Origin of the sequence: Kitasatospora purpeofusca (genome assembly GCF_000718025.1) — a bacterium.
Classification (GTDB): Bacteria; Actinomycetota; Actinomycetes; order Streptomycetales; family Streptomycetaceae; genus Kitasatospora; species Kitasatospora purpeofusca.
The window spans coordinates 1-114529 of record NZ_JODS01000002.1 but is presented as its reverse complement, the minus strand read 5'-3'; the positions used below and the strand labels follow the sequence as shown (position 1 = coordinate 114529).

The 114529-nt window shown below is 73.5% G+C and carries 96 protein-coding genes, 1 rRNA gene and 1 pseudogene (1 of these 98 cut by a window edge); 30 read left to right on the top strand and 68 right to left on the bottom strand.

Going from position 1 to position 114529, the window contains the following annotated elements; translation table 11 throughout:
* Positions 1-38 carry the final stretch of an NUDIX domain-containing protein gene (locus IF01_RS0103625; protein ID WP_030391765.1) on the top strand. 433 nt of this gene lie to the left of the window's left edge, so 38 of the gene's 471 nt are visible here — the last part of the coding sequence; its start codon lies off the left edge, out of view; it ends in the stop codon at positions 36-38.
* Between the two features lie 62 nt (positions 39-100).
* Here IF01_RS0103625 and IF01_RS0103620 read toward each other — a convergent pair whose 3' ends face one another.
* From IF01_RS0103620 to IF01_RS0103610, 3 genes are all read right to left on the bottom strand, one after another.
* A complete protein-coding gene (locus IF01_RS0103620) occupies positions 101-700 on the bottom strand; it encodes an SMI1/KNR4 family protein (protein ID WP_051754883.1) in 600 nt (199 codons plus the stop codon).
* A 156-nt stretch (positions 701-856) separates the two neighbouring features.
* Positions 857-1294, bottom strand: coding sequence for an NUDIX hydrolase (locus IF01_RS0103615; RefSeq protein ID WP_030391763.1), 438 nt, complete (start codon positions 1292-1294; stop codon positions 857-859).
* A gap of 110 nt (positions 1295-1404) precedes the next feature.
* Positions 1405-1713, bottom strand: coding sequence for a hypothetical protein (locus tag IF01_RS0103610; protein ID WP_030391762.1), 309 nt, complete (start codon positions 1711-1713; stop codon positions 1405-1407).
* Positions 1714-1816: 103 nt separating this feature from the next.
* On the opposite strand from IF01_RS0103610, the gene IF01_RS0103605 reads away from it, so the two are divergent.
* On the top strand, positions 1817-2389 hold the full coding sequence (locus IF01_RS0103605) for a TetR/AcrR family transcriptional regulator (protein ID WP_030391761.1): 573 nt from the start codon (positions 1817-1819) through the stop codon (positions 2387-2389).
* Between the two features lie 55 nt (positions 2390-2444).
* Here IF01_RS0103605 and IF01_RS0103600 read toward each other — a convergent pair whose 3' ends face one another.
* The 5 genes from IF01_RS0103600 to IF01_RS0103580 all read right to left on the bottom strand — a co-directional run bounded on the left by IF01_RS0103600 (position 2445) and on the right by IF01_RS0103580 (position 5864).
* A complete protein-coding gene (locus IF01_RS0103600) occupies positions 2445-3116 on the bottom strand; it encodes a TetR/AcrR family transcriptional regulator (RefSeq protein WP_030391760.1) in 672 nt (223 codons plus the stop codon).
* A gap of 80 nt (positions 3117-3196) precedes the next feature.
* Positions 3197-3919 carry a DUF2306 domain-containing protein gene (locus IF01_RS0103595; RefSeq protein ID WP_030391759.1) on the bottom strand — a complete coding sequence of 241 codons (723 nt, stop codon included), beginning with the start codon at positions 3917-3919 and terminating at the stop codon, positions 3197-3199.
* 75 nt (positions 3920-3994) lie between these two features.
* Positions 3995-4120 carry a hypothetical protein gene (locus IF01_RS50835; protein ID WP_279617247.1) on the bottom strand — a complete coding sequence of 42 codons (126 nt, stop codon included), beginning with the start codon at positions 4118-4120 and terminating at the stop codon, positions 3995-3997.
* A gap of 67 nt (positions 4121-4187) precedes the next feature.
* The gene (locus IF01_RS0103585; RefSeq protein ID WP_030391758.1) at positions 4188-4817 is read right to left on the bottom strand and encodes a class I SAM-dependent methyltransferase; all 630 of its coding nucleotides are present in this window, start codon (positions 4815-4817) and stop codon (positions 4188-4190) included.
* A 120-nt stretch (positions 4818-4937) separates the two neighbouring features.
* A complete protein-coding gene (locus tag IF01_RS0103580) occupies positions 4938-5864 on the bottom strand; it encodes an aldo/keto reductase (protein ID WP_030391757.1) in 927 nt (308 codons plus the stop codon).
* Between the two features lie 69 nt (positions 5865-5933).
* On the opposite strand from IF01_RS0103580, the gene IF01_RS0103575 reads away from it, so the two are divergent.
* On the top strand, positions 5934-6308 hold the full coding sequence (locus IF01_RS0103575) for a MerR family transcriptional regulator (RefSeq protein WP_030391756.1): 375 nt from the start codon (positions 5934-5936) through the stop codon (positions 6306-6308).
* 159 nt (positions 6309-6467) lie between these two features.
* Here IF01_RS0103575 and IF01_RS48060 read toward each other — a convergent pair whose 3' ends face one another.
* The 4 genes from IF01_RS48060 to IF01_RS0103555 all read right to left on the bottom strand — a co-directional run bounded on the left by IF01_RS48060 (position 6468) and on the right by IF01_RS0103555 (position 8250).
* The gene (locus IF01_RS48060; RefSeq protein WP_157855152.1) at positions 6468-6635 is read right to left on the bottom strand and encodes a hypothetical protein; all 168 of its coding nucleotides are present in this window, start codon (positions 6633-6635) and stop codon (positions 6468-6470) included.
* A gap of 155 nt (positions 6636-6790) precedes the next feature.
* Complete coding sequence (locus tag IF01_RS0103565; protein WP_030391755.1) at positions 6791-7027, bottom strand: DUF397 domain-containing protein; 237 nt, start codon at positions 7025-7027, stop codon at positions 6791-6793.
* Between the two features lie 162 nt (positions 7028-7189).
* Positions 7190-7372, bottom strand: a complete 183-nt coding sequence (locus IF01_RS0103560) for a DUF397 domain-containing protein (protein WP_030391754.1) — start codon at positions 7370-7372, stop codon at positions 7190-7192.
* Positions 7369-8250: a helix-turn-helix domain-containing protein gene (locus IF01_RS0103555; protein WP_030391753.1), complete on the bottom strand. Its 882-nt coding sequence runs from the start codon at positions 8248-8250 to the stop codon at positions 7369-7371. The genes IF01_RS0103560 and IF01_RS0103555 overlap by 4 nt, the downstream gene beginning before the upstream one ends.
* 127 nt (positions 8251-8377) lie before the next feature.
* Between IF01_RS0103555 and IF01_RS0103550 the strand changes: the two genes are divergently transcribed.
* Positions 8378-8866: an ATP-binding protein gene (locus IF01_RS0103550; protein WP_051754881.1), complete on the top strand. Its 489-nt coding sequence runs from the start codon at positions 8378-8380 to the stop codon at positions 8864-8866.
* On the top strand, positions 8853-9035 hold the full coding sequence (locus tag IF01_RS46655; protein ID WP_030391751.1) for a hypothetical protein: 183 nt from the start codon (positions 8853-8855) through the stop codon (positions 9033-9035). The genes IF01_RS0103550 and IF01_RS46655 overlap by 14 nt, the downstream gene beginning before the upstream one ends.
* 65 nt (positions 9036-9100) lie before the next feature.
* Here IF01_RS46655 and IF01_RS0103540 read toward each other — a convergent pair whose 3' ends face one another.
* Positions 9101-9523, bottom strand: coding sequence for a hypothetical protein (locus IF01_RS0103540; protein ID WP_157855151.1), 423 nt, complete (start codon positions 9521-9523; stop codon positions 9101-9103).
* 722 nt (positions 9524-10245) lie between these two features.
* Here IF01_RS0103540 and IF01_RS0103535 point away from each other — a divergent pair.
* Positions 10246-11088, top strand: coding sequence for a class I SAM-dependent methyltransferase (locus tag IF01_RS0103535; protein WP_030391749.1), 843 nt, complete (start codon positions 10246-10248; stop codon positions 11086-11088).
* Between the two features lie 60 nt (positions 11089-11148).
* Here the strand turns inward: IF01_RS0103535 and IF01_RS0103530 are convergent, their stop codons facing one another.
* Positions 11149-11547 (bottom strand): RidA family protein, encoded by a 399-nt coding sequence (locus IF01_RS0103530; RefSeq protein WP_030391748.1) that lies wholly within the window; start codon positions 11545-11547, stop codon positions 11149-11151.
* A gap of 72 nt (positions 11548-11619) precedes the next feature.
* On the opposite strand from IF01_RS0103530, the gene IF01_RS0103525 reads away from it, so the two are divergent.
* Entirely contained in the window at positions 11620-12519 is a 900-nt protein-coding gene (locus tag IF01_RS0103525) for a LysR family transcriptional regulator (RefSeq protein WP_030391747.1), read from the top strand.
* A gap of 92 nt (positions 12520-12611) precedes the next feature.
* Here IF01_RS0103525 and IF01_RS0103520 read toward each other — a convergent pair whose 3' ends face one another.
* Positions 12612-13484, bottom strand: coding sequence for a trypsin-like serine protease (locus IF01_RS0103520; RefSeq protein ID WP_051754880.1), 873 nt, complete (start codon positions 13482-13484; stop codon positions 12612-12614).
* Between the two features lie 202 nt (positions 13485-13686).
* Positions 13687-17754: a ricin-type beta-trefoil lectin domain protein gene (locus IF01_RS0103515; RefSeq protein WP_157855150.1), complete on the bottom strand. Its 4068-nt coding sequence runs from the start codon at positions 17752-17754 to the stop codon at positions 13687-13689.
* 495 nt (positions 17755-18249) lie between these two features.
* Between IF01_RS0103515 and IF01_RS0103510 the strand changes: the two genes are divergently transcribed.
* Positions 18250-25362, top strand: coding sequence for an RHS repeat-associated core domain-containing protein (locus IF01_RS0103510; protein ID WP_051754879.1), 7113 nt, complete (start codon positions 18250-18252; stop codon positions 25360-25362).
* A 154-nt stretch (positions 25363-25516) separates the two neighbouring features.
* On the opposite strand, the gene IF01_RS0103505 is transcribed toward IF01_RS0103510, so the two are convergent.
* A complete protein-coding gene (locus tag IF01_RS0103505; protein ID WP_030391743.1) occupies positions 25517-25969 on the bottom strand; it encodes a DUF5959 family protein in 453 nt (150 codons plus the stop codon).
* 228 nt (positions 25970-26197) lie between these two features.
* Positions 26198-27103: a LysR family transcriptional regulator gene (locus IF01_RS0103500; protein ID WP_051754878.1), complete on the bottom strand. Its 906-nt coding sequence runs from the start codon at positions 27101-27103 to the stop codon at positions 26198-26200.
* A 112-nt stretch (positions 27104-27215) separates the two neighbouring features.
* On the opposite strand from IF01_RS0103500, the gene IF01_RS0103495 reads away from it, so the two are divergent.
* Together IF01_RS0103495 and IF01_RS43510 are read left to right on the top strand one after the other, a co-directional pair.
* On the top strand, positions 27216-27965 hold the full coding sequence (locus tag IF01_RS0103495) for a GNAT family N-acetyltransferase (RefSeq protein ID WP_030391741.1): 750 nt from the start codon (positions 27216-27218) through the stop codon (positions 27963-27965).
* 124 nt (positions 27966-28089) lie between these two features.
* Positions 28090-28596, top strand: a complete 507-nt coding sequence (locus tag IF01_RS43510) for an aegerolysin family protein (protein ID WP_030391740.1) — start codon at positions 28090-28092, stop codon at positions 28594-28596.
* A 63-nt stretch (positions 28597-28659) separates the two neighbouring features.
* Here the strand turns inward: IF01_RS43510 and IF01_RS50830 are convergent, their stop codons facing one another.
* The 4 genes from IF01_RS50830 to IF01_RS0103470 all read right to left on the bottom strand — a co-directional run bounded on the left by IF01_RS50830 (position 28660) and on the right by IF01_RS0103470 (position 32572).
* The gene (locus IF01_RS50830) at positions 28660-29160 is read right to left on the bottom strand and encodes a hypothetical protein (RefSeq protein WP_030391739.1); all 501 of its coding nucleotides are present in this window, start codon (positions 29158-29160) and stop codon (positions 28660-28662) included.
* 353 nt (positions 29161-29513) lie between these two features.
* Positions 29514-30731: an MFS transporter gene (locus tag IF01_RS0103480; RefSeq protein WP_030391738.1), complete on the bottom strand. Its 1218-nt coding sequence runs from the start codon at positions 30729-30731 to the stop codon at positions 29514-29516.
* A gap of 126 nt (positions 30732-30857) precedes the next feature.
* Positions 30858-31802 carry an EamA family transporter gene (locus IF01_RS0103475; RefSeq protein ID WP_030391737.1) on the bottom strand — a complete coding sequence of 315 codons (945 nt, stop codon included), beginning with the start codon at positions 31800-31802 and terminating at the stop codon, positions 30858-30860.
* Between the two features lie 128 nt (positions 31803-31930).
* A complete protein-coding gene (locus tag IF01_RS0103470; protein ID WP_030391736.1) occupies positions 31931-32572 on the bottom strand; it encodes a mycothiol-dependent nitroreductase Rv2466c family protein in 642 nt (213 codons plus the stop codon).
* 267 nt (positions 32573-32839) lie between these two features.
* On the opposite strand from IF01_RS0103470, the gene IF01_RS0103465 reads away from it, so the two are divergent.
* Complete coding sequence (locus IF01_RS0103465; protein ID WP_030391735.1) at positions 32840-33715, top strand: LysR family transcriptional regulator; 876 nt, start codon at positions 32840-32842, stop codon at positions 33713-33715.
* Between the two features lie 64 nt (positions 33716-33779).
* On the opposite strand, the gene IF01_RS0103460 is transcribed toward IF01_RS0103465, so the two are convergent.
* The 8 genes from IF01_RS0103460 to IF01_RS0103425 form a co-directional block, all read right to left on the bottom strand.
* Entirely contained in the window at positions 33780-34496 is a 717-nt protein-coding gene (locus IF01_RS0103460) for a HemK2/MTQ2 family protein methyltransferase (RefSeq protein WP_030391734.1), read from the bottom strand.
* Positions 34497-34553: 57 nt separating this feature from the next.
* Positions 34554-35504 (bottom strand): pseudouridine-5'-phosphate glycosidase, encoded by a 951-nt coding sequence (locus IF01_RS0103455; protein WP_030391733.1) that lies wholly within the window; start codon positions 35502-35504, stop codon positions 34554-34556.
* Between the two features lie 11 nt (positions 35505-35515).
* Complete coding sequence (locus IF01_RS49600; RefSeq protein ID WP_030391732.1) at positions 35516-39733, bottom strand: amino acid adenylation domain-containing protein; 4218 nt, start codon at positions 39731-39733, stop codon at positions 35516-35518.
* A gap of 118 nt (positions 39734-39851) precedes the next feature.
* On the bottom strand, positions 39852-40529 hold the full coding sequence (locus tag IF01_RS0103445) for an NAD(P)H-dependent oxidoreductase (RefSeq protein WP_030391731.1): 678 nt from the start codon (positions 40527-40529) through the stop codon (positions 39852-39854).
* Between the two features lie 161 nt (positions 40530-40690).
* Positions 40691-41371 (bottom strand): uracil phosphoribosyltransferase, encoded by a 681-nt coding sequence (gene upp / locus IF01_RS0103440; protein WP_051754877.1) that lies wholly within the window; start codon positions 41369-41371, stop codon positions 40691-40693.
* Complete coding sequence (locus IF01_RS0103435; protein ID WP_030391729.1) at positions 41371-42072, bottom strand: phosphoribosylanthranilate isomerase; 702 nt, start codon at positions 42070-42072, stop codon at positions 41371-41373. The genes upp and IF01_RS0103435 overlap by 1 nt, the downstream gene beginning before the upstream one ends.
* A 190-nt stretch (positions 42073-42262) precedes the next feature.
* A complete protein-coding gene (locus IF01_RS0103430; RefSeq protein ID WP_030391728.1) occupies positions 42263-42955 on the bottom strand; it encodes a type 1 glutamine amidotransferase domain-containing protein in 693 nt (230 codons plus the stop codon).
* A gap of 133 nt (positions 42956-43088) precedes the next feature.
* On the bottom strand, positions 43089-43868 hold the full coding sequence (locus IF01_RS0103425; protein ID WP_030391727.1) for an alpha/beta fold hydrolase: 780 nt from the start codon (positions 43866-43868) through the stop codon (positions 43089-43091).
* A gap of 538 nt (positions 43869-44406) precedes the next feature.
* On the opposite strand from IF01_RS0103425, the gene IF01_RS0103420 reads away from it, so the two are divergent.
* Positions 44407-45333 carry a helix-turn-helix domain-containing protein gene (locus tag IF01_RS0103420; RefSeq protein WP_078879696.1) on the top strand — a complete coding sequence of 309 codons (927 nt, stop codon included), beginning with the start codon at positions 44407-44409 and terminating at the stop codon, positions 45331-45333.
* On the opposite strand, the gene IF01_RS43505 is transcribed toward IF01_RS0103420, so the two are convergent.
* Both IF01_RS43505 and IF01_RS0103410 read right to left on the bottom strand, forming a co-directional pair.
* Positions 45278-45919 carry a hypothetical protein gene (locus tag IF01_RS43505; RefSeq protein ID WP_051754876.1) on the bottom strand — a complete coding sequence of 214 codons (642 nt, stop codon included), beginning with the start codon at positions 45917-45919 and terminating at the stop codon, positions 45278-45280. The genes IF01_RS0103420 and IF01_RS43505 overlap by 56 nt on opposite strands.
* Positions 45920-46782: 863 nt before the next feature.
* A complete protein-coding gene (locus IF01_RS0103410; RefSeq protein WP_051754875.1) occupies positions 46783-47652 on the bottom strand; it encodes a helix-turn-helix transcriptional regulator in 870 nt (289 codons plus the stop codon).
* A 97-nt stretch (positions 47653-47749) separates the two neighbouring features.
* Between IF01_RS0103410 and IF01_RS0103405 the strand changes: the two genes are divergently transcribed.
* Positions 47750-48538 carry an NAD(P)H-dependent oxidoreductase gene (locus IF01_RS0103405; RefSeq protein ID WP_030391723.1) on the top strand — a complete coding sequence of 263 codons (789 nt, stop codon included), beginning with the start codon at positions 47750-47752 and terminating at the stop codon, positions 48536-48538.
* Between the two features lie 125 nt (positions 48539-48663).
* Here the strand turns inward: IF01_RS0103405 and IF01_RS0103400 are convergent, their stop codons facing one another.
* Positions 48664-49116, bottom strand: a complete 453-nt coding sequence (locus IF01_RS0103400; protein ID WP_149030239.1) for a hypothetical protein — start codon at positions 49114-49116, stop codon at positions 48664-48666.
* 211 nt (positions 49117-49327) lie between these two features.
* Positions 49328-50356: an ArsR/SmtB family transcription factor gene (locus IF01_RS0103395; protein WP_030391721.1), complete on the bottom strand. Its 1029-nt coding sequence runs from the start codon at positions 50354-50356 to the stop codon at positions 49328-49330.
* Positions 50357-50637: 281 nt separating this feature from the next.
* Between IF01_RS0103395 and IF01_RS0103390 the strand changes: the two genes are divergently transcribed.
* The gene (locus IF01_RS0103390) at positions 50638-51168 is read left to right on the top strand and encodes an RICIN domain-containing protein (RefSeq protein ID WP_030391720.1); all 531 of its coding nucleotides are present in this window, start codon (positions 50638-50640) and stop codon (positions 51166-51168) included.
* Positions 51169-51244: 76 nt separating this feature from the next.
* Here the strand turns inward: IF01_RS0103390 and IF01_RS0103385 are convergent, their stop codons facing one another.
* From IF01_RS0103385 to IF01_RS0103375, 3 genes are all read right to left on the bottom strand, one after another.
* Positions 51245-51991, bottom strand: coding sequence for a hypothetical protein (locus tag IF01_RS0103385; protein WP_030391719.1), 747 nt, complete (start codon positions 51989-51991; stop codon positions 51245-51247).
* A gap of 92 nt (positions 51992-52083) precedes the next feature.
* Positions 52084-52665: a PadR family transcriptional regulator gene (locus IF01_RS0103380; RefSeq protein ID WP_030391718.1), complete on the bottom strand. Its 582-nt coding sequence runs from the start codon at positions 52663-52665 to the stop codon at positions 52084-52086.
* A 145-nt stretch (positions 52666-52810) separates the two neighbouring features.
* Positions 52811-54862, bottom strand: coding sequence for an NADPH-dependent 2,4-dienoyl-CoA reductase (locus tag IF01_RS0103375; RefSeq protein WP_030391717.1), 2052 nt, complete (start codon positions 54860-54862; stop codon positions 52811-52813).
* A 222-nt stretch (positions 54863-55084) separates the two neighbouring features.
* On the opposite strand from IF01_RS0103375, the gene IF01_RS0103370 reads away from it, so the two are divergent.
* Positions 55085-56350, top strand: a complete 1266-nt coding sequence (locus IF01_RS0103370; RefSeq protein ID WP_030391716.1) for an FAD binding domain-containing protein — start codon at positions 55085-55087, stop codon at positions 56348-56350.
* 177 nt (positions 56351-56527) lie between these two features.
* Here the strand turns inward: IF01_RS0103370 and IF01_RS0103365 are convergent, their stop codons facing one another.
* Positions 56528-57103: a TerD family protein gene (locus tag IF01_RS0103365; protein WP_030391715.1), complete on the bottom strand. Its 576-nt coding sequence runs from the start codon at positions 57101-57103 to the stop codon at positions 56528-56530.
* Between the two features lie 54 nt (positions 57104-57157).
* Complete coding sequence (locus tag IF01_RS0103360; protein ID WP_078879622.1) at positions 57158-58171, bottom strand: LysR family transcriptional regulator; 1014 nt, start codon at positions 58169-58171, stop codon at positions 57158-57160.
* Positions 58172-58242: 71 nt separating this feature from the next.
* Here IF01_RS0103360 and IF01_RS0103355 point away from each other — a divergent pair, with 71 nt between their 5' ends.
* Both IF01_RS0103355 and IF01_RS0103350 read left to right on the top strand, forming a co-directional pair.
* Positions 58243-58983, top strand: coding sequence for an SDR family oxidoreductase (locus IF01_RS0103355; RefSeq protein WP_030391713.1), 741 nt, complete (start codon positions 58243-58245; stop codon positions 58981-58983).
* Between the two features lie 446 nt (positions 58984-59429).
* On the top strand, positions 59430-59723 hold the full coding sequence (locus IF01_RS0103350; protein ID WP_030391712.1) for a hypothetical protein: 294 nt from the start codon (positions 59430-59432) through the stop codon (positions 59721-59723).
* A 7-nt stretch (positions 59724-59730) separates the two neighbouring features.
* Here the strand turns inward: IF01_RS0103350 and IF01_RS0103345 are convergent, their stop codons facing one another.
* Positions 59731-61305 (bottom strand): glycerol-3-phosphate dehydrogenase/oxidase, encoded by a 1575-nt coding sequence (locus IF01_RS0103345; protein ID WP_030391711.1) that lies wholly within the window; start codon positions 61303-61305, stop codon positions 59731-59733.
* 92 nt (positions 61306-61397) lie between these two features.
* Positions 61398-62054: a TetR/AcrR family transcriptional regulator gene (locus IF01_RS0103340; RefSeq protein WP_078879621.1), complete on the bottom strand. Its 657-nt coding sequence runs from the start codon at positions 62052-62054 to the stop codon at positions 61398-61400.
* An 86-nt stretch (positions 62055-62140) separates the two neighbouring features.
* Here IF01_RS0103340 and IF01_RS0103335 point away from each other — a divergent pair, with 86 nt between their 5' ends.
* The 6 genes and pseudogenes from IF01_RS0103335 (at position 62141) to IF01_RS0103315 (ending at position 67741) form a co-directional block, all read left to right on the top strand.
* On the top strand, positions 62141-63709 hold the full coding sequence (locus tag IF01_RS0103335; RefSeq protein WP_030391709.1) for an FAD-binding oxidoreductase: 1569 nt from the start codon (positions 62141-62143) through the stop codon (positions 63707-63709).
* A complete protein-coding gene (locus IF01_RS0103330; RefSeq protein WP_030391708.1) occupies positions 63706-64635 on the top strand; it encodes a diacylglycerol kinase in 930 nt (309 codons plus the stop codon). Before IF01_RS0103335 ends, IF01_RS0103330 begins: the two co-directional genes overlap by 4 nt.
* Positions 64636-64724: 89 nt before the next feature.
* Positions 64725-65105 carry an effector-associated constant component EACC1 gene (locus tag IF01_RS43500; RefSeq protein WP_157855149.1) on the top strand — a complete coding sequence of 127 codons (381 nt, stop codon included), beginning with the start codon at positions 64725-64727 and terminating at the stop codon, positions 65103-65105.
* Position 65106: 1 nt separating this feature from the next.
* Complete coding sequence (locus IF01_RS43495; protein ID WP_051754872.1) at positions 65107-66423, top strand: caspase, EACC1-associated type; 1317 nt, start codon at positions 65107-65109, stop codon at positions 66421-66423.
* Positions 66416-66886 (top strand): annotated as a pseudogene (locus IF01_RS51885) (Clp protease N-terminal domain-containing protein); the annotation flags it as partial. The gene IF01_RS43495 and the pseudogene IF01_RS51885, both read left to right, overlap by 8 nt.
* Positions 66887-66970: 84 nt before the next feature.
* On the top strand, positions 66971-67741 hold the full coding sequence (locus tag IF01_RS0103315; RefSeq protein ID WP_510991069.1) for an AAA family ATPase: 771 nt from the start codon (positions 66971-66973) through the stop codon (positions 67739-67741).
* Between the two features lie 7 nt (positions 67742-67748).
* Here IF01_RS0103315 and IF01_RS0103310 read toward each other — a convergent pair whose 3' ends face one another.
* Positions 67749-68078 carry a hypothetical protein gene (locus IF01_RS0103310; RefSeq protein ID WP_037778941.1) on the bottom strand — a complete coding sequence of 110 codons (330 nt, stop codon included), beginning with the start codon at positions 68076-68078 and terminating at the stop codon, positions 67749-67751.
* 1035 nt (positions 68079-69113) lie between these two features.
* Entirely contained in the window at positions 69114-70727 is a 1614-nt protein-coding gene (locus IF01_RS0103305) for a hypothetical protein (RefSeq protein ID WP_051754870.1), read from the bottom strand.
* A 426-nt stretch (positions 70728-71153) separates the two neighbouring features.
* Between IF01_RS0103305 and IF01_RS0103300 the strand changes: the two genes are divergently transcribed.
* Positions 71154-71606: a hypothetical protein gene (locus IF01_RS0103300; RefSeq protein ID WP_051754950.1), complete on the top strand. Its 453-nt coding sequence runs from the start codon at positions 71154-71156 to the stop codon at positions 71604-71606.
* On the opposite strand, the gene IF01_RS0103295 is transcribed toward IF01_RS0103300, so the two are convergent.
* From IF01_RS0103295 to IF01_RS0103255, 9 genes are all read right to left on the bottom strand, one after another.
* Entirely contained in the window at positions 71585-72364 is a 780-nt protein-coding gene (locus tag IF01_RS0103295; RefSeq protein ID WP_030391701.1) for a helix-turn-helix domain-containing protein, read from the bottom strand. The two genes, IF01_RS0103300 and IF01_RS0103295, sit on opposite strands and share 22 nt — an antisense overlap.
* 355 nt (positions 72365-72719) lie before the next feature.
* On the bottom strand, positions 72720-74081 hold the full coding sequence (locus IF01_RS0103290; RefSeq protein WP_030391700.1) for a DUF2252 domain-containing protein: 1362 nt from the start codon (positions 74079-74081) through the stop codon (positions 72720-72722).
* Positions 74082-74385: 304 nt separating this feature from the next.
* On the bottom strand, positions 74386-76026 hold the full coding sequence (locus tag IF01_RS0103285; protein ID WP_030391699.1) for a multicopper oxidase family protein: 1641 nt from the start codon (positions 76024-76026) through the stop codon (positions 74386-74388).
* Positions 76023-76691 (bottom strand): hypothetical protein, encoded by a 669-nt coding sequence (locus IF01_RS43490; protein ID WP_157855148.1) that lies wholly within the window; start codon positions 76689-76691, stop codon positions 76023-76025. The genes IF01_RS0103285 and IF01_RS43490 overlap by 4 nt, the downstream gene beginning before the upstream one ends.
* 505 nt (positions 76692-77196) lie before the next feature.
* Complete coding sequence (locus IF01_RS0103275) at positions 77197-79761, bottom strand: FtsX-like permease family protein (RefSeq protein WP_030391697.1); 2565 nt, start codon at positions 79759-79761, stop codon at positions 77197-77199.
* Positions 79758-80555 carry an ABC transporter ATP-binding protein gene (locus IF01_RS0103270; protein ID WP_051740129.1) on the bottom strand — a complete coding sequence of 266 codons (798 nt, stop codon included), beginning with the start codon at positions 80553-80555 and terminating at the stop codon, positions 79758-79760. Before IF01_RS0103270 ends, IF01_RS0103275 begins: the two co-directional genes overlap by 4 nt.
* A 204-nt stretch (positions 80556-80759) precedes the next feature.
* On the bottom strand, positions 80760-81551 hold the full coding sequence (locus tag IF01_RS0103265; RefSeq protein WP_030391695.1) for an aminotransferase class IV: 792 nt from the start codon (positions 81549-81551) through the stop codon (positions 80760-80762).
* 149 nt (positions 81552-81700) lie between these two features.
* Positions 81701-82192, bottom strand: a complete 492-nt coding sequence (locus tag IF01_RS43485; RefSeq protein WP_051740128.1) for a DUF8189 domain-containing protein — start codon at positions 82190-82192, stop codon at positions 81701-81703.
* A 327-nt stretch (positions 82193-82519) separates the two neighbouring features.
* Positions 82520-83596: a GNAT family N-acetyltransferase gene (locus IF01_RS0103255; protein WP_106981184.1), complete on the bottom strand. Its 1077-nt coding sequence runs from the start codon at positions 83594-83596 to the stop codon at positions 82520-82522.
* Between the two features lie 511 nt (positions 83597-84107).
* On the opposite strand from IF01_RS0103255, the gene IF01_RS0103250 reads away from it, so the two are divergent.
* The 3 genes from IF01_RS0103250 to IF01_RS0103240 all read left to right on the top strand — a co-directional run bounded on the left by IF01_RS0103250 (position 84108) and on the right by IF01_RS0103240 (position 87874).
* Entirely contained in the window at positions 84108-85394 is a 1287-nt protein-coding gene (locus IF01_RS0103250; RefSeq protein ID WP_063764122.1) for a glycosyltransferase 87 family protein, read from the top strand.
* On the top strand, positions 85391-86590 hold the full coding sequence (locus IF01_RS0103245; RefSeq protein ID WP_063764121.1) for a glycosyltransferase family 4 protein: 1200 nt from the start codon (positions 85391-85393) through the stop codon (positions 86588-86590). The genes IF01_RS0103250 and IF01_RS0103245 overlap by 4 nt, the downstream gene beginning before the upstream one ends.
* A gap of 261 nt (positions 86591-86851) precedes the next feature.
* Positions 86852-87874: an ArsR/SmtB family transcription factor gene (locus IF01_RS0103240; protein ID WP_030391690.1), complete on the top strand. Its 1023-nt coding sequence runs from the start codon at positions 86852-86854 to the stop codon at positions 87872-87874.
* A 32-nt stretch (positions 87875-87906) separates the two neighbouring features.
* Here IF01_RS0103240 and IF01_RS0103235 read toward each other — a convergent pair whose 3' ends face one another.
* The 3 genes from IF01_RS0103235 to IF01_RS0103225 are packed head-to-tail and all read right to left on the bottom strand — an operon-like array spanning position 87907 to position 91076.
* Complete coding sequence (locus tag IF01_RS0103235) at positions 87907-88572, bottom strand: response regulator (protein WP_030391689.1); 666 nt, start codon at positions 88570-88572, stop codon at positions 87907-87909.
* Positions 88560-90059 (bottom strand): sensor domain-containing protein, encoded by a 1500-nt coding sequence (locus tag IF01_RS0103230; protein WP_078879619.1) that lies wholly within the window; start codon positions 90057-90059, stop codon positions 88560-88562. The genes IF01_RS0103235 and IF01_RS0103230 overlap by 13 nt, the downstream gene beginning before the upstream one ends.
* A 9-nt stretch (positions 90060-90068) precedes the next feature.
* Entirely contained in the window at positions 90069-91076 is a 1008-nt protein-coding gene (locus IF01_RS0103225; protein ID WP_051754868.1) for a DMT family transporter, read from the bottom strand.
* Positions 91077-91196: 120 nt separating this feature from the next.
* On the opposite strand from IF01_RS0103225, the gene IF01_RS0103220 reads away from it, so the two are divergent.
* Together IF01_RS0103220 and IF01_RS0103215 are read left to right on the top strand one after the other, a co-directional pair.
* Positions 91197-92090: a LysR family transcriptional regulator gene (locus IF01_RS0103220; RefSeq protein WP_051740125.1), complete on the top strand. Its 894-nt coding sequence runs from the start codon at positions 91197-91199 to the stop codon at positions 92088-92090.
* 331 nt (positions 92091-92421) lie between these two features.
* Positions 92422-93639 (top strand): carbohydrate-binding protein, encoded by a 1218-nt coding sequence (locus tag IF01_RS0103215; RefSeq protein WP_157855169.1) that lies wholly within the window; start codon positions 92422-92424, stop codon positions 93637-93639.
* A 54-nt stretch (positions 93640-93693) separates the two neighbouring features.
* On the opposite strand, the gene IF01_RS0103210 is transcribed toward IF01_RS0103215, so the two are convergent.
* The 9 genes from IF01_RS0103210 to IF01_RS0103170 all read right to left on the bottom strand — a co-directional run bounded on the left by IF01_RS0103210 (position 93694) and on the right by IF01_RS0103170 (position 106518).
* Positions 93694-96711, bottom strand: a complete 3018-nt coding sequence (locus tag IF01_RS0103210; protein ID WP_030391684.1) for an ATP-binding protein — start codon at positions 96709-96711, stop codon at positions 93694-93696.
* On the bottom strand, positions 96711-98639 hold the full coding sequence (locus IF01_RS0103205) for an HSP90 family protein (RefSeq protein ID WP_051740124.1): 1929 nt from the start codon (positions 98637-98639) through the stop codon (positions 96711-96713). Before IF01_RS0103205 ends, IF01_RS0103210 begins: the two co-directional genes overlap by 1 nt.
* Before the next feature lie 84 nt (positions 98640-98723).
* Positions 98724-99638 carry a hypothetical protein gene (locus IF01_RS0103200; RefSeq protein WP_037778873.1) on the bottom strand — a complete coding sequence of 305 codons (915 nt, stop codon included), beginning with the start codon at positions 99636-99638 and terminating at the stop codon, positions 98724-98726.
* Positions 99639-99996: 358 nt separating this feature from the next.
* Positions 99997-100878, bottom strand: coding sequence for a geranyl diphosphate 2-C-methyltransferase (locus IF01_RS0103195; RefSeq protein WP_030391681.1), 882 nt, complete (start codon positions 100876-100878; stop codon positions 99997-99999).
* A gap of 15 nt (positions 100879-100893) precedes the next feature.
* Complete coding sequence (locus tag IF01_RS0103190; protein WP_051754949.1) at positions 100894-102120, bottom strand: family 2 encapsulin nanocompartment cargo protein terpene cyclase; 1227 nt, start codon at positions 102118-102120, stop codon at positions 100894-100896.
* Positions 102121-102409: 289 nt separating this feature from the next.
* Entirely contained in the window at positions 102410-103987 is a 1578-nt protein-coding gene (locus IF01_RS0103185) for an APC family permease (protein ID WP_094745467.1), read from the bottom strand.
* Positions 103988-104092: 105 nt separating this feature from the next.
* Positions 104093-104809: a flavodoxin family protein gene (locus IF01_RS0103180; protein ID WP_030391678.1), complete on the bottom strand. Its 717-nt coding sequence runs from the start codon at positions 104807-104809 to the stop codon at positions 104093-104095.
* 97 nt (positions 104810-104906) lie between these two features.
* Entirely contained in the window at positions 104907-105701 is a 795-nt protein-coding gene (locus tag IF01_RS46645) for a DUF5995 family protein (RefSeq protein WP_051754867.1), read from the bottom strand.
* A 142-nt stretch (positions 105702-105843) separates the two neighbouring features.
* Complete coding sequence (locus tag IF01_RS0103170) at positions 105844-106518, bottom strand: TetR/AcrR family transcriptional regulator (RefSeq protein WP_030391676.1); 675 nt, start codon at positions 106516-106518, stop codon at positions 105844-105846.
* Positions 106519-106576: 58 nt separating this feature from the next.
* Here IF01_RS0103170 and IF01_RS0103165 point away from each other — a divergent pair, with 58 nt between their 5' ends.
* Entirely contained in the window at positions 106577-107458 is an 882-nt protein-coding gene (locus IF01_RS0103165; RefSeq protein ID WP_030391675.1) for an SDR family NAD(P)-dependent oxidoreductase, read from the top strand.
* Positions 107459-107576: 118 nt separating this feature from the next.
* Here the strand turns inward: IF01_RS0103165 and IF01_RS0103160 are convergent, their stop codons facing one another.
* The 4 genes from IF01_RS0103160 to rrf form a co-directional block, all read right to left on the bottom strand.
* Positions 107577-110648, bottom strand: a complete 3072-nt coding sequence (locus tag IF01_RS0103160) for an acyltransferase family protein (RefSeq protein ID WP_244215414.1) — start codon at positions 110646-110648, stop codon at positions 107577-107579.
* A gap of 121 nt (positions 110649-110769) precedes the next feature.
* Complete coding sequence (locus tag IF01_RS0103155; protein ID WP_244215413.1) at positions 110770-112377, bottom strand: glycosyltransferase family 2 protein; 1608 nt, start codon at positions 112375-112377, stop codon at positions 110770-110772.
* A 455-nt stretch (positions 112378-112832) separates the two neighbouring features.
* Positions 112833-114290, bottom strand: coding sequence for a glyceraldehyde-3-phosphate dehydrogenase (locus IF01_RS0103150; protein WP_030391672.1), 1458 nt, complete (start codon positions 114288-114290; stop codon positions 112833-112835).
* A 169-nt stretch (positions 114291-114459) separates the two neighbouring features.
* A 5S ribosomal RNA gene (rrf, locus tag IF01_RS51770) occupies positions 114460-114529 on the bottom strand; the annotation flags it as partial.

The window sequence follows — 114529 nt, the reverse complement described above, 5'->3', positions numbered from 1 at the left end:
ATTTCCTGGAGCACCGGGCGACTCCGTACCTGGGATAGCCGCGCAGGAAGTCGGGGAGTCCGACTTCCTGCGCGACAGGGAGTTGTCACCGGCGGATCGGCTACTCCCAGGGGTTGTTCCCCGACTCCCATGCCGCCGCCTCGTCCTTGTTGTGCAGGAACCGCGGGTCCGGCACGCCCTGGAGCGAGGAGTCGCTGATCGGGCACTGCGGCCACTCGTCGCGCAGCAGCTTGAGCAGGAACTCGGCCATGCCGCACGGGTACACCGACCATTCGTGGTCTCCCCGCGAGTACACCGCGACGGGCCAGCGGTCCGGGTCCGGGTCCGCCGTGATCCAGCACAGCGTGTCGGCGGCGCCCGTCCCGCCCCAGATGAGCAGATCCTCCAGCCGGTACCGGCCCCTGTCGGCGGGGGCCCATTGGTTCACGGCGAAATCCGCGAGCGCTTCGTCCGAGAGCCTCGAAATCGTTCCGAACCGCAACTCCTCCGAGGTGGCAGGGACGTGAACGCCGACCATCTCTTCGATCGAACCGTTGCCGAAGGCCGCGACAAAGGCCCGGTAGTCGGCCGGGAAGGACGTTCCGTGGACCTTTTCCGCCGCACTCCAGTCGACGGTGTCCCCGCAGGTGGGCCCGACGCACGACAACACCTCTCCGAGGCTCGCCACGGCGGCGATTGCGGCGGACTGTTCGTCACTCACACTACGGCTCCCGTCGGGTCGGGGCGTCCTCGCCCATTGATGCCATTGTCCATCCTCGGCGGGGGGGCAGAGTGGGTCGGTCAGGGGCTCAGGACGAAGCCGCACACGCGTCCGTGCGCAGGAAGTCGGAGGGGCCGACTTCCTGCGCGGGGTGGGTCAGTCGAAGAGGCGGCCGAGCAGAGCGCCTTGGCCGGACTGCAGGATGTGGGCGGTCTCCAGGGGGAGCCAGAAGCACTCGAAGGGGGTGGGCGGCCGGGTGCCGTCGTGGCTCTCCTGGCTGGTCCAGCGTTCGGGGGTCGGCTCGGCGAGGGCGAGGTGGAAGACGTGCCGGCGCTGGATCTCGTACCGGTAAGGGGTGAGGTCGTACTCGGCCTCGCCGAGCTTGCGCACGACGGTGAAGGCGCTGAGACCGGTCTCCTCGCGGGCCTCGCGCAGGGCGGCGTCCTCCGGGGTCTCGTCCGGGCGGATACTGCCGGCCGGGACCTGGATGCCGACCTCCTCGTAGCCGTGGTCGGTGTGCCGGAACACCAGCAGCCGCCCGTCGCGGACGATGTAGGCGAGCACCTTCTCCCTGACAGCCTTCTCCGGACTCACAACAACCTCCGTGCGATCGGGACGAACGAGACGATCGGGACGATCGGGCGGAGGCGAGGCTACCCTCCGCCGCCCCGCCCCTGGGTCGGGGCGGGGCGGCCGGCGGGCCGTCAGCCGTAGTAGGGCGAGTCCAGGTCGATGCTGGCCTCCCTGACGACCTCGCCGTCGAAGAGCCGAGTCGTCGCCGGGGAGCCGGCCCGGCGGGCCTCCTCGGCGAAGGGGCCCTGGGCGAAGGCGAGGGCGTTCTCGGCGGTGTCGAACTCGTAGAAGCCGCCGATGGTGTGGGTGCCGATCCCGGACAGCCACGTCTTGCGGATCAGGCCCGGTGCGGTCCTCAGGGCCGCGTTGACCTGCTGCCAGTCGAAGCGGTCGAACGGAACTGCCGCCTCGATCTCGGTGTAGAGAAAGGTCTTGCCCATCACGAACCTCCGACTTCGGGGCCTGTTCGGCCACCTCACTAGTACGTACGTCCTAGTGGCTTGAGCTTGGAGTAGGATGCGCGTACTAGTCAAGGGGGTAGCGATGGCCGTGGACACCAGGTCCCGCATGATCGGCGCGGCGATCGGGCTGCTGCAGCAGCACGGTCTGGCCGCGATGTCCTTCACCGAAGTCCTGGCCCGGAGCGGGGCCGCGCGCGGGGCGATCTATCACCACTTCCCCGGCGGCAAACAGCAGCTCGCACTCGAAGCGGCCCGCCAGAACGCGGCGGACGTCCGCGGTCACCTGCGCGAACTGCCGGACCGCACACCGCGCGAGGTCGTGGAGGCGTTCCTCGGCAACATCCGCCCGGCGGTGGAGGCGTCCGCCCAGGGCGGCGGCTGCGCGGTCGCGGCGGTCACCATCGACGGCGGCGCGGCCATCGCCGACCAGGGCAGCCTGCTCGCGGTCGCGGCCGAGGGATTCTCCGACTGGGTCGGCGAGCTCACCGGGAAGCTCACCCACGCCGGAATGAGTCCGTCCCAGGCCGCCGACCTGGCCACCCTCATGATCGTCACCCTCGAAGGCGCCCACGTCCTCTGCCGCGCGGCGGGCAGTGTCGCGCCCTTCGACCGGGCTGCGGCAGCCGTGCTGTCCGCCGTCCCGGACGGGGACTGACCCGGGGCGACCCGGGAGCGATCGTGCTGGAGCCCGGCTCGGACGAGGAGAGCGCCTAACCCAGCGCCGTGATTCCCAGCAGCAGGACGCGCAGACCGTTGTCGATCGCCGCGGTCCGCTCGGTCGGCGAGAGGTCGGGCTGCAGGTTGACCAGTATGGTGGCGAGCCCGTGCACAGTGGCCCAACTGGCCACCACCGCCGCCCCGGTCTCCTCCGGCGGCAGGCAGCCCGCCTCGGTCAGCCGGTCGAGGGCCGCCAGGAGAATGGCGTCCGGCTGCGGCCGGCCCTCGGGGTCGGGGACCGGCTCGTGGCCGGGCGATCCCGGCGTGCCCACACCCGAGGGGTTGCCGTCCATGGCGGTCCGGAACAGCCCCGGCTCGTCGAGTGCGAACTGCACGTACGCACGGCCGACCTCGCGCAGGTGGGACACCGCCGCGGCGCGCGGGTCCGACGGCTCCGGGACGGAGGCGACCTGCGCCGCCATGGCGGCTCCCAGCTCGCACAGGGCCTGCTTGGCCACCGCCGCCTTCAGTTCGGCCAGGGTCTTGAAGTGCCCGTAAGCGGAGTTGGGCGCGACCCCGACGAGGCGGGCGACCTCGCGCAGGACCACCGCCTCCGGCCCGCCGGTGCGGGCCAGTTCGATGCCCGCTCCGATCAGTGCCGCCCGCAGGTCGCCGTGGTGGTAGGTGGCGCGGGTCGTGCGGGTGCGGCGGGTCGGCTGGGTCATGTACGGATCCTGGCACGGAAGGATCCCGGGCAGCCACTTGCCCCCGGGGTCCGTCCGCACCCGTCGGCGCCCCTCCTCGGCTACGGCACGACGAACCGCAGGCCCGGGAGGTTGCGACGGCGGACCATCAGCTCCGCGACGACGAGGTTGGGCAGCCAGCACAGGAACGGCACCGCGGCGTACGCCTGGCCGACCATCTTCTCCACGTCGCCCCCGGCGTCGCCGGCCAGGACCTGCGCCAGGATCAGCACGCCGAACCAGAGCCGCAGCGTCGGCGCCGCGAAGGTCAGGGCGAAGCTGCGTATCATCCAGGCCTCGTGGGCGGCGAAGTCGCCCTCCCGGGCGGCCCGGTAGCCGCGGTAGGTGGTCCAGCCCCACAGCACGGCGAGGCCGCCGAAGCCGAAGAACCCGGCGAACGCCACGGAGTTGAAGCACGACATCACCAGCGCCGCCACCGAGCCGAGGCCGACGGCGCCCACGTAGCCGCGCCCGATCCAGCGGTGCACGCGGGGGAAGCGGCGACGGATCGCGCGGACGAACTGGAACGGACCGACCGCCAGGGCCAGTCCGGCCGTGACGATGTGGACGTAGAAGGCGACCTGGACCGCGAACGGCCGGTCCGCGTACGTCGGCGCGAGGCCGACCCGGTCGGCGGCGAGGTCCTGGAGGCTGCCGGCCGCGTACTGGCCGACGGAGTAGCCGGTGATCGCCACCGACAGCAGCAGCATCACGGTCCAGCTGAAACGGGACCCGCGGCGGGGCCGACCGGTGACGGTCGGCGGGCGGGAGGTCAGTACGGACATGGCGAAGAAGCCCTCTTTCGGGGCGAGGTGAGGCACGGCAACGGCGACACATGCTCAATCTGTACAGTGTGAGTTTTAGTGCCCGCCGAGCGCGGGTGTCAACAACTGCCGGAAAGTGCGCAGGTCGAGGCACTGCGCCAGCAACTGGGCTTCGGCGAAGGGGATGTCGCCGGCCCAGGCGAACGCCGACGAGGACGACATCCAGTCAGACCTGCTCCTCCTGTGCGCTTCCCGGGCTCGGGAGGCGCACAGGCGCCCCGGCACCCGCCTAACGGCGCCGGGCGAGCAGGTGGGCGTCGAGGAAGCCCCGTTCCGAGGCCGGGTCGTGGAGCAGCCGGGCGAAGGGGTCGAGCCCGGCGCCGGTCAGCAGCCCGGCGAGGCGGTCGACCGGCCAGCTGTACGCGGGTGTCACCTTGTGGTCGAACCGGATCGGCTCCGGCCCGTCGGTGCCGAAGAAGGAGAGCAGGAGCAGACCGCCCGGCGCCAGGACGCGTACCAGTCCGGCGAGCAGTGCCGGCAGTTCCGCCGGCGGCGTGTGGATCGTCGAGTAGTGGGCCAGTACACCGCCGAGCGCGCCGTCCTCGACCGGGAGGACCTCCATCCGCGCCTCCTGGAAGCGCAGCGCCGGGCGGGCCCGCCGGGCGTGCTCGACCATGCCCGGGGAGAGGTCGAACCCCGAGGCGTCCAGCCCCAGTTCGTTCAGCATGGCCGTGATGTGTCCGGGCCCGCAGCCGACGTCGGCCACCCGCAGGTTGCCCGTCGCGCGCACCAGTTCGGCGAAGGTGCCGATCATGGCGCGGGCGAACGGCCGCTGCTCCAGCCCGTCGGCGAACAGCGACGCGTACAGCTCGACGACCCCGTCGTAGGCCGCCCCGGTCTCGTCCTGGTGATCCGCCACTGGAGGACTGTAAGCCATGTCCCGGAGATCACGGGCGGGATCCCGACGAGGACCGCGGCCGGAGCTGCCGGGAGTGGGAAGTCGGAGCGGCCGACTTCCCACTCCCGGCAGGGACGCCGGTCACACGCCCTCGGCCCCGGCGGCGGCCTCGGCGGCGGCGATTCCGTCCAGGCGCGCGTACTGCTCGTCGCTCAGCTCGACGGCCGCCGCGCCCAGGTTCTCCACCAGGTGCTTCGCGGACGTGGTGCCCGGGATCGGCACGATGTTGGGCGAGCGGTGAAGCAGCCAGGCGAGCGCGGTCTGCGCCGGGGTGGCGCCGACCTCTCGGGCGACCTCGGAGACCGGGCCGCCCTCGCCCGCGTGGCCGCCGACGGCGATCGGGAAGAACGGCAGGAACGCGATGCCGTGCTCGGCGGTGAAGTCGACCACCGGTTCGTGCTGCCGGGCGGCCAGGTTGTACCAGTTCTGCACGGAGGCGATCGGGGCGATCTCCAGCGCCTGCCTCAGCTCGTCGACGGTGACCTCGGAAAGGCCGATGTGCCGGACCTTGCCCTCGTCCTGGAGCTGCTTGAGCGCGCCGATCTGGTCGGCCAGCGGCACCGCGGGGTCGATCCGGTGGAGCTGGAGCAGGTCGATCCGCTCCACGCGGAGCTGGCGCAGGCTCAGCTCGGCCTGCTGGCGCAGGTACGCGGGGTGCCCGACCGGGATCCACTCCGAGGGGCTCGGGCGGGTCACGCCCACCTTGGTGGCGACCACGACGCCCGGGGCGTACGGGTGCAGCGCCTCGGCGACCAGTTCCTCGCCGCCGCCGAGGGCGTAGGAGTCGGCGGTGTCGACCAGTTGGACGCCGTGCTCGACGGCGGCGCGCAGCACGTCGAGGGCGGCGGGGCGCGGGGTCGGGGCACGCCAGATGACCGCGTCGGCGGGCTTGATGTCCGGGGTGTCGGCGAGGCGCATGGTGCCGTAGCCGATCCGGTGGACGGCCAGGTCACCGCCGATGGAGTAGGTCTGACGGACGGGACGGGTGCTGATCTCGGTGTTGGTCATGGGGATCACGCTAGGATCTCTCATCCGTGTGAGGTTCAAGGGAACACAAGGCGATGTGAGGGGCGTCACATGCGGATCGGTGAGCTGGCGGCGCGGACCGGGGTCAGCGTCCGCCTGCTGCGGTACTACGAGGAGCAGGGCCTGCTGGAGCCCCGGCGGCCTGCGGGCGGCCAACGGCGGTACGACGAGGACGCGCCGGCGGTCGTCCGCAACATCCGGGCCCTGCTGGGCGCCGGGCTCTCCACCAGCGCCATCCGGGACGTGCTGCCCTGCGTGAACGGCGACGGCGCGGTGGCCGCCTGCATGCTGGAGGTGCTGGAGCAGCGGCTCGACCTGATCGACACGCAGATGCTGGCACTCGGGGCGAGCCGGGTCGCACTGGCGGGGATCGTCGCGGCGGCCCGCCAGGAGGCCGGGACGGCCGCCGAACCGGTGCCGGCGTAGGACTTCGGGCCGGGGCGCTTCGGGCCGGAGGGGTTCAGGGGGCGCCGGGGCGAGGGGGCCCGCGCCGGTCCGGCGATTGCCTCGGCGACCACCGGGACGTCGAGCGCGCCGACCAGCCCTTCGACCGGCCGGGGATCCCACCCGGGGTGGTGCGTGGTGCTACCGCCGTCTGCCCCCGCCGAGGAGGCCGATGATCACGGGGATCGCGAAGAGGGAGAAGAAGACAGTGCTGATCACGTCGTGCGTGACGTTGTAGAAGACGACGATCCCCACGATCACAGCGACGGGGGCGAGGCAGCCGCACCCTGCGCGGGTCCGGGCAGCCACCCGTTCGCGGTCCTGGCGGGCCCACTGCCTCCGGGTCTCCTCGATGAACTGCCGGCGGAAGGCGACATTCGGGGCCGAACTCCCAGTCCTCCAGGTACTCGTCGAGGTTGTTCACCCGACCGTCCAAGCAGGCCCGGCCGGTCCCGAACGTTGGCTCAGGCGGAGCGGGCGTAGGCGACGAAGGCTTCCCAGGCGGCCGGGGTGAAGGTGAGGTGGGGGCCGGACTTGTCCTTGGAGTCGCGGACGAGGACGGCGGAGGTCGTCTCGGCGACCTCGACGCATTCGCCGCCTTCGTTGCCACTGTGGCTGCTCTTGAACCAGGCGATCTCGACGCAGGCTCCGCCCTCGTCGCCGCTGTGGCTGCTCTTGAACCAGACCAGTTCGCTGCTCATGGCGCTCCCTAGGTGAGGGTGTCGTGGCGCGCCCAGGATACGGAGCAACTCCCCTGGGGGATACCGGTACAGCCCATACAGGCGGGCCAAGATGCCCACACAGAAAGCGACCGTCCACCGGTCGGTGGACGGTCGCTGGGCGCCGAGCGGGGAGACTGGTCGTCAGACCGACTGCGCGAACTCGACGAACGCCTCCCAGGCGGCCGGCGAGAAGGTGAGACGGGGACCGGACTTGTCCTTGGAGTCACGGACGAGCACGGCCGACGTCGCCTCGGCGATCTCGACGCAATTGCCGCCCTCATCACCGCTGTAGCTGCTCTTGAACCACACCAGTTCGCTGCTCATCGTTCTCCCAGAATCTTCTCGATCAAGGACAGGGACTCCGGCGGAGTGTGCGCCTGCGACCTGAGCGTGACGTAGCGCGCGTTCAGGATCCGGACCTCACTCTGACTCCTGATCAGCCTACTGCTGGTCTGAATCTCGATATAGCCCATCTGCGATTGCCCCTTAGGGGTGACCAGAACGAACGGTCCGCCCATACCAGCGTGCTCCGTGCGATCGAGGGGCAGGACCTGCACGACCATCCCTCGGGTGTTACCGATCTCCAGCAACCGTCGCAGTTGCTCCGCGTGCACGTCCCAGCCACCCAGCGGTCGACGGAGCACACTCTCGTCGATCACCCAGCTGAACATGGCGCGAGGCCACTTCGTGAGGACATCCTGCCGCGCCATTCGGGCCGCCACCCTCATCTCGATGACCTCCTCGGACAGCAACGGCTGGCGCATTGAGAACACGGCACGCGCGTGAGCCTCGGTCTGGAGCAGGCCTGAGAGATCCCACATGCTCCAGTCGTTGAGTTCTTCCGCCTTCGCCTCCAAGCCCGCGTAGCCCCGGAACCACTCCGGGTGGCGCACCCGCGCCTTGGCCTTGGCGCTCTCGATGTCGTCCGACGTGACGATCAGCAGCCCGCCGGCGTCGAGGATCCGCTCCGACGCCTCCAGCAACTCCCGCTGCGGCGTCCGCTTCCCCTGCTCCACCGCGCCGATCAGGCTCTCGGTGTAGCCGACCTTCTTGGCGAACTCCTTCTGCGTCAACCCGGCCCGCTCGCGCAGCAGTTTGATCTGCTTGCCGATCGCCTTCAGGAAGTCGGAGACCTCGGAGAGGTCCTCCTCCAACTCGGGCCGCACATCGCCACTGTCGCCGCCGCCCCGAACTTCAGCCATAACGACCTCCCCATTTCCCGGTCACGGCCGACGGGCCGTCACACAACACGTTCCGCACGCATACAGGCACTTACCGTGCTCACCCGATGCATCGTCAGCGTAAGGCCGGGGGGGCAGGCTTTTCCCCATGAAGTCCGAAATCCCCCTCGACGACCCGGCGCCGCGCGCCCACACCGCGCTCCTCTCTTCCACCCCCAAGGGAGCCGCGATCGGTCGCCGGACGGCCAGACAGAAACTGACCGCCTGGGAGCTCAACTCCCGTTGCCCGGAGTTGTTTCACTCCGCGCTGATCATCGTGGCCGAGCTGGCCGCGAACGCCTCGACCCACGGGCGCACACCGGGGCGCGGGTTCGAACTGAGCCTCTCGCTCACCCCCGTGCGCCGGTCGCGCACCACCGTGCTCCGCATCGAGGTGTCCGACTGCCGGGGCGACAAGCGGCCCGTGCTCCCGGATCCGAGGAGCTGTTCCACCGACGCCCAGTCGGGGCGCGGGCTCACCCTCGTCGACGCCCTCGCCGACCGCTGGGGCACCCTCCCCCGGGAGCCCAACGCCAAAACGGTCTGGGCCGAACTCGACCTGCCCGAGGAGAAGTTCGCTACCGATGCCGTCACCTGAACGCCACTCCCCCGACGCCGTGACCACCGCCACCGTCGCGGTCTGCACCGTCCTGCCGATCACCCTGCTGCTCGCCCTGGTGGCCTGGATCTATCCCGTCCTGAAGCACCACAACGAGCTGCACCCCACCCCCGCACACGCAACGTCCAGCCCCTCCGCCTCTCGATGACAGAGCGCCCTCGGCCCCTCCCGCCCGGGAGGAACCGAGGGCATCCGCCACAGGAGGCCGCCGGGTCAGGAGACGACCACCGTCACCTTCCAGCGCGCCACGAACGGCGGGCAGACCGTACGCGGGTCCGGCACGCAGCGGCCGATCGCGTTGATGTCGCTGGTACCGGCGGTCGAAGCCGTGAAGGTGGCATGGGAGTTGCCGTTCGGGTCGGCGCTGCCGGCCGTCTGGGTCAGCACGGCGGCCGAAGCGGCGGCGGGCGCGTACCAGTACCAGGTCACCGTGTAGTCGCGCAGGGCGGTGAGGTCCACCTGCACGGTGTCACCCACACCGGCGTGCACGGTGGTGCCACCGTCCGCGTTGACGATGTGCACGGTGGTGGTCGTCGTGGTCGTGGCGACCGTGGTGGACGCGGTGGCGGCGGGCGCGGCACTCAGGGCCAGCGCCAGAGCGACGGCGGGCAGGGCGAACAGTCGCATGATCTTCATCAGCACTCCCGGGCTTCAGTGGGGTTCGGCACTCGGAGCCTCCCGTCTACCGGGCCGCCCCCGCCCCGGGCAATGCCCGCCGCCCCCACGGCCCCGAAGCTCCGCCGAACGCACGCCCCACACGCTCCCCCGATCACCGTAGGCGGCCCCTGCGCCACCCCTGCCCCTCCTCTCCGCACTTTGCAAAGTGCGGAGAGGAGGGCACTGCAGCACTTTGCAAAGTGCGACTTTGCAAAGTGCAGGAAGGATCCCCGCCCCGCCCCGCGCGCTCGCCCCGATCACCGCGGGCTGCCCCCGACCCTTGACCACTTGCCCATTGCCCCTTGGCCCCCGAGCCCTTTCGCCCGCCGGCCATGCCACTGCGGGCGGCCCCTGCACCGCAGGGGCCGCCCGCATCGCCTCTGCCTTCTGCACTTTGCAAAGTCACACTTTGCAAAGTGCAGAGGGGAGGCCGCAGCCCGCCCACCACTCCACTGCGCCTTGTCCCTTGCCCCTTGCCCCTTGCCCGTTACCCCTTGCCCCTCCCGCCCCTTCACTGCCTCGCACTTTGCAAAGTGTGACTTTGCAAAGTGCGAGGAGGCGGCTGCCGCGCGACGCCCGCCAATCACCGAAGCTCACCCACAGCGGCGGATCTTGCGCCGACGGACGACCGCACCTAGGGTCCGATGTATCGACTCGATACATCGGACCGATACATCCACACATACGCGCAGGGGGCCGCGATGACATTCACCCACGCACTCACGGACGCCGAACGACAGCGCCACAGCTCGTCGTTCGGCACGGCGGCGGGCGCGTACGCCGCGCACCGGCCGGACTACGCGCCCGAGGCCGTGCGGTGGGCGCTCGCGGGGGCGCCCGGGCCACGCGTCCTCGACCTCGGGGCGGGGACCGGGAAGCTCACCGGCACCCTGCTCGGGCTGGACGACACGCTGGGCAACACGCTGGGCGCCACGCTCGGCAACCCACTGGACATCACCGCCGTCGAGCCCGACGCGGCGATGCTGGCCGAACTGCGGCGCGGCCTGCCCTCGGTGCGCGCACTCCAGGGCAGTGCGGAATCGATTCCGCTCCCGGACGGGTCGGTGGACGCCGTCGTCTCCGGGAACGCGATGCACTGGTTCGACATGGCGGTGGCCGGCCCGGAGATCGCCCGTGTCCTCGCGCCCGGCGGGGTCCTCGCGGGGCTGTGGAACGTCTTCGACGACGCCACCGACTGGGTCGCCGGGCTCGCGAAGGTCACCGGTCCGGCCGCGATCGGCCCCCGGGACGTGCCCGCCGCGTGGCGGATCGAGACGGCGGAGCTGCACCTGCCGCGGACCGGCGCGGACAGTCCGTTCCACGCCCCCGAGCAGGCGGAGTTCCCGCACGGCCACCGCCGGACCGCCGAGTCCCTGGTCGCCACCCTCGGCACCAAGGCCGGCGTGCTGGTCATGCCGGAAGACGAACGGTCGGAGCTGCTCGCCCGCGCCCGCACCTACCTCGCGGGCCACCCCGTCACCGCCGAGGGCGAGTTCACCCTCCCGCTGCTCACCAGCGTCCTGCGGGTGCGCCGGCGCGCCTGACGCAGTACCGGCGCGGAGTGGGAAGTCGGCGGGACCGACTTCCCACTCCGCGCAAGGCGACTACTCCCCTGCCGCGCGGACCCGGTAGGCGTCGACCTCGATCTCGATCCGCATCCGCTCGTCCGTCAGACCGGTGACCAGCATCGTCGCCGCCGGCCGGACGTCGCCGAAGCAGCGGCGCAGCACCGGCCAGCACGGCTCGAAGTCCTCGCGCCGGGGCAGCAGGTAGCGCACCCGGACGACGTCCGCGAAGGTGCAGCCGGCCTCGTCGAGGGCCGCGCCGATGTTGCGCAGGCACTGCTCGGCCTGCTCCACCACGTCGTCGGCGATCGTCATCGTCGTGTAGTCGTAGCCGGTGGTGCCGGACACGTGGACGTGGTCGCCGACGACGACCGCGCGGGCGTAGCCGATCTGTTCCTCGAAGGTGGATCCGCTCAGGATGGTGCGTCGCTCCGTCATGCGCCGAACGCTAGGTGAGCTGCGGTGATACGTCCAATACCCGGGAATCGATCGTCTGGTATCTCTGGGGATATGGACCGCCCCGAACTCCCCCTCCCCCAGTTGCACGCGTTCACGGTGCTCGCCGAGGAGCTGCACTTCGGCCGGGCCGCCGCGCGGCTCGGTGTCGCCCAGCCGCCGCTGAGCCAGCAGATCGCCCGGCTGGAGGCGAAGGTCGGGCACCCCCTCTTCGTCCGCGGGCCCGGGCGGGTCGCGCTGAGCCCGGCCGGGCGGGAGCTGCTGCCCTCGGCACAGCGGGCGCTCGCCGGCCTCGCGGACGGGCTGGCCGCCGCGCGGGCGGTGGGGAGCGGGCGGGCGGGGCGGTTGCGGATCGGGTTCTCCGCCTCGCTGGCGCTGACCGTGCTGCCGGGGCTGCTGCGGACCTTCCGGGAGCGGTTCCCGGCCGTCGAGCTGGACATCAGGGAGATGACGACGGCCCCGCAGCTCGCCGCGCTGCGCGAGGACGCCGTCGACATCGGGTTGCTGCGCGAGCCGCCGCCCGCCGGGGAGGAGGGGGCGTTGGGCTTCCGGACCGTGCTCACCGAGCCGTTCGTCGCCGTGCTGCCCTCGGACCATCCGCTGGCGGCCCGGCGGACGGTGGAGGTGGGCGCGTTGGCGGAGGAGCCGTTCGTGCTGCTGCCCCGGGCGGTGGGGCCGGGGCTGTACGACCGGATCGCGGAGGTGTGCGGGTCTGTGGGGTTCGCGCCGAGGATCGTGCAGCACGCGGTGGAGTGGCAGACGGTGTGCGCGCTGGTCGGGGCCGGGCTGGGGGTGTCGCTCGCGCCGGCGAGCATCCGGCGGATCCGGCTGCGGGGTGTCGCGTTCCGGGCGGTCGAGCCGGGTACCGTCCGCACGCGGGTGGCCGTCGCCTGGCGCCGGGACGACCCGAATCCGCTGGTGGGGCAGTTGCTGGAGGTCGTGGGTACCGGGTGAGCGGCCGGCGGGCCTGCGTGTGAAGCCGTCCGCCCGGTGACCGGGCGGACGGCTTCACACGGTGCGGCCCGTGGCGGGGCTGCCGGGTCGGGTCAGCCCGCGGTCGGCACGAGGTCGACGGTGGAGGCGGCGGGGGCCGCGGTGCGGTTGTCCCTCAGGGTCCGCTGGATCCAGCCCTTGTAGGCGGCCGCGTTGGTGTAGAGGCCGGGGCCCTCCGAGCAGGGCACTCCGGGGGCGCCCGGGCCGGAGGTGACGCCGATCAGCTCCCAGCGCCCGTTGCGGGCCTTCTGGAGCTGCGGGCCGCCGGAGTCGCCGTGGCAGGCCATCGCCTTGGGCTTGGTGGTGAGCGTGCACAGCCGGGTGGCGTCCGCGAAGCCGGGGGCGCAGTCGGACACGGCGCCCACCCGGGTGTTCAGTTCCTGGAGCCGCTCGGGGAAGGCGAACTTGCCGTCCACGGTGGTGCCGTAGCCGAGCAGCCGGGTGGCGGTGCCGGGGCGTCCGGGCTCGGCGATCCTGATCGGCCGCTGACCGACCGGGCGGTCCAGGCGGACGAGGGCGAGGTCGTCCTTGTTGGCGGCGACGCCCGCGCCGTTGACGTAGCCGGGGTGGACGAAGGTGCGGTCGATCTTCCGGACGGTGCCGCCGGTCTTCCGGTGGTCGCTGCCGACCCGGACGATGCCCTCCAGTTCGATGCCCTCGACGGCGATGCAGTGCGCGGCCGTCAGCACCCACTGGGGGTCGATCAGCGAGGCGCCGCAGTTGCCGTCGACCAGGCCGAGGGTGGGGGCGGACTCCGGGATGGTCGCCATGAAGGGGTAACGCTCGGTGGAGTCGCCGCCGTTGACGATCGCTCCGGCGCTGCCCGCCATGAGGGTGGCGCAGGCGACGGCGGCGAGGGCGCCGACGGCGGCGGTACGGACGGCGGTGCTGCGGACGGCGGTGCGGGAGAGCTTGGCGCTGAACACGATTGGTTCCCTTTGCTCGGAAATGCCGATGTGCTCCAGCCTGGTCGACCAAGATCCACGGGACCACGGTGGCAGCCGGTGGACCGGCCCTCGGGCCAGCCGGACGGCGCGCGGTGGGGGAACCCCCCGGAAAGACCCCGGCCCGGGCCTCCGCGAAGAACGCGGGAGGCCCGGGCCGGGGGTCGGGTCGGGGGACCGTCCGTCAGGTGGTGGTCCACTTCTGGTTGGGGCCGCCGTTGCAGTCCCACATCACGAGCCCGGTGCCGTTGTCGGTCCGGCCTCCCGGGAGGTCCAGGCACCGGCCGGACGGACCGTTGACGAGGGCGCCGTCACCGTTCATCGCCCACTGCTGGCTGTTCCCGTCGGCACCGGGGAGGCAGGTCCAGAGGATGAGCCGGGTGCCGTTGCCGCCGCCGTTCTCGGCGCCGGCGACGCACTTCCCGTACACCCGCAGGGTTCCGTCGGTGTAGAGGGTCAGGTACTGACTGGGGCCGTTCCAGCAGTCGTGCACGGCGATCTGCGCGCCGTCGTAGGCGCCGTAGGAGTCGATGCACTTCCGGCGGTCGACCACGCTGTGGAGCGGGCTGGGCCCGTTGGCCGTGGTGGTCCACCGCTGGTTGTCACCACCGTTGCAGCCCCAGAGCGCCAGGTCCGTACCGTTGTTGCCGTTCCCCTGAGGGACGTCCAGGCAGTCGCCCGACGGCGGGTTCTGGATGGAACCGTCGGCGCGCAGCTCCCACTTCTGGCCGTCGGTCGCCGAAGCCGTCGGTCCGGACGGGCAGGGCTGGACGGTGATCCGGCGGTCCGCCCCGGCGGTGACGCACTTGCCCGAGACACGCAGGGTCTTGTCGCTGTGGAAGGTGTAGTGCTGCCGGTCGCCGTTCCAGCAGTCCCAGAGATTGAGACTGTCGCCGTCGTTGGTGGTGCGGGCGTCGATGCACCGGCCGGTGAGCGCCGTGTGGATGCTGACGGTGCCGCCCGGGAAGCCGACGACGGGCTGTCCGGCGAAGCCGGTGACCGGGGTGGCGGCAGTGCCGCCGGCGGTGGTGCCGCGCCAGTTGTCGAGTCCGCCACTGGAGTTGAGGGCCCACAGGTCGGCGATGCCGTCGCTGGCGAAGTCGCCGGAGGAACCGACGGTCGGGTAGACCGCCGGAGTCAGGCCGACCCCGATGGCGTTGTCCGTCACCGGGTTGGCGAAGGCGGCGAGGTCGCCCTTGCCCGCGGCGTTCTTGCGGCTCGGGTACTGGAAGAGCTTGCCGGACTGGCGGTCGCGGGCCCAGAGGTCGGCCAGGCCGTCCCCGGTGGTGTCGCCGGGCGCGATCAGTTCGAGGTCGCGCCAGTCACCGGTGGAGAGCAGGACCGGGTAGTCGAAGACACCGGTGGCGGCGGTGCCGTGGAACAGCCAGAGCTGGGTGCCGCCCTGGCCGTTGTCCTCGACCGTGAGCAGGTCCGTGCGGGTCTTGTCCGGGGTGCCGCCCTCGGCGGAGCCGAACGCGAGGATCTGCCGCACCTTGGTCCAGTCGCCGGCGTAGGCGGAACCGCACGGCTGGCCGTCCAGCAGCTTGCAGCGTGCGGCCGCGGGCCGCCTGACCGCGACCGTGGCGTTGGAGCTGAAGTACTGCGCGGTGGTGCTGAAGGTGCCGGTGGTCAGGGTGTTGCGGTAGAGGGTCAGCTCGCCCTCGCGGTAGGCGTACAGGTCGTCCACGTGGATCCCGTTGCCGCCGCGGTGGGTGACGAGGGTGTCCTTCCAGCCCTTGCCGCGCGGGCTGTTGGCCTTGTCGGAGGCCAGGACGCCGGTGGCGGCCGGGTCGGTGGCGGCCGGGTAGACGCGCAGGTTGTCGCCCGCGTCGGGGAGCAGCAGGTCGACCCGGTCGTCGCCGGTGATGTCGCCGAGCACGGTCCGGTCGTTCGGGTCGCTCGGCGCGAAGAAGGTGTAGGTGTTCTCCTGCGAGCGGTTGCCGGCCCGGTCGACCGCCTGGACCCGGAGGATGTTGGTGCCCCACATGGTGGGCGTCAGGTTGAGGACCGCGGAGCCGTCGGCGCCGGCGTTGACCGTCGCGGCGCCGCCGACCGGGATGCCCGAGTTGAAGGCGTACTCGTAGTAGAGGATGCCGCTGGCGTTGTCCGTCGCGCGGACCGTGAAGCTGCCGGCCTGGCCGATCACCTTCTCGGAGCCGGGCAGGGTGCCGGACGGCGGGTAGTCGGCGGAGGTGACGGTCGGCACCGACGGCGGGGTGAGGTCCAGGCTGAACATGCAGCCGAACGCCCAGTCGGAGGGGAGCTCGCCGTCGCCGGCCTGCACCTTCCAGTAGTAGGTGTGGCCGTCCGAGAGGTTGCCGGGTGCGACGGCGGCCTCGTGATGGCTGTTGCCGAGGTTGCCCCAGCCGCTGGCCCAGACGACCGGCTCGCCGGGCGCGCCGGAGTCGCGGACCTCGAACTGGGCGTCGACCTGGTTGTTGTCCGGGTCGCCGATCCAGGCCGACATCCGGATGCCGGTGGCGGCGTTGGTGGCGCCGATCCAGCCGCAGCCGTTGCCGTTGGCGTTCACCGGGTTCGGGTTCAGGCCCAGGCTCCACGGCGTGTACGGGGCGCGGTTGTACTCGATGTAGATGTAGGGCAGCTTGGCCGGGGTGCGGGTGAACCGCTTGAAGCCGATGTTGCCGGCCTGCTTGGACTCGTTGGCCGAGAACAGCGCGAAGGTCAGCACGCCGCGCCAGTGGTTCGCGGCCAGGTGCTCGCGGACGTCCCACTCACCGGTGGTGGTGGCGCCGCGGCAGCCGTCGCCGCCGGCGCTGTTGAGGTTGAACGTCCCGAGCGGGCCCCAGTCCCAGGGCTGGGTGCCCCAGGCGGTGGAGCCGTCGATGGGGTGCGTGGGGTGCAGCACGACACCGAACTCGGAGGCGCAGTTGTTGGCCGCGCCGTAGGACTGGGTGGCCACCACCTGGGCCTTCCGGATGGCCTTGTCGCCCAGGTCGCCGGTGCCGATCTGGAAGTAGTAGCGCTCCAGGCCCTTCTTGACCTGCCACTGCTGGTAGCCGACGCCGGGGTCGTACTGGTCGCCGTAGTCGTCGTAGTGGGTCTTGGTCGGGTACGCCTCCTGGACCCAGGTCCAGTGCTGGGTCCCCCGGGCGGTGGGGGTCCAGGTCGGGTCGATGTAGACCGGGTAGGTGGTCGTCGAAGCGTCGAGGAAGGTGGCGTCCGGGGTGATGGTCAGCGAGGTGGCGGCCGGGGTGGTCGCCAGCTGGGAGACCTTGGCGGCGGCGCCGGGGCCGGTCGCGTCCGAGTGGGTCTTCAGACCTTCGGAGTCGTCGGGCGCGGGGGCGGCGTCGGGCGCGGCGGGCGCGGCGGGGTTGGCGTCTGCGACCGGGGCGGCTGCCGCCGCGCGGAGGCCGGCCTTCGCCGCCGCGGGCGCGGCAGGCGCGGTCGGGGCCTGCGCGGCGGTGCTGGAGTCCCACATGGTGGGCGCCGGCGCGCGGAAGACCACCCGGCCGTCGGCGTCGGTGGCGTTGAGGTTGCCGCCCGCGTCGGCGCTCACCGAGACGCCGTCGGCCTTCATGCCCAGGGTGAGGTCCTTGATCCTGGGGTTCTTCGCGGCTTCCGGGGTCTTGACCACCAGGACCTGGGTGAAGCCGCCCGCCTGGTTCGCGGTGACCTTCAGGTCGACGCCGGGCACGACCTCGGGATAGGTGGCGGTCTCGCCGTCCAGGGCGGGCGCCGGAAGCGTGCCGGGCCAGCTCAGGGCGAGCTTCTTGCCGTCCTGGTCGAGCGTGGCGAGCGGACCGGAACCGCCGCCCGAGAGCGTGAGGTGATTGCTGGTCACGTTGGGGACGACGGTGCCGTCGGTGCCCCGGGCGAGGGTCGCGTCCAGGTCCTTCCAGGCGCCGTCCTGCTGCTTGGCGCGCGCGGGGGCGACCGTGCGCCGCAGGCCGAGCGTGCCGTTCGGGTTGGCGACCACCGTGTCGGTCTCGGTGGTCAGGGCCGGGATCTCGACCGGCTTGCCAGTGCGCTTCGCCTCGGCCAGGGCCGCGGCCTCGGCGGAGCGGTGCTCGGCGTCAACGGCCTGGGCGGCGGCGGTCCGGTCGGCGCCCGGGGCGGCCGTGGCGGGCGCGACCGTGCCGGGAGTGGTGCTGCCGGGAGCCGTCGCGGTCGATCCGGTAGCGGCCAGCGCGGGTGCGGTGGAACCGAGCGCGCCGACGGTCAGTACGAGGCCGATCGATGCGGCGAGCACCGATCTGCGTCGACGACCGTAGTGGGGGGATATCGACCCCATTGGTAAACCCCTCGTCAAGTGATGAGCGCCGTAGGGATATCGGCGAACGGGAACTTAACACCCTCGCGCGACATCCGATCTGACGGATCATCGACACCCCCGTGACGCAGCTCACACAGGGCAGCTCTGCGTGACCGTGCCGTTGTTCTCTGCGGATCGTGCGCCTGCGCTCGGTAATGGATCTTCAGGAATCCGGCGCCGCAATGCAGGCAAAACGCCCACCTTTTCTTGACTCTCCGCAATGTCCGGGACAGCAATCGACTTCACCACGGTTCGCCCACCCCTCGGCATGGCGCAGGTAACCGATGGATCAAGTTATCTGACGGAGGTTAGGCTCCGCGCGCAATTATCTCTGTTCAGCGGACCTTCCGCTCGGGGGGTCTGCTTCGGCGTGCCAGGGGGCAAGTCGTGTCGTCATCATCAGGGGGATTCCGCGCCGGCAGGCGGTCACGAGGAAGACGACGGCTCACCACCGTCGCCGTCCTCGTACTGTCGATGCTCGCCGGTGTCGGGCCCGCGAACGCGGCGGAGTGGAAGCCGCGCAATCCCAAGGTCTGGTCGCCCCACGACCTCGATCCGGTCCCGTCGGTCGGCGGCAAGAACGCCGCCCCCGTCAAGCCCACGCCGCCCAAGGGCGACGGTGCTCCCGCCTGGCGGGCCAGGCCCGTCAGCTGGCCGGCCGCGGTGGACACCGAGGTCGACCTCGCGCCGAGGACCGCGACGCCCGACAGCGTCCGGGAATCGGCCTTCGCCGCCGCCCCGGCGGCCGTGCCGGCCGGTGGCCGGGCGGGCGCCGCGCCGGTCTGGGTGAGTTCGCCCGCCGTGGCGGCCGTCGCCGAGGCGCCGGGGCTGCTGGGCGCCCGGACGGCACCCGCCCCGCAGAAGGTCCGGGTCACCGTCGCGGACCGGTCGGCCGCCGAGAAGGCGGGCGTCAACGGCCTGCTGCTGTCGGTGCGTCCGGGCTCGGACGGCGGTGCCGGGGCTGCCGGCGCTCCGGTCAAGGTCGACGTGGACGTGTCCTCGGTGGAGGGCGCGTTCGGCGGTGACTGGCTCTCCCGGGCCCGCCTGGTGGCGCTGCCCGAGTGCGTGCTGACCACCCCCGAACGGCCCGAGTGCCGCACCCAGACGCCGGTCGAGACGCGCCGCACCCAGGCCCGTCCCGGTCTGCTGAGCACCGACGTCGAGCTCGCGGCGGGGTCGGCGCAGGCCGCACAGGCCGCGCCCGCCGTCGGTGAGCTCTCCGCCGCCCGCTCGGCGGCCTCCGGCCCGTCGGGCGCGACGGTGCTGGCCGCCTCGGCCGCCCCCGGCGGTGCCGCGGGCACCTACGGCGCCACCGGTCTCGCCCCCTCGGGCACCTGGAGCGTCGGCGGCAACACCGGCGGGTTCAACTGGTCGTACCCGATCGCCGTCCCGGACGGCCTGGGCGGCTCCAAGCCGAACGTCAGCCTGTCGTACAGCTCGCAGTCGGTGGACGGCCGGACGGCCGCGACCAACAACCAGTCCTCGTGGATCGGCGAGGGCTGGGACTACACCCCCGGCTTCGTCGAGCGCCGCTTCAAGCCGTGCGCCAAGGACGGTCAGGCCGGCTCCGGTGAGCAGTGCCTGTCCGGCTGGAACGCGACGATCTCGCTGAACGGCCGCTCCTCGACGCTGGTCCGCGACGACGGGGCCGGCACCTGGCGGCTGGAGGGCGACGACGCCTCGCGCGTCGAACTGCTGACCGGCGCCACCAACGGCGACAACAACGGCGAGCACTGGCGGGTCACCACGACCGACGGTACCCAGTACTACTTCGGGCTCGGCCGCAAGCCGGGCGGCAACGCCTCCTCGCCCGCCACCAACTCCGCCTGGACCACCCCGGTGTACGGCAACAACGCCGGCGAGGAGTGCAACAAGTCGACCTTCGACGCCTCCTGGTGCGACCAGGCCTGGCGCTGGATGCTGGACTTCGTCGTGGACCCGCGCGGCGGTGTGATCTCGCACTGGTACGAGAAGGAGACCAACCACTACCAGCGGGGCGTCTCCGCCCAGAACCCGTCCGGCACCCGCACCCCGTACGTGCGCGGCGGCTACCTGACCCGGATCGCCTACGGTTCCCGGCTCACCGACGCGGACAGCGTCAAGCCGACCGGCCAGGTGGTGTTCAGCACCGCCGAACGCTGCCTGCCCGAGGAGCGCGGCTTCGACTGCGCGCCGGCCAAGCTGAACGCCGCCAACGCGGCCAAGTGGCCGGACGTCCCGTTCGACCAGAACTGCGCCGCCACCGGCGCCTGCGCCAACTCCAGCGCCACCTTCTGGTCCACCAGGCGCCTGACCGCGATCACCACCCAGGTCCTCAACGGCGGCGGCTACGCCGACGTCGACTCCTACGCGCTCGACCAGGAGTTCCCGGACCCGGGCGACCGCACCGCCCCGGCACTGTGGCTGAAGTCGATCACCCACACCGGGTACGACGGCGCGGAGAAGATCAAGCAACCCGCCATCACCTTCACCGGGGACTTCCGCAACAACCGCGTCGACTCCAGCACCGACGGCCGCCCCGCGCTCAACCGGCGCCGCGTCATCGGCGTGACCTCCGAGACCGGCAAGGTGACCGAGGCCGTGTACGCCGCGGCCGACTGCGCCCCCGGCGCGCTCCCGAGCAGCCAGGACGGCAACGGGAAGCGCTGCTACCCGGTCTACTGGAACGCCGACGAGAAGAGCCCGCTCGACCCCAGCCTCGACTGGTTCCACAAGTACGTCGTCGCCCAGGTCAACGAGCGCGACCCGTTCGGCGGCTCGCCCGCCCGCACCACCACGTACCAGTACGTCGGTGACGCGGCCTGGCACCGCGACGACGACGAGTACACCGACGCCAAGCGCCGCACCTGGAACCAGTTCCGCGGCTACGAGCAGGTCGTCACCCGCAGCGGCGTGGCCCCCGACCCGATCGGCAAGGCCGTCGCCTTCTACCTGCGCGGCATGGACGGCGACTACAAGGCCGACGGCTCCAAGCGGTCCGCGACGTACACGGACATCGGCGGCGCCACGGTCAAGGACGCCAACCCGCTGGCCGGCTCGCTCCGTGAGCGGCACACCTACACCGCCGACGGCGGCACGGTCGTGGCGATCACCAAGTCCGACATGTGGCTGTCGGCGTCCGCCGCCACCCACAACCGCGGCACCGGGCTGCCCCTGCTGGAGGCGCGGATGCTGCGCAACGGCACGGGCAAGGACAGCGCACTGCGCTCCGACGGAACCTGGCAGTCCACCTCCAAGACCGCGGTGTTCGACGAGTACGGCATGCCCAAGCGTGTCGTCGACCGCGCGGACGGCCTGCCGGACCTGTGCGTGGTCACCAAGTACGTCCGCAACACCACCACCTGGATGCTCGACCGGGTCGCGGAGACGATCCAGGGCCAGGGCGACTGCGCCACCGACCCGACCGAGGCCAACACCCTGGGCCGCAACCGGGCGTTCTTCGACGGCCAGGCCTTCAACACCCTCAACGGCCCCGGGCAGGTGACCCGGACCGAGGAGCTCGACGGCTTCTCCGGCGGCCAGCCGGTCTACTCGCTGGTCTCCACCGTCGGCTACGACACCTACGGTCGCGTCACCACCAGCACCGACGCCGCCGGCGCGACCACCGGCACGGAGTACCAGCCGGCCGCCAACGTGCTGCCGACCAGTGTCAAGGTGACCAACGCCAAGGGCTGGAGCAGCACCACCACCTTCCACCCGACCCGTGAGGTACCGGTCAAGTCGGTCGACCACAACGGCCGGACCTCGCAGCAGACCGTCGACGCCCTCGGCCGCACCACGGCCGCCTGGCAGCCCGGTCGCACCCCCGGCACCGACCTCGCCGACAGCCTGTTCGAGTACCAGCTGTCCAACACCGGCACCAGTTCGGTCACCACCAGGAAGCTGCGCGAGAGCGGCAAGAGCTACACCGTCGGCGTCACCATCCTCAACGCCTTCGGCGAGCCGGTCCAGAGCCAGAGCACCCCGGCCAACAACGCCGCGGACTCGCGCGTCATCAGCGACACCTTCTACAACAGTCACGGCCAGGTGGTGAAGACCAACCAGCCGTACATCAACCGCACCGGCGACCCCGGCACCACCCGGTTCGTCGCCAACGACAACGAGGTCCCCGGCCAGGGCGCCTCGTTCTACGACGGCCTCGGCCGCCCGGTCGTCCAGACCTTCTCGTCCAAGGCGATCGAGCAGTGGCGCTCCACCGTCTCCTACCCGGGCGTCGACCGCACCGATGCCACCCCGCCCCAGGGCGGCATCGCCACCAGCACCCTCGTCGACTCGCGCGGGCGTACCACCGAACTGCGGCAGTACAAGAACGGCACGACGCAGGGCGCGTACGACGCGACGAAGTACACCTACGACGTCGAGGGCAAGCTGAGCCAGGTCAACGACCCGGTCGGCAACGCCTGGAAGTACGGCTACGACATCCACGGCCGCCAGACCCGTTCGGAGGACCCGGACAAGGGCACCATCACCACGGTCTACGACGCCGCCGAGCGCCCGGTCGCCACGACCGACGCCCGCGGCACCACCGTCGCCGTCAGCTACGACATCCTCGGCCGGCCGCTGTCGCGCAACCTCGGCAGCACCACCGGCACCCCGCTGGCCACCTACGAGTACGACACCCTGCTGCCCGGCCTGCCCACCGCCGCGACCAGCTGGTCCGACGGCAAGGGCTACCGCCAGGAGGTCACCGGCTACAACACCGCCTACCAGGCGACCGGTACCCGCATCACCGTCCCCGACGGTGAGGGTGCCCTCTCCGGCACCTACGGCGGCGAGACCACCTACGATCCGATCTCCGGCCTGCCGGTCCTGACCGATCTGGGTGCGACGGGCCCGCTGCCGGCCGAGACGGTGTACCTCGGCCGCAACCCCAACGGCCTGCTGGTCTCGATGGGTTCCTCGCTCGGCGACGACTACGTCAACTTCACCACCTACGACGAGCTCGGCCAGCTCCAGCGGATCACCTACGGGGACGTCCCCAAGCAGGTCGCGCTCACCCACACCTACCAGCCCGGAACCGGGCGCCTGCTGCGCTCCCTGCTGGACAAGGAGGACGGCCGGACGTCCGTCGACGTCACCGACTACACCTACAGCCCGGCCGGTGACGTCACCTCCGTCTCCACCTGGCGCAACGACGGTGCCACCGACACCCAGTGCTTCAGCTACGACCACCTGAAGCGCCTCACCCAGGCCTGGACCGACACCGGCGGCACCACCACCCGCCCCGGCCCGTCCGTGCCCGGCGTCGGCGGCTGCACCAACACCACCCCCAACCCGGCCACCATCGGTGGACCGGCCCCCTACTGGCAGTCCTTCGGCTACGACGCCACCGGCAACCGCACCGGCACGGTCGACCACGACCCCACCGGTGACACCGCCAAGGACGTCACCGCCACCCACACCTACCCGGCCCCCGGCCAGCCCCGGCCGCACGCCCCGACCAGCACCCGCACCACGACCGGCAACGGCCCGACCGTCACCACCGGTTACACCTACGACCAGACCGGCAACACCCTCACCCGCCCCGACGAGGGCGGCAACACCCAGACCATGACCTGGGACCCGGACGGCCACCTGGCCACCGCCGCCACCAGCGGCGGCACCTCCACCTACGTCTACGACGCCGACGGCAACCGCCTGCTGCGCCGCGACCCGGGCCGCACCACGCTCTACCTCGGCAGCGCCGAGCTGACCCTCGACACCGCCACCGGCCAGGTCAGCGGCACCCGCTACTACCCGACCGACGGCGGCCCGACCATCGCCCGCACCTCGGACGGGCGGCTCAGCTACATCGCCTCCGACCTCAACGGCACGGGCACGACCGCGATCGACACCTCCTCGCTCGGGGTGACCCGGCGCGCGTTCAAGCCCTTCGGCGAGGAGCGCGGCGCCCAGCCGGCCCCCGGCGAGTGGCTCGGCGAGAAGGGCTTCGTCGGCGGCGCCCAGGACAAGGCCACCGGCCTGACCCATCTGGGCGCCCGCGAGTACGACCCCAAGCTCGGCCGCTTCCTGTCGGTGGACCCGGTCATCGACACCAGCGACCCGCAGCAGCTGCAGGGCTACCTGTACGCCAACAACAGCCCGCTGACGTTCTCGGACCCGAGCGGCCTGTGGTGGGGCTCCAGCATCGTCAAGAAGGCGACGCAGGCGGTCAGCAAGGCCGTCGACGTGGTCAAGGAGAACTACAGCACCATCTCCAACATCGGCCACACCGTCCTGGACGTGGCCGGCATGATCCCGGTGATCGGCGACGCCTGCGACATCGTCAACGGCGTCTGGTACGCGGCCGAGGGCGACTGGAAGAACGCGGCCATGTCCCTGGTCGCCGTCGTCCCGGTGATCGGCAGCGCCGCCACGGCGGCCCGCGTGGCCTCCAAGGTCGCCAAGGCCGTCGACACCGCCACCGACGTGGTCAAGGCCGTCGAACGCGGCAGCGAGGCAGCCAAGGGCATCCGCGGCGCCTCCAAGTCCCTGCCCTCCTCCCCCCGCGCAGTCAGCGGCGGCAAGGCCGGCCCCTCCCCGGGCGCCGGCAAGGCCGGCGGCGGCAAGGCGTCGGGCGGCAGCAGCGGAGGCGGCAAGGCCTCCGGCAGTGGTGGCGGCAAGTCCGCCGGCGGCGCCAAGTCGTCCGGAGGAAGCAGCAACGCCGGCGGTCGCGCCGCCCCGGGCTGCAAGAACAGCTTCACCCCCGGGACTCCGGTCCTGATGGCCGACGGCACGGCCAAGCCGATCGACCGGATCACCACCGGCGACCAGGTCCTCGCCGCCGACCCCACCACGGGGCGGATCACGGCGGAGGAGGTCACCGCCACCGTCATCGGCGACGGCGAAAAGAACCTCTACGAGATCACTGTCGACCCGGCTACCGCAACCCAGACCCCGGAAGTCACCCAACCGACCGACGACACGGTCAAGTCGGCCGCGAACTTCACTGTCGACCTCACCAAGTCCCAGACCGTGACGGCCACCGACAACCACCCGTTCTGGCTCCCCCAGATCCGCGAGTGGCTCACCGCCGACAAACTCCAGCCCGGCCAGTGGTTGGAGACCTCGGCCGGTACCTGGGTCCAGATCAGCAGCATCCGTAGCTACACCCAGCAGCAGCGCGTCCACAACCTGACCGTCAGCGACCTGCACACCTACTATGTGCTGGCGGGCACCACTCCGGTCCTGGTTCACAACTGCGGCGAAATCGATTACGGAAGCATCAGCGCCGACGGGCGACGTTCCGGAATAGTCGCAGTAGTTACGCCACAAATGATCGGCACTGGAGACAAAGCATCGACCAGGATGCGGCCGCCAGGTTTCGTGAGTGGTGCCAACGGCGATTCACGTGGGCATCTTCTCCCCAAGGCGCTGGGCGGATCAGGAAACACGCCGGAAAACTTCGTCCGGACGACAGCCGCCATCGACAACGGCCCCATGAATGAGTTCGAGAAGGAAGTTGCCGAATATGTCTCAAAGAGTCTGAATACCATCATCTACTCGGCAACGCCGCACTACCGCCCCGGCAGTAATGTTCCATTTGCCGTATCACTTGAGGCATTCGATGACACAGGATGGTTCATGGGCAAGACGTTCATGCAATAGCGGCAAATGGCCATGAATGCCGCTGACGCAGCGACTGCGGGCGGCCCATCCAAATCTCGAACCTATAGATGACGTTACGGGCAGAGCTTTCATCGAAGCTCTGCCCGTAACGTTTCGCGGCCAGTCGAAGCCTGTTGACTTCGAAGAGGGTCGTTCAGTGACGCCATTCATAAGCACCTGGTGAAGTCTTAAGCACCTCGCTCGGCCAAGTTCGCACCACCTCGCGAAGGTGCTCTCGCTGTTCCTCGATCCACCCGTCACCCAGAACGATCGGGATGGTTGCGGACGCGCCGGAGCCGGACGCGTCCTCGACAAAAACTACGGGGACATCGTGATCATCGTCGGGCAATTCAATCCTGATCACTGGGCCATTGCCACTGTCCAGCCATTCGACATTCTGGCCCGCACCGAGCGCGTCCAGCGCCAGAGACCACTCCTCCAGATCCGAGAGATAGAAGCAGATACTGAGGTGCCCTCCGATAAAACTGCTCTCCACGATGATCTCCGCATCAAGCAAGTCGTGCACCGGCAGGACTCCGGCTCCTCGCCGACCCAGAACGTGCACGCGGACGCTGTTGTCCCCGTCCGACAGTTTGATCAGATCCATGTTGTCATCCTGATGTGTCATAATCGTCTACCGTTTCGCATTCACTATGTCATCACCTGCCGGAGCGCGTCCGAGGGAGCAGCCACGGCCGGCTCCCTCGGACGCGCTCCGGTGAGTTCTCCGGCGCGACAGTCGGGGCAATAGTGGTTGCCCGAGTTCATTACAGCCGAGGTGGCCGTGTCGACGGTCGAGGGGGCCCCGCCGGATTCCGGCGGGGCCCTCGCCGTGCTACGCCACGGGCGGCCGGAGCAGGGCCAGGACGGCGTCCTGCGCCGGGCGGGCTGCGGGGGCCGGGAGGGTCAGGGCGTGGATGCGGCGGACGAGTTCGGGGCCGCGTACCGGGCGCAGGGCGATGTCGGCGGCGGCCGGGGCGTGGGCGTCGGCGGCGAGCTGGGGCAGCAGGGCCACGCCGAGGCCGTTCGCCACCATGCGCAGGGCGAGGTGGTAGTCGTCGACCTCGTGGGCGATCCGAGGTGCGAAGCCCGCCTGCGCGCAGGCGGCGCGGACCAGGGCGGCGCTGCCGTCCTCGCGGGAGCCGACGATCCAGGGGGTGTCGGCGAGGTCGCGCAGGTCGACGGTGTCCCGCAGATCGCCCCCGGCCGGGAGGGCGAGCAGGACCGGCTCGGCGGTGAGCGGGTGGACGGTGAACTCGTCCACGGAGAGGCCCAGTTCGGGGACCAGGTCGTAGATGTAGCGGACGGCGACATCACAGCGGCGGGCCCGGAGGGCGGCCAGGGCCTCGGGGGGTTCCAGTTCCAGCAGCGAGACCCGGAGCTCCGGGAAGCGCTCGCGGGCGGCGACCAGGGCGGGCACGACGTGCACGGCGGCGAAGGTCGAGAAGCAGGCGAGGCCGACCGGGCCGCGCGGGGTGTCGGCGGCGGCCCGCAGGTCGCGTTCGGCGGTCTCCAGCGCGCCCAGGACGATGCGGGCGTGCGCGACCAGGCGTACGCCCTCGGGTGTCAGCCGGACCCGGCGGCCGTCCCGCTCCAGCAGCGATACCCCGGCCTCGCGCTCCAGTACGGCGAGCTGCTGGGAGACCGCCGAGGAGGTGCGGCCGAGGGCGGCGGCGGCCGCCGTCATCGTCCCCCGGTCGGCGAGTTCGCGCAGCAGGAGGAGCCGCGCCGGATCCAACATCAAGCTGTCCTTACAGGTCTGTGAAGCATTACGTGGTGGACCTCAAAGATCCTTTCGGGGCATCCTGCCGCATGCACCGGGCGACGCGCCCGGACGGGGACAGGAGAAGACCTTGATCGACACGCGGCTGATCGAACGCCACGCGGCACGGGCCTGGCCCGCCGAGGAGGCGCGGGAGGAGGGCGGCTGGCTGCTGCGGCACACCCCCGGGGTCCCGCGTCGGCGCTCCAACTCCGCACTGCCGGTGGGGCGGGGCGACGGCCTGCTGAGCGGGATCGAACGGGTGGAGGGGTACTACGCCGCGCACGGGCTGCCGGTCACCGTCCAGGTCTCCCCCGCCGAGGAGCACACCGCACTGGACGCCGCACTCGACGCGCGCGGCTACCGGAAGGACGGAGAGGTCCTGGTCTGCACCGCACCGGCCGCCGCCGTGACCGACGCCGCCCGGCCCGCGACGCCGCTGGACGTCACCCTCGCCGAACACCCCACCCGGGCCTGGCTCGACGCCTACGCGGCACTGGAACCGTCCGGGAGCGGCCGGGCGGAGGCCGAGCGGCTGTTCCAACGCATCACCGGCCCCGCCGCCCACCTCGGCGTCGAGCGCGACGGCCGGCTCGTGGGCATCGGGCTCATGGTGGCGGCGCCCGGCTGCGCCGGGGTCTTCTGCATGGCCACCGACCCCGCGCACCGGCGCAGCGGCATCGCCGGGGCGATCCTGCACGTCGGCGCGCGCTGGGCAGAGGCACGGGGCGCGGGGACGCTGTACCTCCAGGTCACGGCCGAGAACACGACGGCGCGGCGGCTGTACGAGCGGGTCGGCTTCGAGGTCTCGCACAGCTACCACTACCGGCTGAAGCCCTGACCGGGCGGTGATCAAGCGGTGACCGGGCGGTCCATCCTTTGTCGACGACCTGTCAACACGTGTCGCGGAGGCTCTTCCCCAGGAGGACCGCACGGAAGCGGTCCGGGAACGGGAGGAAGATCCCATGGCACAGCGAAGGACCCTCGCCAGGGCGGCTCTGGCCGCCGCCGGCCTCGCCGCGATGCTCGCCACCGCTGCGCCGGCCGGCGCGACCCCGGCCGGCGCGGCCACCGTCGAGGGCCGGTCCTCGATCCAGACCGCGGCGCGCAGCACGCAGGTCTCGCTCGTCAACTGGAGCAGCTGTGAACTCCGGCTGCAGAACGCCTGGCTGGACCACGGGGTCTGGTCGGACGGTCTGGCCCCCGAGCCCGTCATCCCCGACGGGGTCGCCAAGCACTGGCAGTCCGAGAGCAACGGCTTCCTCACCGGCACCGAGGGCCACGTCATCTACGACGCGTTCAACTGCAAGGTGAGCGTGCTCAACGGCAAGCGCGTGCAGCTGCACTGGAACAACCCGTACGCGGGCAGCAACTCGTACGACAACTTCGGGTCGGACCCGAACTTCCGGTTCGGGCGCAACGGCGGTGACGGCAACAACGCCAGCGTCTACTGGCAGATCATGACCCCCTGACCCACCGCCCCACTCTCCTGACCGTCCCCGGCGGCCGACGGGGACGGTCAGGAGCTCAGGAGCTCAGGAGCCGTCCCGGCAGGAGGACTTGCGGCGCTTCTCGAAGTCCTTGGCGCTCAGCAGCTTGTAGTCCCAGTCCCAGCCGCCCGCCGCCCACTTGCCGGCGGGCAGGCCCAGCAGCACGTCGCCGGGCACGGTCACGGTGAGGGCGCGGTCGCGGACGACCTCCACGGTGTAGCGGCGGTCGGCGACCACCGGGCCCGGGGGCTTGCCGGAGGTGGTCCAGCCGGGCGGGAGGGCGCCGAGGTCGACGGTCTCGGTGGCAGAGCGGCCCTCCCGCGGGTGCACCTCCAGCTTCTCCGTGCCCGGGAACACCTTCACCCGCAGCACATGCAGCCGCTCGTCGTGGCACATGCCCGTCCGCACGACCAGCCGTCCGGCGTCCAGGCGCACGGCGATCAGCCGCTCGGCCGGCGGTTCCGGGTCGCCGCACCCGGCCACCGCCCCGGCGACCACCGTCACGGCCGCGGCCGTCACCGCCGCCCTGTGCCACCACCGCTTCATGAGCCCCCGCTCCCTGCTGTCCGCCCGCGCCGGAAGTCGGCCCGGCCGACTTCCGGCTGCGGGACGGCGGGCAGGCTTCATCGGGCCATCATCCCAGGGTGTGCGCACCGCCCGGGCAGGGGGTCAGGGGGGGCTGGCGGGAGGTCAGGGGTGGGGGCGGGAGCAGAAGATGCGGAGCCGGGAGACGAGGACGCGGGGCGCGGCCTCGAAGGCCGCGCCCCGCCGAAGAGAGGTGTGGGCGCGTGCCGGCCGGCCGTCGCCGGGGGCACGCGCCCACCTCACCGGAGGGTGCGGTACGGACGTCGCGACGGGGGTGGCGCGGCGTCCGTACCGGGCTCCGGTGGTTCGAGGGGTCAGCTCGCCGCCGGGACGGCGCGGCGGCCGGTGGCGGCGCGCAGGGCCACGGCGAGGCCGACCAGGACGATGCCGAACCAGACGACGCTCTTGACGCCCGTGTGGTCGGCGAACAGGCCGCCGATCAGGGCGCCCAGGGCGATGCAGGTGTTGTAGGCCATGGTGTTGAGCGACATCGCGGCCTCGAAGGTCTCCGGGGCGGCCGCGAGCGTCATGTTGATCTGGCTGAGCTGGACGACACCGAAGGCGAGGCCCCACAGCACCATGGCGACGATCACGCCGAAGTCGTTGGTGCCGATGGTCAGCAGCATCACCAGGGCGCCGATCAGCAGCAGACCGCCGACCACGAAGCTGCCGCGCAGGCTCTTGTTGACGCTCTGGCCGCCGATGAAGTTGCCGATCGCGCCGCCGATGCCGAAGACGATCAGGACGACGGTGATGAAGCCGACGCTCGCCTCGGCGCTCTTCTCCAGGTAAGGGCGGACAAAGGTGTACGCGCCGAAGTGGCCGAGGACGAAGAACACCACCATGACCAGGACGACGCGCAGCGGCACGTTCTTGACCGGCAGTCCGAAGACCTCGCGGACGGAGACCGCGTTCGCCGAGGGCAGCGAGGGGATGGTGGCGGCGACGGCGAGCAGCACCAGCGCGCTGAGGCCGGCCCAGATCAGGAAGGTGGTGCGCCAGGAGCTGGCGCTCTCCAGCAGGGTGCCGAGCGGGATGCCGACGACGGTGGCGATCGAGATGCCGGACATCACGACGGCGGCGGCCTTGTTGGCCTGCTTCTCCGGGACGATGCGCATCGCCATGCTGACGCCGATGGCCCAGAAGACGCCGCTGGCGAAGCCCATGAACATCCGGGTGACCAGGATCAGCGGGTAGTTGGGGGCGATCGAGGTGATCAGGTTGCCCACGGCCAGCACGCCGAGCAGGGTGGTCAGCAGCTTGCGCCGGTTGACCCGGCGGGTCCAGGCCACGATGAACGGTACGCCGAGGCCGGCCGCGACGCCCTGGGCGGTGACCATCAGGCCGGCGGTGCCGACCGAGACGTCCAGGCTCTCGCTGAGCGGGGTGAGCAGGCCGATCGGCATCAGCTCGGTGGTGAGGAAGACAAAGAGGCTCGCGGTGATGGCGGCGACACCGAGCCATCCGTCGGCCGCCGGACCGCTCTTCCGCGGTGTCGCCGCTGTGGGCAGTTCTTCTTCTTGCGTGGTCATGTCATATCTCCGGAAGTGGAGTGGGTCGGGCGGAAGTGGTCGGGCGGATCGGTCGGGCGCGGTACCCGGCGCCGGGCGGCGCCGGGTCCGACAAGGTGGTGGGCGTGGAACGGTGCGCCCGTGCCGCTATCCGCTGCGTTCCTCTTCGAGGGCGCGCGCCCCGGTGCCGGACGACGCGACAGGCTCGGGAGGCGCCGGCGCGGGCTCCTTCCGGGGTGGACGGGACTGGCCGAGCACGACCGCCAGGAAGATCACGGCGATGCCGAGGAGCTGGAGCAGCGACAGCGTCTGGTCCTTGAAGAGGTAGCCCAGCAGCGTCGCCACGACCGGGCTGCCCAGCGCCAGGAAGGACACCGCGGTGGCCGGCAGCAGCCCGATCCCCCGGAACCAGACGATGTAACTCAGCACCGCGCCCAGGGAGATGAGGTAGGCGAAACCGAGGACGTTGTCGCCCGTCAGACCGTTCGGCATGTCCTCCAGCGACAGCCAGAACGGCAGCAGCACCAGGCCGCCCGCCGTCAGCTGCCACCCGGTGAAGGTCAGCAGGCTGACCCCCTCGGGGCGGCCCCACCGCTTCGTGAGGGTGATGCCCGAGGCCATGCACAGGGCGCCGCCGACCGCGGCCAGCACGCCGACGCCGTCCAGTGACACCCTGCCCTTGAAGACCAGCAGCGCCACACCCCCGGCGCCCAGGGCGCAGGCCAGCGCGTGCACGCCTCTGACCCGTTCACCGAGGAACAGCGCCGCCAGGATCACCACGAACATCGGCTGGGCCGACATGATCACGGCGGCGATGCCGCCCGGGAGCCGGTAGGCCGCGACGAACAGCAGGAAGTTGAAGGCGCCGATGTTCAGCACCCCCAGCACCAGCGCGCGCAGCCACCAGACGCCGACCGGCAGCCTGCGGCCCAGGGCCAGCAGGAACAGTCCGCCCGGCAGGGCCCGCATGGTGGTCGCCAGCAGCGGCCGGTCCGGGGGCAGCAGCTCGGTGGTGATCAGGTAGGTGCTGCCCCACACCGTCGGTGCCAGGCCGGTCAGGGCCACCGTGGACAGATTCCGTCTGCTCGTCATGTCGATCTCGCCTCACATCCGGTGGGAAGCACCGTGGGATTACGTCCGGTCGGCCCGGCGGGGACGGCCCGGCGGCCGACAAGCCCGGCGGCCGACAAGCCCGGCGGGGACGGCCCGGGGGGGACGGCTCAGTCGAAGATCGGGTCGCGGTCGCGGCCGCGCTTCAGCTCGAAGAAGCCGTCGGTGCTCGTCACCGCCAGTACGCCGTCCCAGAGCTTCCCGGCCGCCTCGCCGCGCGGGGCGGGGGTGAGCACCGGGCCGAAGAAGGCCAGCGGCTCGCCGTCCGGGCCGGGCACGTGGATCACCGGGGTGCCGACCTCGGAGCCGACCGGGTCCATGCCCTCGTGGTGCTGGATCCGCAGCTTCTCGTCCCAGGAGTCGTCGTCCGCGGCCGAGACCAGCTCGACCGGCAGCCCGGCCTCCTTGAGGGCGGCGGTGATCATGTCGTGGCCGAGCCCGGCCTTCTCGTGGTGGATCAGCCGGCCCATGGCGTTGTAGAGCGGGCGCAGCACCTCGGTGCCGTGCTGCTCCTGGGCGGCGATGCACACCCGTACGCAGGCCCAGCCGTGGATCATGCCCTGGCGGTACTTCTCCGGGACCTCGCGGCCCTCGTTGAGCACGGACAGGCTCATGATGTGGAACCGGGTCTCCACCGGCCGGACCTGCTCGACCTCCAGCATCCAGCGGGAGGTGATCCAGGCCCAGGGGCAGCGGGGGTCGACCCAGATGTCGGCGGTGATCGTCTCGGGACTGGCCGGCGTGGCGCTCATGACGGTCGCTCGTCCTTTCGGTCTGACGGGCGGCACGGGCGCGCGCGGGCACGCCTCGGCGGGGTGCGCCCAGGTGCGGGTGAACGGGGAGAGGTCGACGGCGGCACGGCGTCCGGGCAGGACGGACGGACCCGGTCGGGGGCCCGCCCGGCGGAGCCGCTCCGGGGCGGCTCCGACCGTGTGCGGTCGCCTTCAGTGTCGGGCCGCGCGCATCGATGAGTCCAACACATGCTTGTCACCCGTTGCATCGCGGATCACGATGGACGGATGGAGCTCCAGCAGATGCGCTACGTGATCGCGGTCGCCGAGACGAACAGCTTCACCCGTGCCGCCCAGCGCTGTCTGGTGGTGCAGTCCGCGCTCAGCCACCAGATCGGGCGGCTGGAGAAGGAACTCGGCGCGCGGCTCTTCGAGCGCACCAGCCGCCGGGTGCGGCTGACCCCGGCCGGGGCGGCCTTCCTGCCCGCCGCCCGGCAGTGCCTGGACGCGGCGGAACGGGCCGCCACCGAGGTCGCGGCCGCCGTCGGGGAGGTGCGCGGACTCCTCAAGGTGGGGCTGATCCCCACCGTCGCGGCGGTGGACATCCCGGCCGTGCTCGGCGAGTTCCACCAGCGGCACCCGAAGGCCCGGATCAGTCTGAGCGTCGGGGCCAGCGACGAGCTGGTGGAGCAGGTCCGGCAGGGCGAGATCGAGGTGGCCTTCCTCGGCATCCCGGTCACCGCGCACCCCCGGGGGGTGATGGCCAGGGAGCTGGCCCGCGAGCGGCTGGTCGCCGTGGTCTCCCCGGACCACCCGCTGGCCGGCGAGAGCTCGGTGGACCTGCGGCGGCTGGCCTCGGAGGTGTTCGTCGACCTCCCGGCGAAGACCGCGGGGCGGGCCCAGTCGGACCTGGCGTTCGCCGCGGCCGGTCTCACCCGCGAGGTCGCGTTCGAGGTGACCAACGCCGACTACCTGGCCCGGCTGGTCGCGGCGGGCCTGGGGGTGGCGCTGCTGCCGCCCCGCTACGTCGCGGGCCTGACCGGCATGGTCACGATCGAGGTGACGGACGCGCCGTCGCGGGCCGAGTACGTGATCTGGGGCCGGGAGAGCCCGCACCCGGCGGCGGCGGCCTTCCTGGAGCTGCTGGGGATCACCGAGGACTGACGTCCGGTGAGCCGGTCCGGGACCGGAGCCTCCCCGAGGGGAGGGAGGCCCCGGCGGGTGGGGGTCAGGAGAGGCGGTGCACGGTGAAGTCGACCGCCACGTCCAGGACGGGCTGGGTGGTGGTGAACACCTTCTTGTGGGTGAAGCCGCCGTCCGCCACCAGCTTCTCGAAGTACGCGACGTCGCCCATGGTGCTGAAGAAGAGAACCATCCGCCCGCCCTCCGTCAGGTGGTCCCGGGCCTCGGCGAAGAAGCGGGTCAGCGCCCGGTAGCCGGCGTCGGTGCCCGCGACGTCCGCGTAGTCGGCGGCGGCGAACCACTGGAACGGCGGGTTGAAGACGATCAGGTCGAACCGGCCCTCGACGGCGGCGAAGACGTCGCTCTCGCGCGCCTCCACCCGGTCGGCGACCTGGTTCAGCTCCGCGTTGACCCGCACCGCGGCCACCGCGTCCGGGTTGAGGTCGACCGCCAGGACGTCGGCGCCCTTCTTGGCGGCGATCAGGGCCAGCGAACCGCTGCCGGTGCCCATGTCGAGGACCCGGTCACCGGGCTTGACCTCGGCGAACACCGCGCCGCCCAGCATCGGGGAGACCGGGCAGGGGGTCATCACGGAGGCGGGCACCCGCAGGGTCAGGCCGAGGAACGGGACGGTCTGCTCCCCCTCCTCGCCGCCCAGCTCGCCCAGGGCCCGGCGCAGCTCGGTGATCTCCTTCACCTGCGCCTCGGGGACCAGCGGGCGGTAGGACTCGGCCTCGGAGGTGGACTGCTGCTGAAGCGTCATGTCGTGGTATCCGTCCATGTGTCGGGTGGGTTCGGTGAATGGTCGGGTGACGCGGGTTCAGAGCTCGGCCCGGAGCCGGGCGTACGCGGCGGCCAGCCGGCCGCCGACCTCGGCGGTGCTGATCAGCACCGCCATGTTGGCCCGGGAGGAGCGGCCCTCGGTGGCCGCGTCCACCGCCCGCATCAGGTACTTGGTGATCGCCTGGCCCCGGATGCCGTCCCGGTCGGCGGCGGCGGTCGCCTCGACGATGGCGGCGTCGACCTCCTCGCTGTCGATCGCCTCCTCCGGCCGGACCGGCGTGGTGACCAGGAAGCCGCCCCGGTTGCCCAGCGCCCAGTGGTTCTCGATCGACCGGGCCACCTGCTCGTCCTCGTCCAGCCGCAGCGGGCTGCGGAAGCCGCTGGACGCGCAGTAGAAGGCCGGGAAGTCGTCGGAGCGGTAGGAGACCACCGGGACGCACTGGGTCTCCAGGTACTCCAGCGTCAGGCCGAGGTCCAGGATCTTCTTCGCCCCGGCGCACACCACCGCGACCTTGGACCGGGTGAACTGGATCAGGTCCGAGGAGACGTCCATGGTGGTGGCCGCGCCCCGGTGCACCCCGCCGATGCCGGCCGAGGAGAAGAACGGGATGCCCGCCAGCTCCGCCGCCACCAGGCAGGAGGCGACCGTCAGCGCGCCCGCCCGGCCCTGCGCCAGGACGACCGGCAGGTCCCGGCTGCTGACCTTGGGGATGCCGGCTGTGGAGGCGAAGCGCTCGATGTCGGCGTCCGTCATGCCGACCACGATCCGGCCGCCCTCGACCGCGATCGTGGCGGGGACGGAGCCGCCCGCCCGGACGGCCTGCTCCACCTTGCGGGCGGTCGCGGCGTTGTCCGGGTAGGGCAGTCCGTGGGTGATGACGTTGGACTCCAGCGCCACCACCGGACGGCCCTCGTGGAGCGCTTCGGCCACCTCCTCGCTGACGGTGAGCGGCACGGCCCGGTGGGAGAGGGAGGTCGTCGGGTTCACGGCCGTCCCCATCAGAGCGCGTCGGGGCGGTAGTCGGGAACCTTGCCGAGGATGTCCCGGCGGTTGACGATCTCCGGGATGTAGACCTGCTCGGTCCAGTTCTCCTCGGCGATCGACTCGACCGCGATCGACACCACGCCCTCCTCGCAGCCGAAGGCGTCGGTGACCGCCTTGGTCACCGCCGCCAGCAGCTCGGCCTGCTGGGTGTCGCTGAGTTCCATCGGGAAGTGCTTGATGTTGACGTGCGGCATCACGGTGTCCTTCCGGAGGTGCAGGCGGCGGTGGACGGCCGTCACCAGCTCGTCGACGTCCGGCGCCCGGAGCAGGGAGTAGTGGTCGGCCGTCAGCTCGACGACGGTCGGCGGCTCGGCGGAGTACCCGCTGCTGCCGTCGAGGAACGAGTACTCGTCCCCCCGCGCCTTGAAGACGGTGATGGGTGCCGAGACCCGGCGCTCCCGCAGTTCGCGGAAGGTGTAGTTGAACTCGAAGGTCGTCCCCACGATCCGGACGATCCGGCGCACCAGGTCCGGGTCCAGGCCGGGGATGCCCTCGCCGACGAAACGGGCGAAGCTCTCGTCGTCCCGGGCCACCGCGAGGCAGCGCTCCAGCAGCGGACTGTCGATCGTGCCGGTGAAGACCGAGAGCAGGATCGCCACGAAGGCCCGGCTGGTGTAGTTGGCGGTCCGCTCCTCGGGACGGGTCCCGGTGGTGCGGACCTTGGGCGAACCGGGGGCGATCAGGAACACGTGGTCGACCGGGTGGCCGGCCTGCTCCAGCTGGTACGCGGCCTCGAAGGCCACCCGGGCCCCGAAGGAGTAGCCCCACAGGGTGTACGGGCCCTCGGGCTGGACCTCCAGCAGCGCCCGGACGTCCTCGGCCGCCATCTCCCGGATCGTCGGGTACGGGACCTCGCCCGGGTTGACGCCGTGGGCCTGCACCCCGAGGAACGGCCGCTCGGTGCCGAGGCGTTCGGCCAGCAGCCGCAGGTTCATCGGGTAGCCGCCCAGGCCGGGCCAGCAGAAGACCGGACGTCCGGCCGTCGCCGGTGAGGCGGAACTCGAGCCGGTCAGCGGCACCAGGCGCGAGGTGCGCTCCGCCGGACCGCCGGAGAGCCGGCGGGCCAGGCCCTCCACCGTCGGCGAGGTGAACACCACCTCCAGCGGCAGCGCCGCCCCGAACGCCCGGTTGATCCGGTTGACCAGGGTGACGGCCAGCAGCGAATTGCCGCCGCAGGCGAAGAAGTCGTCCTGCGCGGAGACGCTCTCCTGCTTCATCACCTCCTGCCACAGCACGGCCACCCGGCGCTCGGTCTCGTCCCTGGGAGCCACGAAGGGCCGGTCGGCGGCCCCCGCGACGACCCGGTCCGAGACGGCCAGCGCCTGGAGGTCGATCTTGCCGTTGGCGGTGGTCGGCAGCGCGTCGAGCACCACGACCTTGTTCGGGATCATGTAGTCCGGCAGGTAGTTGACCAGGTCGTCGCGGATCAGCTCGGCCGGACCACGCATGTGGACCGCGTCCTCCCGCATGCCCTCGTGCCGCCGCTGCTCACGGCTGACCCGGCCGCCGAGGAAGAAGTAGGAGGCGCCGCCCGGGCGGCCCAGCTCGCGCAGGATGCCGTCGAACCGCCGGGCCGAGGGCAGGTCGTCCCCGCCGCGCGAGCTGTAGCCGGAGGACATGAAACCGAGGTCGAGGTCGTTCAGCGACAGCCGCTGCGCCACCCGGCCCAGGTCGATGTAGCGCCGCCACCGCTGCGGACTGCGGCTGATCACGGTGACGCCGAACGACGCCCGGCCGTAGACGGCCTGGTTGATCGCGATGACCTGCTTGCGCAGCACGAGGTCCGGAGAGACCAGGCTCAGCCGGCCGTCCTCGTGCAGGTACTGCCCGGCCGGGAGGTCCACGCCCTTGCCGGGGTGGACCTGGACGAACAGGTCGAGGTCCCGGTCCTCGCGCGGTCCGCGCCAGGGCGTCCAGTCGAAGCTGCCGAGGTAGTGGTCCTGGTCGGCGACCCCCAGCCGGGACTTGACCTCCGGGGTGAAGGGGGCGGGCCCGATGTCGAGGCCGTAGGCCGGGAGGACCTCCTCGAGGAGGCCGACGATGTGGCCGGTCTCGATCTCCAGGACCTCGGTGATGTTCGTCCTGTAGACCGGCTCGATGGCGCCGCGGCGGCCGAGGAAGTGCATCCGGATCCGGGGGGCCGCGGTGGCGGCCGTGTCGTCGGGGGCCCTGCGCGGTCCGGGTATCAGACGCGGCGCGGGCGCTGCGGGGCCCGCCGGTGCTGCGGGCGCTGTCCCTGCTGTCCCTGCTGTCCCTGCTGTCCCCGCTGCCGGCGCTGCCGGTGCTGCGGAGACCAGGACGAGGCGGTGGTCGATCGGGTGGTGGTAGTGGATGCCCGGCCGGATGCCGGGGAAGCCGGTGATCTCCAGGTACACCTGCGTCGCGTAGAGCGAACCGGGCGAGGCGTAGGCGTACTTGGGGAGCAGCCGCTCCGGGCTCAGGTGCTGCCCGAGGTGGCGCAGGATCTCGCCGAGCGTCCCGGTGTCCAACTCCGCGAGCGGCCGCGAACGACCGGCGGCGGCCGGGCGGCGGGCCAGCAGTGCCAGCAGGTCGCGCTCCGAGACCGGCGCCTCGCCCTCGTAGAAGCGGTAGGTCTTGCGGGCGAAGGCGAGGGCGCGCTGCGCCTCGGTGGCCGTGCGGCCGGGCAGGTCGACGGAGGGCAGGCCGGCCAGCTCGGCCGAGGTCCGCACCCCCGGGTTGGACAGCTGCGCCTTGACCTGGAGCTTGCTCTCCTTGGACTGGTGGTGCGCGCCGTGGCTGCCCTGGTCCATCAGGGCGGCCTCCCTCGGGTCGAGCTCGACGCAGGCGATCAGGTTCTGGAAGCCCGTCCTCGGGTCGTCCTTGACCAGCACCGCCGCGTGCCGGACCCAGTCGTGGGTCTCGATGGCGAGCCTGATCTCGTCCAGCTCCACCCGGAAGCCGCGCAGCTTCACCTGGTTGTCGGCGCGGCCGGTGAACTGGACGGTGCCGTCGGCGTTCCAGTAGGCGAGGTCGCCGGTGCGGAAGAACCGCCCCCCGCCGTCGGGGTCCTCGGTGAAGCGCTGCTCGGTCAGGTCCGGCCGGTGCAGGTAGCCGCGCGCCACCTGGACGCCGCCGATGGAGAGTTCGCCGATCTCGCCGACGCCGAGTTCGGCGCCGTCGCGGCCCAGGATCCGGTACTCGGTGCCGTCGACCGGGGCGCCGATGGAGACCGAGTTGGGGCCGTCGCCGACGGAGGACTTGGTCACCACGAAGGAGGAGGAGTTGATGGTGCACTCGGTCGGACCGTAGAGGTTGACCAACTCGCGGCCCGGCAGGGACTCCAGGAAGGTCCCGGCCAGGGTTCTGGAGAGCGCCTCACCACCGGTGAAGACCTGCTCCAGCGTATGGCAGGACTCCAACTCCTCGGTCTCCAGCAGGGCCTGGAGCAGCGTCGGCACGCACTGGACGGTGGTGACGCCGTGCTCCTTGACCGCTGCGACCAGCCGCTCGGTGTCCCGGTGGATGCCGGCCCCGCCGACCACGACGGTGGCGCCGACCGCCGGGGCGAGGATCTCCCACTGGGCGGCGTCGAAGCTGATCGGCGTCTTCTGCAGCACGACCCGGGTCCGGTCGAGGCCGTGGGCCGCGCGCAGCCAGGCCATCTGGTGGGCGATGCTGCGGTGCTCGATCATCACGCCCTTGGGCCGGCCGGTGCTGCCCGAGGTGTAGATGACGTAGGCCAGCGCGTCGGGGGCGGGGCCGGGCAGGACCACCGGCGCCGGCGGGTGCTCGTCCTCGGCGCGGACGACCAGGGTGCCGGCGGGCGCCAGCGCGGTCAGCCGCTCGACCAGCCGGTCCTGGGCGACGATCACCTTGACGCCGGAGTGCTCGATCATGAAGCGCAGGCGCTCCTCCGGGTACTCCGGGGCCAGCGGCAGATAGGCGCCGCCCGCGAGGAGGATCGCCCAGGCACCGGTCAGCACCTCGGTGGAGGGCTCGACGAACAGCCCCACGCACTGGTCCGCGGTCACTCCTAGGCCCCGCAGGTGCCCGGCCAGTCCCAGGCTCCGGCGGACCAGTTCGGCGAAGCTCAGCCGCCGGTCGCCGCCGATCACCGCCGGGTCGTCGGGGCGTTCGGCGGCGGTGCGCAGGAGCAGTTCGGGCAGTAACGGGTGGTCGGCCGGGCCTCGGCCCGACGCATGGGCAGTCATCTGGTCCCCCTGGTGTACGGGTGTCCTGGTGTCCGGCTTTCCTGGTGTCCTGGTGTCCTGGTGTCCTGGTGTCCTGGTGTCCTGACTTCCTGGCGTCCCGGGGTGCGGGGCGGGCGGCTCAGCGGTCCGCGGCGGCCCGTCCCCTGCGCAGCGCGTCGGCGACGTCGAGCATCCGGCGGGTCTGGTACGCGAGGGCGGCGAGGTTGTCCTCGGTGACGTTCTCCGCCAGCCGGCCCGGAACCGCCTGCCGGCCGGAGACCGAACTGACGCCGTAGGGGTTGCCGTTGCTGGGGGCCGTCATGATCTCGTCGGTGACGCCGGGCGGCACGATGATCCCGCCCCAGTGGTAGAAGACGGCGTTGAGCGAGAGGATCGTCGCCTCCTGGCCGCCGTGCGGGGCGCCGGTGGAGGTGAAGGAGGCCATCACCTTGCCCTGCAGGCCGCCGCGGGCGTTCAGCGGCCAGGCGAGCTCGATGAAGTGCTTGAGCGGGGCGGCGATCATCCCGAACCGGCCGGGGCCGCCGAGCAGGATCACGTCGGCCCAGGCGAGGTCGTCGACGGAGGCGGTGGGGACGGCCGCGATCGCCGCGGCGTTCTCCTGCCAGGCCTCGGTCCACTCGGTGAACTCCGGGGCCAGGGACGCCTCGACGTACTCGGGGACGCGGCGCAGCCGGGCCACGGCGCCGGCCTTGGTGGCGGCCTCCTCGGCGGCCAGGGCGAGCTTGTGGACGTTGCCGGTGCCCGAGTAGTAGACGATCGAGATCCTCGTCGGCGCGGAGGTGTCGGCGGTGGACACGGTGGTGCTCCTCAGGGTCGGTGGCGGTGGCGGCAACAGGCGTTGGTGACAACGGCTTTGACGGCAACAGGCAGTGGTGGCAGCGGCCGCGGGGGCCGGAGCGGTGGGGTCGCGGGGTTACGGATCCCGGACCCCGCCCGCCCCGGCGGGTGGGGAGGGTCTCAGGCGGGGACGTCGGTCCCGAAGTAGCGGTCGCCGAAGTCGCCGATGCCGGGCACCATGAACGCGTTCTCGTTGAGCCGCTCCTCGATCGAGGAGGTCACGATCCGCACCCCGGGGTGGCGGTCGTGCACGGCCCGGATCCCCTCCGGGGCGGAGAGCAGGTTCACGAAGAGGATGTGCTCCTCCGGCACGCCGTGGTCGAGCAGCACCCCGATCGCGGCCAGCGCGGTGCCGCCGGTGGCGAGCATCGGGTCGAGCAGCAGCACATGGCCCCCGCCGATCCCGGCCGGCAGCGCCGCGTAGTACAGGCGCGGGAGCTTGGTGACCTTGTCCCGCTGGATCAGGATCTTGCCCAGCCTGGTCTCCGGTGCCATCACCCGCAGTTCGGACTCCATGCTGTCCCCGGCCCGGGCGACGGACACGCCGTAGACCGGGGTGGCCGGCGACAGGCCGTGGTAGACCTGCCCGACCGGGGTGCGGACGTCGCGCGCCTCGTAGGGCAGCAGGTCCAGCGCGGCGTCCAGCAGGCCGCGGATGATCCGGTTGGCGGAGAGGACGAAGTCCTCCCGGCGGGCGTCGCGGTCGCGGACGACCGCGTGCAGGGCCCGCAGGCGGTTGGTCTGGGGCACCAGGTGGGTCACCCGGGTCACGCCCCGCAGCGGCTCGGTCCCGGTGGTCATCAGGAGGCGCTCCGGCCGTCCTCCGCGGCGACCCGGGCGAAGGCCACGCGGGCCTCCTGGACGAAGGTGCGCACCTTCTGCCGGTCCTTGCGCCGGGTGGCCTTGTCCTCCAGGCCGGTGTGGGCGTCCACGGCGGCGGGGCGGACGGCCTCGATGGCGGCCGCGACGTTCTCCGGCGTGAGCCCGCCCGCCATCATCAGCGGCTTGGGGGAGATCCGGACCAGCTCGGCGCTGACCGACCAGTCGTGGGTCAGGCCGGTCGCGCCCTTGGCGCCGGTGGCCGGGTTGAAACTGTCGGTGATGAACATGTCGACCCACTCGGCGGAGGTCTCGACGATGGTGCGCAGCTCGTCGATGTTGTCCGACTTCACCACCAGGCTCTTGAGCACGTAGAGGTCCGGGGCGAGGGTGCGCAGCCGGCTCAGCTCGGCCGGGGTCACGTCGCCGTGCAGCTGGATCGCGCTCACGCCGATCTCGGCGCAGAACTCGGCGATCTCGTCGGCCTGGGTCAGGTAGGTGATGATGACGCCCTTGTTGCCGGGCTGGATCGCCTTGACGATGGCGGCGGCGTCGGCCTCCGAGAGGTCCTCGTTCTTGGCCGGCAGGCGCAGGGCGAAGCCGAGCCAGTCGGCGCCCTCCTCGATGATCAGATCGGCCTCGGCCTGGTCGATGATGCCCGCGACCTGGATCAGTCCGTACATGTCTGCCTCCTCTGGCCCCGGCGGTCCTGGCCGGGGCCGGTCTGCGACGGTTTTCGGGAGCCGTCCGGGGACGGCGGTGGTGGCGCGGGGCCGCGTTGCGGGGCGGGCCCGGCGGGTGCGCTGCGGGGCGGCACGGCGGGTGCGCTGCGGAGCGGGGCCGGGTGAGCGGACCCGGGTCGGCGCGCCCGGGTCAGCGGGCTTCGGCGGCCTTGGCGATCTCGGCGACGACGAGGCGGGCCACCGGGGCGGCGGAGGCGGGGTTCTGCCCCGTGACGACCCGGCCGTCGCTCTGGGTGTGGGCCTGGTAGACGGGCGCCTTGGTGTGCAGCGCGCCCGACTCCTTCAGCCGGTCCTCCAGCAGGAACGGCATGACCTCGACCAGGCCGAGGGAGTCCTCCTCCTCGTTGCTGAAGGAGGCGACCCGCTTGCCGCTCACCAGGAGGGTGCCGTCCGGCAGCCGCAGGTTGACCAGCGCGGCCGGGCCGTGGCAGACGGCGGAGACGACGCCGCCCCGGCCGTGGATGTCCATGGCGATCCGGGCCAGGTCCGGGGAGTCCGGGAAGTCCCACATGGCACCGTGGCCGCCGACGTAGAAGATCGCCGCGTACTCGGCGGGGTCGACCTCGGCCGCCCGGCGGGTCGCCACCAGCTTGGCCTTGACGGTCTCGTCGGCCAGGAAGCCGACGATCTCGGGGTCGTCCTCCTCGCCCGGGAAGACCACGGCCGGCGGCTCGCCGCCGCGCACCGAGACGAAGTCGACCTCGTGGCCGGCGCCGACGAAGACGTTGTAGGGGTGGGCCGCCTCCGAGACGCTGTAGCCCGTCCGGTTGCCGGTGTCGCCCAAGGTGTCGTGACTGCTGACGGCGAGCAGGATCTTGGCCATGGTTCCTCCTGGAGTCGCTGCGGAGTTGCTCCGCGGGTGGTCGGGCGGGGCGGGTGGCCGGCCCCGGCCGGTGCCGGGGCCGGGCGCTTCCGGGGCCTGGTGGCTGCGGGGCCGGGTGGCTGCGGGTGGAGGATCAGGCCCGGTGGATGAAGTCCTGGATCAGCTGCACGAGTTCGTCCGGCCGCTCGAAGATCACCATGTGGCCGCTGTCGATCTCGGTGTAGCTGGAGTTCGGGATCGCGGCCGCCAGCTCGCGGGAGTGCTCGGCGGGCACGGCGGCGTCCGGGTACGGGGCCAGCACCAGGGTCTCGGCCTCGACCTTGCCGACGATGTCGCGGATGTCGACCTGGACCAGCAGCTCCAGCTGGCGGATGCGGCCGTTGGACGGGCTCAGCTCGGAGCCGAGGTTCTCGACGTCGCTCAGACTCGGCCGGGTGCGGATGTAGCGCGGGCTGAAGGCGGTGGTGCTCAGGACGCGGCCGAAGGCCTTGGCGTCGTGCTTCTGACTGAGCGTCAGGCCGATCAGGTTCTCGATGTAGAGGTCCGACTTCACCAGGCCGCCGATCGGCACCAGGCGGCGCACCAGCCCGGGGTGCAGCGCGGCGGTGGCGGCGACGACGGCCCCGCCGAGCGAGAAGCCCACCAGGTCCACCGGGCCGAGGCCGGCGTGCTCGATCACGGCGGCGACCTCGTCGGCGAGCTGCTCGACGGTCAGCGGCGTGCCGTCGTCCTCGGCGGTCTCGCTGCCGGAGAGCTCCGGCAGGATGACGGTGTTGCGGCGGGCGAAGTCCTCCACGAGGTGCCCGAAGGTGACCTGACCCCCCTTGCCCACACCGTGCACCAGGACCAGGGCGGGCCCCTCGCCGGTCACGGTGTAGTGGACGCGCGAGTTTCCGACGGAGATCGTGGGCATGACGGATCGCCTCCTGTGACGATGCGGAAAGGAATACCCCGACAGACCCTGACCGGGGAATCGGAAAATGTGGTGCGGGCATGCGTACGGAAATTCGCACGGAGAATTCCGCCGGCCCCACCGGATTCGCATGGGTGCAGGCCGCCGGGTTCCGCGGGATGCGGCTGCGCAGGATTTCGACAACGCCGGCCGACTTCGCCACAGGGGCGGCCGGACGGATGGTGCGGGTCCGCACGACGAAGCGCGGGGCCAATGACGACGCGGACACGACATGCCGGAGCACGGGAAAGAGGCGCCCTTCGGCCCCCACTCCCTCGATCACTCGAAGTAGAATTTATCTACTTCCAGCGATCCGGTCAAGCTTGCAGATCACCTTCGAGTGATCCGACGCCCGACGCGTAGCGCGCAAAGGTGCGCGACAAATGCGCGCGAAAAGCAATAAAGCTTAGCAAAACGGACATCAGGCAAAGGTGGGAGTGCGCCTCCGACGGCCGCACAGAACTCCGGTCGCGGTCACGAGCTCATGCCGATGCCCCGGATGTCGGGATCTTCCGCTGCCCTGGGCACTATCATTCTTTCAGACCCCATCCAGTGGAGTATGCCCGTGCCCGACCGCTTGTTCGACGGCAATAAGCTGCGCAACCTCCGCGTCGTCAAAGGAATGTCGCAGGCCACGCTGGCGGCCGGGCTTCATGTGAAAGTGAACGCCGTCTATCGCTGGGAGAACGGCCTGGCAGCTCCCCCGCCGGAGCGTTTGCCGACGATCGCCGCATTCCTGGACACCGACCTGGACGAGCTCTTTCCGCGCGGCGAATCACCGAATCTCGCCGACCTCCGGTGCGACGCCGGGATGACCCAGGCGGACACCGCGCGCCACACCAACACCGCCTCCCCCATGCCGGTGCGGGCCGCCGAGCAGGGCAGACGACCGCTCTCCGAGCAGGCGGTGACGGCACTGGCCGCCGCCTACGGGGTGACCCGGGCCGAACTGCTCGCGGCGCAGCGGCGCTCCTTCGGCCAGGCCGAGGAGCCCGCGGCGGAACCCTCGGCCGAGGGCGCCCGGGTGGCACGGAAGCTGGAGTCGCTGCGCACCGAGGTGTACGGCGGGGTGGCGCCCTCCGACGCGCACCTCGCGGCCGAGGGCAACCGCAGGAGCGGCTCCGCCGCGCTCACCGAGGAGCTGGTCCGCTCGCTGCGGGCGGGTGAGGTCGCCGAGCCGGCGGACGCGGCGCTCGACGCCCTGGCGCTCGCCCTCGACGTGCCGCCGGTCTACTTCCGGCAGGACGATCCGGAGGTGGACGCGCTGATCCTGTCCACCCGGGCCGTGCGCGACAGGTTCACCGTGATGGCCGCGCGCGGCGCGGGCCAGGACCTGCCGAAGGAATCCTGGGACCAGCTCCGGGACTTCATCAGCGGGACGATGGCGGAGATCTTGGGAGAGGGCGGGAACGGGCGCCCGGAGTGAGGCGTTCGGCCGCCGCCTGCCGGGACTCCCGGCCGGATGGCTCCGCCGCGGCCCCGGAGCCGGCTGCGGCTCCGGCACCGGAGGACGCCCGGCGGTCCGTCCCCGACGCCGGTCCGCGCTCGCGCCGGCGACTGATCAACCGGGCCGCGTGGTCGGCGCGCAGCTCGATGAAGGCGTCCCGCTTCAGGGACCTGGCCGTCGCCGGGATCCCTCCGACCGGCGCCATCCCGCGCGCCCGCAGGACGTCGGGCGGGCCGACCAGGCCGGTGCCGTCGCCGGCCCACAGGTGCACCAGCTGATGGACCTTCAACTCCACCTCGTGGGAGAGCGACCGGCCCTCGCGGTGGAGGATCAGGTCGACCGGGCGGGTGTCGTGCTTCACCAGGAGGCCGCAGGTGCCGTCGAGCCCGGTCAGATGGGCCGCCGGGATCGGGCGCAGCACGATGTGCCGGCCGCTGGCCTCCGCGAGGTTCCCGACCAGGCGGTCGAGGTCGAAGGGGTCCGGGAGGGGCATGGAGGCGACGAGGCGCTCGCCGTCCTGCTCGGCCTGGAGGTGCAGCAGTCCCGCACCTCGGTGCCGGTACATCCCGGAGAGAATTCCGGGCGCGTCGTGACCGCGGCGAGGAGCCCCGCTCATTTCGGGGATCCCGTACCGCCGATCCCTCTTTCCAGAATTTGGCACCGGGTGTGTAAGTAGCCTACTCTGCGCATTCTACATTCCCCCTTCTGTGCACGGCTCATAAAGTCGTCGCAAAGGCACGCGGAAACGTTCGGAATCGCTCAAAAATTCGCTCTTGGATATGCGACGAGCGCGACCCGATGATATATATCTATCGGTCGCAGCAGTTCGCCGTCGAGTCCTCGGGCCCTGAAGTCCGCCCTTACGGGCAGGTTGTCGGCCCGGAATCCCCCGCTTCCTGCGACCGCCGGGTCCACGATGTTCACAGCGACCCGGCGCGCAAGGCACGATTCCGATGCCCCCCGTTCATGCCTGTCTGATAGTGCTCCCTCCCGAGGGGCGCCGGCCGACCCCCAGCCCGGCGTTACCGAGGTGCGAGCGTGCCGAGGCTACGATAAATCTCGGACAACCACCATGGTGCATGGTTTACGACATCTGGCCGAAACTCACCAGCCATCGGGCGGCGAAATCCGGACCCGGTCGGACCGCCCGCGCCCGGCCCGGCGACACCGGACCCGGGCCGCCCGTCGGCCCCTCCGGCATCGTCCGACGTCATGCGTTGTCGCGCGGTACCGGGCGAGGCCGCCCGCACCACCGGGCACGGCGCGGCCGCGCGGCGGCCCGGTTCCGGGGCCCGACCGGCGCGGCCGGGGACAGGGCCCGGATCAAGTCGTGATCGATCCGCCGGATTCGCCGTAGCGGTGGCGCGGGAGGCGGTGGCCCCTCGGCGCCGCAGGTGGTGGGCCCTCGGCGCCCCGGAGGCCGGCCCCTCAGTGCCCCGCGTCCACCGCCCCGCCCAGCCGGGCCAGGGCCGCGGCGGCGCCCGCGTCCGGCCCCGGCGAGAAGACGTGCACCACGAGACCGGTCTCGCCCGGCGCGGCCGGGACGTGCAGGGCCTCGAAGTCCAGCGACAGGGTCCCGGTGACCGGGTGGTGCAGCCGCTTGTGGCCCGAGGTGCAGTTCATCACCTCGCCGGAGTCCCAGATCCGGCGGAACTCCGGGCTCGCCGACGACAGTTCGGCGATCAGACCGGTCAGCTCCGCATCGTCCGGCCAGGTGCCCGCCGAGGCCCGCAGCTGGCCGACCGCCTCGGCGGCCCGGTCCGACCACTCCGGGTGGACGGTGCGGGCGGCGGGGTCCAGGAACAGGAAGCGGGCCTGGTTGCGGTCCCGCCGGCCCCCCGACTCCCCCAGGCCGCCGATGAGTTCGGCGCCCAGCGGGTTCCAGGCCACCACATCGAGCCGGTGGTCGGTCACGAAGGCCGGCATCCCCGCGCCCAGGGCGTCCAGCATGCCGCGCAGCAGCGGACTCACCCGGGGCGCCGGCGGCGGCAGCCGACGGGAGCCCGCCAGGGTGTCCAGATGGCGGCGTTCCGCCGCCGACAGGCCCAGGGTGCGGGCCAGCGCCTCCAGCACCTCGAACGACGGCTGGGTGGACCGCCCCTGTTCCAGCCGGACGTAGTAGTCGACACTGATCCCGGCCAACTGCGCCAGCTCCTCGCGGCGCAGCCCGCGCACCCGCCGCCGTCCACCGGCCGTCAGCCCGACCAGCTCCGGTGCGACCCGGGCCCGGCGGGCCCGCAGGAACTCCCCCAGGGCGGGGCGGGGAACGGCGGCACGAGCGGCGGCGGTGGTCTCCATACGCTCCAGTATGGTGGCCCTCCCGTTACCAGGATCCGGAGTCCGCCGGAACAGCAGGGACCTGGCTGCGGTCCGCCGCCCCGGCGAGGGTGGAGCCATGAGCAACCACACCCCGCAGCAGCGGCCCCGGCGCGTCCTCGTCGTCACCGCCCACCCCGAACCCCGCTCGCTCACCGCCGCGCTGGGCGACTTCGCAGTCACCCGGCTGCGCGCCGCCGGGCACGAGGTGGAGGTCTCCGACCTGTACGCGATGAAGTGGCACGCCGCCCTCGACGCCGACGACTTCCCCGACCACCCGGCGGACACCCGCCTCGGGGTGCTCGGCGCCCAGGACGAGGCCACCCGCGCGGGGCGGCTCTCGGCCGACATCGCCGCCGAGCAGGAGAAGCTGCGCCGGGCGGACGCGGTGGTGTTCCAGTTCCCGCTGTGGTGGTTCTCGGCACCCGCGATCCTCAAGGGCTGGATCGACCGGGTGCTGACCTTCGGCTTCGCGCACGGCCCGGACGTCCCCCCGCCGTACAGCGAGGGCGCGTTGGGCGGCAAGCGCGGTCTGCTCGCGGTGAGCGTCGGGGGCCGCGAGTCCGCGTTCACCGACCGGGGCGCGCACGGGCCGCTGGCGGACCTGCTGTTCCCGCTGCAGCACGGGGTGTTCTGGTTCAGCGGCATCGCGGCCCTCGAACCGTTCGCCGTGTACCGGTCGGAGGGCCTGTCGGCCGAGGAGTTCGAGGCCGCCGCGGAAGCCTACGGACAGCGCCTGGACGCCCTGTTCAGCGAGGAGCCGGTCCCGTTCCGCCGCCTGGACGGCGGCGACTACGGACGCGACATGCGCCTGCAGGAGGGCGTGGAGCGGACCGGCACCACCGGCCTCTCGCTCCACCGGCGCTGAGCGCACACCAGTCCCCGGTCCCCGGGGGCGCCGACCGTACAGGGGTCGACCGGCGCCCCCGGGGACCGGTCGCGTCGGAGGGCCGGTCGGGTCAGGGGGCCGGTCGCGTCGGAGGGCCGGTCGCGTCAGAAGGTCGCGAGGTCCAGGGCTTCGCGCAGCGAGGCGTAGCCGACGCAGGCCAGCAGCCACACCCCGAACCCGGCCGTACCGGCGGCCAGGATCCGGCCGACGCGGCCGCGCCGCTCCCTCGGGCGGCGCAACTGCCGCACGCCGAGGAGCAGCAGCAGGACGGCGACGGCGCCCAGGGCGCAGGCGAGCAGCGGGTCCCGGCGGTGGGCGAGTTCGGCCAGCACGAAGACACCGGCGAGGGATGCGGTGGTCAGCAGCGCGAGCAGCGTGCCGAGCACCAGCTCCCCCAGCAGTTCGCCGAGGAACCGGCCGATCGCCGACAGGCAGCCGCGCACCGGCCCGTGCACCGGGTCGCCCACCGGTGTCGGGTCCCCCGGCAGGTGGACCGGGCCGGGCCCGGGCCTCCCCGGATCCGGTATGCCGGGGCCCTCCTCGGCCGTGCTCCCCACTGTCCCCTCCCCCGCCGGGCGGACCTCGGTCGCCCCTGTCGATGCAGATCGATGCGGGTCGACAGGCTACCTGCGGCGGCCGACCGGCCGAGTGCTGAGGCGGCACCCGGCCGAGCGGTCGGCCGGAAACCACCGGCGGACGCGCGTGGGCGGGGCGTCGGCGACGGAAGGCCCGGCGCCCCGGGCCGCCCGCGCGACAGGGGCCGACCCGTCAGGCCGTCCCGGGGCCGGAGGCGGGCGGGACCGGGCGGTCGTCGAGGAGGGCCTGGCCCAGCGGGGTGAGGGTGTGGCGGACGCCGGAGCCGGAGCGTTCGGTGGTGAGCAGGCCGGCGGAGCGCAGGACGGTGGCGTGGTGGCTCGCGGTGGCGGGCGAGGTGCCGGTGCGGCGCGCGAGTTCGGCGGTGCCCGCCGGGTCGGCGACCGCCCGGAGGGTGCGGGCGCGGGTGGCGCCGAGCAGCGCGACGAGCGCGCCGTCGGGCTCCGCCGGGGCGGCGGCCGCCCAGACCGCCCGGTAGGTGGCCAGGTCGCGGGCGAGTGGGTAGTGCAGCACGATCGGGTACTCGAAGCCCCGGTTGTCCGTCAGGGCGAGCGGCTCGGGCCAGAAGAAGGTGGGCACCAGGACGATCCCGGTACCCCGCAGCGTCAGGTCGGCGTCGATCGGACAGGGCAGCGACAGCACCGGTGACTCCCAGCGGACGTCCGGGTGCAGCGAGCCGAGCAGACCGTCCAGTCCGGTGTCGGCGGCCGCCAGCGCCCGCCCGGTGCGCTCGGTGTGGGTGGCGGCCAGCAACTGCGGCCAGTAGGGCGCCACCGCGAAGGCGTGGTACTCGCGGAGCCTGCGCTGCACCAGGCCGCGCCACTCGCGGTCGCCCCGGTGCAGTTCGCGGACCCAGCGGGGCGCCGTCGGGCGCAGGTACTCCAGGGCGCACAGGTCCGCCGCCCACAACTGCCGGGGCAGCGACCAGGTCTGCTCCAAGCTGTCCTCCAGGCTGCCGGTGCCCGCGTGCAGGAACGCCTCCGGCGCCTCCACCACACCCGCCGAGGTCGCCAGCTCGAACAGCATGCGCAGCTCGGGGCGCAGGCGCCCGCGGGTCATGCTGCGCCACCCCTCCAGTGCCACGCCGCCCATCCCGCGGGTCTGTACCAGCGACAGGCTCAGTACGGTCTCCGTGAGCGGGTCGGGTGCCCGCGCGATCCGCACCCTGGTCAGGTCGTCGTGGGTGAAGTGGATACGCAGCAATCCGGTCCTTCCGTCGGCTTCCCCGGCGAGGCGCGGCCAGCACGGTGGCGGTGGCGGCCGGCCCCGTCGCGTCCTCGGGTCCACCGTATGCGCACGCGCCCGGCCCGACGGGGGCGTTGCCCGGCTCTGACCGGTTCGTGGCACGTCACGGACATTGCCACGCCCGAATTCGATGGAGCCCGAAGGGTCTTGGGGCGAACACTTCCGGACGCCGAGACTGGCGGCCGGGGCGCCCCGCTGCGGGGCGTCCGGACCGTCACCAGACCGGGAGTGCACCGATCATGCGATCCAGCCGCCAGTCCACCGTCCGCTCCGGCCTCCGCCTCGCCCTCCGCTCCGGCGTCGTCGCCGGGTCGGTGCTCGCCGCCGCCACCGTGCTGGCCGCGCCCGCGCAGGCGGCGCCGGTGCTGCACAGCTACGTGAACGTGGTCCAGGGCAAGTGCCTGGACATCCGCGGCGCCTCCACCGCCGAGGGCGCGGTGCTCCAGGAGTTCGACTGCAAGAACGACTCGAACCAGCGCTTCTGGTCGGACACCGGGGCCGACGGGGCCACCGAGCTGCGGGTGCAGAAGTCCGGCCTGTGTCTCGAACCGACCACGCTCAACACCTACAGCCCTGTGATCCAGCGGGCCTGCTCCGGTGCCGCCACCCAGCGTTGGGAACTGCTCCCGCACGGCCCGAACGCGGTCGTGTTCAAGAACGTGGCGTCCGGCCTGTGCCTCCAGGACTACTACTCGGCGGGCGGCGCCCGGCGCGACGTCAACATGTGGCAGTGCCAGGAGAGCGCCTACCAGCAGTGGGTGCTGCGCTGAGCCCGGCACCGGCGGAGCGGGGCGGTCCCGGCGCGACCGGGGCCGCCCCGCGGCGGTCGGACGGCTCGGGCGGCGGTCAGACGGCGGAGCCCGGGGCCGTCGTGACGCCCGCCTGGACGCCCAGGGTGCGTTCGGCCTTGGCGACGGCCGCGCGGTAGTAGAGCGAGGCGAGCTGGGAGTCGTCGGAGTCGCGCTGGAAGAACCCGTAGGCGAGGGCGACGTCGCCGAGGCGCTCGATGCCGAGGTAGCCGTTGAGCCGGACGCCGGCGAGGTCGCCGTCGAGGCGGACGGCCGGGGCCCCGGCGCGGTCGCCGAGGGCGATCGGGGTCACCGAGAAGGTCACGGCCGCGCCGGTGTTGTCGGTGAAGGTGATGCTGTGGCAGTCGGCGAACGCGGAGCCGACGGTGGCGAAGTCGGCGTCCAGCCGGGCCGCTTCCTCGGCACTGAGGGACTCGGTGATCATCGGGGTGCCGTCCGGTCCGTCGAACTGCACTTCCTGGTGCGGTCCTTGGGCGGAGGCGCCGGACGGGTCCCGGTTCAGCAGCGCGCGCAGGGCGTCGCAGCCGGCCACCGGGGAGGCGCCCGCCTCCGGCGAGGAGTCCGGGCCGGCCGGGACCTCGGTGAAGTCGGGGCCGATCTCGGCGGCGGTCAGCAGGGCCGCCCGGAGCTGCTCGTCGGTCGGCAGCAGAGGCGCCGCCGCCGTGACGGCGGAGGCGGACGTGGGCGCGGGTGGTGCTCCCGCCGCGAGCTGGGCGGTGCCGAGGGTGAGCACGGTGGCGACGGCCGCCGCGGTGAGCGCGCGGAGATGCCTCGGGAGGGACATACGGGCCCCCGATCGATGAGGTCGCGGAGGGACAGGCGTCCAGTGTCCCACCGGCCCCCGGGGAGCGCCCGCCCGGAGCGTGAAGGTGCAGGTCAGGAGCGGTTTTCCCGGGTTTCCGGGCCTTCTGCCGGCGGCTCGCCCGGTGCCGGCGGCAGGCTCTCGACGGTCTCCGCGAGCCACCGCACCCAGAAGGACTCCAGCCCGACACCGGCCCGCAGCACCGCGTACTGGAGCGGATCGGCCCCGTCCTCCTCGCCGGCCGGGAAGTCGCGCCGCCCGATCGCCTCGTACTGGGCCAACTGCGCCCGGTGCAGGTCGAGATGGCGGCGCAGCTCGGCTTCGAGCCCGGCCGTGCCGACCACGGCGGCGGCGCGCAGCCGCAGCACCAGCGGGTCGCGGATCGGCCGGGGGTCGTCGGCGGCGGCCGTCCACCGCGCCAGTTCGGCCCGGCCGGCGGGCAGTACCTCGTACTCCTTCTTCTGCCCGCGCACCGGACCGGCCTGCGGGAGCGCCCGGATCAGCCCGGTGGTCTCCAGCCGGCCCAGCTCGCGGTAGATCTGCTGGTGGGTGGCGGACCAGAAGAAGCCGATCGACCTGTCGAACCGCCGGGTCAGCTCCAGCCCCGAGGACGGCTGCTCCAGCAGGGCGGTGAGGATGGCGTGCGGCAGCGACATGGCACCGATCCTAGGTGCCGCCCCGCACGGCCGGTGCGGGCTCGTGCGGGGCGGCGTCCCGGGGGCAACGGCTCGTGCGGGGCGCCTCGCGGCAGGTCGTGCGGGGTGGCGTCCCGGAGGGAGCGGCCGCGGCGGCGCCCCGGGGTCAGAGGGCGGCGGCGAGCTCGGTGCCCTGCTTGACGGCGCGCTTGGCGTCGAGTTCGGCGGCCTCGTCGGCGCCGCCGATCAGGTGCGGGGTGACGCCCAGGGCGCGCAGGGCGGCGTCCAGGTCGCGGCGCGGCTCCTGGCCGGTGCACAGCACCACGGTGTCGACCGGCAGCAGCTGCGGCTCGCCGTCGACGGTGAAGTGCAGGCCCGCGTCGTCGATCCGGTCGTAGCCCGCGCCGGCGACCATGGCGACGCCGCGGTGCTTGAGCTCGGTGCGGTGGATCCAGCCGGTGGTCTTCCCCAGTCCGGCGCCGACCTTGGTGGTGCGGCGCTGGAACAGGTGGACCCGGCGCGGCGGCTCGGGCCGCTCGGGGCGGGCGAGGCCGCCGCGCTCGCGGTAGTCCCCGTCGATGCCCCAGTGCCGGCGGTGCACGGCCGGGTCGAGGCTGGGCGCGTCGCCGGCGTCGGTGAGGAACTCGGCGACGTCGAAGCCGATGCCGCCCGCGCCGAGGATCGCGACCCGCTCGCCGACGGCGGCCCCGTCGCGCAGCACGTCGAGGTAGCCGAGCACGCTGGGGTGGTCGACGCCCGGCAGGTCGGCGGGGTCGGGGACGCGCGGGCTGACGCCGGTGGCGAGCACGACCTCGTCGAAGCCCTCGGCGGCGAGCGCGGCCGCGTCGACCCAGCTGCCGAGCCGCAGCTCCACGCCGAGCTCCTCCAGCCGGTGGCGGTAGTAGCGCAGGGTCTCCGCGAACTCCTCCTTGCCCGGGATCCGGCGGGCGATGTCGAGCTGCCCGCCGATGACGGCGGCGGCGTCGAAGAGGGTGACCCGGTGGCCGCGCTCGGCGGCGGTGACGGCGCAGGCGAGGCCGGCCGGTCCGGCGCCGACGACGCCGACCCGCTTGGCCCGCCGGGTCGGGGCGAGCACCAGCTCGGTCTCGTGGCAGGCGCGCGGGTTGACCAGGCAGGAGGTGATCCTCCCGCTGAAGGTGTGGTCCAGGCAGGCCTGGTTGCAGCCGATGCAGGTGTTGACGGCCTCGGGGCGGCCCGCGGCGGCCTTGGCGACGAAGTCCGGGTCGGCGAGCAGCGGGCGGGCGAGCGAGACCAGGTCGGCGCAGCCGTCGGCGAGCAGCCGCTCGGCCAGCTCGGGGGTGTTGATCCGGTTGGTGGCGACCAGCGGCACGGACACCGAGCCCATGACCCGCTCGGTCACCCAGGCCCAGGCGCCGCGCGGCACCGAGGTGGCGATGGTGGGGATGCGCGCCTCGTGCCAGCCGATGCCGGTGTTGATGATGGTGGCGCCGGCCGCCTCGACCGCCTTGGCGAGCCGGACCACCTCGTCCAGGGTGGAGCCGCCGGGGACGAGGTCGAGCATGGAGAGCCGGTAGATCAGGATGAAGTCCGGTCCGACCCGCTCCCGGACCCGGCGGACGATCTCGACCGGGAAGCGCATCCGGTTCTCGTAGCTGCCGCCCCACTCGTCCTCGCGGTGGTTGGTGGCGGCGGCGACGAACTCGTTGATCAGGTAGCCCTCGGAGCCCATGATCTCGACACCGTCGTAACCGGCGCGGCGGGCGAGTTCGGCGCAGCGGGCGAAGTCGTCGACGGTGGCCTCGACCTCCTCGGCGGTGAGGGCGCGGGGCGGGAACGGGCTGATCGGGGCCTGCACGGCGCTGGGGGCGACCAGGGCGGGGTGGTAGGCGTAGCGGCCGAAGTGCAGGATCTGGAGCGCGATCCGGCCGCCTGCGGCGTGCACGGCGTCGGTGACGACGCGGTGCCTGTCCGCCTCCTCCTCGGTGGTGAGCTTGGCGCCGCCGTCCCAGGGGCGTCCGGCCTCGTTGGGGGCGATGCCGCCGGTGACGATGAGGCCGACGCCGCCGCGGGCGCGTTCGGCGTAGAAGGCGGCCATCCGCTCGAAGCCGTTCTCGGCCTCCTCCAGGCCGACGTGCATGGAACCCATGATCACGCGGTTGGGGAGGGTGGTGAAGCCGAGGTCGAGCGGGCGCAGCAGGTGCGGGTAGGGCGGCGGGGTGCTGGCGGTCGTCGTCATCGCGGCTTCTCCTGGCGGGGGCGGGCGGGGCGGTGGTCGGGAGGGCGGAGGGGGTGGCTGGCCACCACACGGTAGGCGAGCCCGAGCACCCTATGCAACCAGTTGCATAAGTGATCCAGGGAACACCTCGGACACTGCACTGACGGGCCGTCAGTCCACGGCGTATGGTCGACGGGACGACGGACGGGGCCGCTGGCGCCCCGGCGAGGAGGGGGAGCGGTCGTGCGGGGTGGATCGGTCGCCGTGGTCGGCGGCAGCATCGCGGGTTGCGCCTTCGCACGGGCGGCGGCCCGGGGCGGGGCCGAGCGGGTCACCGTGCTGGAGCGCAGCCCGGGGCACCTGGAGGACCGCGGGGTGGGCCTGTGCGTCCTGCTGGACCGCTACGACGAACTGGTCCTGGCGGGCCACCTGGACGACGGCATCCGCCACCATCCGCTCACCACCCGGCACTGGGTGGCCAAGGACCCGGCGGGCGCCCCGCGCGGGCGGGTGCTGTGGGTGCAGTCGATGGCCATGCACTCGTTCCACTGGGGCGTGCTGTGGCAGGGCCTGCACGAACGCACCCCCGAGCGGGTGGAGTTCCGCCCCGGGACGGCCGTCACGGCGGCCGGCGGCACCGACCTCGCCGGACCGGCCTGGGTGGAGACGGCGGTCGGCGGGCGCGAGCCCTACGACCTGGTGGTGGGCGCCGACGGCCACCGGTCGGTGGTGCGCGCCGCCGTCTGCCCGGAGGCCCGGGCCGAGTACGCCGGGTACGTCGCCTGGCGCGGCAGCTTCGACGCCCGGCTGCTCGACCGGCTCCCGGGCGGCGCGGCCCAGTGGCCCGAGGCGGAGGTGATCACCGCCTGCTACCCCGGCGGACAGGTCGTGCTCTACCGGATCCCCGGGCTGACCCCCGGCACCACCCTGGTGAACTGGGTCTTCTACGCCCCCGCGCCCGACTGGCTGCGGACCGCCGGCGGCACCGACCCGCTCGGCTTCGCGGTCGGCTCGCTGGACGCCGCCCGGCGCGGCGAACTGTCCGCGCTCGCCGAGCGCGTCCTGCCGCCGTACTGGGCCGGCGTGGTCGACCTGACGCCCGTCGAGCGGATCCTGCTCCAGCCGATCCACGATCTGGAGACCCCGCGCCGCACCGCCGGCCGCCTGCTGCTCGCCGGGGACGCCGCGACACTGGTCCGCCCGCACACCACGAGCGGCGCGGCGAAGGCACTGCAGGACGCGTCCGCCTTCGAGGACGCCTGGCGGGCGGCGGAGGGCTGGGCCGATCTGCTGCCCGGCTACGACCGCGAGCGCGGCGCGGCGGGGCGGGCGCTGGTGGAGCTCAGCCGCAGGCTCGGGCGGGCGCAGGTCACCGGGGCGCCGGACTGGTCGGGCGTGGACGGGCCGGCGATGGCCGCGTGGTGGCGCGACCAGCTGGGCACCTCGGGCGGGTTCGGCGGGCTGGCGTTGGAGCGGAAGTCGAACCCACAGGTCCCCGAGGGCCGTTGACCGCAGGTCGGCCACCGGGCGGCGACCCGCTCAGTCGACCGCCCGGTGGCCCGTTCAAGTGGCCTGCTCACGTGGCCGGTTCAACCGGCCCGTTCGCGTGGCTCGTTCAACCGGCCCGTTGAACCGGCCCGTTGAAGTGGCCCGTTCACGTGCTCCCGGCGCCCCGGGTGCCCGCCGTCAGACGTTGACGCCGTAGTCGGTCGCGATGCCGCGCAGGCCGGAGGCGTAACCCTGGCCGATCGCGCGGAACTTCCACTCGGCGCCGTTGCGGTACAGCTCGCCGAAGACCATCGCCGTCTCGGTGGAGGCGTCCTCGGTGAGGTCGTACCGGGCCAGCTCCTGGCCGTTGGCCTGGTTGACGATCCGGATGAAGGCGTTGCGCACCTGACCGAAGCTCTGGAACCGGGCGTCGGCGTCGTAGATCGACACCGGGAAGACCACCTTGGCCACGTCGACCGGGACACCGGCCAGGTCGACCTTGATCTGTTCGTCGTCGCCGTCGCCGCCACCGGTCAGGTTGTCGCCGCTGTGCTCGACCGAACCGTCCGGGCTGCGCAGGTTGTTGAAGAAGACGAAGTGCTGGTCCGAGACCACCTTGCCGTGCGCGTTGCAGAGCAGCGCGCTCGCGTCCAGGTCGTAGTCGGCGCCGGTGGTGGTGCGGACGTCCCAGCCGAGTCCGACGATGACGGCCGTCAGGCCCGGCGCCTCCTTGGTCAGCGAGACGTTGCCGCCCTTGGCCAGCGAAACTCCCACGATTGCCCTCCTCGGTTGCTCTCCCTGCCAAACGAATCTACAGCACTGTAGAGATCACGAGAATCCGTCGGTCGGCACATCCGCCGATCCGGCCGTTCCCCCCTTCGCCCCGCCGGTCGTCCCGCCATCCGCCCCACCGGCCGCTGCACCGGCCGCGATGTCGGGCAGCAGCCGGACCCGACGGGACAGCAGCTCGACGAACGCCGTCGTCAGCGCGTCCGGCCTGGTCCTGGTGTACGCCACCAACGGTCGCCGCACCGGCGGTTCGGGTCGTCGCACCAGCCCGTCGAAGCCCGGCGGCACGATGTTCGCGGGCACCAGCGCCGGGCCCAGCCCGGCGGCCGCGAGCAGCGGCGCCGCCGCCGTCTGCTCGGTGCGCACCGCCACCCCGGGCCGGAACCCGGCCTCGGCGCAGGCCGCGTCCAGCACGTCCGCCAGGCCGTTGCCGGGGGCGTAGTGCACCCAGTCGCGCCCGGCCAGCGCCGCCAGCGGCACCGGGGCGCCGTCCGGCCTGCCGAGCCCTTCCGGCCCGTCCGCCCCCTCCGGATCGTCGGACGGGAGCACCAGGACGAACTCCTCCGTCCCCAGCTCCCGGATCGGCCCCTCCCAGCCGGTCGGCAGCGGCCCCACCGCCACATCCGCCTGGCCCGCCGTCATCGCCGCCCGGAGGTCCTCGGTGTGCGCGAACTCCCGCAGCCGGATCCGCACCTTCGGGTGCGCCGCCCGCCAGGCCCGCAGCACCGGCGGCAGCAGCCCCAGGCTCACCGAGTACACCGTCGCCAACTCCAGTTCCCCGCCCGCCAGTCCGGCCGCGCTCAGGGCCGCCGCGCGCAGCCGCTCGGCGTCCGCCAGCGCCGCCCGCGCGTGCGGCAGCACCGCCCGCCCCATCGGCGTCGGCCGCACCGCCCGCGGCAGCCGCTCCAGCAGCGGCCCGCCGACGGCCTTCTCCAGCGCCCGCACCTGGTGCGAGAGCGCCGGCTGGGTGACGTGCAGCAGCTCGGCGGCACGGGTGAAGGACCCGGTGTCGACGACGGTCACCAGGTACTCGAACTGTCGGAGCGTGGTCATGCAGCCAGTTTATGGATCTCTTCGAAAACAAGCCTTGGACGCATCACCCCTGGTCGGAACAGCCTTGTCCCATGACCGACAGCACTCTCCCCCTCGCCTCCCGCCGCGTCGTCGTGATCGGCGCCGGCTCCCGCACCGGCCGGGCCCTCGCCCACGCCGCCTCCGCCGCCGGAGCCGAACTCGTCCTCGCCGGCCCCGACCCGCGCAAGCTGGAGTGGACGGCCGGCGAACTGCCCGGCCCCGCCCGCACCGTCCCCGTCGACCTCGCCGACGAGGCGTCCGTCGCCGCCCTCGCGGCCGCCACCGGCCGCTTCGACCACCTGGTCTCCACCGCCGCCATGCCCGCCAACGGCCCGCTCGCCGAACTCGAACTCGCCGACATCCACCGGGCGTTCGCCGCCAAGGTCTACGGCCCGCTGCTGCTCGCCAAGCACCTCGCCCCGCAGGCCGCCACCGACACCCCCGACGGCGCCTCCTTCACCTTCTTCTCCGGCGTCGCCGCCTGGCGCCCGGCCCCCGCCCGCACCGTGATGGCGACCACCAACGGCGCACTCGCCTTCCTCGTCCAGGCCCTCGCGGTCGAGATCGCCCCGGTCCGGGTCAACGCCGTCTCCCCCGGCATCGTCGACACCGGCGCCTGGGACGGCCTGGGCCCCGACAAGGCCGCCTTCCTGCGCTCCGTCGCCGACCGCAACCCGGCCCGCCGCACCGGAACCGTCGACGACCTCGTCCGCGCCGTTCACTTCGCCATGACCAGCCCCTTCGTCACCGGCACCGTCCTCCACGTCGACGGCGGCGGCCGGCTGGCCTGACCCGCGGCCACCCGCGCGCCGAGGCCGAGAGGCCCGGGCGGCTCGGTCCAGGTCCAGGTACGGCGACTCGAACGGGTCGATGTGGAGGCCGGACCGCCGGGTCGCCGCCACGGCCGCCTCCGGCGCGCGGGTGAGGCCGATGTGCGGGTGGTAGTCGTGGCCGAGGCGCACGAAGAAGCCGGCGTCCCCGGACAGCCGGCACGGTAAGGAGTCCTCCCGAAGGACCGCCCCGGTCTCCCTCGCGATGTCCCGACGGCCCAATGACCTTCCCCGACGGCCTTCCCCGGCGGCTGTCCCCGGCCACCTTTCCCGGAGGCCGTCCGGGCGGTGATCGGCTAGCGTGGCGCGTGCCGTCCGCACCGCCGGGCGGCCGTGCTCAACGCCGGACGACCGGGCTCGACGCCGGGCGGCCGGGCTCGCCGACGGCAGTCGCCGGGAGGTCCTCAATGCGCCAGCGGCACAGCTTCCACCTCGACCGGGGCGGGCACTCCGTCACGGTGAACGTGCGGTCCGGGTGGATCACCGAGACCGAGGTGCTGGTGGACGGCAAGGAGGTGGCCTTCCACCGCGTCCACGGGCACGGGGTGTACCCCCTGGTGCTCGCCGCGCAGCTGGCCGAGCAACCGCCGCAGCCGCTGGCCGTCCGGCTGGAGCGGACGGGCGCGCCGGAGCGGCCGCTCAGCTGCACGCTGGAGCTCGGTGCGGACGTGCAGCCGATGGCGGAGCGGACCGGGCACTAGAACGCGGTCAGATCGAGGCCTTCGCCGTGATCCCCTCGACGGCCGCGCGGGCGCGCTCGGCGTCCGCCGGGACGAGGCCGATCCGGGTGCGCCGGTGCAGCACGTCCTCGACGTCCAGCGCGCCTTCGTGGGTGAGCGCGTACGCGATCTCGGCGCGGCTGACGTCGATCCCGTCGGCGACCGGCGCCCCGTACCCGGCGCCGAGGAGTTCCTCGCCGACCGCGAGTACCTCGGTGGCCGCGCCGCCGTGCCGGGCGAGCAGCGAGGCCGCCACCTCTCCCTCCGGCACCGGGCGGCTGTCGCGGTGGCCGGGCGCGCCGACCAGCGGCAGCCGGGCGGTCCAGCAGGCGCGGGCGGACAGCTCGCGCAGCCGGACGGCGGTGTCCACGGCGTCCTCGGCCATCCGGCGGTAGGTGGTGAGCTTGCCGCCGACCACGGTGATCACGCCGTTCGGCGACTCCAGGACGGCGTGCTGCCGGGAGATGTCGGCGGTGGCGCCGTCGCCGGTGTCGATCAGCGGACGCAGCCCCGCGTAGGCGCCGCGCACATCGGCCCTGGTCAGTGCCGTCTCCAGGGCGCCGTTCACGGTGTCGAGGAGGAAGTCGACCTCGGCCTCGGAGGGCTGCGGCTCGTCCGGGACCGGACCGGGCGCGTCCTCGTCGGTGAGGCCGATCGCCACCCGGCCGAGCTGCTGCGGCAGCGCGAAGACGAAGCGGCTGGTGGAGCCGGGCACCGGGACGGTCAGCGCGGCGAGCGGCCGGCCGAGCGCGGCCGCGTCCACCACCAGGTGGGTGCCGCGGCTGGGCCGCAGCCGGATGGACGGGTCCACCTCGCCCGCCCAGACACCGGTGGCGTTGACGACGGCGCGGGCGTTCAGGGAGAACGACGCCCCGGTGAGGGTGTCGACGAGCCGGGCGCCCGTCCCGGTGACCTCCTCGGCGCGCACCCGGGTGAGCACGGTCGCCCCGTACTGCGCCGCGGTGCGGGCCAGTGCCACCACCAGGCGTGCGTCGTCGATCAGTTGGCCGTCGTGGGCGACCAGCGCGCCGGACAGGCCCGCGCCGCGGAGGCCCGGCACCAGGGCCCGGGCGCGGTCGGCGCCCACCCGGCGGACCCGGGGCAGCAGACCGCCCGGCGTACCGGCGCTCAGCCGCAGCGCGTCGCCCGCGTGGAAGCCGACCCGGACCAGCGCGGCCTGGCCGGGGCGGAACAACCCGTCCAGCAGCGGCACCAGTTGGGGCAGCGGCCGGACCAGGTGCGGGGCGGTGCGGGTCATCAGCACACCGCGCTCGACGGCGCTCTCCCGGGCCACCCCGATCCGCCCCGAGGCGAGGTAGCGCAGACCGCCGTGGACGAGCTTGGAACTCCAACGGCTGGTCCCGAAGGCGAGGTCGCGGGACTCCACCAGCACCACGCACAGCCCGCGCGCGGCCGCGTCCAGGGCGACGCCCGCGCCGGTGACACCGCCGCCGATCACCAGCAGGTCGACCGACGGGCGGTCGGCGAGCGCGGAGAGCTCCAACTCGCGGCGGCGGGCGGTGAGTCGGGCGGTCCCGGCGAAGGGCCCGGCGGTGGTGGTCATCTGCGCCTCCGAGGCGGTCGGTCTGCGGGCGGTGCGCGGGCGGGCGGGCGTAACGCGGGGACGTGGGGACGCGGGGACCTGGGGACGCGGAACTACGGCGCGAGGTACCCGTCGAGGGCCCGGGCGAGCTCCCGCCGCCAGGCCTCCTCGGGCAGCACCGGGGCCACCATGCGGTGCGACTGCACGGTGGACTGGGCGATCAGCAGCACCATCGCGGCCAGTTCGAGCGGCTCCCCGGCCCGGATCGAGCCGTGCCGCTGCCCCTGCTCGATCCCCGACCGCAGCGCCTCCAGCAGTCCGCGCTGGCTGGCGCCCAGGCGGTCGACCACGTACTCGAAGAGCGTGTCGGAGTCGCCGGAACGCAGCAGCGCGCCCAGCACCGGGTGGTCGCGCAGCCGGACGGCCACCTCGACCACGCCGTCGACGAACGCGCCCCGGTCGGTACCGGTGAGCCGGACGGCGTCCCGGGTGGCCGCGATCTCCCGGGTGAGCAGCGCGCCGATCACGGCGCGGACGTCCGGCCAGCGCCGGTAGACGGTCGGCCGGCTCACTCCGGCGCGGCGCGCGATCTCGGCCAACTGGGCGCGGCCGACGCCGAGTTGGACGATCAGCTCGGCGGCGGCGTCGAGGATCGCGTCATCGGTGCCGCGCTCGGCGGCACGCTCCGTACCGCGCTCGGCGGCAGGCCCGGCGGCAGGCCCGGCGGCGCGCTCGGCGGTCGGCTCGTGAAGCTCGTTACTACTTGACATGATGTGTAAAACTGTAACGCATGACCCCCGAGAAGCAAGCGGCACCGGCGACCCTCACCGGTACGGCCACCCTGCCGCTCCCCCCGATGAAGTGGGACGCCTGGGGCGACCCGGCCCTCGCCAAGGAGCTGTCCGCCGACATCAAGGGCCTGCTCGCCGCCGCCCTCGGCGTCACCGGCGACGCCGCGCCCGGGCCCGACGCCTCGGAGGTCGTCCTGCGGCCGTCCGCCCTCACCCCCGACGACCTCGCGGCGCTCGCCACCGTCGTCGGCGAGGCCCACCTCAGCACCGCCGACGCCGACCGCCTCCCCCGGGCCGGCGGCAAGTCCACCCCCGACCTGCTGCGCCGCCGCTCGCGCGACCCGCAGGACGCGCCCGACGCCGTCGTGCTGCCCGGCGGCGAGGACGAGATCACCGCGCTGCTCGCGATCTGCACCGAGCGCCGGATCGCCGTCGTGCCGTTCGGCGGCGGCACCAGCGTCGTCGGCGGACTGGACCCGGAGCGCGGGTCGTTCGCCGCCGTCGTCTCGCTCGACCTGCGCCGGCTCGACCAGCTCCTCGACCTCGACGAGACCTCCGGCGAGGCCCTCCTCGGCGCCGGTCTCACCGGCCCGGCCGCCGAGGCCCTGCTCGCCGAGCGCGGCTTCGAACTCGGCCACTATCCGCAGAGCTTCCGTTTCGCCACCATCGGCGGCTTCGCGGCCACCCGCTCCTCCGGCCAGAACTCGGCCGGCCACGGACGGTTCGACGACATGGTGCGCGGCCTGCGGGTGGTCACCCCGACCGGCGTGCTCGACCTCGGCCGCGCCCCCGCCTCCGCCGCCGGCCCCGACCTGCGCGAGCTGTTCCTCGGCTCCGAGGGCGCCCTCGGCGTGATCACCGCCGTCCGGGTCCGCGTCCACCCCGTGCCCGCCGTCAAGGCGTACGAGGCCTGGTCGTTCCCCGACTTCACCACCGGCGCCGCCGCGCTGCGCGCCGTCGAGCAGCAGGGCACCGGCCCGACCGTCATCCGGCTCTCCGACGAGGCCGAGACGATGATCAACCTGGCCATGACCGAGAGGATCGGCGGCGAGGCCGCCGTCACCGGCTGCCTCGCGGTCACCGTCTTCGAGGGCACCGCCGAGCAGGTCGCCGCCCGCCACCAGCTCACCCGTGCCGCCCTGCTCGCCGCCGGCGGCACCTCGCTCGGCGAGGCCCCCGCCCGGGCCTGGGAGCACGGCCGGTTCAACGCCCCGTACCTGCGCGACTCGCTGCTCGACGCGGGCGCGCTGTGCGAGACCCTGGAGACCGCCGCCGGCTGGCGCGACCTGCACGCCCTGCGGTTCGCCGTCACCACCGCGCTGACCGAGGCCCTGCCCGGCTCGCTCGTGCTGTGCCACATCTCGCACGTCTACCCGACCGGGGCCTCGCTCTACTTCACCGTGGTCGCCGCCCTCGGCGAGGAGCCGCTGCAGCAGTGGGGCGCCGCCAAGCGGGCCGCCTGCGACGCCATCGTCCGGTCCGGCGGCACCATCACCCACCACCACGCCGTCGGCACCGACCACCGCCCCTGGATGGCCGACGAGATCGGCGACCTCGGCGTGCGCATCCTGCGCGCCGTCAAGGCCGAGATCGACCCCGCCGGCATCCTCAACCCGGGCAAGCTGATCCCGTGAGCGACCGGAGAACCATCGCCCGCGTCGTTCTCCTCACCAACCCAGCGGCCGCGGCCGGCCACGCCGAACCGGCGGCCCACCGCGCCACCGCCCGCCTGCGCGCCCACGGCATCACCGTGGACCCGCGGGCGGGCGGCTCCGCCGCCGAGTCGCTCGCGCTCGCCCGGGAGGCGGTCGCCTCGCCGACCTGCGACGCCCTGGTCGTCGTCGGCGGCGACGGCATGATCAACCTCGCCCTCCAGGCCGTGGCCGGCACCGCCACCCCGCTCGGCGTGATACCCGCCGGCACAGGCAACGACCACGCCCGCGCCCACGGCCTGCCCCGGGACACCCCCGAGGCCGCCGCCGACACCGTCGCCGCCGGCCGCACCCGCACCGTCGACCTCGGCCGGGTCACCGCCGCCGACGGCACCACCCGCTGGTTCGGCTCCGTCCTCGCCAGCGGCTTCGACTCCCTGGTCAGCGACCGCACCAACCGGCTGCGCTGGCCGCGCGGCCGGATGCGCTACAACCTCGCGATCGCCGTGGAGTTCGCCAACCTCCGCCCGCTGCCGTTCCGGATCACCCTCGCCGACGGGACGCAGATCGAGCGCGACCTCACCCTCGCCGCCGTCGGCAACACCAGCAGCTACGGCGGCGGGATGCTCATCTGCCCCGACGCCGACCCCGCCGACGGCCTGCTAGACGTCACCCTCGTCGACGCCATGCCCCGGCGGCGGATCGCCCGCTTCTTCCCCACCCTGCTCAAGGGCACCCACACCGCCCGGCCCGAGGTCACCACCCACCGCACCACCTCGCTGCGCCTCGACTCCCCCGGCATCACCGCCTACGCGGACGGCGAGTTCATGGCACCGCTGCCGGTCGAGGTCACCGTCGTGCCGGGGGCGCTGCGGCTGCTCGTCCCGGACCACGGTCCCGAGCAATGATCGGGAACTCCCGCAACTGTCGGGCGGATCAGTAGACTGACCGCTCTCGACTCCGTCCAGAACCAGCCTTGTGGGGGGCACCTGTGGACGTGCACATTTCCGTGACCGGTGGGGAGACCGTCGCGGAGGCCGAATCGCTGACCGACTGGCTCCGGGGCGAACCGGGCCTGACCCGGGTCACCCTGACCGGGCGTGCGCCCGCGCCCGGGGAGATGGGCTCGGTGCTGGACGCCGTCACCGTCGCCCTCGGCGCCGGCGGCGCACTCTCGGTGCTCGCCTCCTCCCTGCGCGTCTGGTTCGCCCAGCCCCGGCGCAGCGACGTCCGGCTGAAGATCCGTCGGGCCGACGGCGGGACGCTGGAACTCGACGCCAAGCGGGTGCGCGCCGGGGACCTGGAGGACCTCCTGCGCACCGCGCTGGAGAGCCAGGAGCCGGAGGGCCGGACCCCGTCCGGTCCCGAGCAGGGCTGAGGTGCGCCTCCCGGACCCCCTGCGGTCCCGGATCGTGCTGGTCGGCGCGAGCACGTACACGGACCCGGACCTGCCGGACCTCCCGGCGGTCCGGCGCACCGTGGCCGACCTGGCGACCCTGTTCACCGACCCGGACCACGGGGTCGTCCCGGAGGAGCACTGCACCGTCCTCCTCGACGACGCCGACCTCGGCCGGGTCGGCCGCCAGCTGCGCGAGGCCGCTCGGGCCGCCGAGGACCTGCTCCTGGTCTACTTCACCGGCCACGGACTGGTCGGCGGCCGCCGGCACGACCTCTATCTCGCGCTGCCCGACAGCGAGTACGGGGACCCGGACTTCACCTCGATCGAGTACGACAAACTGCGCGGCACCGTGCTCAACAGCCGCGCCACCACCAAGATCATCGTGCTGGACTGCTGCTTCTCCGGCCGCGCCGTGACCGGCACCATGGCCGGCGGCACCGGCACCATCAACCAACTGGAAGTCTCCGGCACCTACGTGCTGACCTCCGCCCAGCGCGACCAGGTCTCCCTCTCCCCGCCCGGCGAGGACCACACCGCCTTCTCCGGACGGCTCATCCGACTGCTGCGCGAGGGCATAGCCGGCGGCCCGGAGTACCTCACCGTCGACGACCTGTACCAGCGCCTCGTCAGCCTGATGGTCGCCGAGGGCCTGCCCGTCCCCCTCAACAGCACCACCGAGAGCGCCAACCTGATCGCCCTCGGCCACAACCGGATCTACGCCGACAACGTCGCCCCCGCACTGCGCGAGCGGCAGGTGGCCGCCGAACAGCAGGCCCTGGAGGGCGACTGGGCCGGCGCCGCCGCCTCCCTCCAAGGAGTACTGGAGGAGCAGACCCGCCTCCTCGGCGCCGAACACGAGGACACCCTGCGCTGTCGCCGCGCCCACGCCCACTGCGTCGGCGGCGCCGGCGACCCGGCCGAAGCCGCCCGCCTGCTGCGGCCCCTCCCCGCCGCCCACGCCCGCCTGCTCGGCAAGGACCACCCGGAAACCCTGCACACCCGCCAGTTCCTCGCCGTCAACCTCGGCGAGGCCGGCCACCGGACGGAGGCCATCGCCGTCCTACGGGTCCTCCTCGCCGACCGCAGCCGCCTCCTCGGCAGCGAACACGAGGACACCCTGCGGACCCGGCACATGCTGGCCCGGAACCTCGCGCTGACGGGCGCCGAGGAGGAGGCGACGGCACTGCTGCGGCAACTCGTCGCGGAGCGGGACCGGGTGCTGGGCACGCAGCACCCGCACACGGTACGGGCGCGGAAGGAGCTGGCGGTGCTGGAGCGGGGGCAACGGAGTGTTTGAGGGTTACACCGACCGCGCACGGCGAGTCGTCGAAGGGGCCGAGGACGAGGCGCGACGACTCGGCCACTCCGAAGTGGGGACCGCGCACCTGCTGTTGAGCCTTGTCCATCTTGGCGAAGGGGTTGCCGTCACAGCACTGCGCAGCCTCGGGGTGTCGCCCGACCTCCTCCGCCGGGAGATCGACCGCCGGCTCAGTCCCGGTGACTCCAACGCTCCTGGCAAGCGTCCGCCGAGCCGGATGGTCCAGACAGTGCTGAAGCTGGCGAGCAACGAAGCTGCGGACCTCGGCCATGACTACATCGGCACCGAACACATCCTGCTGGGGCTCCTCCGCGAAGAAAGCGGTGTCGCCGCAAAAGTACTCTCGTCCGCCAGGATCGACGCCGGCCGGGTCCGTCAGCCAATCCTCGAAATCCTGGCTTCGCTCGAGCTCCAGGAACCTCCCACGACGCTCGTCCTGCTCAGCCGGAACGTCAGTGCCGAGGCGCTCCTCCGACCGGCGGAAGGCATCGTCGGCCGACAACCGGACATCGACCGCGTCCTCCAGGTGCTCAGCCGGCGGGCCCGCAACGTCGCGCTGCTGGTGGGCGATCCCGGGGTGGGGAAAACCAGCATCGCGGCCGGGCTGGCACAGGCCGTCGTCCGCCAGGAGGTCCCCTCGCGATTCCTCGGCCGGAGCGTCCTCCGCCTCGACATCACCGCGCTGTTCACCGACCCCCGGCACCACGGGCGCTTCACCGAGGTGATGGCCGAACTGGTGGGGGACATCCTCCGGTCCTCGAACCTCATCCTCTTCCTCGACAACGCCCTCTCCGTCGTCCGCACCCGGGAGGGGCAGGCCGAGGCGCTGGCCTTCTTCCGGCCCGTGTTCGACGTGCCCGGCGTCTCGATCGTCGCGGCCACCGGCTCCGTCGACCACCGACGGTGGGAGCGGGACTCGGGCCTCGACCGGCGGATCCAACCGGTACCGGTGGCCGAACCGGCGCCGGAGGACGTGCTGCAGATCCTGCGCAGCGCCCGGCAGCGGCTGATCGACCACCACGAGGTCGAGATCACCGACGAGGCCCTCGCCGCAGCCGCCCGACTCGCCCACGGCTACCTGCCCGGCCACGCCCTGCCGGGTGCCGCGATCGACCTGCTGGACGAGGCGAGCGCACAGGTCCGCTCCGGACCGGTGCCCTCCGGCACGACGCCGAGCGTCACCGAGGAGGTGGTGACCCGGACGGCCGGCGCGGCCGCCGCCCTCCCGGTGGCCCCCCGCCCACCGGTGCTCTCCCCTCCCGTCCCGCACGACCCGACCGTGTGGTCCATGAGCTGAGCCGCCGCTACCCCAACTCCAGCGCCTCCCAGGCGAAGCCCTCCCCCCACCCCGGCTCACGGCGGGCCCAGGCGGCCATGGCGTCGATCACCGGCTCGGGGCCGTCGAGCTTCACCTGGAAGTGCCGGTCGGCGCCGCCGTCCCGGTACTCGAAGGAGTAATCACCCCCGCTCTCGTGCCACACCTGCACATAGACGTCGGGCTCGTCGGGTATCCGCTCGACCACCAGAAAGCGGTCCCGCCTCCCCCCGATCCGCCGCACCAGCCCGGCCAACCCCTCGGCATCCGGCCGCGGGTGGTCCCGGTCGTCTTCCGTCCGCACCGTGATCTCCAGCATGAACCGGATCCTGGCACGAACCACTGACAACACCTCCGGCAGCGGGCACTCCCCAAGGGCGGCCGTGGAGGTGCTGCGGCCACGAATCGAGCCGCCGCGCGCAGGAAGTCGGATCCGCCGACTTCCTGCGCGGCAGATCCATGGATACCCGCACGCGGCCCAACCCATCGGGCCCTCGATGGCACCCACGGCCAAGGAACGGCACCACAACCGGCGCCGACCGGAGAGTCAGCATCTACGGTGCCACCACGGCAACCCCGGGTCTTCCGTCGGCTCGTGATGCGTCCGCCCGAGAAGCACCGCGTCCAGGCGCTCGACCCTGCACTCGGAGTTCGCCGGCGGCCCGTGGCGGAAGCATGAACAGAGCGTCCTGCAGCTTGTCCCGGGCCCAACCCTCGCCCCAGCAGGGGCAGGTGAACTCCGCCTCCGATTGCCTCCACCGGCGTCTCGTGCCATTGACGCGCACGGACCACACGCTCAGCGCCACCGCCACGATGCCCGGGGACAATCGCTCCCGTGCAAGCACACGGACAGCGGCATCCGCCGCTCCCGACAGACCTGGGACATCGCGATACCGCCCCCAGGGCTACCCCAACCGCGTTCCCGCGGCCGGATCGAAGCCGGTCTTCTACGAGGCACGGCCCCTTCGGATGCAGATCATGGACCAATTGCCGACCTTCAACCGACCCCCGCCGCAACGCAAGCTCCCCAGCCCTCACACCAACAAAGAACTAGCGACCACACGATGCGACAAGCCGTCCAACAAAGCACTACTAGGTCGTCCCGCAGCAGAACGGCCCTTGATTCATGCCCACGACCTGGATTTCACGGAGTTCCGCTCAGAGCCACAAGAAACGCCCCACCCACCGCGGGCACCGGTCGCGACTGGGCAGGACGACGGATCGCGCCCTCCCCGTACAGGAAGTCGGACCCACCGACTTCCTGTACGGCAGGTCCATGGATCCCCGCACGTGGAACGCCCCCCTGCCGCACGGAGCCTGCGGCAGGGGGGCGTTCGGTCGGTGAGGCGTCGGGTCAGCCCTTCGGGGCTGGCGGGGTGGGCAGGGTGCCGGTGAGGAGGGGCCATTCGCGGTGGAAGGGCGGGAGGGGGAGGCGGCCCTCGATCAGCGGGGTGCCGAAGATCTTGAGGTGGGCGAGGAGTGCGCCGTTGAGGTCGATGCCGCCGACGAGGGCCCAACTGCCCTGGATGCGGGGCGTGCCGCCGGGGACGTCCACGGCGAGGGAGCCGTCGGCCTTGGCCTGGAGGTAGGGGGCGACGGTGGCCTCGACGCCGACCGCGTCGTAGAGGCCGACGCTGACCTCGGTGCCGAGGGCGGCGCGGACGGCGGCCTTGCCGTCGAGGCGGACGTGGACCGGGGAGACCTTGGTGTCGGGGGCGTCGGCGGCGGAGGTCCAGCCGCGGCCGCCGCCGGTCCAGTCGGCGCGGACCGCCCAGGTGCCGGTGGCCTCCTGCTCGGCCTCGACGTGGACCTGGCCGTCGGCGCCGACCTCCAGGTAGCAGGTGAGGGCGAGGTTGACGACGACCGGCAGCCCGGCGACGTTCAGCACCGGGCTGGCCTGGAGCTTGGCGAAGGGGACCCGGACCGGCGCGGCGGTGGCGCGGGCGAAGTCGCCGGTGACCTTCCAGTGGGCTCGGGCGCCGAGGTCGAAGCCGATGGAGGCGGTGCGCGGGGTGCCGACACCGGCGCCGTGGTAGGCGAAGCGGACGGACGGGTGGAGGGAGAGTTCGCCGGTGGCCTCGGCGGTGGCACCGCCCGGCAGCGGGATCGGGGCCTTGGCGTCGACCTCCAGGGTGCCGGACGCCTCGGCCTTGGTGGTGCCGTTCTCCCGGCCGACGGTGGCCGTGACGTCCTTGACCAGCGGGGTGACCTTGATCGCCTTGGGGTCGACCGGGACCGTGCCGTCGGCCTCGGCGGCGCCGAGCAGCTCGGGCAGGGTGGCCGGGCGGGTGGCCAGGCTGATGGTGTTGCCGGCGCCGGGGTGGACGGCGGTGACGGCGAGGAGCGCGCCCTGCGGGGCGGCGTCGGTGGGCGGGCTGGCGAGCAGGCGCCCGGGCTGGACCGCCTGGGTGAGGGCCGGGACGGCGGAGGGCGAGGACGTGGTGGGGGTGGGAGTGGGGGCGGAGGACGCTGCGGGCGCTGCGGGCGCGGACAGGACGGCGGTGCCGGCGGCCGGGTCGTAGGCGGTGAGCCGGAGGTCGGTGGCCGCCGGGGTGGCGGCGGCACCGTCGGCGGACGGGGTGCCGACCGCCACGGTCTGCGCACCGGGCTGCGCGGCCGCGACCGGCAGCGGCAGCGGGGCGGGGCCCGCCGTCGGCGCGACGGCGGCAGCGGGCGGGGCCGAGGAGGCCGGGGGTGCGGCGGCGGAGGATCCGCTCGGGGCCGGAGTGGCCGCCTTGCCGGCGGGGCGGGCGGCGGCGGCCGCCGAGGCGTGCGCGGTCGGGGATCCGCCGGGCGCGGGGGCCGCCGGGTTCGCCGCGCCGGTGGCGGCGACGGGGACGGCGGACGGCACGTCGACGGTGACCGAAGCGGCCCGTCCGTCGCCGGAGGCGGGCCCGCAGGCGGCGACGCCGAGCAGGAGCAGGGAGGCGAGGGCAGGCCGGACGGCCGGGACGAGAGGACTCTTCACCGGGGCTCTTTCAGCGGCGTGTTCCACGCGGGCGGCGGCGCGCGGACGGTGCGCGCCGGCCCGGGAACGAGGGTGGGTGTGGCAGGGGGAGCGCGGCCCGCACGGCCGCGCGGATCGTCATGTTACTGACGAGAAATCAGGTTGTCGAAGACATGTCCGACAAGTGAACAGCGTCCCGATCGCGCCTCAAGGGCTGTACCACCAAGGGTGGTTGGTGCACGTTCGGAGCCGAACCACCCCCGTTCGGCGGGGGTGCGGCGCTTCGCAATCCACCACTCGGCGGGGCTCCTCCCCCGCCGGTGGACGGGCCCCGGACGGGCCCCGGGGCGGCCTGTCGGCATTCCCCGCCGGGAATTGTCGGGCCTCCCTCCGTCTCCCAGGATGGGTGGCGCGAAGGACGACTACGAGGGGATCGAGGAAGTCACGATGAGCACGAGGACCAGCACCAGCACCAACGTGAGCACCGGCACCGCGCAGCAGATCGCCGAGCGCTATGTCGCGCTCTGGAACGAGCCCGACCCGGAGCGGCGGCGCCGGGCGGTCGAGGAGCTGTGGGCGACGGACGGCGTCCACCTGCTCCAGCCGCCCGAGGACATGCGCGAGCGGGCGGCCGAACTCGGCTTCGCGGAAACCGTGCTGGAGGCCCGCGGCCACGGCGCCCTGGAGCGGCGGGTGGCCCGGGCGCACGAGGAGTTCGTGGCCGGCGGCGACTACGTGTTCCGCGAGCAGGGTGAGGCGATCCAGGTCGGCGACGCCGTCAAGCTGACCTGGGTGATGGTGCGCCCGGGCGAGGACGAGGTGCTCGGCGGCGGGGTCGAGCTGCTGGTACTGGACAAGGACGGCCGGATCGCGACCGACTACCAGTTCCCCGGGCTCTGATCCCCCGGCTCCAGCTCCGCATAGGCGCGCAGGGCGACAGCCGTCGGCTCGTCGACCGGCAGGAAGGCCTCCAGTCGCAGTTCGGCGAGCGTCACGTCGACGGCGGTCGCGAAGGTGGTCACCGTCGTCATCAGGTGCAACTCGCCGTACGGGCTGCGCAGATGCAGCGGGACGGCGAAGCCCAGCGGATCCCGGGCGGCCGGGGACTCGTCCAACGGCGGCACGTAGCCCGCCAGTTCGTCGTGCAGTTCAGCCAGGTGCGAGGTCGCCGCCAGGACATGCCGGGACCACGCCGCGAAGTTGACGATCCTCGGGGCGAGCCCGGCCGGATGCAGGGCGAGCCGGTAGGCGTTCGCGCCCCGGCCGAGCAGCTCGGGCGCGGCCCCCTCGGTCAGCAGTCCGAGCGCGGCATTGGCCGCGACGATGTCGCCCCGGCCGTCCACCACCACGGCGGGGTAGGGGAGATGACCTTCCAGGATGTGGCCGAGCGCGGAGCGGACGGGCGCCAGCTCGGGCCCGTCGAGCTGGCACTCCGCGTACACGGGGGCGTAACCGGCCGACAGCAGAAGCTCGTTGCGCTCGCGCAGCGACAGGTCGAGCGACTCGGCGAGCCGGACGACCATGCCGCGCCCGGGGGCCGACCGGCCCGACTCCATGAAACTGAGGTGGCGCTGGGTGGTGCCCGCCCGGCCGGCGAGTTCGAGCTGGCTGAGGCGGCGGCCGGTGCGGCGCTCGCGGAGCGTACTGGGAAAGTCCACGACAGCCAGTTGTAGCCGGAACGGGGCCGCCGAGCCATTCCCCGGAGGGAATGCGCGGTGAACTCTCGGGGCGGGGCAGGGGGGTGGGGCAGGGAGGGGCCGAGCGGGCCGGGCACCTTTGCTGGCCGGGCGACCAGCTGCTCGAAAACGCCCTGTTGGTCACACGCCCAACCGCTCGGTCATCCCATTGGTCGGGTGGCCAACTGCCCGGACGGCCTGTTGGGCGGGCACCCAGTTCGCCGGACCGGCACCCTGTTGGTCGCACGCCCAACCCATCGGACATCCCGTTGGCCAAGCGCCCAACCGCCCCGCCGACCGCCCGCCCGGACGCCCGTTGGCCAAGCGCCCAACCCCCTCAGACGCCCCGCTGCGCCGTCACCGTGCCCTCGTCGATCGCCGCCAGCAGCTCGGCGTGGTCGGCGGCGGTCCGGTCGGCGTACCGGACCGAGAAGTCGGCGATGGCCTCGGCGAAGACGTCCGAGCGGCCCAGGTAGCCGGCGACGGCGAACCGGTCGCCGGAGCGGGCGTGCGCGCGGGCAAGGGTACGGCCGCAGAGGTCGGCGTACTTCCGCAGGTCGGCTGGCGTCATCCGGGCGACGTCCGCCGAGCCCTTCATGTCGCGCAGCTGGCGGCCGTAGAAGTGCCGCCCGGCCGGGCCGGTGGTCCAGCCGAGGAAGATGTCGCTGGCCGCCTGCATGAGGTGCTGGCCGGTGACGACCCGACGGCCGCCGTGGACCACCGGCGCCTCGGCGGACGGGCGGGAGACGGGCAGGTACTCCTCCAGCACGGACCGCCCGGCCTCCTTGATCTGCAGGAACAGCGGATCGCTCTCGTCCCGCCCGGACAGCAGCAGGATGAAGCAGCGGGTACCGACACTGCCGACGCCGACCACCTTGCGGGCGACGTCCACCAGTTGGAACCGGTCGAGCAGCACGCGGCGGTCCTCGGCGAGGGTGGCCCGGTAGTCGCCGTAGATCTTGCCGACCAGGCGCAGTTCGTCCTCCGGCAGCCGCTCGATCAGCGGCGGGTCGTCGACGATCCGCCGCCGCCCGTCCTCGCCCTTCTCGGTGAGCTTGCCGAAGGCCTGGAGGCTGGTGCGGCGGCGGGCCTTGTCCAGGTTGGCCTCGACGCGCTTGCGGCGGCTGGCCTTGCCGACCAGCGGCAGGATGTCCTCGGTGTCGATCCGGGCGTACCAGACGTCGAGTTCGCCCATCCCGGCGAGGCGGCGCACGGCGGTGGCGTAGCCCTGCGCGGCGGTGAGCGCGGCGCGGCGGACCTGCTCCTCGGAGTGGCCGTTGTCGCGGGCCGCGACGGCGACGCTGGCGGCGAGGCGCTTGACGTCCCACTCGAACGGGCCGGGGTAGGTCTCGTCGAAGTCGTTGACGTCGAAGAGCAGTGCCCGCTCCGGCGAGGCGTACACGCCGAAGTTCAACAGGTGGGCGTCACCGCAGAGTTGGACGGTGATACCGGTGTCGGGGACGGCCGCCAGATCGGCGGCCATGACGGCGGCGGAGCCGCGCAGGAAGGCGAACGGCGATTCGGCCATCCGCCCGTAGCGGATCGGGCCGAGGTCGGCGACCCGGTCCTCGGCCTGCCGGGCCAGCACGGCCAGCGGGTCGGGCCGGTCGGCGGAGGGGATCCAGGGGCCGTGGGCGGAACGCGGTACGCGGTCGCGGGCGGCCCGGCCGCGCCGCCGGCGTTCGGTCGGACTGGTCATGCGCGGCTCCTCGGTGCGTCCGTCCGGCGGGTTCCCGTCCAGCGGGTCCCCCGTCCGGCAGGACCGGGATGCTCCCGCGGTCCTCCCCGCGACGCTAGATCACGCCCGGCGGCGCGGCATGTCGGGACCGAACGGTCCGTGCCGGGGACGGGGCGGACGGGCGGACCGGGGCGGGCGTCCGGTCGCCCGCCCCGGTGCCCGCCGCGCTCCGCCGAACGGGCCCCACCGACCGGGCTGAGCCGAACGGACCGGGCCGACCGGGCTGAGCCGAACGAACCGGGCCGACCGGGCGGGGCGCCGCCGATCACTCGACCACGAAGTCCGCCATCATCGCCATGTCCTCGTGCTCCAGGTTGTGGCAGTGCAGCATGTACGTCCCCGCGTAGTCGGTGAACCGCACCAGCACCTCCACCGCCTCGGCCGGCCGCAGGTCCACGGTGTCCTTCCAGCCCGCGTCGTACGGCCCCGGGTCCTTGCCGTTGCGGGACAGCACCTGGAAGGAGTTCAGGTGCACATGGACGGGGTGGTGGACGTCCGAGAAGAACCGCCACTTCTCGATGGAACCGAGCGCCGGCCGGGCGAGCGAGCGGCCCGGCTCGTAGGGCTGGTTGTTGATCGTCCAGCCCGCGTTGCGGCTGCGCCGGAAGCCGAAGGTCCGGGTGGTGACGGCGGCGGCCGGGTCGAGCCGCTCCAGGGTGCAGAGCCGTTCGGGGACGGTCGAGTCGTCGCGCACCGGCCGCGAGGAGACGTCGAAGCGCATGACCTCCTCCGTCCGCCCGCTGCCGAACCGGTTCATCAGCCGGACCTGGGTGCCGGCCGGGTAGCGGGCGAAGTCGACCACCAGGTCGAAGCGCTCGGCGGGCGCGATCTCGACCGCGTCGTGCGCGATCGGCTGCTCCAGCAGGCCGCCGTCGCCGCCGATCTGGACCAGGGCGTCGCCGCCGGACGGCTGCGGGTCGAGTTCCAGCCGGTAGAGGCGGGTGTTGGAGGCGTTGAGCACGCGCAGCCGGTAGCGGGCCCGGTCGACCTCGGCGCGCGGCCAGGGGGCGCCGTTGACCAGGACGACGTCGCCGAGGACGCCGTTCATGTAGTCCTCGGTGACGCCGGGGACGGCGAGGGTCGCGTCGGCGGCGGGGTAGGCGAAGGAGCCGTCGGCGCTGAAGGACCGGTCGGCGAGCATCAGCGGGAGTTCGCGCTCGCCGCGCGGCAGCGGCAGGGCCTCCTCCTCCTCGTCGCGGACCAGGTGGAAACCGGCCAGGCCGCGCCAGACGCCGGGACCGGTGAAGCCCATCCGGTGGTCGTGGTACCAGAGGGTGGCCGCGCGCTGGCGGCACGGGTAGCCGTACGTGCGCTCGCCGGTGACGGTCCGGGAGAGGTCTGCGGCACCCGTCGTTCCGGTCATGCCGGCCATGCCCGCCATTCCGGCCATTCCGGCCATCGGGTGGTCGGCATGGCCCGGGTGGTCGGCGTGGGCGGCCCAGGTGGAACGGTCGGCGGACGAGCCGACCGGGAGCAGCAGGTCCACCGGGTAGCCGTCGCTCTCCGCCGGGGTGTGGCCGCCGTGGAGGTGGACCACGGTGGGCACCGCCAGCTCGTTGCGGTGCCGCACCACCATCTCCCGGCCGGAGCGGGCCACCAGGGTCGGACCGGGGAAGGTCCCGCCGTACGTCCAGGCCTCGGTGCGCAGTCCGGGCAGGACCTCCAGCCGGGCGATCTGCTGGGTGATCTCGTAGTGGTCCGAGGTGGCGTCGGAGCGGACGGGGGCGAGGACCGCCGGGACGGGAAGCGGTACCTGGAACGCCGCCGGCAGCGGGACCTCGCTGCTCAGCAGCCGGCCGGGCCGGCCCTCGGCCAGCAGCCGGGCAGTCGCCGGGCCGGCGAAGGCCCCGACGGCACCCGCACCGAGCACGGCCACGCCGGCGCCGAGGAACCGGCGGCGGTTCACGGCGTCACCTCCACCGCGTCGGCGCCCGGGCCGGTGGGCCGGGGCAGCCGACCGGAGCCGCCGTCGCCGGTCCCGGAACCGGCCACGGAGCCGGACTCGGGTTCGGAGCCGGACTCGGACTCGGACTCGGCGGGCGCTTCGGCGACGGGTTCAGTGTCCGACGACGGCGACAGCGCCGGGGCCGGGACCGGGGCCAGGGCCGGGGCCGGCCGCCAGGCCCCGACCAGGCCGAACAGCAGCCCGCTGACCAGCAGCACGCCCAGGGTCACGTGCACGCCGACCGCCCGTTCGTAGCCGGTCCCCATCTGGGCCCCCAGCGCGGCCAGCAGCAGCGCGCTGGCGCAGAGCGGCCACCACGGCCCGCGCGCGCCGCCCGCTCCCCCGCCGCGGCGGACCAGCGCGGCCACCGGCAGCTGGGCGAGCAGCAGGCCGCCCAGGGCCATCGCGGCCAGCTCGTGCGCCCGCAGCGCCTCGTAGTGGCCGTTCAGGAAGCTGCCGGCCAGCACCGTCTGGGCCAGCCCCAGCACGGCCGACGCGGTCGCGGTGGCCCGCAGCAGCAGCCGCGGCAGGCGGATCCCCGGGGGGACGGCCGGGGCAGGGGCCGACGGGCCCGCCGGGGCGAGCGACGGAAGGCGGGGCGTGCGGGCCACGGGGGGACTGCTCAACGGTCGGCCTTCTCTCTGCCGGGCACCGCGGCGGAGCGGGCAGGCCGGGATGACAGGCATGCCGGACGCGCTCGGCGCGGGGGGCGGGTGGGTGTGACGTGGCACTACGGGCGCGCGCCACCTGGACGGACGCGGCCGTGAGCGTAACTGATCACACATCACTATCGGTGTGGCTCAAGGGCTTTACGGCCGACGACCACTCTCGCGCGGCTGTTCAGCCCGGCTTTGTCACCCGAACGGCCGGTGCGACGTCCCGCGCGGGCCTCCGCCGCGAGCCCCTGTCGTGCTCCCACGAGCCCACGCGTGCGCAGAACCGCGCGCGCGGGCACGTACACGCGAACCCGCGGACGCGGCCCCGCGCACGCGAAGGGCCCCGGTCCACCGACGACACCCCCGTCGCCCTCGGTGGACCGGGGCCCGGACCCGAAGGCCGCCCCTTCTCCCGCCACGCCCCGCCACGCCTCGCCTCGCCACACCCCGTCGCGTCGCGTCGCGTGCGGAACCGCTACTGCTTCCCGCCGCCCATCGCGATCGGCCGGGACCGCAGCAGCGCCCTGGCCGGAGCAGCGGTCGCGGCCAGGCACAGCGCCACCGCCCCGGCGGCCAGCGGCAGCGCCGTCCCCGGCGGCACGTACGGCGAGGCACCGGTGAGGCCCCGGGTGACCGGCACCAGGGTGACCCAGGCGATCACCGCGCCGACCCCCAGGCCGGTCGCGGCCACCAGCAGCGCCTCCCAGCGCATCATGCGGCGCACCTGCCCCCGGGTGGTCCCGGCCAGCCGGAGCAGCGCCACCTCGCGCCGCCGGTCCAGCACCGTCATCACCAGGGTGTTCGCGGCCGTGACCGCGGCGAACCCGCCGAGCACCCCGGCCATCACCGCGTTCGCCCAGGCGCCCATCTCCTGGTCCTTGTCCGCCTGGGCGGCGAAGCCCGCCCGGTCGGTGACGGTCATGCCCGGGACGCCGAGCCCCGCCAGCCCCCGGGCGACCGCCGCCCGGTCGGCGCCGGGCGCGTCCGCGACCAGCACCTGCTGGTCGAACGCCGCGGTGACGTGCTCCGCCACCGCCGCCCTCGGCAGCAGCACCTGGCCGAAGCCGAGCCCGCGCCCGTAGGTGGCGACCACCAGCGGCTTGCTCTCCGTCCCGTCGCCGAGCCAGAGCTGCACCCGCTCGCCCACCTCGGCGCCCAGGGCGGAGGCCAGGGTCGCGTCCAGTGCCACGGTGTCCGGGGACCGGCCCAGGTCGGCGAGCGCACCGGTGCGGACGTCGAGGTCGAGCACCCGGGGCAGCCGGGACGGGTCGCCGGTGATGCCCAGTGCGGCGGCCGAGTCCAGGTTGTGGCCGTCGCGGTACACGACGCCGGTGCGCAGCACGCCGACGGCCGCGTCCACGCCGGGCAGCCCGGCCGCCCGCTCGACCACCCCGGGGGTCCCGGCGGCGCCGGCGGCACCCGGCACGGCGGCCGGCAGGCCGGGGCCGGTGGAGCCGAGCACGTGGTCGGCGGTGAGACCGGTCCGCACCTGCTCGCCGCTCTCGTGCCGGAGGGTGCTCTGCATGAACAGCAGGGTGCCGCAGAAGGCGGTGACCATGGCGATCGGGGTGATCGCCGAGGCCAGCCGGCGGGCGTTGGCGCGGGTGTTGTCGGCCGCCAGCGAGCCGGGCGCGCCGCCGGCCCGCAGCGGCACCCCGAGCAGTCCGGCCGCGACCCGGGCCACCCAGGGACCGAGCAGGGCGACCGCCGTCAGGAAGCACATCACCACGCCCAGCGCGGTGTTGGCGGCGTCGGTGCCGTTCAGCCCGGTGGCGACCCCGGCGAGCACGGTGCCGCCGACGGCGAAGAGCAGGCCCAGGCCGGTGCGGATCCACCCCGGCCGGGACGGTTCGACGGCGGCCGCGCCCAGCGCCTGGCTGGCCCGCATCCGGGCCGGGCGGCGGGCCGCGAAGAAGCCGGCCGCGAGGGCCGCGAGTGTGCACAGCACCACCGCGGCGACCATCGGCAGCGGCCCGACGGACAGTTCCACGGCCTCGGGGACGGCCCCGCGCTCCACCATCCCGCCGAACCACCAGCGGGCCAGCGCGAGGCCGGGCAGGAGGCCGCTCGCGGCGGCGAGCGGCGCGACCAGCATCGCCTCGGTGGCGATGGTGCGGCGGATCTGCCGGGGCGTGGCGCCGACGGCGCGCAGCAGCGCGAACTCGCGGGCGCGCTGGCCGGTGGCGAGGGCGACGGTGGAGACCACCACGAACACGGCGGTCATGGTGGCGATGCCGCCGAAGGAGCCGCCGATCCCGGCCAGCGCCTCGCGGGCCCCGGCGAGCGCCGGCTGCTCGACGGCGCCCCGGTCCCGGCCGGTCCGCACCTCGGCGGCGCCGCCGACGGCCGTACCGACCTGGTCGGCGAGGGCCTTGGCGGTCACGCCCTCGCGCGGCTGGACGGCGATCGCGTCCACCCGGCCGGGGTGGCCGGAGAGCCGGTCGGCCTGCTGGTCGGCGAACCAGGCCGTGGGCCCGGCCGGCTGCGGGGCGGCCAGGCCGGAGATCCGGTAGCTTCCGCCGCCGCCCGGCGCGGTGAGCGCCACGGTGGCGCCGGGGGCCAGCTGCGCGGCGCGCGCGGTGTCGGCGTCGAGCACGACCTCGCCGGCGCCGGGGGCGCGGCCCTCGACCAGGCGGTCCTGCGGGCCCGCGATGCCGAGCGCGGCGAAGCCCCGGCCGGTGAGCGGGCCGCCCGGCCCGCCCTGCACCGGGAACGCGCTGTCCGGGCGGGCCGCGGCCACCCCCGGCTGCGCGGCGATCCGGGCAGTCAGCGCCGCGTCCACCCGGGCCCGGTCGGGGACGGGCTGCTCCTCGGTGTCGGTGTCCTCGCCCTCCCGGAAGGTGATGCCGACGGTCGGGTCGGCGGCCACCACGACGGGGGCGTCCGCGTACCGGCCGGCCGGCACCGAGGCCGTGATGCCGGTCTGCAGCAGGGTGCCGCAGGCCGTGATCACGGCGGCGGCGAAGAACAGCGCGACGAAGGTCCCGACGAAGGAGACGGGACGGAAGCGCACCGAGGCGCGGGCGAGTCCGTTGCTCATGCCGCCGCCTCCAGCGGGCGGGCGGTCAGCGACACCATCCGGTCGGCGACGGTCTTCGGGTCCGGGTGGTACAGCTCGTCGGCGAGGGCGCCGTCGGCCAGGAACACCACCCGGTCGGCGAAGGAGGCCGCCACCGGGTCGTGGGTGACCATGACGACGGTGGCGCCCATGGTGTCGACCGCGTTCCGCAGCAGGCCGAGCACCTCGTGCGCGGTACGGGTGTCCAGCGCGCCGGTCGGCTCGTCCGCGAACACCACGTCCGGGTCGGTGATCAGCGCCCGGGCGATCGCCACCCGCTGCTGCTGGCCGCCGGACAGCTGCCCGGGCCGGCGTCCGGCGTGCTCCCCGAGGCCGACCCGGGCGAGCAGCTCACGGGCCCGGGAGCGGTCCTGGCGCTCGCCGGCCAGACGCAGCGGGAGCAGCACGTTCTGCAGCACCGTCAGCGAGGGCAGCAGGTTGAAGGACTGGAAGACGAACCCGATCCGGCCGCGGCGCAGCTTGGTCAGCCGGTCCTCGCTCAGCCGGGTGATCTCCTCGCCGCCCAGGTGGACCTCGCCGGCGGTCGGGCGGTCCAGGCCGGCCGCGCACTGGAGGAAGGTGCTCTTGCCGGAGCCGGACGGTCCCATCACGGCGGTGAACGTGCCCCGGCCGAGCGCCAGGTCGATGCCGCGCAGCGCGTGCACGGCCTCGGCGCCGCGGCCGTAGCTGCGCCGGACGCCCCGCAGTTCGATCGCGACGTGCGCGGCCGGGTGGCCGGTCGGCTCGGGCCGGGGGCTGGTACGGCGGGGTGACATGGTGGGCCTTCCTTCGTGGATCGTCGCCTGTGGTCGACGTGTTCCAGGCTAGGAAGACGGGGTGCGGCGGACCATGGAGTCCGCTGGCGGACGTGGGGTGGGGTTATCCCCCCGGGTGTCCTCCGGGCCGCCCGAGGGTGGCGCCGGGCCACCGGGATGGCCAGGGTCCGTTCGGTGCCGGGCCCGCGCGGTCCTGGTGGCGGGTCAGATCTCCTCGCCCGGCACACCTTCGTAAGCGGCGCGCAGCTCCGCGACGACCGGGTGGGCGGGGTCGAAGGAGGTGCCGTCGATCGCCGCGATCGGGCGGACGCCCGCGCCCGCGTTGAGGGCGACGGCGGCGACGAAGCGGTCCAGGCCGTCCGGGGCGAGCGGCTCGCGCCGCTGCGGTCCCGGGTGGGCACACGCGAGCAGGGCGGCGGTGACGCCGGGCAGCTCGGCGTCGGTGTCCGGCCGGACCAGCGTGCGGCCGTCGTGCAGGGCGAGGTTCCAGGTGGCGCCCTCGGCGAGGCGGCCGGCGCCGTCCAGCAGCAGGGCGTCGTCGTAGCCGTCGAGCTGGGCGAGCCGGCGCTGGTGCAGCAGGCCGAACAGGCCGACGTGCTTGACCTCCGGCAGCTCGCGCCGGTACGCGGTGGTGCGGACCCGCAGCGGGCCGGGCGCGGCGGCCGGCGCGGGGCGGGTGGTGACCAGCAGGTGGGGCGTGGCGGGGGCGGCGGGGCGCTCCAGGCCGAGCGCCGGGTCGAACACGGTCACCCGGACGATCGTCGGCGCGCCGTCGGCGGGGAGCACCCGGCGGATCCGGGCCCGGACCTCCGCGGGGTCCAGCTCGGCGCCGAAGACCGTGCGGCAGTCGCGAACCAGGCGGTCCAGGTGGAGCGCGAGGCCGCGGGCGCGGCCGGACTCGGCGCGCAGGGTGGTGAAGTGGCCGTAGTTGAGCAGGCCCAGGGCCGCCAGCCGGGCGGGGTCGGCGGGGACGCCGTCGATCTCGATCTCTGCCATGGCGTCGAGTCTCCCAGGGGCGGTGCCCGGCGGAGTCCCCGCCGGGCACCGCGCCGAGTGACAGCGGTCCGCCCGACAGCCGTCCGCCCGGGTGCCGCAGCCTGCCGGTCGGGGCACGGGCAGGAGGCCGGGAGCAGCCGGGGGAGCGGTCAGAGAGCGGTCGCCGCGGGCTCCTCGGACCCGGGCACGGCCTTCCCGCCGCCGGCGATCGGCGGCCCGTCGACGTACCAGTTGTTCCAGGTCCCGTTCTGGCTGCGGTCCCGGGACCACATGTGGTTGTAGTCGCTGCCGCGCGAGGTGATGGTGAAGGCGCCGCCGAGAGTCTGACGGGTGATCACGACCTTGCTGGTGAAGTAGCCGCCCAGGGAGGTCCAGCTGCTCAGCTTGTGGGAGCTGCCGCTCGTCCAGCGCGTCCACACCGCGTTGTCGGTGCCGATCACGAAGATCTCGCTGTTCCCGTCCTGGAAACCGAAGTACGTCACGCCGTCACGGAAGTCACCGCCGCACAGGAAGCTGCCGCCGAACTGCTTGTCGCTGCAGCGCGCGGGGATGTTGATGTCACCCGCCGAGGCGGGAGCCGCACCCAGACCGATTCCGGCGAGGGCGGCGAGGGCCGCGACGGCGGCCTTGATCTTGTTCATGTCTGCTCCTGGTCGGTCGGGGCGGGGCCTCGTCGACCGCCCGGTGGTGCCGGGGCGGCGCGACGCGTCGGGCGGCCGCCCGACGGACCCTCACCGGTAGCAACGGGAGCGGCGGTCGATCGAGTTCATCGCCCGCCCGTCCAATGCCCGCGAACGCGGGGCCCCGACCTGCCGAGCGGTCGACCACGGGTACACCGTGGGGGCGGACAGGTCGCCGTCGGCGGCCGTTCGTGCCTGCTCGGACAGCGGGGGTCCCGCATCGCGTCACCGATCACCAATCGGACAGAGCCGTCCGATCAGCTGCTCAGCACATCGAAGAGGCGCGCCTCAGGGTGCCACCGCGCCGGGGCGGGGGGCCGGGGCGGGGGAAGGAGGAGAGACGGGGGCGGCGGCGGGGGCGGGCAGTTCGATCCCGGACCGGGCGGCAGTCGGCAGGACGGCTCCCGGCCGGGCCGTGCCGGGCTGGACGGCCGTCCGGTCGTCGGCGGCGCCGCGCCGCAGCTCGAACTGCTCGATCCGGTGTGCCAGTCCCTCCGGCTCCCCGCCGTCGGACCAGCGCCAGGCCTCCGCCCACCACTGCGGACCGCGGACCAGCGGACGGCCGGCGAGCGCCAGGTGCAGCGCGAGCGTCGAGCGGGCGTAGTCGTGCACCCAGCCGTCCGCCTGCCGGTAGGCGGCGGTCTCGTCCAGGCGCAGCCAGCGGCCCTCGCGGCCGGCGGCGAGCAGCGGCGTCCAGATCTCCCCGGCGGGGGCGCCCGACGGCCGGTCGGCGACCAGCAGCACCAGGCGTTCCTGCTCCTCCCGGACCCGGTAGGGCGGGAGTTGGGGCATCCGGGTGAAACCGATGGCGTGCTTCCAGGACCGCACCCAGAGGCCCCGGCGCAAGTAGTAGCGGACGGCCCGGGGCCAGGCCCAGTCCGCCTCCAGCCGGTAGCCGGACAGGCCCTCGGCGGTGGCGGCGCGGTAGATCCGGTCGAGGGCCGCGGCGGCCAGGCCCCGGCCGCGCGCGTCGGGGCGCAGGTAGAGCGAGGAGACGGCCAACTGGCCCGCGCCCTTGGTCCAGTTGTCGACCGCGACGGTCCCGACCGGGACGGCGGGACCGGAAGGACCGGAAGGACCGGTGGGGGCGTCCGGGCCGCCGTCACCCAGCAGCCAGTAGCGGCGCCGGTAGAGCTCGCCGCCCGGCCATTCGCGGCCGGACTCGCCGAGCCGGGCGCGCAGCCGGGCCTCCTCGGCCGGGCCGATCGCCGCCGGGTCGAACAGCTCGCCCAACTCGCCCTCGGCGCAGGCCGCGAGGTCCCAGAGCGCGAACTCGCGCACCTCCTCGTCGGCCACCGCCCGCAGGGAGGGCGCCGCGGCCAATCGTTCCTGCGCCCGCCCGACCGCCATGTCCCAGGAGTTCACGACTCCCACGATAGCGAGCGATCGGCACCGTGTGTAATTCGGTGGACACCGAACGTCAGGTCGGATACGAATTCACTTGTTCGGAGAGTCCGCTGCCGAGGAGGAGCCCAGCGCCATGCCCGTTGTCCGCACCGTCCGCACCCACCCCGGAGTCCGCGGGCCGCCCGGCACACCCGCCCGGTGGTAGGGGAAACCCGACCGAAGGACTCGACCTGACCGCCATGACCTCGCTGACCTGCGCCGCTGCAATGAAGTGGTGCTGATTCACCGCCTCCGTACCCCGCGTCCACCCGTTCCCGGCCCCGCCGTTCGCCCCGCAGTTCACCCTGCTGTTCGCCCTGCACCTCGCTCCACCCGTCACCCCGACACCGGCGCCGCTGCACGCACGGACGCACGCACGGGCCCTCGCCCCGGGCCCCGCCCCGGCCCTCGCGCCGTCGCCGGCTCCCGTCGGGTCCACCGCGTCCCCCGTCCTCCCGGCGGGCGGCGGGCTCTGTGGTGCGGCGGGTGGGTGCTCGCCGCCGGGTGGGCGGGGGCGTTCCCGCTGGTCTCCGGGCTGGGTCCGCACCGGAGTTGGGGGCTGTGCGCGGCGGCGGGATACCTGGCGGCGGCGGTCGCCGTGCTCGTACTGCCCCGACGGTGGGCGCGTGGGGGCTCGGTGGCGGTCGCGCTCCTCGGCGCGGTCCTGGTGCCGCTGTTCGTCCTGGTGGTGGGCGGGCAGGGGCAGAGTGAGGTCTCCGTCATCGAGCGCTCGGGCGAGCTGCTGCTCCGGCACGGGACGCCGTACCTGGCCGAGCCGCGCACGGTCGCGGAGTACACGCCCTACCTCCCCGGGATGGCACTGTTCGGGCTGCCCCGCGCCCTGTTCGGTACGGACGGCTGGCCGGCCAGGGTGGCCGGGGACGCCCGGCTCTGGTGCGCCGCCGCGTTCCTCGGCTGCCTGGCCGCCGCCGTCCTGCCGACCCGGCTCCGGCGCGGACGGCCCGGGCGGCCCGGACGCCCCGGTCGCGCGGCAACGGTCACGGCGGCGCTCCCGGGCGTGCTCCCGGTGGCGGCGCTCGTCGCCTCGCCGGTGGTCGCGCTGCCGCTCTGCGTCAGCGGGGTCGACCTTCCGCTGGCCGGCCTCTGCGTCCTCGCCCTGGCCCTGGCCGGGCGGGCCCGGCCGGTTGCCGCCGGGTGGGCGCTCGCCCTGGCCTGCGCGCTCAAGTGGACGGCCTGGCCGGCGGTCGCGGTGGCCGTCGCCCTGCTCGCGGCCACCAGCGGACGGCGCGCCGCGCTGCGGGCCGCCGGCACCGCCGCCGCCGGCACGGCCGCCCTGGTGCTGCCCTCCGCGCTGCGCTCCCCGGGGCCGCTGCTGCAGCAGGTGTTCGCCTTCCCCACCGGGCGCGGCGACCTGCCCACCCCGGCGAGCAGCCCACTGCCCGGACGGCTGCTCGCCGACCTCGGCCCGGCCGGCTGGTACGCCGCCCTCGCGCTGCTGCTCCTCGCCGGGGCCGCCGTCGCCCGCTCCCTGGTGCGCCGCCCGCCGCAGGACACCCGCGCCGCCGCCGACCGGCTCGCCCTCGGTCTCGCCCTGGCGTTCCTGCTCGCCCCCGCGGGCCGGTTCGGCTACCTCGCGCTGCCCGCCCTCCTGCTGCTCCTCCCCCGGCTCGCCCACCTCCCCCGCGCACCTCGCCCTCCCCTCCTCGCGCGGCTCCCCCGACTCCCGCTCCTCCGCCGCACGCAAGCACCCCGCCCGCAAGCACCTCGTCCGCACGCACCCCGCCCGCACGCACCCCAGGTGGTTCCCGCGCCATGACCGGCACCCTCATCGTCACCAATGACTTCCCGCCCCGTCAGGGCGGCATCGAGACCTTCGTCCACGCCATGGCCACCCGGCTGCCCGCCGGGGAGGTCGTCGTCTACACCTCGGCCGAACCGGGCTCCGAGCGGCACGACGCCGCGCTGCCCTTCCCGGTGGTCCGCGAACGGTCACGGATGCTGCTGCCCACTCCCCGGGTGACCCGTCGGGCCGCCGAACTCGCCCGGGCGTACGGGTGCGACCGGGTCTGGTTCGGCGCCGCCGCCCCGCTCGCCGCGATGACCCCGGAGCTGCGGCGGCAGGCGCCCGGCATACGGCGGACCGTCGCCACCACCCACGGCCACGAGATCTGGTGGGCCCGCACCCCGGTCGCCCGGCGCCTGCTGCGGCGGATCGGCGACAGCGTCGACGTCGTCACCTACCTCGGCGCCCACACCCGCGAGCGGATCGCCCCCGCGCTCGGCCCGGCGCCCCGGCTGGAGCGGCTGGTCCCGGGCGTCGACACCGAACTGTTCCGCCCGGGGCCGCGCGAGGAGGCCGCCGACCCGCGCGCACCCGTGATCCTCTGCGTGGCGCGGCTCGTCCCGCGCAAGGGGCAGGACACCCTGGTCCGGGCGCTCCCGCTGATCCGGCGCAGCGTGCCGGGGGCGGTCCTGGTCCTGGTCGGCCGGGGCCCGGCCGAACGCCGGCTGCGCGAACTCGCCCGGCGGCACACCGAGCCCGGTTCGGTCGTCTTCGCCGGCGGCCACGAGCACGCGCAGACGCCCGCCGACTACGCCTCGGCCGATGTGTTCGCGATGCCGTGCCGCACCCGCCGGGGCGGACTGGAGGCCGAGGGCCTGGGCATCGTCTTCCTGGAGGCGGCCGCCGCCGGACTGCCGGTGGTCGTGGGCCGCTCGGGCGGCGCGCCGGACGCCGTCCTCGACGGGGTCAACGGCACGGTGGTGGACGGCCGCGACCCGGCCGCCGTCGCGGCGGCGATCACCGGCATCCTCCGCGCCCCCGCCGCCGAACGCGACCGGATGGGCGCCGCCGGCCGCAGTTGGGTCCGCAGCCACTGGTCCTGGGACACCACCGCCGACCGCCTGGCCACCCTCCTCGCCCCACCGCAGAACCGCCCCGACGCGCACGACCCCCACGACGTGCCGGACCCCCTCGACCCCCGCCGTCCGCGCGCGGCCGACGCCCGGTAGCGCCCGGCAGCGCCCGGTCACGACCTGTCAGCTCCGGGACGATTCGCCGGGCGGCACCGGGCGTTCGGATCCACGAACGCCCGGTCGAGGTTCGTACGCGGGCCCCCACTCCCCTCGTGGTGGGGGCCCGAGCGGGCCTCCGCCGCGCCGACGAGAGAGAGCATGCCAACCGGAGCGGCCGGAGGGCCATGCATTAGCCTCTGGGCCTAATAGTCAGCAACGTGGCAGGTCAGGACTGCCGCAGGGGGCGGAGGAAGGTTCGTGATCGCACTGAAATTCGGGGTTGCGGACCTCGCGAGGACCCGGTTCGTCATATCCCCGTTCGACCATCTGATGGCCGGCTCGGCCCGGTTGGGCGTGCACCAGGGCAGCGGGTCGCGCAGCGAGCGCTGGTGGCGGGACGTCCGCCGCCATGTGCCGCACCGGGCCGTGCGTTTCCTCGAGGTGGTCAACGCGAGCCCGATCGGCGTCCCCGACTTCATGGTGGCGGACCTCGACGCCGTCCGTCGGCAGCTGACCGACGAACTCGACGCGCTCCTCTCCGTCCCGCAGCAGGCCGTGGAGGAGGGTGTCGCGGGGTTCGGCAGCGGCCCGGACGTCCCGACCGCCCTGGCCCGGTTGCGCGAGGACGGCAGCCGGGGCCTGCGCGAGGTCAGCGACGGTGCCTGGGCACTGTTCCGGGCCTGTCTCGCCCCGGACTGGCCGGACATCCGCCGCGCCCTGGAGGCCGACATCGCCGCCCGGGCCCGCACCGCCGCCCGCTCCGGGATCGGCGAGATGCTCGACTCGCTCCACCCGAACGCGGTCTGGCGGGACGAAGGGGTGCTGGAGTGCACCCTCGGCGACCTGGAGGGCTCCTTCGACCTCGGCGGCCGGGGCCTGGAACTGCGGCCCAACTACTTCGTCCAACGGAGCATCGGCCTGCTGGCCGGACCGGACCGCCAGAGCCTGCTGCTGCACCCGATCGCCACCTCGATCACCGCCCCTGCCGCCGCCCCGACCACCGGGCCCGCGGCCCGGACCCCGGCCGCCGACGGCCTCGCCGCCGTGCTCGGCCCCGCCCGGGCCCGTGTCCTGCGCGCCGTCGCCGGCAGCGACTGTTCCACCACCGAGCTCGCCCGGCGGCTCGGCGTCACCCCGCCCTCCGCCTCCGCCCACGCCGCCGCCCTGCGCACGGCCGGCCTGATCGCCACCCGCCGCGAGGGCAGGCAGGTCCGCCACACCCTCACCGAGGTCGGCCACGACCTCCTCCTCGACAACCCGCCACCCCTGCCCCCGGCCTGAGCGGCGGTCGTCGACGGCGGTCGTCGACGGCGCTACTCGCCCTGGAGGTCGGCGAGGTGGGCCAGGACGGCGAGCACCCGACGGTTGCCCTCGACCGGGTCGAGGTCGAGCTTCATGAAGATGTTGCCGCAGTGCTTGACCACGGAGGCCTCGGTGATGTTCAGCCGGGCGCCGACGGTCTGGTTGTTGAGGCCCTCCGCCATCAGCCCCAGCACCTCGCGCTCGCGCGGGGTCAGCCGGGCGATCGGGCGGTCCGCGGACTGCTGGCGGAGCAGCACCCGCACCACGTCCGGGTCGATCACGGTCTCGCCCGCCGCCACCCGGCGCAGCGCGTCCAGGAACTCCGACACCTCGCCGACCCGGTCCTTGAGCAGGTAGCCGAGTCCGGCCCGCTGCGCGCCCGCCGCCCCGAGCAGCCGGGTCGCGTAGGGGGTGGCCACGTACTGGGAGAGCACCAGGACGGGCAGGTCGGCATGGCGGGAGCGGAGGTCGAGCGCGGCGCGCAGCCCCTCGTCCCGGAAGCCGGGCGGCATCCGGACGTCGGTGACGACGATGTCCGGCCGGTCGGCGTCCACGGCGGCGGCGAGGGCCTCCGCGTCGCCGACGGCGGCGGTCACCAGGTGGCCGCCCCGGGTGAGCAGTTCGACCAGCCCGGCCCGGAGCAGCACGGCGTCCTCGGCGATGACTATCCGGAGCACGGCACCTCCAGCCGGAGCCTGGTCGGCCCGCCGGTCGGACTCGTCACCATCAGTCGTCCTCTCAGGATCGCCACCCGGTCGGCCAGTCCCTGCAGCCCGGCCCCGGCGGCCGGGTCGGCCCCGCCGCAGCCGTCGTCGGTCACCTGGAGCACCAGTCGGCCGTCCGCGACCCGTCCGTGGACGGTGACGGCGGTGGCGCCGCTGTGTTTGGCGGCGTTGGTGAGGGCCTCGGTGACGGTGAAGTAGGCGGTGGTCTCGACGGGTCCCGGCAGCCGGCCCGGCAGGTCGAGGTCGACCTCGACGGGGACGGGGTGGCGCAGCGCCACCTCGGCGACGGCGGCGGCCAGGCCGTGGTCGGTGAGCACCTGCGGGTGGATCCCCCGGACCAGGGCGCGCAGCTGCTCCAGCGCCTGCCGGGCCTCGCCCCGGGCCCGGTCGACCAGCACGAGCGCCCCGGCCGGGCGGTCCACACCATCAGCGTCCGCACCGTCGGCGTCCCCACCACCGCTGTCCACGTGCCCGCGCAGCTCGTGCGCGGCCAGGCCGAGCGTCATGCTGAGGGCGACCAGCTGCTGCTGGGCGCCGTCGTGCAGATCGCGTTCGATGCGTCGGCGCTCGGCCTCGAAGGCGTCGGCCAACCGGGCCCGGGACCGGGTCAGTTCGAGGACCGTGCCGCCGGAGTCCTCCTCCCGGGGCCCGAGCAGCAGCCGGGCCAGCCGGACGTGGGCGGTGGTGAGCAGCGCCCCGGCGTGGCCGCCGAGGTAGAGCCCGGCCAGGCCGGCGGCGGTGAACGGGAGCGCGTGCAGCGGTCCGGGCACGGCGTGGCCGGGGATCAGCATCACGGTCTCGGGGGCGAGCGCCTGGACCACCACCGGGCTGACGACCAGCGTCGCCGAGAACAGCAGCAGGGCGGTCAGGCCGAGGCCGGCGGCGGCGAGCGGCGGGGCGACGAGCAGGGTGTGGGCGAGTTCGCGCCAGGTCGCGCGCTCGCGCAGCCGGGTGCGCAGCCGGGCGGGGCGCCCGGCTCCGGGGAGTGCCCGGTGCGGGTCGGGCACCTGCTCCGGTTCGACGAGCCGGAGCAGGCTGCGTTCCAGGGCTCCGGCCGGCAGGCCGGAGAGGGCGACGGCGAGGAGCAGCGGCAGGCCGACGCCGACCACCGAGAGCCCGAGGCCGAGCGCGGTCAGGGCGAGCAGCAGGACCGCCGTCACCAGCCCCAGGACGGCGCCGCCGGACAGGTAGGCCCAGCAGCGCAGGGAGTCGCGGGTGAACGGGAAGCGCAGCGGGCGGGCGCGCAGGGCCGCCAGGACGGCCACCTCGGACGACCGGTCGCCGGCCCCGACAGCCCCAGCAGCCCGGACGGCCTCGGAATCCCCGACAGCGGCCCCGACGACGACGGCGGTGGTGGCGGAGAGGAACGAGGAAGGGGCGCCGACCGCCCCGGTCGCGCCCGCCCCGGTGTTCTCGGCCGTCGCCCGCCCCGTGCCCATCGCCCCACCCTAACCGACCGGCTGACGTGCCCTTCGGCCCCACCGGACGGCCGGTCCTCCCCCGCCCCCGGCGGTCGGCGGCCGGGTGAGCGCGACCGCGGCGATCACCGCGAGGCCGCCGGCCAGGGTGTTCCAGCCGACCGGTTCGGCGAGCAGCAGCGCACCGATCGCGGTTGCCCAGAGCGGGGTCGCGTAGGTGACGGCGGCGGCCACGGCCGTCCCGGCGGTGCGGACCAGGTCGAGGTTGAGGATGTAGCCGACGCCGGTACCGAGCGCGCCGAGCACCAGCAGGGCGGCGGCGGCGCCGAGCCCGGGCCAGTGCGGGGCGCCCGCCGCCAGCGGGGCGGCCACGGCGAGCTGGGCGCCGCCGCAGGTGATCTGGACGGCGGACAGGGCGGTCGCCGACTGCGGACGGGTCGCGAGGTGGCGGCGCAGGTAGGCGAACCCGGCGCCGTAGCAGCAGGTCGCGGCCAGGCAGGCCAGCCCGCCGGCCACCGCGCCCGCCCCGCCGCCGGGCGGTCCCGCCGCCCCGGCCGCTCCCCCGGCCGCTCCCCCGGCGGTGGCGCCGCCGAAGCCGTGCCACACGCCCAGCACGGTGAGCACCCCGGCGAAGCCTAGGGCGAGCCCGGCGAGCCGGCGCGGGCCGGGCCGGTGCTCCCCGGGCACCACGGCGAGCGCGAAGATCATGGTGAACAGCGGGGTGGCCGCGTTCAGCACCCCGGCCAGCACCGAGCTGACCCGGGTCTCCCCGTAGGAGAAGAGGACGAACGGCACCGCGTTCAACAGGACCGCGGCGACGGCGCTGTGGCCCCAGACGGCGGGGTCGCGCGGGACGGCCTCGCGGCGGACGGCGAGGATCGCCCACAGCGCGGCCGCGCCGAGCAGGCAGCGCCAGGCCGCCACCCAGACCGGGGGCACCCCCGCCTCCACCGCCACCTTGATCAGGGCGAAGCTCGCGCCCCAGATCGCCGACAGTGCCACGAACCCCGGCCACCAGCGCCCTCGCACTCCGACCACCCGCCTTTCCCCGGCGGCGGTCCGACCCGGCCCGCCCGCTCGTACTCGATGGACAGAGGGTCGCGGGTCGGCCGATCATGAGTCCAACAAGTGGCGGTGCGGCAGGAATGAGGAAGTCTCATGACCCAGGAGGTGAACTTCGCCCAGCTCAGGGCGCTGGTCGCGGTGACGGACGCGGGCGGCTTCGGGTCGGCGGCGGCCGAGCTGGGCGTGAGCCAGTCGGCGGTCTCGCACGCGGTGGCCGCGCTGGAACGGGTGCTGGGCGCGCCCGTGCTGCACCGGGGCGCACCCGCCCGGCCGACCCCGTTGGGCGAGCGGATCCTGCCGCACGCCCGGACGGCGGTCGCCTCCGCCGCGGCGGTCCGGTCGATCGCCGAGCAGCACAGCGGCGGGCTGACCGGCACCGTGCGGCTGGCCGCGCCGACCACCGTCTGCCAGGGGCTGCTGCCGGCCCTGCTGCGGGACTGGCGGGCCGAGCACCCCCGGCTGACGGTGCGGGTCTTCGAGGGCGAGGACCACGAGTTGGCCGTCTGGCTGGAGACCGGCACGGTGGACGCGGCGGTCCTGGTGGACGTCGACCGGCTGCTGCCGGGGGCGGTGCCGCTCGGCGCCGACTCGATGCACGCGCTGCTGCGCCGCGACCACCCGCTCGCGGGCGAGGCCGGCATCGACGTGGCGGACCTGGAGGACGACGACTTCCTGCTGTCGGAGGGCGGCTGCGAACGGCACATCCGGGACGCCTACCGCCGGGCCGGCGTCCGCTTCGCGCCCCGGCACCGGATCCGCGACCTCAACACGCTGATCGGCATGGTGCACGCAGGGGTGGGTGTCTCGGTGATGCCGGCGCTGGCGCAGCCGATGCTGCCGCCGGACTGCGTCCTGGTGCCGATCCGGCCGGCCGCGTACCGCACCCTGACCCTCACCGGCCCGGCCGGGCGGCCCTGGTCCCCGGCGGTGACGGGCCTGCTGGCGGCGCTGCACCCCGGTCCCGGGAAGCCCGCCGCGCGGCGCTGAGCGACGGGCCGGAGCTCCGGACAGGCAGCCCGGTCGCACGCGGAGCAGCGGCCGGGGCGGTTGACGGCTCCTCAGGACAGGTCTATACCAGTGAGGGCCTCGCGGCGGCCCGGCCCCGGCGCGGGGCGCCGTCGGCCCGGCGCGCCGCCCCCACAGTCGGCGCGGGTGGGCCGCAGTCCGCCGTTTCCTGGAGAGGCAGATCCCGATGGAACGTGCACTTCCCCCACACCCGGACCGAAAGCCGAACCCGCCCCAGCTCCCGCACCCCTCCGACCGAAGGCCCCGCCTGCGCTCCCCCCGCAGCGTCCTCGCCGCCGCCGGGGTGCTCGGCCTGGTGGCCGGCGCGCTGGCCGGCGGCGGCCTGGTCGCCACCGCCGGCACCGGGACCGCGTCCGCGGCCGCCGCGGGCGGCATCGGCAGCAACTGGTACGCCTCGGCGCCGTACCTGATGCCCGAGGACAACAGCCCGCCGGACGTCTCGACGGTGATGGACGCCACCGGCCAGAAGGCCTTCCAGCTGGCGTTCATCCTGGACAAGGGCGGCTGCGTCCCGTCCTGGGGCGGGACGTCCCCGATCGACACCGACACCACCATGCCCGCCGTGATCCGGACCGTGCGGGCCAAGGGCGGCGACGTCTCCGTCTCGATCGGCGGCTACGGCGGCACCAAGCTCGGCCAGACCTGCGGGACGCCGGAGGCGACCGCCGCCGGGTACCAGAAGGTCGTCGACAAGTACCAGTTGAAGGCGATCGACTTCGACCTGGAGGAGCCGGAGTACGAGAACACGGCCGCGATCCACAACGAGATCGGCGCGGCCCGCATCCTGCAGCGCAACAACCCGGGGCTCTACATCTCGATCACCACGGCCGGCACCACGGCGGCGGGCACCGGCTGGTTCGGCCAGCAGATGCTGAACGAGGCCAAGGCGCAGGGCTTCACCCCGGACAACTACTCGATCATGCCGTTCGACGGCGGCTTCAGCGGCGCGGCCGCGCAGACCGACGCGCTGGTGAAGTTCAACCAGCTGCTGCGCACCACCTTCGGCTGGTCGGAAGCGGACGCCTACGCGCACGAGGGCGTCTCGCTGATGAACGGACGCACCGACGCCGCCGAGTACTTCCGGCAGGCGGACTTCCAGGCGGTGCTGGACTTCGCACTCGCGCACAAGCTGGCCCGCTACACCTACTGGTCGGTCAACCGGGACCGGCAGTGCCCGGGTCCGGTCGACCCGGGGCTCTCCGGTTCCTGCTCCAGCGTGGCGCAGAACGACTGGGACTTCACCAAGTTCACGGTCCGCTTCGCCGGGGCGACCCCGCCCACCAACCCGCCGACCACACCTCCCACGACGCCGCCGACGACCCCGCCCACCACGCCGCCGACCAGCCCGGGAAGCTGCCTCGACCAGCCCTGGGACAGCGCCACCGTCTACACCGGCGGCGCCAAGGTCTCCTACCAGGGCCACAAGTACCACGCCAAGTGGTGGACGCTGAACGAAGTGCCGACCGCGAGCGGCCAGTGGGGCGTCTGGGGGGACGACGGCCCCTGCTGAGCCCGTGACGGTGGGGCGGGCCGCGACGGCCCGCCCCACCCGCCCGCCGGCACGTCAGTCCGCGAGCCGCTCGCGCAGGTCCGCCAGGATCTCCGCGGCCTCCTCCAGCCCGTACTTGCGGCAGCGCTCGACGGCGGCGGCGAGCCGCGCCCGGGCCGCCGACGTCCGGCCGAGGTCGGTGCCCTCGATCAGCGCGGCCAGCCGGACGGCCTCAGCGCGCGGGGTCTCGGCCCGCTCGCCGCCCGCCTCGTAGGCGGTGATCGCGAGGTCCGCCTCGGTCAGCGCCTCCTCGTAGCGGTCCGCCACCGCGTAGGCGCGGGCCCGCTCGTAGTGGACGGAGGCCCGCAGGTACCAGGCGTCGGCGTCGGGCTCGACCCGCTCGGCCCGCTCGCGCACGGCGTCCGCCTCGGCCAGCCGGGCCAGGGCCTGCTCCAGCCCGTCCGCCCCCTCCCGCTGCACGACGAGCCGGGCGAACTGCCGCAGCATCGCGGAGACCGGACCGGTCTGCGGCCACTGCTCCTGCGCGGCGAGCGCCCGGGACCGCGCGGCGTGCGCGGCCTCCCAGCGGTCCGCGAGGGCGAGCGCGACGGCCGCCTCCGCGGCGACCATGGTGCGCAGGTGCAGGTCCTCGGTCCAGCCCTCCAGCAGGGTGGCCAGCCGCAGGTACTCCTCGGCCGCGTCCCGGTACTCGTCCAGCGTGTACAGGCCGCGCGCGAGGTCCAGCCTGGCCTGGGCGAACAGCCGGTCCTCCGGTCCGGCGGCGGCCGCGTCGGCCAGCACCGACTCCAGGACGGCCACCGCGTCGGCGGTGCGGTCGGCGCTGCTCAGCAGGTCGGCGAGCTGCAGCCTGGTCCTGGCCGCGTCCCCGGCGGCGGCCGGGCCCTTGCGGTCGAAGCGCCCGGCGGCCTCGGAGAGCGCCCGGATCGCGGCACCGGTGTCCCCGAGGTGGGCGCTGGCGTGCCCGGCCATCAGATAGGTGGCGGCGAACGGGTAGGACTCGTCGGCCCAGCGGGCGGCCGCGGCCAGGGCCCGGTGCAGCACCTCCACGGCCTCGGCCTGCTCGCCGTTCTGCAGCAGCGCCTGCCCCAGCAGCCCGTACGCGCGCGGCGTGTGCCAGGGCTGCCCGGCCTGCTCCAACTCGGCTATGACGGTGCGCAGTTCCTCGGCCGCCTCGGTGATCCGGCCCTGCCGGGCGGCGACGTCCGCGGCGTACTGGCGGGCCACCGTCAGCCGGCGCACGGAGCCCCTGGCGGCGGCCGCCTCGCGGTAGGCGGCGACGGCGAGCGCGAAGCGCCCGGCCTGCTCGGCGGGCGGCTCCTCGGGCGGTTCGGGCAGCGCCAGGACGAGTTCGTGGTGCGCGGCGTAGGCGCGGCACTGGAGCACGACCAGGTAGTCGTCGTCGGCGAGGGCGGGGCCGCCGGGCGCGGCGGCCAGCTCCTCGGCCCGCGCCAGGGCGGCGTCCAGGGCCGCCCAGTCGACGGCCCGCGCGGTCCCGGCCGCGTCGCCGTCCCCGGAGCCGTCCCCGGAATCGTCCGCCGAGTCGTTCCCCGAGCCGTCCCCCGAATCGTCCCCGACCAGGACGGCGACCAGGGCCCGGGTCCGGGCCGCCAGGGCCCGCCCGGCCAGCCCCTCCCGCTCGAAGAGGTCACCGGCGCCCCGCAGTTCGGCGACGCCCTCCTCCCAGTCCTCCCGGTCGAGCGCCGCGTGCGCCCGCCGCTCGGCGAGTTCGGCGCGCAGCTGCCCGACCGTACCCAGCCGGTCCGCGTCGGCCGCACCCGCGACCGCGGCCTCGCCCTCGGCGGTGAGCCGCTCGCCGATCCGCCGCCAGAGCCGGTCCGCGTCGGGGTGCCCGAGCAGTTGCAGCTCGCGGGCGCGGAGCACCAGCGCGGCGAAGTCCTCCGGCTCCGGCTCGGCCTCCCGGACCGGCACCGCCGGCACGACCGGGACGGCGGCCAGTTCCGGCGCGGCCGCGGCCCGCACGCCCAGCGCCAGCGGCTCGGCGAGCAGCGGCCGTCGGGCCAGCCGGTCGCGGCGGCGGGAGCCCACCGCCGCGGTGCCGTTGCGGGCGTCGAAGCGGGCGGCCAGGGCGTCGGCCTCGGTCCGCAGATGGGCGAGCAGGGTGTCGACGGTCCAGCTCGTGCCGGGCGGGCCGCTGACGGTGAGCGCGCCGTGGCCGGCCCGCTCCAGGCCCGCGATCAGCACCTCGACGCCGGTGAGGAAGTCCAGCCGGCCGCTGGGGTCGCCGGTGACGCCGAACAGGTCGCGGTTCTCGGCGAGGATCTCCAGCCCGCGCGGCTCGTTGCCGGACAGCGCGCAGAACTCGATGTGCTGGCCGACCGAGCGGGCCAGCCCGCTCTTGCCGCGCGCGAAGCGGTAGCCGACCAGGTGGCTGGAGCGGGCCTCGTCCAGCCGGCCCTGGCGCAGCAGCGGAAGCAGCGCCTGGGCGTGGCTGACATGGGGCTCCTCGGCGCAGGTGCTCTCACCGCTGAGCACCGGCCGCCAGGCCTCCAGCGCGGCCGCGTCGTCGCCCTGGCGCACCAGGTGGGAGGCCGCGGCGCGGACCTCGCAGGCGTGGCAGTCGCTCAGCTCGGTGCGCGGCCGGGCGGCCCACAGCTCGTAGGCGTCCTGGACGTCCTCGCCGATGTGGGCGGCGAGGTGGAAGCGCTGGGCGTAGTACGGCTGGAGGCCGTGCCCGGCGGCGCGGTAGCGGTCGCGCATCTCCCCGTGCCAGCGGCGGACCGAGGCGAGCGGCACGTCCGGGGTACCGAGCAGCGAGGTGGCGACCCACTTGAAGCGCCAGAACACCTGCTGCGTCGCCCACTCGCCGAAGCTGCCCGGGTCGGTGTCCCAGAGCCTGAGCACGCGGGCGAAGACCACCGGGGCCTTGCTCCGCTCGCCGTCGTACTCGTAGGCCTCCATGAGTTCCAGGAGGGCCATGGCGCGCAGCCCGGTGTCGTCGAACTGGTCGGCGGCGTCGACGAGTTCCTCGGCGGTGACGGTCCGCTGCCGGCCGTAGGGGCGGGCGTCGTTGTCGCGCAGCGCGGCCATCACCGCGTCGATGGTGTCCAGCATCACGCCTCCTTCTGCGGGCCCAGCGGGTCCTGCGGACCGCGCGTGCCCCGGCCGGCGGCCTCGTGGCCGAGCATCGCGTGGTCCAGCAGGCTGATGAACGAGCGGTTGAGCAGGGCGCTCTCGCTGGAGGTGAGCGGCCGGCGGGTGAGCAGCACGGCCTGCCCGTAGAGCGTCTCGACGGCGGTGACGGCGAGTTCGCGGTCCACGATCGAGGCGGCCCGGCGCACCAGCGGGTTGAGGTGGTTCAGGACCAGCTGCGCCCGGGGCACCTCGGCGCGCAGCGAGCCGAGGATGTCGGCCCACAACCCGTCGGCCTCCTCGGCCAGTTGGGCGCGGCCGCGCTCGTGCCTGGCCTCCCGGTTGTCGAGCAGCAGGGCGGGCGCGCTGGTCGGGTGGAAGCTGCGCAGGGCGACGTCGCAGTCGAACCGGCCGACCACCTCGCGGGCCACCGCGAGGAAGGCCGAGGCGGCGAGTTCGGCGGCCGGGTCGACGGCGTCCAGGTGCGCGGTGACGGTGCTGGGGTCGAGGTCGGCGACGGAGGTGCCGGGCCGGATCTCGGGCAGCCGGTGCACCAGGTCGCGGTCGTAGGTGTAGCCGCCGTTGACGACGCCGAGCCCGGCGGCGCCGGCGATCGGGGCGACCTGGCGGAACTCCTCGACGGTGCGGGTGACCAGGACGACCGGGTGGGTGCGGGCGAACTCGTCCAGGGTGACATTGCCGTCGGTGGTCTCGAACGGCAGCCAGGGCAGCAGCATCCGCAGCAACTCGTCGTCGTAGCGCGCGAGTTCCTTGACGGCCAGGTGGTGCACCGAGATGAACCGGTGCAGCAGCGCCGGGTCGCTGGCGGACAGGCCGGTGAGCCAGTCGCGGATCCGGGCCCCGAGCGCGTCGCGGACGGCGGCGAGCATCTCGTCGGCGTACAGGCCCTCACGGGAGGCGGTGGGCCGCAGGCCGTCGGTGTCGACCACGCAGCGGACGAAGAACGCCCAGTCGGGCAGGAGTTCGTCGGCGTGGTCGGAGAGCAGCATGCCCTTGAGGTGCACCCGGTGCCCGGCCCGGCGGGACGGCGGGACGGCGTCGGGCAGGACGTAGGCGACACCGCGCAGACCGACCAGCGGCAGGTCCAGCTCGATGGTGTCGAGCGGGGTGAAGTCGAAGGTCGAGCGGCAGTACGCGGCCAGCGCCTCGCGGCGGGCCAGCGGGGAGCCGTGCCGGTCGGCCCACGGCGGGGTGTGGTTGACCCGGGTGGTCTCGCCCCGGCCGTCGACCACGGTGACCTCGTGGCGCAGCAGGCTGCCGAAGTCGCGGGCCAGCGAGATCACCCGGTCGGTGCGGGTCCACTCGGCGGCGTCGGCGCGCGGGGCGAGCCGGACGGTGGTGCCCGGCTCGGGCTTGGCCTCGGACGGCAGGGTGCGGATGGTGTAGCGGCCGTCCGAGCCTCCGCGCCACTCGATGACGGGGGCGTCGGGGGTGGCGGCGGAGCGGGTGACGACGGTGATCTCGTCGGCGACGACGAAGCAGGCCAGCAGGCCGATGCCGAACTGGCCGATGAAGTCGCCCCGGGCGCGGGCGAGTCCGTCACCGTCGAGGCGGCCGTCGGCGTCGCGCTTGGAGCTGCGGCCGATGGTGGCGAGGAAGGTGTGGACGTCCTGCTCGGTCAGGCCGATGCCGGTGTCCGTGACGGTCAGCCCCTGGTCGGTGCGGACGGTGATCGCGGCGGGCGCCGACGGGTCGAGGGCCTGCCGGGCGGAGATGGCGTCGACCGCGTTCTGCAGGAGTTCGCGCAGGTAGACGCGGGGGCTGGAGTAGAGGTGGTGGGAGAGCAGGTCGACCAGGCCGCGCAGGTCGACCTGGAAGGTGTGCGCGCTCGTCGGGTTCTCGGATGGGGACACCGGTGGCTCTTTCGATCGCAAGGGCGGTTCGGGCATGGGGAGGGGCGGCACGACGGCTCCCGGCGGCAGCCGCGGCCGGGGTCGCGGGACCGGGCGTCACGGGGCCGGGAGGCCGGGCCCCTAGGGTGCGCAGCGGTCGCGGTGGGTGCGGAAGTTCTCGGCCTCGTCGCCGCCCAGGTAGTACCAGGGCCAGTCGGTGACGACGTCGTCGAGGGTGGCGAACACCGCGTGGGCGAGCTCGCGCTCGTCGGCGAGCGAGAGGACCATCGCGAAGGCGTTGTGGGTGGCCCGCCAGTCGCGCCGGCGCCGGTAGGCGGGGTGCAGCACGGAGCGCAGCGCCGCCTCGCGCAGCGCGGCGCGGACGCTCGGGCCGGTCAGGTAGGCGTGGTCCTCGCCGCCGGGCAGGTCGAGCCAGTGCTCCAGGTGCGCGAGGGCGACGATCTCGCCGAGCGGGCTGCCCTCGGGGGCGTCGAGCATCGCCCGGCGGGCGAAGGCGTGCATCTCCTCGTGGGAGCCGCCCCACTTGGCGCACAGCTGCTGCAGCCGCTGCTGGTGGGAGGCGAGGTGCTCGGGGTCGCGGCGCAGCGCGGCGTCGAAGCGGGCGGTGGCGATGCCGCGGCCGAGCGAGGCGCCGCGGGCGCCGATCTGCAGGAAGAACCAGGGGGCGAGCCAGGACGGTTCGCGCTCGGCCACCTCCAGCAGCTGTTCCTCGGCGGTGCCGAGCCGCTCGCGGAAGAGCTCCCACTGCGCCTCGGTGACCTGCTGGGCGCGCTGTCCGGTGCGGGCCTCCCAGCCCCAGGCGATGTGCCGGGCGCCGGAGAACAGCAGCAGCAGGGTGTCCTCGGGGTGCTCGGCGACGGCGGCGGCCAGCCAGCGCTCGGTGCCCTCGACGGAGGAGAGCCGGTGGAGCAGCCAGGTCAGCTCGGCGGCGTCCTCGATCTCGGCGAGGACGGAGCCGACCGCGTTCCAGTCGCCGGCGTCGGCGAGGGCGCGCAGCCGGCGCAGTTCCTCGTCGCCGTGCGAGAGGTCGAGCACCGGGGTGAGGCCGCGCGGCGCCTTCCGCCCGAGGCCGCGGCTCCGACGGCCGGCCGGACCCGCCGGGGCGTCATCGGCTGATCGGCGTCGGAAAAAGGACATGGTGCGGCCCCCCTGAGACCTCGTCGACCGGGACGGTCAGCGGTTTCGTTCGTATGGCCTCGCAGTGGCCACTCGGATGCACTGCATATCACGCGCCTCCGACGTCCCGTCGACCAGCCCTGTTCCCGAACGCACCAGGACGTTCCCCGGACGCCCTCGGGGACTCCCCCGGACGCCCCCGGACGGCCCCGGACGCACGGGACCCGGCCCGCCGCCGTGCGGCCGGGCCGGGTCCTCGCCGTGCGGCGACGCGGGATCAGACCCGGTCGGCGGCGATCAGCAGGTACTGGAAGGAGCCGTCCTTGTAGGAGTTGATGAACGCCTCCTCGATGCCGGTCACCAGCGACGGCACGGTGGCACGCAGCTCCCAGTACGGGAGGGTGGCCGCGGTGAGGTCGATGACCGCGTTCGGCACCAGGCGGTTGTCGGCCATCGCCTTGAAGTACTCGCGGCGGGAGTGGATGTTGCACTCGAAGTGGGCGTTGATCTGGGAGACCCACTTCGAGGGCTGGCCGTAGGTCGGGTTCCAGCAGCCGGTGATGGTGACGTAGCGGCCGCCGACCGACAGGATCCGGGAGTGCTCGCCGAGCAGGTCCTCCAGGTCGACGTACATGCTGGACTCGTTGTTCCAGGACGCCCGGACGCTACCGGTGTCGAACGGCATGTCCAGCATGTTGCGGACCTGGGCGCGCACCGAGCCGTCGATGCCGAGCTCCTTGGCCCGCCGGTTGCCGAACTCGGCCTGCTTGGCGGACAGGGTGACGCCCTCGACCTTGCAGCCGAAGCGCTGGTGGGCCATCACCATCGAGCCGCCGCGGCCGCAGCCCGCGTCGACCAGGGTGTGCTCGGGGCGGATGTCACCGAGGTTGTCCAGCAGCACGTCGGTCTGGGCGGACTCCAGCCGGTGCAGCTCGGCGACGAGCTTCTTCTCCCGCTCGCTGTCGTCCGGCGCACCCAGCGCGGTGTGGTCGACATCGCCGATGCCGTAGTGGTGGTGGTAGAGGCCGTCGACGTCGCCGAGGCGCAGGTTCACCGGCCGGGCCTCGTGGTCCCAGTAACGGGCGATGTCGCCCTGGTACGGGGTGGCCGGACCAGGGACGGTGGTGCGGTTCACGGGGGTGGTGTCGGTGACGGACACGGTTCAGCTCCTTGGTTACCAGAAGTCGGGCAGGCCGTAACGGAAAGTGTTGGTCTGATGCCAGTTGTGGTTGCCGTCGACCCACGCGGCGACGCCGCGCAGGAAGCGCACCACCACCGGGACGGGGCAGGTGGCGGCGAGTGCGGCCGCCTCCGCCTCGAAGGCGTGCATGAGTTCGTTGTGCACCTCGACGGCCTTGAGGTAGCCGTCGCGGTGACCGACCCCCTCGCGCTCGGAGATCACCACCGGCAGGTTCAGGTGGAGGCCCGGGCTGGACAGCTCCTTGGTGTACGAGTACAGGTCGTTCACGATGGTGGTGGCGTTCGAGGCGAGCGCGATGACCCGCTGCACGGCGGGGCGGGCGTGCAGGTCCGCGGGCAGCTCGTAGCCGCCGACGGTGTCCGTGATGGTCGGGCAGGGGCGGAAGTTGTTGAACTGACGCATCGCCAGGTACTCCCACACCTCCGGCACGTGCTCCTCCTGGGCCCAGGCGCCCTCGGCGAGGTAGCCCAGGTGCAGCCGCGCCATGTCGTGCCGGAACCGGTCCGACTGGGAGGCGGTGGCGGCCCGGTGGAAGTGCTCCATCGCCGAGCGGTAGGCGCGCCGGGGCGCGTCCGAGGCCAGCGACTCCTGCCAGGCCCCCTGGTACTCGGCGGTGGTGTGCACCGGGTCGAGCGCGGTGTGGGCGAGCAGCAGCCGACTGCCGAGGCCGATCGGCGAACCGCCGTGGTCCTCGCAGTAGTAGTCGTCGACGGCGTTCTCGGCGACCATCAGCCGGGCGGCGATCATGACGTGGTCGACGCTGGGCGCGTCGGGGTGGCAGCCGACCATGTAGCGGCTGACCGAGAAGCCGTCGAACTCCTCCTCGTAGTCCGGCGGGAAGAGCTCCACCTCCTCGGTCCACAGCTTGATCCGCCGGCTCACCTCGGCGACCCGCACCGGGTCCGGCTCGGCGACCGGGTGGAAGTACAGCCCGGGGATCGGGTCGCCGACGCCCGGCTTCCCCGATGCCGCCGGTGTCGCCGACTCCGGTGCAGCGGCGGGCTCCTGACGTGGCGTCAGACCAAGTCCGGCCGTGCCCAGACCGCTCGGTCCGCGGAGGATCTGCTCCAGCGCCGTGCCGCTCATGACCGCACCGCCGGACGGCGACCGGGGTGCGGGTGCTGCGACGTCTGCGGGGTCTCGCCGCTCGTGGCCACGGGCATGGGAGAACCTTCCTCGTGTGTAAGGGGGACACGTCAGAACGGGTCGTCGGTCGTCGCCACGGCCCGGAGGAAGGGGGTCTCCGCGTGCGGCCGCCCCGTCCTCGCTTGCTGCCCAACCGTAGGCGGGGCGGAACGATCTGAGCCGCTTCGCATGATCCTGTGCACTCGAAAGGGTGAACGTGTGCATGTGTTGCGTTTGAAACCGCGCATCAGATGATCGGTTCGGAGCGGGCCTGCCGAGAAGGCCCCCCCGGGGGGCCCTGCGGACCGGGACCGTCGGGGCCCCAACCCCGCCGGTCGGAGCCTCGACCCCGCCGGTCGGAACCTCAGCCCCGCGGGGCGTCGGCCGGGTCCGCCGCCTCCACCGGCACGTCCGGGTGCCGGAACCAGGAGCCGTCGACCGCCCACTGGACCAGCATCAGCACCACGCCGAGCAGCAGCGCGCCGATGCCGATCACGGTCACCCCGCCGGTCTCCCCGAACAGCGGCAGGTCGATCGAGGTCGAACCGTAGTCCGGGTCGGCGTAGACGTCGAAGGCCCCGTAGCAGAAGAAGTACAGCAGCATCAGGCCGCCGAGCAGCGGCATCAGGCCCTTGAAGACGAAGTCCCGCACACTCCGGGTGAGCACCCTGCGGTAGTACCAGACGCAGGCGAAGCCGGTCAGGCCGTAGTAGAACGCGATGGCCAGGCCCACCGAGGCGATCGAGTCGGCGAGCACGTTCCCGCTGATCGCGGTGAGCAGCACGTAGAACGCGATCGACGCCAGGCCCATGGCGACCGTGGACCAGGTCGGGGTGCGGTGGCGCGGGTGCACCCGGGCGAACTGGCGGGGGACGGCCCGGTGCGCGGCCATCGAGAAGGTGGTCCGGGCGGTCGGCAGGATGGTGGTCTGGGTCGAGGCCGCGGAGGAGGTCAGCACCATGAAGATCAGGAGTTTGGTCAGGAACCAGCCGAGGCCCGCGCTGCCGAACACCGCGCCGCCGAGCGAGGACAGCACGTCCCCCGCGTTGTCCTCGTTGCCCAGTCCGATGCCCTCCGTCCCGATGCCCGCGAAGGCCTGCGCCGAGGTGGAGACCAGGGCGTAGATGAGCAGCAGCAGGACGGTGGAGAGGACGGCGGCCCGCCCCGGGGTGCGCGCCGCGTCCGCGGTCTCCTCGTTCACGGACACGGCGGTGTCCCAGCCCCAGTAGATGAAGACGGCGGCCAGGATGCCGGCGGTGAAGGCCGTCGTGGAGGTCACCTCGAAGGGGTTGAACCACGATCCGCTGATGTGGATCGCCGTGTCCGGCGGGTGGTCCCCGTACACCTTGACCAGGGCCGTGACGGAGAGCAACACCAGCATCACGATCTCGATGCACAGCAGCCAGCGCTGCAGGGCGGCCGAGATCTCGATGCCGACGTAGCAGATCGCCGTCATCACGATGATCCAGACCACCCCGGCGATCGTGGTCCAGACGGTGTTCTCGGCCAGGCCGTCGAAGCCGAACAGCCGGAAGCCGTAGACGCCGGCGATCTGGGCGAGGTTCGCCATCACGATGATGTCCGCGATCACGATGCCCCAGCCGCCCATCCACCCCGTGCGCGGCCCGAAGGCCCGCGCGCCCCAGGTGAAGGTGGTGCCGCAGTCCGGGTCGGAGGCGTTGAGCTCCTTGTACGCGTACGCGATCAGCAGCATCGGGACGAAGGCGAGCACGGTGATGATCGGCGCCTGCAGACCGACCCCGACCACGATGATGCCGAGCGTGGCGGCCAGGCTGTAGGCCGGGGCGGTGCTCGCCAGGCCGATGGCCACCGAGGAGACCAGGCCGAGGGCGCCGGTCTTCAGGCCCTTCTCACCGGCACGGGAGCTGACGACAGTGGGTGCGGCGGGCGGCGGAGTGTGTCCGCCGTGGGGTTCCGGCACGGTTCCCACCCCCTGATCCTGCACGCAGAGGTGCTTACGGGGTCGATGAGATCAGCGTACGCCCGGGAGCCGTTCCTCTCCTGGCCGGTGATCGCCCGGTCACGGTCAGCGGTGCTCGGGGTTCTCGAAGTCGAAGCGGCAGCCCGCGTCCCACTCGGAGCGCTGGTTGCCGTGGGCCGGGATCCCACCCGCGTCCTTGATCATCCGGGCGAGGTGGAGCAGGTTCCAGCTCATGAAGGTGGCGTTGCGGTTGGTGAAGTCGTTCTCCGGCCCGCCCGAACCCGCGTCCAGGTAGGACGGCCCCGGCCCGGCCTCCCCCACCCACCCCGCGTCGGCCTGCGGCGGGATGACGTACCCGAGGTGCTGGAGGCTGTAGAGCACGTTCATCGCGCAGTGCTTCGCGCCGTCCTCGTTCCCGGTGATCAGGCAGCCGCCGACGCGGCCGTAGTACGCGTACTGGCCGTGCTCGTTCAGGATCGACGAGCAGGCGTACAGCCGCTCGATCACCTGCTTCATCACCGAGGAGTTGTCGCCGAGCCAGACCGGCCCGGCCAGCACCAGGATGTCGGCGGCCATCACCCGGCTGTAGAGCACCGGCCAGTCGTCGGTCTCCCAGCCGTGCTCGGTCATGTCCGGCCAGACCCCGGTGGCGAGGTCGTGGTCGACCGCGCGGACCACGTCCACCCGCACGCCCTGGCGCTCCAGGATCCCGGTGCTGACGTCGATCAGCCCCTGGGTGTGGCTGCGTTCGGGCGAGCGCTTGAGCGTGCAGTTGATCACCATGGCGGTCAGATCGTCGTACCGGGCGGGCGAGGGGGACATCGGCGGCCTCTCCAGGTCCTTCGACGGGTCGGGTCACCCACCACTCCACCCCGGGCCCGCGCCGCCCGCCCGCCGGGATCCGCCGACCGGGCCCGCCTCACTCCGCCCCGGACGACCCCGGCGCCGGCCCCGACTCCGACGCCGGGCCCGGCTGCGGTACCGGCCCCGACTCCGGCACCGGCTCAGGTGCCGTCACCGGGACCGGGGTGACCAGCATCCGCCCGGCCAGCGCGGTGCCCGCCGTGACGGCGGCGAGGGTGGCGTCGAACAGCGGCCGGATGTTGCGCTGGTGCCAGAGCGACAGGGTGGCGGCCCAGGCGGCCTCCCTGGCCCGGGCGGTCGAGAACGCCCCCACCAGGTGGCGCAGCGGCTCGGCCGCCCCGGCGGCGACCCCGGCGATCCGCTGCTCGAACCCGGCCCGCTCCTCTGCCTCCGCCCGCACCAGCAGTTCGCCGACCAGGACGTAGTCCTCCTGCACCGGCGGGGTGTCGGGCGTGGTGCGGCGCTCGATGCAGGTCTCGACGACGGCGAGCGGCAGGTCGTGGCAAAGGTGGGCGTTGGTCCCGGCGAAGGCGAACTGCACCGGCCACACCCTCCGGTCGTCCCGGGCGTCGACCAGCGGCTGCCAGGCGTCGCCGACCTCCCGTCCCTCTTCGGCGGCGTCCAGCACGTCGAAGTACTGGTTGGCGAGCAGCACCCCGAGCCGCTCGACGAACGCCGGGTCCCGGACCTCGCCGGCCGCGATCCGTCGCTCCACCAGCGCGGCGATCCGCAGATGCATCCGGTTGAAGCAGGCGATCCCGTCCCCGGGGTCCAGCCGCGCCCCGATCGCCCGCATCCGCTCGACGACCTCGTCGACGCTCTGCGCGGGCCTGGCGTGTGACTGAGCCATGGGGGCGGTCCTTCCGTCGCGGTTCTCCGGCTGTCACCTATACACACCGTCACCGCCCCGGATCCGCCGCCCCGGTGGACGCCCCACCACCGTCACCCGTTCCGATCAGTCGGCCCGCCCGGTGAGCCTGCCGCCGCCCCCGTCAGCCGGCCGCTTCGTCCGCCGCCGCGAGCAGGCCGGTGAGGGTCGCGGTCAGGATGCGGGCCAGCCGGGGTTCGACCTCGACGACGGCGTGGGCGAGGCGGGGGTCGCCGCGGTAGAGGGCGGCGACCTCGGGGCCGGGGTTGGCGATCTGCCAGAGCGCACCGGCGAGCGAGACGGCGGTGGCGACGAGGTCGGTGACGGCCCGGTCGTCCAGGGCCGGCAGCCGGTCGCGGACGGCCGCCGTGATCGGCCCCCGGGCGGCGAGGGTGGCGAGCTTGAAGTCGCGGACGGCGTCCAGGGAGACGTTGCGCTCGAGGTTGAGCGGGGCGTGGGCGAGCAGGTCGCAGAACGGCCCGCGGGCGGCGAGGGTGGCGGCGAAGGCCCGCGCCACCGGGGCCGGGCCCGGTTCGGCGGTGTCGCGCAGGCGGGCGGACAGCGCGCGGGACCACTCGTCCCAGCCCTCCGCCGTCAGGCGCAGGAAGATCTCCTCGCGCGTCTCGAAGTAGCGCAGCAACGCGGACTTGTGCATCCCCACCGCGGCGGCGATGTCCGTCAGCGAGACCTCCCTGATGCCGCGCTCGCGGCCGAGGGCTCGCGCCGCCTCCAGGATCGCGGCTTCGCGCTGTCGCTTGGCCTCGGGCGAGCGGGCGCGCTGGAACTCCGGTGCAGTCACCCGCCCATCGTAGCGCAACGCCGTTGCACTATTAGCGCAACAGTGTTTTACTAACGGCATGGACAGCAAGGACAGCAAGGTCTGGTTCATCACCGGCAGCTCCCGCGGCTTCGGCCGCACCCTCGCCCGCGCGGCCCTGGAGGCCGGCCACCGGGTCGCCGCCACCGCCCGCCGCCCCGAGCAACTCGCCGACCTCGCCGAGGAGTTCGGCGAGCGGATCCGGCCGATCGCGCTCGACGTCACCGACCCGGCGGCCGCCCGGGCGGCGCTCGCCGAGGCCCACAGCCGCTTCGGCCGGATCGACGTACTGGTCAACAACGCCGGCTACGCCAATGTCTCGCCGATCGAGACCACCGAGGACGCCGACTTCCGGGCCCAGTTCGAGACCAACTTCTGGGGTGTCTACCACGTCACCAAGGCCGCGATCCCGCTGCTGCGGGAGCAGCGGAGCGGGCTGGTGATCCAGTTCTCCTCCGTCGGCGGCCGGGTCGGAGGGTCCCCCGGGATCGCCTCCTACCAGGCCGCCAAGTTCGCCATCGACGGGTTCAGCCGCGTCCTGCGCGCCGAGACCGCGCCGTTCGGGGTGAAGGTGCTGGTGGTCGAACCCAGCGGCTTCCGCACCGACTGGGCCGGCTCCTCGATGACCGTCCACGACGTCCCGGCCGCCTACGAGGAAACGGTCGGCGCCGTCAACGCCCGGCTGCGGCAGGGCGGCGACGGCGCCGCGGGCGACCCGGTCCGTGCGGCCGGGATCCTGGTCCGGATGGCCGACCGCCGCGACATCCCGGACCACCTGCCGCTCGGGGTCAACGCGGTCGAGTACTCCCTCGCCCAGGACCGCCGGCTCCTCGCCGAGGACACCAGGTGGCGCGAGGTCGCCCGCTCCGCCGACTTCGCCGAGCCCTACCCGGTCGCCTTCCCGCCCGACGCGGCGGCCTGACCGCCCGCCGGCGGGCCGATGCAAGGGACCGGACGTGGAACGGCCCCGGCCGGGGAGCGGAGAGAGCTCCTCGGCCGGGGCCGGGTCGTGCCGCCGGGCGGGCCGCCCGGCGGGTCGGCTACTGCTTCGAGGCCACCGACACGTAGTCCACCCGCATCGGGTGGCCCGGCTCGGTGGCCGGGGTGACGGAGCTGCCGAAGGCGGCCGGGAGGTTGCCGCCGACGGCGACGTTGAGGATGAGGAACAGGCCCCGGCCGACGGCCCGGTCCCAGGTCGCGCGGTCCATCTGCGCGGCCGTCACCCGGTGGTGCACCCGGCCGTCGAGGTACCAGCGGACCTCCTCGGCGCCCGGCTTCAGGTCGACCTCGACCGCGTAGCGGTGGAAGCCGCTGCGGCACTCGGCGCCGCAGGGCTGGTCGCCCGACCCGAGGCCGCGCGGCTCCTGGCAGGGCCCGCCGTCCAGCACGCCGCAGTGCATCGTGCCGAAGACCGAGTCCCGGCCGTTGACCTGCTCCAGGATGTCCAGCTCGCCGATGGCCGGCCAGCCGGTGTACCCGTTGCGCAGCTCGCCGCCGAGGGTCCAGAAGGCGGGCCAGTAGCCGGCGGCGGCCGGACCGGTGACGTCGGGCAGGGCGATCCCGGCCTCGATCCGCAGCACACCGCCGGGCGGCGGGGCGAGGTCGGCGCGGCGGGACTCGATCCGGCCGGAGGACCAGCGGCCCGCCGCGTCCCGGGTGGGCACGATCTCCAGCGCCCCCCGGCCGTCGAGCCGGACGTTGTCGGTCGAGTCGGTCATGGTCTCGACCTCGCCGGTCCCCCACTGCGCGGCCGGGCAGCCCGGGTAGCAGGTGCCGAGGTCGTACTGCCAGTTCGCGGCGGACGGGCGGCTGCCGGCCGCTCCGTCGAAGTCGTCGCGCAGCAGCTGGGTCCAGCCGGACGCGTCCGGCGCCGGGGAAGTGCTGCTAGCGGTACCGGCGGCGGCGCGCGGCGGCAGGGCGCCCGCGTCCGTCAACACCCGCTCCAGGCGCGGCGTCAGGACGACGGCCGCGACATTGGTCAGATGGGTGTCGTCGCGGTAGAGCAGGATGCGCTCCAGGACGGCCGGGCAACTCCGGCCGCTGCCCGGGCAGATGACGTCGTTGACCGACACCGCGCGCACGCCCGGGATCCGGCCGGCCGCGATCTCGTCCGCGAGCGGGTCCGCCCAGAGCGCCTTGTCGCGCGGGAACTCGCAGGCCGCCGGGTCGTCGGTGTGGCCGGAGACGCAGGCCGGCACGTCCGTCCCGGGAATCGGGGTGTCGCGCAAGTAGACGATCGGGACGCCGAGTTCACGCAGCGGGGCGAGGGTCTTCGCCCAGCCCTGGAGCACCGTCTCGCGGTCGTCGGTGTACCGGTTGAGGGTGGAGACCACGATCAGCCGGGGCTTGGGGCCCTCGGCCAGCCGGGTCAGGGCGTTCGCCCGCCAGGTGTCGCACTCCCGGTAGGTCCGGCCCAACTGCGGGTTCACCACCGAGAGTTCCGGCAGCGGGCAGCCCTGCTTGACCAACTCCTCCAGTTCCCAGCGCCGTTCGGCGGCGAGGGCGAGCAGCGAGGAGAACCACTGGCCGGCGTGCGAGTCGCCGAGCAGCACGATCCGGTCCGGGCTGCCGACCACGCCGAAGCGGCAGTCGGGGCTGGTGGTGGCCGCCGGGTCGACCTCGCACTCGCCGTCCGGCGGGAAGTCCTTGCGCGCCTGGACGGCGTCCGGCACCACCGCCGGACCGCCCTTGGCCGGGGCCGCGGTGCGCACCAGCAGCGAGGTGCCGTCCGGCGAACCGGGCGGCAGCCCCTGGAGGTCGACCGGCGCCGCCGGGCCGAGCAGCCGCAGCGTCCCGGTGCCGACGACCAGCGCCAGCACCACCGGGATGACCACCGCGGCGAGACCCAGGGACAGCCCCCGGCGCGGGAGTTCGGAGAGGGTGCGGCTGTGCCGCAGCGGCTGCTCGACCCACCGCATCACGGCCGCGGCGGGCAGCGCCGAGGCGGCGGTGAGCGCCACCTTCACCGGCCAGTCCAGCGGGCCGAACTTCGCGCCCACCAGGACCAGCACCGGCCAGTGCCACAGGTAGAGGTTGTAGGAGAGCCGCCCGATCGCGCGCGGGACCCGCAGGCCGAGGACGCGGTCCACGCCGTAGCCGGGCGCCGCGCTCCCCTCCCGCCCCGGCGTACCGGCCAGGATGACGGCCGCCGTGCCCAGGGTCGGCACCAGCGCGGCCCAGCCCGGGTACGGGGTGCCGCTGTCGTACGCCAGCACGCACCACACCACGGCCGCCGCACCGCCCCAGCCCACCACCGCCCGCAGCGGGCGCGGCCCGCGCAGCAGGTGCCAGGGCAGCAGGGCCAGCAGCGCGCCGACCCCGAACTGCCAGACCCTGGAGGGAGTTCCGAGGTAGGCGAGCGAGACGGAGTCGTGCGTCCAGCGCAGCGAGAGCGCGAAGGACCCGACGGTCAGCACGGCGGCCAGCGCCGCCGCGACCGGCCGCACCGCCCGCCCGCGCCCGTCCGCCCGGCCGCGCCGCGCCACCCGCAGCACCAGGTAGGCGGTGAGGGCCAGCAGCGGACCCCACACCAGGTAGAACTGCTCCTCCACGGCGAGCGACCAGAAGTGCAGCAGCGGGCTCTCGTCCCGCCCGGCGGCCAGGTAGTCGGTCTGCTGGGCGACGAAGCGCCAGTTGCCGACCGAGAGCGCCGCCGCGAGCACGTCGTACTCCAGGTCGGCCCGCCGCAGCGGCACCGTCAGCCAGGCACCGAACAGTGCCACCGCGCCGAGCACGATCGCGGCCGAGGGCAGCAGCCGGCGGGCCCGGCGGGAGAAGAACTCGCCGAGCCGGATCCGGCCGGTGGTGGTGGCCTCGCGCAGCAGCAGGCCGGTGATCAGGTAGCCGGAGACGACGAGGAAGACGTCGACCCCGACGAAGCCGCCGGCCAGCCCGGGGACGGCGGCGTGGAAGGCGAGCACGGAGAGCACGGCCAGCGCGCGCAGGCCCTCGATGTCGGGACGGAACCCGGCCGACCGGTGCGCCCGGCCCGGGGCATCGGAACCCCGGGAGAGAGCGCGGCCGAAGCGGCCGCCGCGACCGGCGTCACCGGCGCGACCGCCGGCGGTCCGCTGGCTCGGGATGGTGAAGGCATCCGGCGCGAGCTCGGGCACAAGGGTCGACGGTTCCGGCAGTGACGAGTCGGGAGGTGACGAGTCGGGAGGTGATGACTTCGGAGGTGATGACTTCGGAGGTGATGACTTGGGAGGTGACGACATGGAAGAAGGCGACCTTTCAACCCAGCCAGGGCAGCATCGGCCGGACCCAGCCGGACGCGAGCAGAGCGGTGAGCACGAGCGTGGCGGTGGCGGCCAGCCCCTCCGGCCAGCGGCGGGGCAGCATGCCTGACCGGGGCGCCTTCGGCCCGGCTGTGACGTCGTCGCGGCGGGCGGTGCCGCGCACCTCGCCGACGAGGTCGCGGATCAGCGGCAGACCGATCTGCGCCTGCACCGCGAGGTAGAGCCCGAGACCCCAGTTGGGGGCCCATCCGTACTGCGAGACGGCCAGGCCGAGGCCGACGGCGGCGGCCCCGAGCGAGGCGCCGAGCCAGGCCAGCGAGACCAGGACGACCTTGCGCGCCATCCCGCCGGAGCGGGACTTGCTCCGCGCCGCGGGCGCGCCGGCCCCCGTCGCGTCCGGCCCGGCCGAACCGGCGGCGCCGGTCGGCACCCAGGCCGCGCTGCGACCGCGCAGGGTGTGCCAGAAGGCAACCCCGGCGGCGACGCTCATCAGCACGTTGGAGCGGATCACCTCGATCCGCCAGCGGGTACGGCTGACCCGGGGCAGCAGCACGTGCCAGAGCCAGAGCGGCGCCAGCATCGGCAGCACGTGCCAGGGCCGGATCTGCTCCGGGTACCAGAACATCATCACCAGCGGCGGCAGTGGCGCGACGAAGATGTTCACGGCGGCGGCGAGGTAGCCGACGATGCCCTCGTAGAAGCAGAGCCGCATCCTCCAGGGCGCGCCGATCCGCTTGAGCTCGGGCGAGCCGAGCAGGTGCAGATTGCCCATCGCCCAGCGGTACTGCTGGTTGACGTACGAGGCGAGGTTGTCGGGCGAGGTGCCCTTGGCGACCAGCACCGGGACGTACAGCGTCCGGTAGCCCTGGGCGTACAGGCCGAGCCCGGTGAAGAGGTCCTCGCTGTGGTCGAGCCGGGCGAACCCGCCGGCCCGGTCGATCGCGACCCGCCGGTAGACGGCGTTGCTGCCGCAGCAGATGGCGGCGTCACTGGCGTCGCGGGAGGGCTGGATCCAGCGGAAGAACCACTCCTGCGCGGCACCGGCGGCGCGCTCGATCCAGCTCATCGACTCGTCGGTGTCGAAGCACTGCGGGCTCTGGACGATGCCGATCCGCGGGTCGGCGAAGTACGGGACGAGGTGGCGCAGGAAGTCGGGCCGGGGCGCGAAGTCCGCGTCGAGGATGGCGATGAGCTCACCGGTGCTGAGCGTGAGCGCGTGGTTGAGGTTGCCGGCCTTCTTGAGGTGCCCCCGGTCGGGCCGCACCACGTACCGGTACCCGTGCGCGGCCGCCAGGTCGGCGACCTCGGTCCGGTCGGCGTCGTCGAGCACCCAGACGGTCAGCGCACCGGGCCAGTCGACCTCGGCCACCGCCCGGTAGGCGTTCTCCAGGATGTCCAGCGGCTCGCCGCAGGTCGGCAGGTAGAGGTCGACGGTCGGCAGTTCCTCCGGCGCCCACGCGTGCACCAGCACCTCGTGGGACTGCCGGGTGAGCCGCCGCTGCCGCAGGCTGTTGACCGAGGACAGCGCCAGCGCGACGACATTGAGTCCCAGCACGGCGAGGAACACCCACAGCGCTGGCGTCCGCAGCGCGAACGTGAACATCGTCCCGGCGGTGAAAACGAACGCCGCCGAACTCGCGACCAGCACCCACCGCCGCTGCGGCCCGAAGTACCAGTAGAGCTCCTGGTCGTCCGGCGGTTGCGGCAGATGCGTCGGAGGAGAGGAGGAAGAGGATGAAGTAGATGAAATGGACGTAACTTGTCGGACAGTCATATGGCCCCCACAGCCGTGTTTCTGACAGCTCCAACGGCCACAGTACCGCATTGGTATAGACCATTGATCCATCCTCCAGCGGCCGGACGTCACCTCCGCGCCACCTCACCCCCTTCCGCGAAGCAGCAGGTCACGCGGGCGTTAACACTCCTCCAACATCCGCTCCACCCGACCCTCCGGACACCCGGAAACGCCAGTGGGGCGGCAACCGGATCACCGGTTGCCGCCCCACTGTTCATGTCCGCGCCCCTACGAGGGGTCCCGCCGACGTCGATCCACCCGAATCAGACCGCCGGCACCGCCGGGACGGGGTACGTCGGGTACTCGACGCCCGAGACGTGCTGGACGACCCGGATGACCTGGCAGGAGTAGCCGAACTCGTTGTCGTACCACAGGTAGAGGATCGCGTTGTCGCCCTCGACCTTGGTGGCACCCGCGTCGACGATCGACGCGTGGCGCGAGCCGATGAAGTCGTTCGACACCGCGTCCGGGGCGGTGGTGAAGTCGATCTGGCGCTTCAGCGAGGAGGTCAGCGAGACGTTGCGGAGGTAGTCCAGCACCTCTTCGCGGTCGGTCTCGCGGGACAGCTGGAGGTTCAGGATGGCGATCGAGACGTCCGGAACCGGCACGCGGATCGAGCTGCCGGTGATCTTCGCCTTGAGGTCCGGCAGCGCCTTGGCGACGGCCGAGGCGGCACCGGTCTCGGTGATCACCATGTTCAGCGGTGCCGAGCGGCCACGACGGTCGGCCTTGTGGTAGTTGTCCAGAAGGTTCTGGTCATTGGTGAACGAGTGGACGGTCTCCACGTGGCCGCGCAGCACGCCGAACTCGTCGTCCATCGCCTTCAGCGGCGGAACGATCGCGTTGGTGGTGCAGGAGGCGCAGGAGATGACCTGCTCGTCCGGCTTGATGGTGTCGTGGTTGACGCCGTGCACGATGTTGGGCACGTCGCCCTTGCCGGGGGCCGTCAGGACGACCTTCTCGATGCCCGGGCGGAGGTGGTTCGACAGGCCCTCGCGGTCCCGCCACTTGCCCGTGTTGTCGATCAGGATGGCGTCCCGGATGCCGTGGACCGTGTAGTCGATCTCGGACGGGTCGTTGGCGTAGATGACCTTGATCGCGGTGCCGTTGGCGACGATCGTGCTGTTCGCCTCGTCGACCGTGATCGTGCCCTGGAACTGGCCGTGGATGGAGTCACGGCGAAGCAGCGAGGCGCGCTTCACGAGGTCCTGGTCCCCACCGCCACGGACGACGATGGCCCGCAGCCGGAGGCCGTTGCCGGAGCCGGCCTTCTCGATCAGCAGACGGGCGACCAGGCGGCCGATCCGGCCGAAGCCGTAGAGCACGACGTCACGGCCCGACTCGCGGCGCTCGAACTTGTTGGCACCGGTGGCGCCGGCGACGGCCTCCGCGGTGAACTCCTCCACCGAGAGACCGCGGCTGTCGGCGCGGTAGGTGGCGGCAAGCATGCCGAGGTCGATCTGGGAGGGGCCGAGATCCAGGGTGGTCAGCGCCTGCAGGAACGGCAGCGTCTCGGTGACCGAGAGCTCCTCGCCGGCTATCTGGCGGGCGAACCGGTGGGTCTTCAGGATGCTGACCACCGACTTGTTCACCAGGGAGCGGCTGTACAGCAGGACAGTGACGTCCCGCTCCCGGTGCAGTCGGCCGATGATCGGAATCATCGACTCCGCGATCTCCTCGCGGTTCTTCCAGTCCGTGAACACGTCGTCGTTGACAGTCACAAGTCCATCTTTCGAGCTAGGAGGGTGTTCACATGCTAACCGCGACCCGCCCCACCAGCCGAAACGGGTCCCCCCCTGGCCCGCATGACAAGAATCACACAGGGTGACAAATAGGGCAGAACGCAAAGACCCCCCGCCGATTTCCCGACGGGGGTTCTTCACAATGATTGTTCGGCGGCGTCCTACTCTCCCACAGGGTCCCCCCTGCAGTACCATCGGCGCTGTGAGGCTTAGCTTCC

Coding starts and splice junctions, on each gene's coding strand:
- IF01_RS0103435 (WP_030391729.1), bottom strand. CDS start 42,072: ATGTACGGACTGATCCAGGTCGCGGGCATCATCGACCAGGCCGAGGCC.
- IF01_RS50830 (WP_030391739.1), bottom strand. CDS start 29,160: ATGAAGCGGTGGTGGCACAGGGCGGCGGTGACGGCCGCGGCCGTGACG.
- IF01_RS46645 (WP_051754867.1), bottom strand. CDS start 105,701: ATGGCTCAGTCACACGCCAGGCCCGCGCAGAGCGTCGACGAGGTCGTC.
- IF01_RS43485 (WP_051740128.1), bottom strand. CDS start 82,192: ATGAACAAGATCAAGGCCGCCGTCGCGGCCCTCGCCGCCCTCGCCGGA.
- IF01_RS50835 (WP_279617247.1), bottom strand. CDS start 4,120: ATGTCGTCCTCGTCGGCGTTCGCCTGGGCCGGCGACATCCCCTTCGCC.
- IF01_RS0103525 (WP_030391747.1), top strand. CDS start 11,620: ATGGACCGCCCCGAACTCCCCCTCCCCCAGTTGCACGCGTTCACGGTG.
- IF01_RS0103550 (WP_051754881.1), top strand. CDS start 8,378: ATGAAGTCCGAAATCCCCCTCGACGACCCGGCGCCGCGCGCCCACACC.
- IF01_RS0103300 (WP_051754950.1), top strand. CDS start 71,154: ATGAGCACGAGGACCAGCACCAGCACCAACGTGAGCACCGGCACCGCG.
- IF01_RS46655 (WP_030391751.1), top strand. CDS start 8,853: ATGCCGTCACCTGAACGCCACTCCCCCGACGCCGTGACCACCGCCACC.
- IF01_RS0103405 (WP_030391723.1), top strand. CDS start 47,750: ATGAGCAACCACACCCCGCAGCAGCGGCCCCGGCGCGTCCTCGTCGTC.
- IF01_RS0103180 (WP_030391678.1), bottom strand. CDS start 104,809: ATGTCCCCCTCGCCCGCCCGGTACGACGATCTGACCGCCATGGTGATC.
- IF01_RS0103565 (WP_030391755.1), bottom strand. CDS start 7,027: ATGAGCAGCGAACTGGTCTGGTTCAAGAGCAGCCACAGCGGCGACGAG.
- IF01_RS0103350 (WP_030391712.1), top strand. CDS start 59,430: ATGCGCCAGCGGCACAGCTTCCACCTCGACCGGGGCGGGCACTCCGTC.
- IF01_RS0103465 (WP_030391735.1), top strand. CDS start 32,840: ATGGAGCTCCAGCAGATGCGCTACGTGATCGCGGTCGCCGAGACGAAC.
- IF01_RS0103430 (WP_030391728.1), bottom strand. CDS start 42,955: ATGGCCAAGATCCTGCTCGCCGTCAGCAGTCACGACACCTTGGGCGAC.
- IF01_RS0103580 (WP_030391757.1), bottom strand. CDS start 5,864: ATGACCAACACCGAGATCAGCACCCGTCCCGTCCGTCAGACCTACTCC.
- IF01_RS0103560 (WP_030391754.1), bottom strand. CDS start 7,372: ATGAGCAGCGAACTGGTGTGGTTCAAGAGCAGCTACAGCGGTGATGAG.
- IF01_RS0103410 (WP_051754875.1), bottom strand. CDS start 47,652: ATGGAGACCACCGCCGCCGCTCGTGCCGCCGTTCCCCGCCCCGCCCTG.
- IF01_RS0103460 (WP_030391734.1), bottom strand. CDS start 34,496: ATGACGCTTCAGCAGCAGTCCACCTCCGAGGCCGAGTCCTACCGCCCG.
- IF01_RS0103270 (WP_051740129.1), bottom strand. CDS start 80,555: ATGTCACCCCGCCGTACCAGCCCCCGGCCCGAGCCGACCGGCCACCCG.
- IF01_RS0103205 (WP_051740124.1), bottom strand. CDS start 98,639: ATGCCCGAACCGCCCTTGCGATCGAAAGAGCCACCGGTGTCCCCATCC.
- IF01_RS0103220 (WP_051740125.1), top strand. CDS start 91,197: ATGACCCAGGAGGTGAACTTCGCCCAGCTCAGGGCGCTGGTCGCGGTG.
- IF01_RS0103360 (WP_078879622.1), bottom strand. CDS start 58,171: ATGACCACGCTCCGACAGTTCGAGTACCTGGTGACCGTCGTCGACACC.
- IF01_RS0103290 (WP_030391700.1), bottom strand. CDS start 74,081: ATGACCAGTCCGACCGAACGCCGGCGGCGCGGCCGGGCCGCCCGCGAC.
- IF01_RS0103340 (WP_078879621.1), bottom strand. CDS start 62,054: ATGTCAAGTAGTAACGAGCTTCACGAGCCGACCGCCGAGCGCGCCGCC.
- IF01_RS0103345 (WP_030391711.1), bottom strand. CDS start 61,305: ATGACCACCACCGCCGGGCCCTTCGCCGGGACCGCCCGACTCACCGCC.
- IF01_RS0103335 (WP_030391709.1), top strand. CDS start 62,141: ATGAAGTGGGACGCCTGGGGCGACCCGGCCCTCGCCAAGGAGCTGTCC.
- IF01_RS0103275 (WP_030391697.1), bottom strand. CDS start 79,761: ATGAGCAACGGACTCGCCCGCGCCTCGGTGCGCTTCCGTCCCGTCTCC.
- IF01_RS0103500 (WP_051754878.1), bottom strand. CDS start 27,103: ATGTTGGATCCGGCGCGGCTCCTCCTGCTGCGCGAACTCGCCGACCGG.
- IF01_RS0103385 (WP_030391719.1), bottom strand. CDS start 51,991: ATGTCCCTCCCGAGGCATCTCCGCGCGCTCACCGCGGCGGCCGTCGCC.
- IF01_RS0103380 (WP_030391718.1), bottom strand. CDS start 52,665: ATGTCGCTGCCGCACGCCATCCTCACCGCCCTGCTGGAGCAGCCGTCC.
- IF01_RS0103475 (WP_030391737.1), bottom strand. CDS start 31,802: ATGACGAGCAGACGGAATCTGTCCACGGTGGCCCTGACCGGCCTGGCA.
- IF01_RS0103310 (WP_037778941.1), bottom strand. CDS start 68,078: ATGCTGGAGATCACGGTGCGGACGGAAGACGACCGGGACCACCCGCGG.
- IF01_RS0103610 (WP_030391762.1), bottom strand. CDS start 1,713: ATGGGCAAGACCTTTCTCTACACCGAGATCGAGGCGGCAGTTCCGTTC.
- IF01_RS0103390 (WP_030391720.1), top strand. CDS start 50,638: ATGCGATCCAGCCGCCAGTCCACCGTCCGCTCCGGCCTCCGCCTCGCC.
- IF01_RS0103420 (WP_078879696.1), top strand. CDS start 44,407: ATGTCGGGATCTTCCGCTGCCCTGGGCACTATCATTCTTTCAGACCCC.
- IF01_RS0103600 (WP_030391760.1), bottom strand. CDS start 3,116: ATGACCCAGCCGACCCGCCGCACCCGCACGACCCGCGCCACCTACCAC.
- IF01_RS0103165 (WP_030391675.1), top strand. CDS start 106,577: ATGGACAGCAAGGACAGCAAGGTCTGGTTCATCACCGGCAGCTCCCGC.
- IF01_RS0103605 (WP_030391761.1), top strand. CDS start 1,817: ATGGCCGTGGACACCAGGTCCCGCATGATCGGCGCGGCGATCGGGCTG.
- IF01_RS0103595 (WP_030391759.1), bottom strand. CDS start 3,919: ATGTCCGTACTGACCTCCCGCCCGCCGACCGTCACCGGTCGGCCCCGC.
- IF01_RS0103535 (WP_030391749.1), top strand. CDS start 10,246: ATGACATTCACCCACGCACTCACGGACGCCGAACGACAGCGCCACAGC.
- IF01_RS0103155 (WP_244215413.1), bottom strand. CDS start 112,377: ATGTTCACGTTCGCGCTGCGGACGCCAGCGCTGTGGGTGTTCCTCGCC.
- IF01_RS0103555 (WP_030391753.1), bottom strand. CDS start 8,250: ATGGCTGAAGTTCGGGGCGGCGGCGACAGTGGCGATGTGCGGCCCGAG.
- IF01_RS0103355 (WP_030391713.1), top strand. CDS start 58,243: ATGACCGACAGCACTCTCCCCCTCGCCTCCCGCCGCGTCGTCGTGATC.
- IF01_RS43510 (WP_030391740.1), top strand. CDS start 28,090: ATGGCACAGCGAAGGACCCTCGCCAGGGCGGCTCTGGCCGCCGCCGGC.
- IF01_RS0103245 (WP_063764121.1), top strand. CDS start 85,391: ATGACCGGCACCCTCATCGTCACCAATGACTTCCCGCCCCGTCAGGGC.
- IF01_RS0103210 (WP_030391684.1), bottom strand. CDS start 96,711: ATGCTGGACACCATCGACGCGGTGATGGCCGCGCTGCGCGACAACGAC.
- IF01_RS0103510 (WP_051754879.1), top strand. CDS start 18,250: ATGCTCGCCGGTGTCGGGCCCGCGAACGCGGCGGAGTGGAAGCCGCGC.
- IF01_RS0103425 (WP_030391727.1), bottom strand. CDS start 43,868: ATGCCCACGATCTCCGTCGGAAACTCGCGCGTCCACTACACCGTGACC.
- IF01_RS0103230 (WP_078879619.1), bottom strand. CDS start 90,059: ATGGGCACGGGGCGGGCGACGGCCGAGAACACCGGGGCGGGCGCGACC.
- IF01_RS0103530 (WP_030391748.1), bottom strand. CDS start 11,547: ATGACGGAGCGACGCACCATCCTGAGCGGATCCACCTTCGAGGAACAG.
- IF01_RS0103575 (WP_030391756.1), top strand. CDS start 5,934: ATGCGGATCGGTGAGCTGGCGGCGCGGACCGGGGTCAGCGTCCGCCTG.
- IF01_RS0103470 (WP_030391736.1), bottom strand. CDS start 32,572: ATGAGCGCCACGCCGGCCAGTCCCGAGACGATCACCGCCGACATCTGG.
- IF01_RS0103505 (WP_030391743.1), bottom strand. CDS start 25,969: ATGGATCTGATCAAACTGTCGGACGGGGACAACAGCGTCCGCGTGCAC.
- IF01_RS49600 (WP_030391732.1), bottom strand. CDS start 39,733: ATGACTGCCCATGCGTCGGGCCGAGGCCCGGCCGACCACCCGTTACTG.
- IF01_RS0103375 (WP_030391717.1), bottom strand. CDS start 54,862: ATGACGACGACCGCCAGCACCCCGCCGCCCTACCCGCACCTGCTGCGC.
- upp (WP_051754877.1), bottom strand. CDS start 41,371: ATGACCACCGGGACCGAGCCGCTGCGGGGCGTGACCCGGGTGACCCAC.
- IF01_RS0103515 (WP_157855150.1), bottom strand. CDS start 17,754: ATGGGGTCGATATCCCCCCACTACGGTCGTCGACGCAGATCGGTGCTC.
- IF01_RS0103265 (WP_030391695.1), bottom strand. CDS start 81,551: ATGGCAGAGATCGAGATCGACGGCGTCCCCGCCGACCCCGCCCGGCTG.
- IF01_RS0103540 (WP_157855151.1), bottom strand. CDS start 9,523: ATGAAGATCATGCGACTGTTCGCCCTGCCCGCCGTCGCTCTGGCGCTG.
- IF01_RS43505 (WP_051754876.1), bottom strand. CDS start 45,919: ATGTACCGGCACCGAGGTGCGGGACTGCTGCACCTCCAGGCCGAGCAG.
- IF01_RS0103480 (WP_030391738.1), bottom strand. CDS start 30,731: ATGACCACGCAAGAAGAAGAACTGCCCACAGCGGCGACACCGCGGAAG.